The sequence below is a fragment of the Herbiconiux oxytropis genome, assembly GCF_024979315.1.
Lineage (GTDB): Bacteria > Actinomycetota > Actinomycetes > Actinomycetales > Microbacteriaceae > Herbiconiux > Herbiconiux oxytropis.
Genome location: NZ_JANLCK010000005.1, coordinates 1 through 115,343, shown reverse-complemented (window position 1 = coordinate 115,343; position 115,343 = coordinate 1). Strand labels below are relative to the sequence as shown.

Below are 115,343 nucleotides of genomic sequence, written 5' to 3'. Positions count from 1 at the left end.
GAACGACTCGGTGAAAGAGCCGCGGCCGAGGATGACCTCGGCACGCCCGTTCGAGACGGCGTCGAGGGTCGAGAACCGCTGGAACACCCGGATCGGGTCGTCGGAGGAGAGCACGGTCACGGCCGAGCCGAGACGGATCCGCGAGGTGCGTGCGGCGACGGCGGCGAGAGCGACCTCGGGAGCCGAGACGGCGAAGTCGTCGCGGTGGTGCTCGCCGAAGCCGATGAAGTCGATGCCGACCTCGTCGGCCAGCACGCCCTGGTCCACGAGGTTCCGCAGCACCTGGGCGGCGGGCAGCGGCTGTCCTGCCTCGTCGGCGGTGACGTCGCCGAAGGTGTCGAGGCCGAGTTCGAGCTGCTGGGTCATCGTGATCTCCTGGTTTTTTCCATGCGAACGTATGCACCTGTCAACGCAGCCACCGTCCCAGTATTCCGGGTGGCCGCAGGTCGATCCGTCGCGGAGTCCTCGCACCCGAGCGAACGGATGCGACAGAATCGGAGGCATCGAGCAGGGAGGCTCCCATGACCGCACCCATCGTCGTCGGCTACGACGGATCCGACTCGGCCAAGGTCGCCCTCGACTGGGCGCTGCGACGGGCCGAGCGCGTCCGGACCGACGTGGAGGTGGTCTTCGCCGCCGACGACTCGTGGGACTCGCAAGCCTACGCCGCGAGTCCCGCCATCCGCCGGCACGGGGAGGTCGTGCTCGCGGGGGCCGCCTTCCACGCCGACTCCACGTCGCCGCACGTCGCCGTGCACCCCCGGGTGGTGGCGGGGCGGCCGGTGGAGGTCCTCACCGCGGTGGCCGAGGAGGTCGGTGCCGGCCTCCTCGTCGTCGGCTCCGCAGGCAAGGACCTCTACCACCGCGTCACCGCGGGGTCGGTGAGCGTGAAGGTCGCGGCATCGGCCTCGGTACCCGTCGCGGTCATCCCGGAGCACTCCGCCACTGGCCACCGTTCCGGCGTGGTCGTGGGCGTCGACGGCTCGGAGGCCGCTGCGCCCGTACTCGCGCGCGCCGCCGCCGAGGCCGCAGCTCTCGAGACGACCCTCCGCGTGCTGAGCGCGTGGACCCTCCCGCCCCTCGCGACCCCGGAGTTCACCGACGACCCCGCCCTCTACGACGCGCTCGAGCAGAACACCCGCACCGCGGTCGACGAGGTGATCGCGGCGTGGCGATCCGCACCGGATGGCGCGCAGCACGCCGTCCCCCCGATCGAGACCAGCATCGTGCTGGACTCTCCCGCCACGGCCCTGATCGCCGCCGGTGCCGAGGCGGAGCTCCTCGTGGTGGGCAGTCACGGCCGCCGCGGCCTCAGCCGGTTCCTCCTCGGCTCGGTCAGCCACGACGTGCTCATCCACGCGCCGTGCCCGGTGCTCGTCCTGCGCGTGGCCGACGCACGCTGACAGCGTCCTCGCCGCGAGCGCCCGGTATCGTGGTGCGGGTGCCTGAAAGCCCCGCCTCGAGAACGCCCTACGAGGTCTTCGGCGTGGAGGCCACGGTCTCGCACGACGAGCTGCGCCGTGCCTACCGCCGACTCCTCCGCGAGACGCACCCCGACACGGGAGGCGACGCCGCCCGCTTCGTGGCCGTGCAGCACGCCTGGGAGCTGATCGGCACCCCCGACGACCGCGCCGCGTACGACCGCGGCAGCAGCCGAGGCGGGAGCGGCTACGGCGACGCGCACGCCGCGGGCGCCTCCGGCTCCTCCTCGACTCCCGGTGGCGGCTTCGGCCCGCCCTCCCACGCCTCGTCGGCGAGGGCCAGGGCCCGCAGCTCCGAGGTGCGCGCCCGCAGCTACGGTCACCCCGGCGGCCAGGAGCGCGAGATCTACCTGCGGCTCGTCCGCGAGTGGGCGGGCCGCGGCGTGACCGTCGACGACCCCTACGATCCCGCCCTCGTGCGGTCGGCTCCGCGCGAGATCCGGGCCTGGCTCGCCAAGGCGCTCGCCGAGGAGGCGACCGCCGGCATCGTCGGGGGCCTCGGCCTCGGCTACACGATCTGGAACAACGTGCTCACGGGCCGCACCCTCGGTGGCGTGCCCGAGACCATCGACCACGTCGTGCTCGGCCCCGCAGGCCTCTTCGCGGTGCAGTCCGAGGACCGCGGCGGGCACGTGCGCCTGCGGAAGGACGAGATCGTGGGGGAGGGCATCCACCCCGACGAGGAGCCTCTGCACGAGCTCCACCGCGGCACGAAGGCGCTCTCCCGCTCGCTGGGCGTGAAGTTCACGGCGCTCGTGATCGTGGTCCCGGATGCCGCACTGGCTGAACCGCTCGACGTGGTCGGGCGAGGCCGGCTGGCCGGGTCCGTCCTCGTCCGCCGCTCGCTCCTGCCGCAGCTGCTCCGCAACGGATCGGGTGACGGCCGCGGTGGCGGGCGCGACGCCGGGGGCCGCGAGAGCATCGACCGCGTCTTCGACCTGCGGACCAGGCTCCAGAACGGCATCCGCCTGGCCTGAGGAGGTGCCGGCGTCGCGCGGATCCGCAGGATTACCGCACGGCGCTTCGCTCTCCGTCCTGCGCTCTTGCGGTGGCGGGCGACTCGGTAGTCAAATAGCGGCACGACTATCGAAGGAGATAGCCCATGGCCCGCTCGTTCCTGTCCCGCGCCCTGCATCGAGGCGACACCGCCGAGGTCGCGGCGCTCTCCGCCACCTCCGTCGTCGCGCTCGACCCCGTCGAGATCCCTTCCCTGAGCGTCTACGACCTCCTCTTCGCCGACCTCGCCGACGCCGACCTCGACCGGGTCGCCCTCATCGACGGCGCCTCGGGCGACGAGACGAGCTATCGCCAGCTCGTGGCGCAGATCGACGCGCTGGCCGGATCCCTGGCGTCGCGCGGGCTCGCGGTGGGTGACCGGGTGGGCATCCTGTGCCCCAACATCCCGGCCTTCGCGACGGTCTTCCACGGTGTGCTCCGCGCGGGCGGGACCGCGACCACGATCAACTCGCTCTACACCCCGGGTGAGATCGCGAACCAGCTCACGAGCGCCGAGGCGGGTTGGCTCTTCACGGTCTCGCCGCTGTATCCGCAGGCGAAGGAGGCCGCCGATGCGGCGGGCATCCCGGCCGAGCGCCTCGTGGTGATCGACGGCGTCGAGGGCCACCCCTCCCTCCGCGACCTGCTGTTCGACCGGGCGATCCCGCCGACCGTGCGGTTCGACCCGGCCACGCACCTCGCCGTGCTGCCGTACTCCTCGGGCACCACCGGGCATCCGAAGGGCGTCATGCTCACCCACCGCAACCTGGTGGCCAACGTGCTGCAGTGCGAGCGCGCCATCGGGCTCGGGCGCGACGACCGGGTGCTCGCGGTGCTGCCGTTCTTCCACATCTACGGCATGTCGGTGCTGCTCGACTTCGCGCTGCTGAAGCGCGCGGCCCTCGTGACCATGCCCAGGTTCGACCTCACCGAGTTCCTCCGCACCGTGAGCGAGCACCGCTGCACGTGGGTGTTCATCGCGCCGCCGATCGCCGTGGCCCTCGCGAAGCATCCGCTCGTCGACGACTACGACCTGTCGAGCGTGAAGGTCGTGTTCTCGGGGGCGGCGCCGCTCGACCGCACGCTCGCGAGCGCCGTGGCCGAGCGCCTCGGCTGCGAGGTGTGCCAGGGCTACGGCATGACCGAGACGAGCCCGGTCACGCACGTCATCCCGGTCGGAGAGCCCGGCGTCGACCGCTCGTCGATCGGGCGTGCCGTGCCAGGCACCGAGTGTCGCCTCATCGATGTCGAGACAGGTGCGGAACTGGCGCTGCCGGGCGAGGGCACGAGCGCGCCGGGGGAGCTGCTCGTGCGAGGCCCGCAGGTGATGCCGGGCTACCTGCACGACGACGAGGCGACCAGCCGCACGCTCGACCCCGAGGGCTGGCTGCACACGGGCGACATCGCCACGGTCGACGCCGACGGGGTGTTCACGATCGTCGACCGTCTCAAGGAGCTCATCAAGTACAAGGGCTACCAGGTGGCTCCGGCCGTGCTCGAGGCCGTGCTACTCGCGCATCCGGAGATCGCCGACGCGGCGGTCGTGGGCGTCCCGGACGACGACGGGCAGGAGGTGCCCAAGGCCTACGTCGTGCGCACCGCGGACGCGGACCTCGACGAGGAGACCGTCATCGCGTGGGTGCAGGACCGGGTGGCCCCGCATGAGAAGGTGCGGCTCGTGGAGTTCATCGACGTCATCCCGAAGTCGGCCTCGGGCAAGATCCTCCGCAAGGATCTGCGGGGGAGGGTGGGCAGGCACGCGGCTGCCTGAACCCTTGGCAGGGTGATCGGCGGATGCCATAGTGGACACTGTCCACATCGGTCACGGTGCGGGTGGGTCACGCTCAGAGCAGAGGAGACATCATGGTCGAGTTCGTCCACGGCTTCAGCGGGTTCAGCGCCCGCGACATCGACGCGGCACGCGAGTTCTACGGGGGCACTCTCGGGCTGGAGACGGCCACGAACGAGATGGGCATCCTGAACCTGACGCTGCCCGGGGGTGCGCAGGTGCTGGTCTATCCGAAGGAGGACCACGAGCCCGCCGTCTACACGGTGCTCAACCTCGTGGTGACCGACATCGACGCCGCGATCGACGAGCTCACCGCCGCCGGTGTCGTCTTCGAGCGCTACGACGGCATGCCCCAGGACGACAAGGGCGTGATGCGCGGATCGGAGCATGACAGGGGGCCGGACATCGCCTGGTTCTGCGACCCGTCCGGCAACATCATCGGGCTGATGGCCGAGTGAGAGTGCTCAGCTCGCGGCGATGAGGTCGTCGAACTCGTGGTGCTTCTCCACGTACTTCGCCACGAACGGGCACTCCGGCACGACGCGGAGGCCGCCCTCGGCGCGCACCTGTTCGAGCGCTCCGGCCACGAGCACGCTGCCGTAGCCCTTGCCGCCCTGCGCGGGGTCGATCTCGGTGTGGGTGAACACCCGGGCGCCGTCGCTATCGGTGTAGGCCGCGAAGCCCACGGGCTCGCCGCCGACCGTGAGCACGTAGCGCTCCTCGGCGGGGACGTGGGTGACCGTGGTGTCGTCGTTGTCGCTCATGGCCTCAGCCTACGCCGGGGCCCACACACCCGAGGAGCCCCTTCGATGACTGTGCACGAGGTGGGTGTCGACGATGCCGACGGCCTCCATGAGCGCGAACATCGTGGTGGGCCCGACGAACCGGAAGCCCCTCGCGCGCAGCGCCTTCGCGAGGGCCACCGACTCCGGGGTCGAGGTGGGGATGTCGGCGAAGCGCTCGGGGGCGGGCGTGCTCTGCGGCCGGAACGACCAGACGAGCCCCGCGAGGCCGCCCGGCACGTCGGCGTCGTCCCGCAGCGTGAGCGTGGCGCGCGCGTTTCCGATCGTGGCCGCGATCTTGGTGCGATTCCGGATGATTCCGGGGTCACCCAGCAGTCGCTCGACGTCGGCCTCGTCGTAGGCCGCGACGGTCTCCGGATCGAAGCCGTCGAACGCCGCGCGGAACGCCGGTCGCTTACGGAGGATGGTCGCCCACGACAGGCCAGACTGGAAGCCCTCGAGGCTGATCCGCTCGAACAGTCCCCGTTCGTCGGTGACGGGCAGCCCCCACTCGGTGTCGTAGTAGTCGCGGAGCAGCGGATCGACAGACGCCCACGCGGGGCGCGCCAGGCCGTCCGCCCCGATCACCAGCCCGTCGTCCACACCCTCTAGTATTGGGGAAGCCACAGAATCGGAGGATCCCCCTTGAACGTGCTCGCCGCCATCGGAGCCATCGCCCTGTTCATGCTGGGCATGGTGCTCTTCGGCATCCACACCGAGGCCTTCGTCTTCTTCGGCGGGATCCTGTGCGTCTCGGCCTCCCTCGCGGTGGCCTTCTCGCTCCTGCCCACGCAGCGCCGCCACTAGACCAGGTCGGCGATCGCCTTCGCGATGCGCCGGTCACGGGTCTCCTGCGTCTTAGCGCCCTCGACCGAGAGCACGACGCGCCGCTTGTTGCTGTACGACAGCGCAGCGAAGGCGGATGCCGCATCCGAGTCGCCGGCGAGAGCTTCGGCCAGATCAGCCGGCACCTCCACCTCGCGCGGCTGATCGTCGACCACCACGTCGACCTCGACCTCGTCACCCGCCCCCACACCCGATCCGGCGCGGTTCTCGGCGCTGAGCGAGATCAGGAACTGCCCGCCGTAGGACACGATCGACGACCGGTAGCTGTAGTCGCCGAGCGTGACGACCACCGGGATCCGCTTGCCCGCATCGAGCGCCACGACGACGCTCTCGGGCACCGGGATGCCGGTGTTGTTCTTGCCGCTCGCGAGGATCGTCGTCGTGAACTTCATAGAGCGAAACTACGCGGCGATGCTCATAGTGTCCACGCGGCTGCGCGGCGTAGTGATCACGCGGCTTCGCCGTGCGATCACGCGGCGATGCCGCGCGCGTCGAGGGCGTCCTGCACGATCGTGAGGCCGTCGAGGCCCGGCATGCGCGCGATGTGGGCATCGATCTTCGCGGCTTCGCGACGGCCCTCGGTGCCGCCCATGAGGTGGCCCATCACGTGCTTGACCTCGGCGTCGGTCATGACGCCCGAGCCCACCGGGCCCCAGAAGTTCTTCAGCGCGAACCGGGCCAGCACCTGCGCCCGCTTCGAGCGGCCGAGGCGCTCACGGGCCTGCGTGGCGTAGAACGCCACGTGCCGGGCCTCCTGCTTGGCGATGCGGCGCAGCAGTTCGGCGAGCACGGGGTGCTGCTCGAGGTCGGCGAGCCGGTTGTAGGCGGCCACGGCCGACCACTCGTTCGCGGCGCCCCACACCATGTGCACGGCGATGAAGCCCTCGCCCACGATGTTGCCGAGCAGCGACTGCTTCACGGGGTCGAGGCGGTCCTTCCAGCCGAGCTTCAGGCGCGTGGCCTTGAGCTCGTCGAAGTCGACGATCACGTCGTGCTCCGCGAGCACCGCGGCCAGCGCCTCGCCGTGCCAGAACTCCTCGCGGTTCCACATGGTCATGAACGCCGTGACGTCCTCGTCCTTGTGCGAGGGGGTCACGAGCATGTCGCGTAGGTAGCAGACGGTGTGGTACTCGATGTCGCACATGTACCGCAGGCTCCGAAGGGTGCCTTCGGGCAGCGGATTCGTGCGGAAGTCGGAGAAATCGAGGTCCTGCCAGGCGACCTTCTCGGAGGTCTCGGTGTACTTGTCGATGTCGAATGCCATGGCAGATGTCGGTCAGCGGGAGTCGGAACTCCGCGACCGGTCTCCTTCCTCGGGTGCGGCGGGCTGCACGTCGGGCAGCAGGGACAGATTAGCGGGTGAGGGCCGACGTTCGGAGGAACGACGGGTCCAGTCCTCCACCGTCCACTTGGTTCGTTGCGCGTGCCGATACAGATCGGTGTCGGGATTGACCACCGAGGCGTTTCCCAGCAATTGCAGCCACGCCACGTCGGCGAGCGAGTCGCCGTAGCCGTACGACTGGGTGAGGTTGGCGCCGTGGGCGCTCGCGTACTCGCGGAGCCAGGCGGCCCGGGACTCGTCCACCAGCGGGGGAGTCGCGAGGTAGCCCGTGAGCACGCCCTTCGAGGAGTGCATCTCGCCGGCCACGATGTCGTCGAAGAACGGCGCGAACGGCTCGGCTGCAGATCGGGTCGCGCCCGTCACGAGCACGGTGCGGTGACCCGCCGCGCGGTGCTGCGCCACGCGGTCCAGCGCATCCGGGATCGCCCGGCTGAGCATGGCGGCCCCGTACCGGCCCTCGACGAGCTGCTGCAGCTCGTCGACGCGGATGCCCTTGTAGCGGCGCACGAGGGTGCGGATGAACTCGCCCCGGTCGCGCCGATCGACCCGGAGGAACTTCGGCACCGAGAGCATGAGCGAGGCGAACTCCTGCGGCCACTGCGCCTTCGGGATCATCGCGAGCCGCACCCAGAGGTACTGCTCCACGAGGTTCGACTCGACCACGGTGCCCTCGAAGTCGAACACGGCGAGCACGTCGCTCCGCACAGGCAACGCGCGCTTGGCGCGGGCCTTGCCGGCGGGGCGCTTCGCGAACGCCTTCGTGAGACCCGTGATGGAGGGGAAGTGGATGGTCTGGAAGTACTCGTGCCAGTCGATCTCGGCCACGTCGAAGCCGCGGTCGGCCTTCAGCTCGTCCGGGATCGACTCGTGCAGCGCGAGCGCGTTCCGGTCGTCGAAGATGAGCTCGGTCTGCACGTAGGCGCGGTAGAGCTCGGCGAAGTAGCGGAGCTGGTCGAGACCGCTCTGCCGGCGGTGCAGCGACTTCGTCCACTCCCGCGTGCGCGGGGTGCTCGGCATGCGGCCCACGCCGAGGTCGGCCGCCGCGGTGAGGCGCTCCTGCAGGCGGAGGGTGCGCTCGACCGAGCGGCCGCCGGGGAAGCGCCACGACGGGACGATGATGTCGCCGCCCTCGTCGGGCATCGGCATCGGAGTCTTCGTGAAGAACTCCTTGACGTTCTCGTACATGGTGTGGAACGGCAGCGGGTTCCGCGCTCCGGAGGTGATCTGGTAGTAGTTCGGCTCGTCGACGGTCGCCGGGGTGACCGCGGCGGCCAGGATCGCGTTCACGACGAAGTCGACCGGGATGACGTCGAGCACCGAGTCGGGCACGCCAGGGAACTCGGGCAGCTGGCCGCGGCCGTAGGCCATGATCAGCGGGTCGGCCACCTTGAAGCCGTCGAGCCAGCCTGGGAACGGGTGCCGCAGGGCGCTCTCGATGATGGAGGGGCGGACGATCGACAGGCGGTGCCCGGTGGTGCCCCAGAGCTCCTCGGCGGCGCGCTCGGCGAATGCCTTGGTGAGCGTGTAGACGTCGGTCCAGCCGAGCGACTCTGCGCGGATGCGACCGTGGTCGATGAGCCGCTTGGTGACCCACTCGATGCGGGCCGCCTCGGCATCCTGGGCCACGGCCTGCGGGCCGACCTTGCCGAGCTTCGCGCGGGAGGCGGCCAGGAGCTTGCGCAGCACCTCGGGTTGGCGGGAGGCCATCTCCACGCGGCGGCGGGCGCTCTTGGCCGCGGCGTTCTCGGCCCGCCAGTCGATCGTGTGCTCGAGCGGGGCCTCGAGCCGCACGCCCTTCCGCATGCCGCCCACGTAGGCGGTGGAGACGTGCACGACGTGCGGGTCGCTCCCGGAGGCCAGCAGGGCGCCGTAGATGCCGGTCGCGCCGTCGACGTTGGTCTGGAAGGCCTCGTCGATGGGCGGGTCGAACGAGACCGTGGAGGCGCCGTGGATGACGACGTCGAGGTCGCCGGGCAGCTCACCGGGGTTCGCCAGGTCGCCCTGCACCACGTTCAAGCGCTCGGCGATGGCCTTCGCCACGCCCTCGTCGCCCACGGACTCGCGCCAGGCGCGGAACACGGGCTTCTTGAGCAGGGTGTTCAGGCGAGACTCGCCGCTCGAGGACTTCGGCCGGATCAGCAGTGAGATGCGGGTGTCCGGATGCGTGGAGAGCAGCCGTTCGAGCACGGCCTGTCCCACGAATCCGGTGGCGCCCGTCAGCAGCACGTGCGAGGTGCCGAGCGTGAAGTCGGGGAAGGCGGGGGTGGACTGGTCGTTCGGGGCCGAGTCGGTCATCCGTTCGTACCGCCTTTCGTGGTGCTGCGGAGGGTGTGGGCGAGAGTGGCGGCCGCGGCGCCGAGCGAGCGGCCGAGGCGAGCCGCAGGGTGACCGGGGTTCTCGAGAGCAGCCCGACGGGCGTTCTGCACGAGGTGCAGCTTCTCGAGGCCGGGCAGCTCCGCCGCCTTGGCGTCGATCGACCGCGCGAGCTCGTCGTCGATGAGCTGTTCGTAGAAGAGGGCCGTATCGGTTCGGGCGAGGCTCGCGGCGCCGATCGGCCAGTCGATGCGGGGGAGGGCGCGGCGGGCGAGGGAGCGCGCCCTGGGCGACTCGGCCAGGCGGCGCTCGGCGTCGGGGTCGACGAACAGGCGGTGTCTGGCCTTGACCTCGAGCACGTGCTCGAGCAGCGGGGTGAGCACCGCATGCGGGCAGTCGGCGAGGAGCCGGGTGTAGGCCGCCTCGGTGATCCACTCGTCGACCGCCACGCTCGCCATGTGCAGACCGATCACGTCGGTGCCGATCGCGTTGGCGCGGAACGACTCCACGATGGGGGTGGCCCGCTCGGCGATCTCGAGCGCGATGGCGCGGAACCGGGAGAGCGTCTCCGCCTCGGCCGGATCGACTCCGTGGGCGCGCACGACCACTTCGAAGGAGTCGGCGATCCAGTACTTCTCGAAGGCCCAGGTGGTGAGGAACGCGGTGACCCTGGCGTCCTTGTGCGTGGGCGTGACGAGCACGTTGCGGAGGTAGGTCATGGTGGAGCGCTCGAGCTCACGAGCGTAGGCCAGCAGCTGCACGACGGTAAGGGGGAGCGGATCCTCCTCGAACACGCTCAGGTCGATGGATTCGCGGTGGCTGCCGACGGCCGTGCGGGCGAAATCGCGCACGTCGAAGCGGGCAGCGGCGACGGGCGACGCGGGTGTGGTGTCGACGGGCGACGGATGCTCTCCGGACAACGGAATCCCTCCGCGTGGGCGGCGTACAAGAGGTGCTGGTCAGGTGCGCACGGCTAACGCTACGCACTCCGTAGCGTATCCTAAGCAGCATGGCGACTGCTCTCGTGACCGGTGGCACCTCCGGCATCGGTGCGGCCTTCGCCCGTGCCCTCTCGCTCCGCGGCTACGACATCGTGCTGGTGGCGCGAGACGAGCAGAGGCTGGCCGAGATGGCCGCAGAGCTCGAGCGCGAGGGAGCCTCGCCGGTCGAGACCATCTCGGCCGATCTCGCGGTGCGGGCCGACATCGACCGGGTGGCCGAGCGGATCGAGTCGACCGAGAGACCCATCGACTTCCTCGTCAACAACGCCGGCTTCGGCATCCACGGATCCCTGCTGGAGCGCGACGTCTCCATCCACGAGCGCGCGCTCACGGTGATGTGCCTCGCCGTGCTCGTGCTCGGTGGCGCCGCGGGTCGCGCCATGACCGCCAGGCAGAAGGGCACGATCCTCAACGTCTCGAGCGTGGCCGGCACCATCGCCACGGGTGACTACTCGGCCGTGAAGGCGTGGACGACGGCCTACACGGAGTCGCTCGCGGTCGAGCTCCGCCACACGAACGTGCAGGTCTCGGCGGTGCTGCCCGGCTGGGTGCGCACCGAGTTCCACGACCGCGCCGGCATCCGCACCCGCTCCATCCCCGACGTGCTGTGGCTCGACGCCGACGCGCTCGTCGAGGAGTGCCTCCGCGACGTGGCCAGGGGAGCCGTGCTCTCGGTGCCTTCGGCTCGCTTCAAGGTCCTGCTGTTCCTCACCCGGCACCTTCCGCGCCGGGTCATCCGCTGGGTCTCCGGGCGCATCTCGTCGAGCCGTGACACGAAGGTCGAGGCACGATGAACGATCCGCACCCCTCCCTGCTGAACGGCCCCAAGGACCGCTTCACCTCGAGCACGATGGCGGGCCTGCGCTTCATCGCGCAGCGCATGCTGCTGAAGCCCGTGGTCTGGTCGATCACGCGCGTGAGCGTGCGCGGTCACGACGCCGTGAAGGGCGTGCAGGGGGCGTTCATCGCGGTGGCGAACCACTCGAGCCACCTCGACGCGCCCCTCATCATGTGCGCCCTGCCTCGCCGCATGGGCCGCTACCTCGCCGCCGGGGCCGCGGCCGACTACTTCTTCGACATCTGGTGGCGGCGCATTCTCACCGCCCTCTTCTTCAACGCCTTCCCCATCGACCGCACCGGCACCGCCCAGAAGCAGGGCGTCTCGAAGAAGCTGCTCTCGCGCGGCGTGCCGCTGCTCGTGTTCCCCGAGGGCACGCGCTCGAAGACCGGCGAGATGGCCCCGTTCAAGGCGGGCGCCGCCGCGCTGTCCATCGCGTGCGACGTGCCGTGCGTGCCCGTGGCGCTCGTGGGAGCGAGCCTCGCGATGCCGCGCGGCCGCAACTGGCCCATCCCCGGCCGCCCGCCCGTGGCCGTCATCTTCGGCGAGCCCATGCTCGGCCTTCCGGGCGAGACGCCCGACCAGTTCTCCCGTCGCATCGCGCACGAGGTCCGCCGCCTGCACTCCACGGCGGCCGAGAGCGACGCCATTCCGGCGCTGCCCGTGATCTCACCGCGTCAGCAGGGCAGAAGCACCACGAGAGGAGCCGCATGACCGACGTCAAGCACATGAAGTGGTGGGGCTGGGGCCTCGAGGGCGTGGGCTTCCATTTCGAGGACAAGCCGGCCTTCGTGCCCTTCGTGCAGAAGGCCGTGGGCCTCGACGTGCGCACGCCCCCCGTGCCGCCGCTCTCGTTCGACGAGCTCACCGTCGCTCCGCCCCGCCTGTCGCCCGCGTTCGAGGCCGAGCTCGTCTCGATCGTCGGCGAGGAGAACGCGTTCACCGACGACAAGACCCGTGTGGTGCACACCTACGGCAAGTCGATCCGCGACCTGCTGCGCATCCGCCGCAACGAGATCGCGCGCGTGCCCGACATCGTGGTCTACCCGGGCGACGAGCACGCCGTGCAGCAGATCGTCGACGCCGCGGTGGCGGCCGGCGCCGTGCTCATCCCCTTCGGCGGCGGCAGCAACATCGCCGGCAGCCTCGAGCCCCTCGCCGACGAGGAGCGCACGATCGTGTCGCTCGACCTCGGTCGGCTCGACCGCGTGCTCGACATCGACGAGGGATCGGGCCTCGCCCGCATCCAGGCCGGTGCGCAGGGCCCCTCGATCGAGGAGCAGCTGAACGCCAGGGGCTGGACGATGGGGCACTTCCCCGACAGCTTCACCCACTCCACTGTCGGTGGCTGGGTGGCCACTCGCTCCTCGGGCATGCAGAGCGACAAGTACGGCGACATCGCCGACATCGCGCGGGGCCTCCGGATGGTGCGCCCCGGCACGGTCGTCGAGCTGCGTCCGCTTCCCTCCACCTCCACCGGCCCCTCGGTGCGCGAGATGATCATCGGCTCCGAGGGTCGCCTCGGCGTGATCACCGAGGTCACCGTGCAGGTGCACCGCCAGCCCGCCGTCCGTGAGGTGCAGGCCTACTTCTTCCCGAACTGGAAGGCGGGCCTCGCGGCCATGCACGCCATTTCGGAGTCGGATGCGGCGCCCTCGATCACCCGGGTGTCGGATGCGCGTGAGAGCGGCTTCTCGCTGTCCACCCGCAAGGAGTCCAAGGGCATCTCGGGCGCGGCGCAGAACGTGCTCATGTCGGTGCTGAAGCGACGCGGCTGGGACCTCGAGCAGATGTGCCTGTCGTTCATCGGCTTCGAGGGCAGCGCCTCGCATGTGGCCTACGAGAAGAAGCTCGTGGGCGCGATCGTGAAGAAGCACGGCGGCCTCGGCGTGGGCAAGGGCCCCGGCGCCCTCTACGACCAGAAGAAGTTCGACACCCCCTACCTCCGCGACTTCCTGCTCGACCGTGGGGCGGCGGCCGACGTCTCCGAGACAGCGGCGCCGTGGTCGAAGCTGCAGGCGGTCTACGACGACACCGTCGCCGCGGCCCAGGCCGCCTACGCGGCGCTCGGCGTGCACGGGTGGATCATGTGCCACCTCTCGCACTCCTACAACTCGGGTGCCTGCCTCTACTTCACCTTCGCGTTCGTGCACGGCGACGACCCCATCGCGCAGTACGAGGTCGTGAAGTCCTCCATCCAGCAGGCGTTCATGACGCACGGCGGAACGCTCTCGCACCACCACGGTGTGGGCGTCGAGCACGCGCCGTGGATGGCGCAGGACATCTCCGAAGGCGGAGTGGCCCTCATGCAGGGCCTCTTCGACGCAGCCGACCCCACCTCCCAGTTCAACCCGGGCAAGGTCCTCGGCCCGCGCCAGCTCACCGCCTCCGACGTCGCCGCGATCGTGGCCGACGCCCCGCGCTGACAGTCCGGTGACGGCCCGCTGATCCTCGCGTGCCGGCTCGCGCTCCCACCGCTCAGTCGGGTGGGGTGAGGGCCGGCCAGAGGAGGGTGAGAAGGCGGTCGGCCCACTCCTCGTCGGGCTCGCCGCCGCGGATGACGTGGCCGACGGCGGAGCCGAGGAGCACGCTGACGACGAGCTTGACGTCGAGGCCGGCGCGCAGGTCGCCGCGCGCGACCGCCTCGTCGAGGAACGCGACGAGCTGGTGGCTGCGCATGCGGATCATGTCGCGCAGCTTGTCGGTGAAGGGCGCGTCGTCGTCGATCAGGATGGCGGCGACCGTGCCGCGGCCCACGATCTCCTGCACGCGCACGCGAGCGGCGCCGAGGAGCCAGTGCAGGGTGTCGTAGGTCGACATCCCGGTGGGCAGCGTGACCTCGGTGGTCGCCGCGTCGATCGCGGCCGCGAGCAGCGCCTCGCGGTCTTCGTAGCGGCGGTAGATGGTGGTCTTGGCCACGCCCGACGCCGCAGCGACGGCCTCGACGTTCACGCCCGCCGGCCCGCGGTCGCGGAGCAGCTGCAGGGTGGCGGCGACGATGCGCTCGTCGGCTCCCGCGTGGTGCTCGGGAAGGTCGACGGCAGGGTCGGTCATGCTCCGAGTGTAGCTTCACGGTCGGCCGCGGCTCCCGGCTTGACAGGGCCCCGCGAGGTCGCGCGAGCCGAACCGACGCGTCGAGCCGGCCCGGGTCAGAGTCCCCGGTCGACCATGTCGAGCAGCCGCTCGGTGGCGAAGTCGATCATGGGGTCGGTGAGACCCCGCAATGGTCCGTCGATCACGAGCATGCCGAGACCGTGCACGGTGGCCCAGGCCAGGAACTCCGCGTTCTCCCGCCGGGCCGGGGGCAGGGCGCCGCTGTCGACGAGCGCGTCGAGGGCGAGCGAGAGCAGCTGAAAGGGGGTGAGCCCGCTCACGCCGGCCTTGGCGGGGGAGAGGGCCTGACGGAGGTCGTCGGGCACCGAGAACGCGGTGCGGAAGAGCCCCGGCTCCTCGCGGGCGAAGGCGATGTAGCCGAGCCCGACGGTGCGCAGCTGCAGCCGGGCGTCGGCCACGGCGTCGCCGGTCGTCGGATGCGCGGCCTGCTCCTGCTCGATGCGGTCGGCGGCGAGGCCGAGGCACGTGTCGGAGACGGCTTTCAGCAGCGCGTCGCGATCGGCGAAGTGCCGGTAGGCGGCGTTCGGTGAGACCCCGGCCCGCCGGGTGGCCTCGCGGATGACGATCGCACGCGGGCCGCCTTCCCGAGCCATCTCGACGCCGGCGGCGATGAGGGCGCCGCGCAGGTCTCCGTGTCGGTACGTGGTGCGACTCTGGGATGCGCGTTCGTCGTCGCTCATGCGTGCTCTCCGGGTGGTGCTCGGGCGCCTAGGTAGTGGACAGTGTACACATCGGCGCCTGGGGAAGCGCCGCTCTCACGGTACCGCTGTTCGGCGGGGAGCCCTTTCGTGGCTCCGGTGCGGCACGTCGGCTGGGATGGTGATCTACAAGTACGCGAAAAAAGAGGACCGACCCCGTATAGGGCGTCGGTCCTCCTTTCTCGCGTACTTGCTCGGGCTACTCGCCGCCGGCGATCGCGTTGAGCACGAGCACCGCGGAGTCGTTGGCCCCGATCGCGTACTCGCTCGTCTCATCCTCGGCGCAGAGCTGCCCGGTGGCGATCTCCTCGATCTCGTCGATGAGCTCGCGTGCGGTCGTGAGCTCGGCCTGCAGCGCGGGCGAAGCGACGGCTGCGGGCGCCAGCGCGGCGGCCGAGCGGCGCTCGGCCTGCAGCGCGGTGAGCGCGTCGCTCAGGCGCTCCCGGTCCTCCAGCGCGATCGCGGAGTCGGAGAGGGCCCGGTCGCGCTCGTCGGCGAGGATGCCGATCTCGGTGCGCGCCTCGGCCAGCTCCAGCTCCAGGGTGGCGGCCCGCGCCTCGGCCGCCTCGAGCGCTCCGTCGCCCTCGGGGAAGAGCACGGTCTCGGCGGCGCCGGCTGCAGCGACGTCGCGGACATCAGCCGCTTCGGCACGGGAGGCCTCGGCGCGCGCGTCGGCCTCGTCGCGAGCGGCGGCGAGCACGTCGATCTCGGCGCGGGCATCGGCGAGCTCGGACTCGAGCTCGGCCACACGGGCCTGGGCCTCGTCGAACTCGGCGGTGTCGACGACCTCCTCGACGATCACGATCTCCTCGGCAGAGCCGGCGGATGCGTACTGGCCGGACGCGTCGGCTGCAGCAGCAGCGGCCGAAGCCGCGGCCACGGCGGCCTCGTTCTCGCGGGCGAGCGCCTCGAGCGCCTCCTCGTGCGAGCGGGCGAGCTCGGCGAGGGCCGCCTCGTGCTCCGCATCGCGGGCGGCGAGGTCGGCCGCGCTCTGCGCCGACACCTCGGCACCGTCGGCCTCGTGCGAAGCCGCGAGACCGGCGTTGTCGTCGCGCAGCGCCTCGGCCTCGGCCGCCAGTCGGGCCACCTCGGTCTCGTGCTCAGCGCGCAGCTGCGCGGTCTCGGCCTCGTGACTGCTGCGGAGCTGCTCGAGTGCCGCCTCGTGCTCGCTGGTCAGCTGCTCGAGCGCTGCGGTGTGCTCGGCCCGCACCTGCTCGTCGTGCGCCCTCAGCTGGTCGGCCTCGGTGGTGTGGCCCGTGCGCAGCTGCTCGGTCTCGGTGGCGTGCGCCGCGCGGAGCTCCTCGAGCTGGGAGGCGTGCGAGGCGGTGATCTGCTCGGTCTGGTTGGCGTGCGAGAGGGTCAGCTCCTCGAGCTGGGCCGCGTGCGCCGCGTGGAGTCCTGCGATCTGGTTCTGGTAGCCCGAGATCGTGGCCTGCAGCTCCGACTGCAGCCGGCCCGTCTCTGCGGCGAGCTGCGCCTCCAGGGCGCCGGTCTCGGCCACCCGGCGCTCCTCGTGCGCGGCGGCCTCGGCCACGAGCAGGGCCTGGAGTGCGCCCGTCTCGTAGGCCAGTCGCTCCTGGTGCGCGGTGTTCTCGGAGACGAGCTGGTTCTGCAGTGCGCTCGTCTCGGCCGCGAGCTGCGCCTGCAGCGCCCCGGTCTCGGCGAGCCGGCGCTGCTCCGCGGCGGCGGCCTCGGCGGCACGCTGCTCCTGGAGGGCGGTGGTCTCGGCGACCAGGCGCTCGTGCAGGGCCGTGAGCTCGGCCTCACGCGCGGCGAGGGAGGCCGCGGTCGAGTCGAGGCGGGCCTGGGTGTCCTCGTAGCGCGCGGTCATCTCGGCCAGTCGCGCCGAGGTCGCAGCGAGCTCGCGCTCGGCGTCGGTGCGTGCGGTGTCGCGGAGGCGCCGGTCGTCGATCACGAGACCGAGCTGCGAGCGGATGATCTCGAGCGGGTCGTTCTCGCCCTCCACCTCGACCGCGGGCACGATCTCCGGCGCCTCGTAGGCCGGCCGGGCCTTGGGGTCGACGAAGTGGTGCCGGTAGAGGTCGTCGATCACGGCCTCGTAGCGGGCGCGGAACTCCTGGGTGCCGATCGCGAGCGAGGCGCCCACGAACTTCAGCGCCGTGCGGTCGCGGCCGGTGAGGCGGTAGCCCTCCGGCTGCTCCGTGCCATCGGGCGCCGCGGACGACGACGGTGCACCCGCGCCGAAGGCCGCGCCTGCGGGGAGGGGAACGGTGGCATCCTGCTCCCGAGCCTGATCATGGTCATCGAGTCCCAGCGCCTGCAGCCCGGTCTCCTCCGGGTTCTCCGGATCGCGGGACGGGTTCGTGGCGCCGGTCGTGGTGGCGTCGGACATGATGCTCCTACTGGCCTTGTAGCGGGTGGCTGCCGCGGGTCGTCGCGGCTCGTCGTAGTCCAGGTTAGTAGTGGTCCCTGACACTCCGACAGGCGTCTTCGCAGACTCGGATGCGGTGCCGAGCCGAGCCCCGCTCAGCGCTCCTGGTCGAGGCCCCGGAGTCGCTCGATCTCGCGCCTGTCGCGCTTGGTCGGGCGCCCGGCCCCGCGGTCCCGGACAGGGACGGCCGCGACGGTCTCGCGTGGCGGCGGCGGGGGAGTGAGCTCCTCGAACAGTTCGGCCGCCACGCTCGCCGAGCCGCGCTTGACCCCGAGGGCGGCGATCTTCAGGATGCGGTCGAAGCCGCTGATCCGCGCCCGCACCTCGTCGCCCGGCCGCACACTCTGCGCCGCTTTCGCCCGTTCGCCGTTCAGCCGCACATGGCCGGCCCGGCACGCGGCGGTGGCGAGCGATCGCGTCTTGTAGACGCGCGCGGCCCAGAGCCAGCTGTCGATGCGCACGGAGTCGCCCATCCGTTCAGCCTGCCACACCGGTGCCGCGTCTGCGCCGCCTAGGCTTGGGGGATGCCGAGTTCCGACGTCGCCGCCGCCAGCCGCCCGGCGATGCCGGCCCCGTTCGATCCGGATGCCGCCTACGACGCGTTCGCCACCTGGGCCGCCGGTCGTGGCACGCCCCTCTACCCTGCACAGGACGAGTCGATCATGGCGATCGTCTCCGGCGAGAACGTCATCCTCTCGACCCCCACGGGCACCGGCAAGTCTCTCGTGGCGGTCGGCGCGCACGCGGTGGCGCTCGCGCAGGGGGTGCGCAGCTACTACACGGCTCCCATCAAGGCGCTCGTCTCCGAGAAGTTCTTCGATCTCGTGGGCATCTTCGGCGCCGAGAACGTGGGCATGGTCACGGGCGACTCCTCGGTGAACCCCGAGGCGCCTATCATCTGCGCGACGGCCGAGATCCTCGCCAACCTCGCCCTCCGCGAGGGGGCCGAGACCCCCGTGGGCCAGGTGGTCATGGACGAGTTCCACTTCTACGCCGAGCCCGACCGCGGCTGGGCCTGGCAGGTGCCGATCCTCGCCCTCCCCGCTGTGCAGTTCGTGCTCATGTCGGCGACCCTCGGCGACGTCGACTGGCTCGCCACCGACCTCTCGCGCCGCACGGGCCGCGAGACGACCGTCATCACGGGCGTCGACCGCCCGGTGCCGCTCAGCTACAGCTACGCCACCACTCCCATCCAGGAGACGGTCGAGGAGCTTCTGCAGACCCAGCGCGCCCCCGTCTACATCGTGCACTTCTCCCAGCTCGCGGCCATCGAGCGCGCTCAGGCGCTCTCGAGCATCAAGGTGGCCTCGCGCGAGGTGCGCGACGAGATCGCGGAGCTCATCGGCGGCTTCCGCTTCACGACGGCATTCGGCAAGACGCTCTCGCGCCTGATCCGCATGGGCATCGGCGTGCACCACGCGGGCATGCTGCCGAAGTACCGCCGGCTCGTGGAGCGGCTCGCCCAGCGGGGGCTCCTCAAGGTCATCTGCGGCACCGACACCCTGGGCGTGGGCATCAACGTGCCCATCCGCACGGTCCTGCTCTCGGCGCTCACGAAGTACGACGGCATCCGGATGCGCCAGCTCACCGCACGCGAGTTCCACCAGATCGCGGGTCGCGCCGGCCGGGCCGGCTACGACACGGCGGGCACCGTGGTGGTGCAGGCCCCCGAGCACGAGACCGAGAACCTCAAGGCGCTCGCGAAGATCGGCGACGACCCCAAGAAGAAGCGCAAGTTCATGCGCAAGCGCGCTCCCGAAGGGTTCGTGTCGTGGGGCGAGCCGAGCTTCGAGAAGCTCATCGCCGCCGAGCCGGAGCGGCTCACCTCGCAGCTGCGGGTCACGCACGCGATGGTGCTCAACACGATCGCGCGAGGCGGCGACGTGTTCGGCACCCTGCGTGCACTCCTCGAGGACAACCACGAGCCGCGTGCGAAGCAGCGCGAGCTCATCCGCCAGGCGCTCGCGATCTACCGCACCCTCCGCACGGCCGGGGTCGTGCGCCAGATCACCGACGACACGACCGGGGAGGTCTCGATCCGCCTGACCGTCGACCTGCAGCCGAACTTCGCCCTCAACCAGCCGCTGTCGCCGTTCGCACTCGCGGTGTACGACCTGCTCGACGAGGAGTCGCCGTCGTTCGCACTCGACGTGGTGTCGGTCACCGAAGCCATCCTCGACGACCCTCGGCCCGTGCTCTCGGCGCAGAAGTTCGTGGCGCGCGGGGAGGCCGTGCAGGCGATGAAGGCAGAGGGGATCGAGTACGAGCAGCGCATGGAACTGCTCGAGGAGGTCATGCACCCGAAGCCCCTCGAGGGGCTCCTCGGCGAGGCCTTCGACACCTACCGCGCTTCGCAGCCGTGGATCGGCGACTTCGACATCGCCCCCAAGTCGGTCGTGCGCGACATGTACGAGCGGGCGATGTCATTCGGCGAGTACATCGCGTTCTACAAGCTCGCCCGCTCAGAGGGTCTCGTGCTGCGCTACCTCTCGGACGCCTACCGCACGCTCCGATCCACCGTGCCGGACGAGCTGAAGAACGACGACCTGCTCGACCTCATCGAGTGGCTCGGCGAGCTCGTGCGGCAGACCGACTCGAGCGTGCTCGACGAGTGGGAGTCGCTCATCAACCCGGATGCCGTGCTCGAGGCCCTCGACGACGAGCAGGCCGTTGTGCCTCCAGCACCGCGCCTGCTCACCTCGAACCCGCGTGCGTTCCGCATCCTCGTGCGCAACGAGCTGTTCCGCCGGGTGTCGCTCGCGGCGCGCGACGCGTTCGACGAGCTCGGCGAGCTGGATGCCGCGGCGGGCTTCGGCGCCGATCGCTGGCAAGCGGCGATGGACGACTACTACGACGTGCACGACTCGGTCGGCATCGGGCCGCACGCCCGGAGCGCGGCGCTGCTCATCCTCGAGGAGGACGAGAAGGTGGCGGGGCCCGGGCTCTGGCGGGCGCGCCAGATCTTCGACGACCCGGCGGGTGACCACGACTGGGGCATCACCGCCGAGATCGACCTCGCGGCATCGAACGAGGCGGGCGTGGCGGTCGTGCGCGTGCTGGCGGTCGACCAGCTGTAGCCCTTCAGCGGGTGGGTGCATCCCAGCGCAGGCAGATGAGGCCGGGGCGGGTGTCCCAGGGCTCCACCACCGCGAAGCCGAGCCGCTCGTAGAGCGCGAGGGCGCTCGTGCGCCACTCCCACACCGAGAGCCGCACGGCGGTGAAGCCCCGTGCCACGGCTGAGTCGACCGCGGCACGCACGAGGGCCGTCGCAAGCCCCTGCCCGCGAGCGGAGGGCTCCACCCACAGCCGCTTCACCTCGGCGGCCCCCGAGAGCACCACGCAGCCCTCGGGGGACGCGGAGGCGCCGTCGCCCGCGAGCAGCACGACGTCGCGGGCGAAGGTGCTTGCCGGGTCGTCGATCTCCGCGCGGTAGCGGCGGGGCAGGTCGGCCGCGGTCGTGATCCCCAGCCCCTTCTCGTGCTCGGTCTGCAGGTGGTACGCCGTCAGCAGACCCGAGAAGGCGGCGGAGTCGTCACCCCACGGCGGCCCGGGCCAGGGAGCGATCAGGGTCGCACCGCTCGCGCCCGTCATGCCGACCGACCGTCGTCGTCGCGGCGCACCCAGCGGGTGAGCAGGAGGCCGCCGCTCGCGGCGATGTGCCCCAGCTCGAAGCCGAGCGGCACGCGCGCGTCACCCACCGCGCCGTCGCCACCGTCGTCTTCGACGGAGCCGTTCCGCGGCGCCGTCGCGATCCTCGGGCCGTGCCCGCCTTCCAGCACAGGGCTGATCGTGAGGCACAGTTCATCGACGAGCCCGGCCGCGATGCAGTCGCCGAAGAACGACGGGCCGCCCTCGCAGAGGATCTGCGCGAGGCCCCGCGCGTGCAGCTCCCGCAGCACGAGCGCCGGGTCGACGTGCCCGGTGCCCGCCTCGACGACGTCGGCCACCTCGGCGAGCCGGCTCCGGGCATCCGCCGGCGCCCCGCTCGTGGTGAAGACGAGGGGGCGTCGGGGTGCCTCGGCGAAGAGGGCGCTCGCGGGATCGAGGTCGAGGCGGCCGCTCACGAGCGCCATCGCCGGATCCTGGGGGAGTCCGAGCGCGCGGCGCCGTGCACGGTGCTCCGGGGTCGCCGTGAGCGCCCCGTAGCCCTCTGCACGCGCGGTGCCGGCCCCCACGAGCACGACGTCGGCGAGGGCCCGGAGGGTGTCGAACACGCGCTTGTCGGCGGGCCCGCCGAGCCCGCCCGAGAGGCCCTGCACGGTCGCCGACCCGTCGAGGCTCTGCACGAGGTTCACCCGCAGCACGGGGGAGTCACGCGGCGTCGGGGCGTAGAGCTGCCACAGCGCGTCGTCGTCGAGCTCTCCGGAGCCGGCCGTGAGCATCCGGATCACCGCGCCACCCGCACCCGGCCCTGGCACGGACTCAGACCCGGACCCGGACTCAGACATTGTGCACCGCCTCGACCGGCTCCCGGAAGCCGAGGACGGCTTCGAGCATGCGCATCGACGCCACCGCCGCGGGCACGTCGTGCATGCGCACGACCCGGGCGCCGAGCACCGCGCAGACGGTCGCGGCCACGATCGAGCCCTCCCGCCGCTCGCTCTTGGGAACGCCGAGGCTCTCGCCGATGAAGTCCTTGTTCGACACCGCCGCGAGCGTCGGGAGCCCCAGCGAGGTGATCTCGGCCATCCGTCTCGTGAGCTCGAGGCTCTGCACCGTGTTCTTGTTGAGGTCGTGGCCCGGGTCGACGAAGAGCCGCTCGAGCGGGATCCCCGCGGCCACGGCCGCGTCGACGCGCCGCTCGAGGAAGGCCCGCACTTCACCGGCCACGTCGTCGTAACGGGGCCGCGGGTGCGGCTGCCGGGGGGCGGCGAGGCTGTGGGTGATCACGAGTGAGGCCCCGGATGCCGCGACGACGCCGGCGAGGTCGGGGTCGCTCAGCCCCGTGGTGTCGTTGACGATGTGCGCTCCCGCGTCGATGCACGCGGCGGCCACCGAGGCGCGGAAGGTGTCGACGGAGATCGCGACGTCGCTCGCGGCGGCGACCCCGCGCACCACCGGGAGCACCCGCTCGAGCTCCTCGTCGGCGCTGATCTCGGGGCCGGGTGCGAACTTCGCGCCGCCGATGTCGACCCAGTCCGCTCCGTCGGCGGCGGCCGTGAGCGCGGCCTCGACGGCCCGGTCGAGGGCGAACGTGGCGCCCTGGTCGTAGAACGAGTCGGGGGTGCGGTTGACGATGGCCATGACCGCGATCCGGCGGCCGAAATCGATCTCGCGCTGCCCGAACCGGCGGACCGGATGGGTGAGCGGGGGGTGCACGATCTGCATCGTTCCATCATGCAGGCATGAGAAGCTGGAGGCATGACCGTGGTTCCGCCCCGCCTTCCGCCGCGCGACAGCGGCGACGCCTGGGTGGAGGGGCCCGACGGCCGCCGGTTCTGGGGCCGCTATGGTGCCGCCGGACTGCTCGTGCACGACCCGGAGGCCGGTATCCTGCTGCAGCACCGCGCCGAGTGGAGCCATTTCGGCGGCACCTGGGGCCTGCCGGGTGGCGCTCGGCACGAGGGCGAGTCGGCCATCGACGGCGCGCTCCGCGAGGCCGGCGAGGAGGCCGGGGTGCCGGCCGACGCGCTCGGGCTCGCCTTCACCTCGACGCTCGATCTGGGCTACTGGTCGTACGTCACGGTCGTCACCCGCGCGCTCCGCGCCTTCACCCCGCGCATCGGCGACGCCGAGAGCCTGGAGCTCCGCTGGGTGCCCGTCGACGAGGTCGAGGCGCTGCCGCTGCACCCGGGCTTCGGATCCGCGTGGCCGGTGCTGCGGGAGCGGCTCGCCGAGCGCGTGCGCATCGTGGTCGACGCCGCGAACGTCGTCGGCTCCCGGCCCGACGGCTGGTGGAAGGATCGCGTCGGCGCCGCCGAGCGTCTGCTGGCCGGCGTGACGGCGCTCGCCGCAGCGGGGGTCGAAGCTCGGGCCCTCGAGGGTTCGGCGCCGGTCGATGCTCCGTCGTCCGCCCCGGTTCCGCGGGAGGCGCCGCCCGAGGGACCGGGCACCCGGGCCTGGCCCGCCATCCGTGTGGTGCTCGAGGGGCAGGCCAAGGGCGCGCAGGCGGCATCGCCGCTCCAGCCGGGTGAATCGCTCCTGCTGCCCGCGGTAGCGGTGGAGATCTCGTCGGCCCCGAGCCAGGGCGACGACACGATCGTGGCGGAGGCGACCGCGGGCGTGGCCGAGGGCTTCCGCGTGCTCGTGGTGACGGCCGACCGCGAGCTCCGCTCGCGCGTGGAGCGCGAGGGCGCCGAGGTGCGCGGCCCGAGCTGGCTGCTGTCGCTCACCGACGCCGCCGTCGAGCTCCCCGCACAGGATGTCCGTGGCGACGACTAGTCTTCGTCGCACGATGATCCCCGCCACCCGCGCAGCGCGTCCGCGCGCCGACGCCACCGCGATGCTCGAGCGCGTGCACGAGTCACCCCGCCCGCTCGATCTCCGGGCCACGCTCCAGCCGCTCCGCCGCGGGCCGGGCGACCCCTGCCTGCGCATCGACGACTCGGGGCTCTGGCTGGCGCTCCGCCCGCCGACGGCCGACACCACGACCGCCACCCTGCACTTCTCCCGCGTGGGGCCGGGTTCCCTCGGCGCCGTGCGCGTGCGCGCCTGGGGCGACGGCGCCGAGGCCGCTCTCGACCTGGTGCCCGACCTCCTGGGAGAGCACGACGACTGGAGCGCTCTCGACACGAGTGCCTTCGGCCCGGGCGGCTACGAGCTGCTCGGCACAACCCTCCGCCGCAATCCCGGCCTCCGGCTCACCCGCACGGGGCGGGTCATCGACGCACTCATCCCCGCCGTGATCGAGCAGAAGATCACCTCCACCGAGGCCTTTCGCGCGTGGCGCATCCTCGTGACCGCGCACGGCGAGCCTGCCCCCGGCCCCGCGCCCGCCGCGCTGCGGGTGCCGCCCACTGCCGAGCGCTGGCGCCGCATCCCCTCATGGGAGTGGCACCGGGCCGGGGTCGATCCGCGACGCTCCGCCACGGCCGTGCGCGTCGCATCCGTCGCCGGTGGGCTGCAGCGCACGGCGGAGCAGGAACCGCGGCTTCCCGGCGTCGAGGTGCGGCGCCTCCTGCAGACGGTGAGCGGGGTCGGCCCGTGGACCGCGGCCGAGGCGGCCCAGCGCTCGCACGGCGATCCGGATGCGGTGAGCTTCGGCGACTACCACCTGGCGTCGGTCGTGGGCTGGGCCCTGGTGGGTGAGAAGCTCGACGACGATGCTCTTGTCGAGCTGCTCGAGCCGTGGGCCGGACACCGTCAGCGCATCGTGCGGCTCGTGCTCATCTCGGGGGTCATGCCGCCTCGGCACGGACCGCGCCTGACGATCCAGGACCACCGCCGGCACTGAGAGCCCGCACGCCCCTCCGCTGCAGACAGCCGGCTCAGTACCAGTGGGGATCTTTCGCGTTCCAGAACGCCAGGGCGCCGCACGGGGTGTCGTAACGGCCCACGATGTAGGTGAGCCCCCAGCGGATCTGGGTCATCGCGTTCGTCACGTAGTCGGCTCCCGCGGAGGCCATCTTCGACGCCGGCAGCGACTGCGGGATGCCGTAGGCGCCGCTCGAGGTGTTGTAGGCGTTGGCGCGCCAGCCGGACTCACCGATCCACAGCCGCACGAGGCAGTCGTACTGGTCTCCGCCCCAGCCGTACTCGGGCATGATGCTGAGGGCGTAGGCCTTCGCCTCGTCGGGGCTCATGATCTCGCCGCTGTCGGGAACCCAGGTGCTCCCAGGGGCGTCGTCCGCGGCGTCGGCGGCGCGGCGGCGGTCCTCCTCCTCCTTGCCCTTCTGATACTGCTGCTCGAGCTCGGCGGCGGCGGCGTCGAGGGAGGCCAGCTGAGCGGTGAGCTGGGCGGTGCGGGTCTCGGTCTCGGCGATCTGCGCGATGGCATCGGCCTGCAGCTGCTCGGCCTCGGCCTTGCGGTCGGCGGCCTCCTGCTCGAGGCGCTGACGCTCGGTCGTGGCCCTCGAGGCCTGGTCCGTGAGTGCGTCCGCGGTGTTCTGGGCGGCGACGGCGGCGTTCCGGGTGCCCGCGGTCTGCTCGGTGAGCTTCGACATGGCGCCGAGGCGGTAGAGCAGGGAGTCGGAGTCCTCCTGGTCGAGGAGGAGGTTCATGGTGTGGTCGCCACCGCTGCGGTAGAGCTGGGCGGCGAGAAGCCCCACCTGGGTGTTGGCCGTCGCGGCACGCTCGCTCGCGGAGTCGGCCTGCGCCTGCAGGGTTCCGGCGTACTCGGCGGCCACCTGGGCCGCGTAGCTGGCCTCCTGGTACTCCTGGCCGCGGTCGAAGGCGATCTTCTCGAGCTCGGCCGAGCGGGTCTGCAGATCGGCGAGCAGGCCCCGGATGTTGTCGACCTCGGCCTGCTTGGCGGCTTCGTTGTTCTTGGCCGCATTGACCTCGTCCCAGCTGGGGTAGTCGACGGCCGGGACAGTCGTGCCTCCGGCCCCGGCGGCCGAGACCGAGGGCGTGATGACGAGCGCGGCGACGAGGGCCACCACGCTCCAGCCGTACGCCGGACGCTTCCTCATGGATTCCAGCGTATGTGACGAAAGTGAAAGTTGTGAAGAGGCGGCCGCGCGCGTCCTGCTCCGGACTGGCTACCATGTGGCCATGGGTGCGCTGGAGCTCGAGGGCTGGCACGACTTCGCCGTGGCCGCCGCAGGGGCCGCAGCCGCGCTCGCCGGTCTGATCATGGTGGCCATCTCGGTCAACATCAAGGAGATCATCACGCTGCCCGGCCTCCCGGCGCGGGCCGGCGCCACGATCGCCGCGGTCGTCGTGGTGGTGGTCGCCGCGCTCGTCATCCTCATCCCGGGGCAGTCCGCCCTCGTCCTCGGCCTGCAGCTCGTGGCGTTCGCCGTGGCGGGAACGTGCTTCCAGATCCCGGCGGTGCGGGCCGTCTTCCGCGCCCAGCAGGGCGCGCCGCTGCCCGCCAAGCTCTTCAACTCGGTCCTTCTGCTCACCCAGCTCCTGTGGGTCGCGGTGGGGGGAGTGATCGTGGCCCTCGGTTCCACCGGCGGGCTGGCCTATGTCGCGGCGGGCTTCGTCGTCATCGTGATCACCTCGATGCTGAACGCCTGGGTGCTCATGGTCGAGATCCTCCGGTGACGGAATTCATCTCCGGTCCGGAATAATCGGACCGGTCGATGCATTTGTATTGACCGTGGGGCGATTCCTCGTCCTGCCCCGACACTCCTGAACGAAGAGAGACATCATGACCGACACCATCGAGATCCCCGGTTACAAGGCCGGCACCTGGACCATCGACCCCTCGCACTCCGAGGTCGGCTTCAGCGTGCGCCACATGCTCATCAGCAAGGTCAAGGGCACGTTCGAGACCTTCGACGCCACCTTCGTGACCGGTGAGAACCCCCTCGACACCAAGGTCACCGCCAAGGCCGATGTCGCCTCGGTCAACACCAACGACAAGAACCGCGACGGCCACCTCGCCACGAACGACTTCTTCAACGCCCCCGAGTTCCCCGAGATCACCTTCGTCTCCACGGGTGTCCGCAACGAGGGCGGTGACTTCAAGGTCGACGGCGACCTCACCATCAAGGGCGTCACCAAGCCGGTCACCTTCGACTTCGAGTTCGGCGGCTTCGGCACCGACGCCTACGGCAACTTCAAGGCCGGCTTCGAGGCCAAGACCGAGATCGACCGCAACGACTTCGGCGTGAACTGGAACGCCGCGCTCGAGACCGGTGGAGTGCTCGTGGGCGACAAGGTCACCATCACGCTCGACGTGCAGGCTGTCCTCCAGCCGTAGTCGACAGGGGCGCTCGCCCCTTCAGCGCGCCGTGCAGACGCCGGCCGGGTCCTCTCCCGGCCGGCGTCTTCCTGTGGCGGGTGCGGGGTTCTGCTGCGCGGGTTCGAGCCTGGCTTCTCCTCCACAGAGCGGATGCGCCGAGTGGGTCTCCACAGATCGGATCGACCGTCTCCGCCCACCTCTCCGCATTCGCGACACTGGGCGCATGACCACGATCACAGCCCCACCCCGAGTGCGCACCGTCGCGCTGCCCGCCCTCCTCCGAGACATCGAGACGGTGCTCGGCTACCGCCCGTCCGACTCGATCGCCCTCCGCGTCCGCCGACGGCGAAGGTCGTTCGCGGTCCTGCGCGTCGATCTGCCGCGGCTGCACGACTTTCCCGGGGAGGAGCTGCTCGATGCCCTCGCCGAGGCGGTGGAGGGGATGGTGGGGCGCATGGCGGCGGCCACCGGGTTCGACATCGTCGGCTACGGGGAGGGCCCTGTGGCCAGGCGGGCGGTCGAGACGGTGACCGCGCGCCTCGTGCTCGCGGGCCGGGTCGCGCACGAGGCCTGCCTTGTCACGAGCAACCACTGGGCCGCTCTGCCCGCGGTCGATTGCAACCCGGGGCGCGAACTGCGCTGGATCGCGCTGGCCTCAGCCGGGCCGGAGATGCAGCTCGCCGACCCAGACCCGCATCACGGCCGCTTCGTGCCCATACCGGCCTCGACCCCCGCCCGGCAGGCGGCGGCCCTGGCGGTGCTGGCCGAAGAGGAGCCGCACGACCCGGAGCGTGATCTGCTGAGCGACCTCGAGTCGTGGTCGGCGGCCATCGCCGACGACGCCCTGCTGGAGTCCGATCCCGCGACCATCCGCCTGGCGTGGTCGCTCCGCCACAAGCTCACCCGCGACTGCGTGCTCATGCTGGCCGCGTGGGGCCCGGATGCCGCCTACCGCATGCTGGCCGAGAGCCTCGAGTCGCCTGTTCCGCCGCGGTCCTGGTCGGTCGGCGCCGAGCCGCCGACGGTGCTGGCCACGTTCATCGGTCGCGGTTCCGAAGGGCCGGACGAGGCACGGGTGCGCCGGTCGATCGATGTGCTGCGCCGCGTGGTCGAGGCGGCTCCGGCCTCGCTCGCGCCGCCGCCGCTCGTGCTGCTCGCCTGGCTGGAGTGGAGCCGGGGCCGGGGCTCGGCGGCCGCGGGCTACCTCGACGCGTGCGCTGCGGTCGAGCCCGACTACGTGCTGGCCCGGCTGTTCCGGCGCGTGGTCGACTCGGGCCGTCTGCCCGACTGGTGCGGTGCGCGATGAGTTCCGTCGCCATCTCGCCGTGTGATGCGCCGGTCGTGCTCCGCTGCTGCTCAGTGACCGGTGAGGGGTGCGAGCAGACGTGCCGTGATCGAGCGTCGGCCGGTGACCGACTCCTCCACGTCGGCGGCGCTCGTGCCCACGAGGCCGAGGTTGGCGCCCACGAAGCGCAGTGGCTCGGGCTCCCACTTCGGCGAGAGGTGGTTCACCCACGGCAACCGGGTGAGGGCGGTGCTTCGCCCCGTGATGAGATCGGCCAGGGTGCGGCCGGCGAGGTTGGTCGTGCTGAGACCGTCGCCCACGTAGCCGCCGGCGTAGGCGACCTGCGTGCGCGGGTTGTAGCTCGCGGTCGCGTGCCAGTCGCGCGGAACGCCGAGCGGGCCGCCCCAGCGGTGACTGATGGCCGTGCCGCGTGCAGCCGGGAAGAGGTCGAACAGCGTGCGCTCGAGGTGCGTGAACACGCGCTCCTCGCGGTCGTGACCCGGCCTGATCGAGGAGCCCCAGTGGTAGCGGGCGCCGCGGCCGCCGAAGGCGATCCGGTCGTCGGCGGTGCGTTGGCCGTAGACGAGCAGGTGCCGGTAGTCGGAGAAGGTCGTGCCGTGCTCGATCCCGAGCTCGTCCCACAGCTCGGCCGGCAGCGGCTCGGTGGCGATCATGAGCGAGTAGAGCGGCATGATGCGCCGGCCGATGCCCGGCAGGCGCGCGCCGTAGCCCTCCAGTGCGAGCACGACCTGATCGCACTCGACGAGCCCTTCACCGCCGGCGCCGCTGTAGAGCACCTGATGCGGTGCCCACTCCACGGCCTCCGTCTGCTCGGCGATGACGACGCCGAGTGCCTCTACCACGCGGGCGAGCCCCCGCACGAGCTTGGCCGGGTGCAGGCGGGCGCACGAGGGATCGAAGCCCGCGGCCAGCGACGACGTGGCGGCGAGGGCCCTCGCTCGCGCGTCGTCGTGCGTCGAGGGCGTCACGAGCTCGAGCGGGTCGACGCCGAAGGCCCGCGCCGCGTCGACCTCTTCCACGGCGGCCGAGCGCTGCACCGTGTCCCGGGCGAAGGTGAGGGTGCCGCCCTTCACGAAGTCGCAGTCGATGCCCTCCTCGGCACTCACCCGCCCCACCTCGTCGACGGTGTCGGTCATCGCCGAGCGGAGGTCGCGGGCGGCGTCGTCGCCGTAGAGGCGGCGGAGCCCGGAGGTCGACTTGGGGAAGAGCGCGGAGCACCAGCCCCCGTTCCGGCCCGAGGCACCGTGCCCGGCGATGTGCTTCTCCAGCACGGTGATCGAGAGCGTCGGGTCGGCCTTCTTGAGGTAGTAAGCCGTCCACAGCCCGGTCAATCCACCGCCCACGATGCACACGCCTGTGCTCACGTCGCCCATGAGCGGCGGGCGGGGCGCCAGGTCGTCGGCGCCGGAGCGCGCCAGGGAGTCGAACCAGAAGGAGGTGTCGCGGTGCTCGCTCATGCTGTGCGGAGCCCCTAGAGCCTCGTCCAGGCCTCGGTGAGCACGCCGCGGAGGATCTGCTCGATCTCGTCGAACTCGCTCGCACCTATCGTGAGCGGAGGAGCGAGCTGGATGACGGGGTCGCCCCGGTCGTCGGCGCGGCAGTAGAGGCCGGCGTCGAACAGCGCCTTCGAGAGGAAGCCGCGGAGCAGTCGCTCGGACTCGTCGTCGTCGAAGGTCTCGCGGGTCGCCTTGTCCTTCACGAGCTCGATGCCGAAGAAGTAGCCGTCGCCGCGCACGTCGCCGACGATGGGGAGGTCGGTCAGCTTCTCGAGCGTCTGGCGGAACAGAGGGGAGTTCTCCCGCACATGCGCGTTGAGGCCCTCCTCCTCGAAGATGTCGAGGTTCTCGAGGGCCACGGCGGCCGACACCGGGTGACCGGCGAAGGTGTAGCCGTGGTAGAACGCGGTCTGGCCGTGCTTGAACGGCTCGTAGACGCGCTCGTTGACGATGGTGGCGCCGATCGGCGAATAGCCGCTCGTCATCGCCTTGGCGCACGTGATCATGTCGGGCTCGAATCCGTAGGTGTCGCAGGCGAAGTAGTTGCCGATGCGGCCGAACGCGCAGATGACCTCGTCGCTCACGAGGAGCACGTCGTACTGGTCGCAGATCTCGCGCACACGCTGGAAGTAGCCGGGAGGCGGCGGGAAGCAGCCGCCGGAGTTCTGCACGGGCTCGAGGAACACGGCGGCGACGGTCTCGGGGCCCTCGAACTGGATCATCTCCTCGATCCGGTTGGCGGCCCACAGGCCGAAGGCCTCCTCGGTGCCCTCGAAGCCCATCTCCTTCGCCCGGTAGTAGTTGGTGTTGGGCACGCGGAAGCCACCGGGGGTGACGGGCTCGAACATCTCCTTCATGGCGGGGATGCCGGTGATGGCGAGGGCGCCCTGGGGGGTGCCGTGGTAGGCGACGGCTCGGGAGATCACCTTGTGCTTGGTGGGTCGGCCCTGCAGCTTCCAGTAGTACTTCGCCAGCTTGAAGGCTGTCTCGACCGCCTCGCCGCCTCCGGTGGAGAAGAACACGCGGTTGAGGTCGCCGGGCGCGAGGTCGGCGAGCCGGTCGGCCAGCTCGATGGCGGAGGGGTGGGCGTACGACCAGATCGGGAAGAACGCGAGCTCCTCGGCCTGCTTGGCGGCTACCTCGGCGAGGCGCCGTCGGCCGTGGCCGGCGTTCACCACGAACAACCCGGAGAGGCCGTCGATGTACTTCTTGCCCGTGGAGTCCCAGATGTGGTGGCCCTCGCCCTTGGTGATGATCGGGACGCCGGCGCCGGACTCCATCACGGACTGGCGGGAGAAGTGCATCCAGAGGTGGTCCTTGGCCATCGCCTGCAGCTCGGCCTCGGTGCGGTTCGCCCGAGCCTGGGAGGAGGAGACGGGCTGTTCGGTGGTTGTCATCGTGTACCCCAGTTGTAGAGCTGCTTGTGCAGCTTCAAATAGACGAATGTTTCGGTGGCGAGCACGCCCTCGAGCTTCCGGATCTCGGAGTTGAGCAGGGCGATGAGGTCGTCGTCGTCTTCGCAGACGACTTCGGCGAGGATGTCGAAGGTGCCGGCCGTGAGCACCACGTAGTCGACCGCGGGCATCCGCGCAAGGGCGTCGGCCACGAGGCGGGTGTCGCCCGCCACCTTGAGGCCGATCATCGCCTGGCGGTAGAAGCCGAGCTGCAGCGGATCCGTCACGGCGACGATCTGCATCACCCCCGCGTCGGTGAGCTTCTGCACGCGCTGACGCACGGCGGCCTCGCTCAGCCCGACGGCCTTCCCGATCTCGGCGTACGAGCGGCGGCCGTCGTCCTGCAGCTGCTCGATGATCGCCTTGGAGGTGTCGTCGAGTCCGGGCGGGCGTGACTTGCTGCTGCTCATGGCTCCGATCCTGTCATGCGAATCGGCCTTCGGCAAGTGATTCCGTAGCAGCAGAGCCTGCCGAGTGCCGAAAACAGCACTCCGCCTCACGGGTCATCCGGTAGCGATAGCGTGTCGTCATGGGTGCACTGCGCGTCGTGGCGGGTCAGGGGGAGTGGCTCCTCCTAGCGGAGTGGCCCGCTCTCGTTCTCGTACCCGCCGCCGTTCCGGCGGATGTCGCCGCGCGCATCCGCTCTTCTCTCCACGGCGCCCCCGTGATCGAGTCGATCGTGTCTGCCGTCCCCGTGCGTGGTGCCGAGGCCGTTGCCTCCTTCGCCGTGCTGCGGTTCGAGGAGCCGGGAGACGCGCGGATCCAGCGGGTGACCGGGGTCGTCCGCGGCGCGGCCGCGGCCGACCTGCTCTCGATCGGCGGCGCCCGTCGCTTCGGATCGCGCGGGGCCGAGCCGTGGGCGCTCGCCGAGTTCACCGACGTGGTGGGAGTGACGCTCGGCGCCCTCCCCCCGGTGCCCGAGTCGTCGCCGCAGCTGCCGGACGATGCCCGCCCGCTCGAGAGCGGTGCCGTGCACGTCTCGCGCGTGGTGTGGGTCGCCGATGCCGAGCTGCTGACGCCGGCCGCTGGTGCGGGCGCCTCCGACACCGACACGGGCGACCACGACGACACCGTGGTCCGAACGCCCTCGACCTCGCCCGCACCGCCGCCCCCCGCACCGCCGCCCCCCGCAGCGGCGGCGCCCGACGCCGCACCGGCAGCCGAAGCCGCCCCCGCACCCGAAGCCGCCCCCGCACCCGAAGCCGCACCGGCACCCACCACCACCTACTCCCTCCGCATCGACGGACGAGACCCTGTCGAGCTCACCGGATCGGTCGTGATCGGCCGCCGGCCCCGCGAGCGCCGCGCACCCACGGCCCTCCCGCAGCACCTTCTCGCGGTCGAGTCGCCCACGAAGCAGGTGTCGTCCAACCACGTCGAGATAGCCCTCAGCGGCCGCGCGGTGGTGATCACCGATCTCCGCTCCACCAACGGCACCGTCGTGCGTCAGCAGGGCTCGGCGCCGGTGCGGCTGCGGCAGGGAGATTCGTTCGTGGCGAGCGGGTCGGCTATCGTCGAAATCGGCGACGGAAACGTTATCCACATCTCGTCGCGAGACCGGGGAAACACCGGGATCACCGCTTAGGATTCCCGGAAAGCTGTCAGGAGTTGGTCACGTGACCCAGATCGGTCGAACGAGCGCGCGCGTGAGCGTGACGCGCGAGGGCGCGCATCCCCGCCGCGTCACGCTGTCCTGGGCCGCGCTCAGCGACAAGGGCAACAAGCGGGCGGGCAACGAGGACAGCTCGATATCGGACGTGCCGGTCTTCGCGGTCGCCGACGGCATGGGCGGGCACTCGGCGGGTGACGTGGCGAGTGCGGCCGTGGTCGAGCGCCTCGGCGAGATCGCCGAGGCCGTCACCGACGCCGACTCCCTCGAGGATGCGCTCGCCAGAGCGCTCACCGACATCGACAAGGTGGGAGACGAGTCGGTGCTCGGCACCGGCACCACCGTCACGGGAGTGGCGCTCGCCGAGATCGACGACGACCTGGCGTGGCTGGTGTTCAACATCGGCGACTCGCGCGTCTACCTCTATCACGACGGAGAACTCCAGCAGCTCACCATCGACCACTCCGTGGTGCAGGAGCTCATCGACGCGGGGCTGCTCAGCCGCGAGCAGGCCGAGCACCACCCCGACAGCAACGTCATCACGCGTGCGGTCGGCTTCCACGAGAAGCCCATCCCCGACTACTCGACCATCCCCGTGGTCGCCGGCCAGCGCATCCTCGTCTGCTCCGACGGTCTCACCAAGGAGCTGACCGACTTCGGCATCCGGCACTACCTCTCCACCACGCCCGGGGCCGAGGCCGCCGCCAGGGAGCTCGTCACGGCAGCGCTCGCCAACGGTGGGCGCGACAACGTGACGGTCGTCGTGCTCGACGTCGAGACCGACGACGGCGCCGGCCGGAACTGAGGCCCGATGGCCAGGCGTCTCCCCTCGGCACCCCCGCCGCTCCCGGGTTTCACCCCGGTGCGGGTGCTCGGTGCGGGCGGGTTCGCCGACGTCTTCCTGTTCGAGCAGAACATGCCTCGCCGTCAGGTGGCGGTCAAGGTCATGCTGCCCGAGGTCGTCAACGACCAGGTGCGTCGCATGTTCCAGGTGGAGGCCGACCTCATGGCCACCCTCAGCGCGCATCCGTCCATCCTCACGGTCTACGAGGCCGGGGTCTCCTCCGACGGCCGGCCCTACCTCGTCATGGAGCTGTGCTCCTCCTCCCTCGGCCAGAGCTACCGGAGGCAGCCCCTCCCCGTGGCCGAGGTGCTCCGCATCGGCGTCAAGATCGGGGGAGCCCTCCACACCGCACACCAGCAGGGCATCCTGCATCGCGACGTCAAGCCCTCCAACATCCTGCTCACGGCCTACGGCGCCCCCGTGCTCTCGGACTTCGGCATCTCGTCGACGACGCGCGGATCAGCGGCCGCCGAGGCGGTGGGCCTGTCCATCCCCTGGTCGGCGCCGGAGGTGGTGGCGGAGGAGACGCAGGGCACCGTGGCCTCCGAGGTGTGGGCTCTCGCGGCCACCCTGTACTCGCTCCTCGCCGGTCGTTCGCCCTTCGAGGAGGCCGGCACGAAGTCGGCGCCCGGCGATCTGGCGCGGCGCATCGTGAAGTCCCGGCTCCCGGCGATCGGGCGCCACGATGTGCCCGCCTCGCTCGAGCGGGTGCTTGCCGGCGCCCTGTCGAAGAAGCCGGGGGAGCGGCCGGCTTCGGCGCTCGAGCTGCTGCGCGAGCTGCAGGCGGTCGAGACCGAGCTCGGTCTCGGGCAGACCTCGGCCGACATCGCGATGGCGGAGTGGGCGAGCGGCTACGTGCGCGATGACGACGAGCGCACCGTGCTGCACTCGGGCGCGACGACGTCGGCCACGGAGAAGGGGGTGGCGGCCGGAGGGCGGGCACGCCGGGCCCGCCGGCCCGCGGGCTCGAGCGCGGCGCCCGGCCCAGGATCCTCCGACGGCTCGGCTCCCGGCCACCACGGGCGTTCCACCGACTCCGCCGCCGTCTCCCGCACGGCGCTCGAATCGTCCGATCGCACACGCGTGAACGGCGCCCGGGCCGCCGCGGGCACCACGTCCCGCGGTCCGGCCGCAGCCGGGCGCCGCGGTACCGGTGGCCTCCGAGCCGGCCGTCGGCGCACCATCGTCGTCACGGCGGTCGTGGCGGGAGCCGCGCTTCTCGCCGGTATCGGCATCACTCTGTTCGCCCTCGGTCAGTCCGATCCCTCCATCCCGCGCGTCGGTGAGATCACGGCGGTCACGACAGGCGGCCGTATCCTCTTCAGCTGGGACGACCCCGGGCTCGAGCAGGGTGACGGCTACCTCGTGAGCACCGAGGGCGGAGCCGACTCGATGCAGCGAGGGCGTGAGTTCGCCGCGTTCCCCTCGGGAGACTCCTCCGTCTGCATCACGGTCGCCGTGGTGCGCTCCGGCACCACGGGCGAGGCCAGCTCGGAGAAATGCGCAGCACCCGGATGATCTCGCGCTCCGGTGCGGGAGCCTGGCTGCGCGGCCGCCGTTCCCTCGTCACCACTCTCGTCTCGAGCGCCGCGCTCGTGGCGGTCGTGGCCACCACGGCCTTCGTCTCGACCGGCTACACGGCTCAGAAGGTGGAGCTCGACGATGGCGCGGTGTGGCTCACGAGCGATCTGCACCAGGCGGCGGGCCGGGCCAATCCGCAGGTGGGGCTTCTCAATGCCGCCGTGCGGATGGAATCGGGCTCACTCGATGTGGCGCAGCGGGGCCAGACCGTCGTGGTGAGCGACCTCGGGGGTGGTGAGGCGCGGCTCGTCGACACGGCGAACGCCGAGGTGTCCGACACCTTCTCCCTTCCTATCGGCGACGCGACGGTGGAGCTCGGCGATGGTGTGGCCGTGCTCTCCTCGACCACGTCGGGAGACGTCTGGGTAGCCGATCCTGCGGCGCTCGCGGCCTTCGATCCCCAGTCGGCCCCCGATCTCACGCTCGGTGCGGGCGGGAGCGCACTGCTCGGCAGCACGGGGAGCCTGTTCGCCGTGTCGTCGGCGACCGGTTCGGTGTTCACTCGTGCGGATCCGGCATCCGGCGCCCCCACCGGCGAGACCATCGACGCGGAACCCGGGGACCGGCTCTCGCTCACCGCCGTGGGCGACAGGTGGGTGGTCTACGACCACGACGAGCGGCGTCTGTTCACCCGTGAGGGCGACTTCGACCTGTCCGGAAGCGTGGGCGCCGACGACGGCGTCTGGCTGCAGCGGCCCTCCGCCGCGGGGGGATCCGTGCTGCTCGCCACGGGCGGCGCCCTCCTCGAGGTGTCCCTCGCCGACGGCATCGCGAGCACCCGTTCCGAGGGGCACTCCGGCACGAGCGTCGGCCCTGTGCAGGTCGAGGGGTGCTGGTACGCCGCGTGGACCGACGGCCGGTCGTGGGCCAGGTGCGACGGGGTCCCGGTCGGCGACGAGAACGAGGCCGGTGCCGGGGCGGACGCCGGAGTCGAGTCCACCCGCGAGGCCTCCGCGAGCGGCGACGAGCTCGTGTTCCGCACCGACGGAGCCGGCGGCGTGCTGCTCTCCGATCGCGTGACGGGCCGCGCGTGGGACGTCACGCGGCAGAACGCCCTCATCGACGGCTGGGAGGAGCTCCTGCCCGAGCCGCCGGCCGACGAGGAGTCGGACGACGTGGTGACCGACGAGCCCGTCGAGACCGACCCCGCCCAGCGCCCGCCCGTGGCCGGCGACGACGAGCTCGGCGCCCGCCCCGGCCGCACGACGGTGCTCCCCGTGCTGCTGAACGACTACGACCCCAATGGCGACGTGGTCGTCATCGACGGCACGGTCGTCGCCCCGGATGCCGGCTGGACCGTCGACGCCATCGCCGACTCCCAGCAGCTGCAGATCACGCTGCCCCCGGAGGCCTCGGGCGAGGTCGCCTTCGCCTACACGATCTCGGACGGCAGAGGCGGCACCGACGACGCGACGGTGCGCGTGCAGGTGCGGGCCGACGCGGAGAACTCCGCTCCCGTGCAGAGCACCACACCGAGGCTCGACGTGGCGCTCGGCGGCCGGGGCGAGGTGGACATCCGCGCCGACTGGTTCGATCCCGACGGCGACGCCTTCTACCTCCTGCAGGCGAGCACGGCCTCGCCCGATGCCGTCTCGTTCACGCCGGAGGGCGTGCTCACCTTCACCGACTCCGGTCAGGGCACGGGGCAGAAGGAGGTCTCGGTCACGGTGAGCGACGGTGTCTCCTCGACCGCGGGCACCGTGGTCGTGGGGGTGCACGAGGCCGCCGACGTGCCGCTCAGGGCCGAGGGCTTCGTGGCGTTCGTGCACGTGGGGCAGGAGCTCGAGGTCGATCCGCTCGCCCACGTCACAGGCGGGGGCAGCGGCCTCCGGCTCGCCGGGGTGCCCGCCCACGAGGGCTACGGTCTCGCGCCCGACTACGCCGGCGGCACGCTGCGGATCACCGCCGACACGGTGGGGGAGGGGCTCGTCGACTACGCCGTGTCGGACGGTTCGAAGACCGCGTCCGGTGTCATCCGGGTCATCGCCGAACTGCCGCCGGATGCCAGCACGCGCCCGGTCACCGTGCCGCACGCCGCCTTCGCCCGCCAGAACTCGAGCGTCGACGTCGACGTGCTGGCGAGCGACTTCGACCCGGCCGGTGGGGTGCTCATGGTCACCGCAGCCGCCCCGGTCGCCGGAGCCGGCGCCGAAGGCCTCCGGGTGGAGGTGATCGAGCAGAGGCTCCTCCGAATCACCCTCACGCGCCCGCTCGAGACCGGCGGCCTCTCGGTGACGTACACCATCACGAACGGCCTGGCCGAGGCATCCGGCTCTGTCGGTGTCGTGGAGATCCCCGAGCCCGCCGTGCGTCAGCCGCCCGTCGCGACCGCCGACTCCGCGTCGGTTCGGGTGGGCGACGTGGTCGACATCCCCGTGCTCGCCAACGACTCGCAGCCGGACGGCGACGCCCTGAGCCTCAATGCCGACCTCGTGCGCCCGCTCGCCGCCGACGCCGGGCTGCTCTTCACCTCGGGCAGTGTGCTGCGCTACCTGGCACCGTCGACCCCGGGCGACTTCACGGCCGAGTACCGCGTCGACGCCCCGGACGGACAGTGGTCGACCGCCACAGTGACCATGAGCGTGCGTGAGGCCGATCCCACCGTGAACGCCGCTCCCGTCCCCCCTCTCGTCACCGCCAGGGTCGTCGCCGGCGAGACCGTGCGCATCCCGGTCCCGGTGGCCGGGATCGACCCCGACGGCGATTCCGTGCAGTTCGTCGGCATCGACTCGGTGCCCGAGAAGGGCGCCGTGGCCGACAGCGGCAGCGACTGGATCGACTACACGGCAGGGGACTACTCCACGGGCACCGACACCTTCGGTTACACCGTGGTCGACCGTCTCGGAGCGCGGGCCACCGGCACCGTGCGGGTGGGCGTCGGCGCACGCGCCGAGGGGGCGCGGAACCCGGTGGCAGCGCCCGACGAGGTGCTCGTGCGGCCCGGCAAGTCGGTGCTTGTGCGGGTGCTCGAGAACGACTCCGATCCCGAGGGCTCCGCCCTCACCGTGACCGCCGTCGAGCCGCTCGGCGACGGCTCGGGGCCCGCCGCCGTCGCGACGGTCGTCGAGGGCGGCATGCTCTCGGTGGAGACCCCGGCCGAACCCGGCCGCTACGGCTTCCTCTACACGGTCGCCAACGAGCGAGGCGGCACCGGTTCGAGCTTCGCCACCGTCGACGTCCGCCCCGACGCCCCGCTCGCGCGGCCGCTCGTGAGCGACACCGTGCTCACGCTGAGCGACATCCTCGACTCCGACACGGTCGACGTCGACGTGCGCGAGAACGTCTTCTTCGCGGAGGGCGGCGCCGGCGAGCTGTGGCTCTCGGTGCTCCCGGCCTACGCCCGCGTGGCCGAGGTCGTCGGCGGCGAGGTGCGGGTCTCGGTGCGGCCGGAGCGTCAGGTCATCCCCTTCACCCTCGCCCACCCCGACGATCCCGACGTGCGGTCGACCGGCTTCATCTGGGTGCCGGGTCAGGACGACGCCCTGCCCCAGCTGCGCAAGGGCGCTCCCCGACTGAGCGTCGAGTCAGGGCGCGCCCTGCGCATCCCGCTCGCCGAGCAGGTCGTGGCGATCGGCGGAGACGACGTCGTGATCGCCGACCCCAATTCGGTGCGCGCCACCCACGCCGACGGCGGGGCGCTGACCTCGGGTGCGGGCACCCTCGTCTACCGCAGTTCCGAGGGGTACTTCGGCCCGGCCTCGATCTCGTTCGAGGTCGCCGACGGCACGGGGCCCGACGCTCGCACCGCCACCCTCGTGCTGCCCATCACGGTCACCCCGCGCGAGAACCAGCCGCCGGTCTTCGCGGGTGCGGTGCTCGAGGTCGAGCCGGGGGCCCGGCGCGTGGTCGACCTCGCGAAGCTCACCACCTCGACCTCCGGTGCAGGCGACCTCGCCTTCCAGCTGCTCGAACCACGCTCGGCGGGCTTCGGCACGGTGCTGCTCGGTCAGCAGCTCACGATCACCGCTGATCCGGATGCGCGCCTGGGCACCACGGGGGCGCTCTCGATCGGCGTGTCCAGCGGCAGCACGGCCGGCAAGCCGGGGCGGATCTCGCTCACCGTGGTCGCCTCGACCCGGCCTGTCACGGTGCCCGCCGACGACACGGTCATCGCGCCGCGCGGCACCACCACGACCATCGACGTGCTCGCCAACGACGAAGCCACGAATCCGTTCCCCGAGTCGCCCCTCACGGTCACCGCGGTGCGCGGGGTCGACACCGGCTCGTTGCCGGCCGGTCTCACCGTCACCCCGAGCGCCGACCGGCGTCAGCTGCGCATCACGGCGGCGGCCGACGCCCCGCCCTCCGACGTGGCCGTGCAGTACCAGGTGCTCGACGCCACGCGCGATCCGCAGCGGGCCGCGTGGGGCACGGTCCGGATCGCGGTGCAGGACCGGCCGGGCCCCGTCGGCGGGCTGGCGGTCACGGGCTTCGGCGACCGCTCGGTCGACGTCGTGTTCTCGCCGGGCGCTTCGAACAACTCATCCATCACGGGCTTCACGGCCACGGCCCGCTCCGTCTCGGGCGGCACCGTGAGCACCGCGTGCGCGAGCACGCGCTGCGCCGTGCGCACCCCGGGGAACGGTCCGGGTGAAGCCGTCACGATCGGCGTCACGGCGACGAACAACATCGGCGTCTCCGAGCCCACGGCCTACGCCTCGCCGATCTGGTCGGATCTCCTCCCCACCGCTCCCGGCGCGCTGCAGCTCGCCCCGCGCGACGGCGCCCTCGAGGTGCGGTGGTCTCCCGCCGCCGTGGGGGCGGGCGGATCGCCGGTGCGGCAGTACGACGTGAGCGCGGGCGGCAGCCTCGTCGAGACGGTCGATGCGGCAGGCGCCGGATGCGACGGGGCCGGCTGCTCGAGCGTCGTGCGCGGTCTCACCAACGGCTCGCCGGCCACCGTCACGGTGACCGCGCGCAACGACGCCTTCCCGGCGCTCGCGGTCTGGGCGTCGTCGTCGGCCACGGCGACCCCGTTCGGCGCCCCCGCCTCGTCGACGGTCACCGCGGTCACCGGCGGCGGCCTGCCGGCCGGCACCGTCACGCTCAGCTGGGCGGAGTTCCCGGGCAACGGAGACGCCGTGGCCGGCTACTTCGTGCAGCGGCTCACACCAGGCACGACTGCGGCGCCGGGCGGTGCGCAGGCGTGCACGGTCACGACTCCGGCGCCGGGCCGAGTGGTCGCTCCCTCGACCGGCGGCGCCGTCGTGGAGCAGCTCGACCTCGGCCAGGGCGCGCGCTCCGCGGTCTTCTCCGGGCTCACCGCGGTCGACACGAGCTACCCGTTCGTGGTGTGGGGCTACAACGCCGCCGGGTGCACGCCCTCCGCCGTGGTCTCGGCCATGACGGTGCCGAGCCCGGGGGTCGTCGACACGAGCCGGATCGATTCCTCGATGGTTCAGCAGGGTGCGATCGTCGACCTGCAGCTGCGGTCGGTGCCCACCACCTCGCCCGTCACCTCGCCGCGCTACTGGGTGCAGCAGGTCGACGCGGGTGGTGCTCCCGTCGGTTCCGCTCAGTCGTTCACCCTGGGAGGGTTCCCGCGTGCGGTCACGAACGGGGCGTTCGGCGAGGCCTACCGCTACGCCGTGCGGGTCTGCGATCTCGCGAGTGGCATCGAGGTGTGCACGCCCTACTCGGCGCCCCTCACAGCGCCCGCCCCGTCGCTCACGTTCGAGTTCGGATCGGCGCCCGTCTATGACGGCACGAGCTGGAGCTGGCTCTCCGATCCGCCCAACGGCTCGCTCGTGCCCGAGTACAGCTGCGGCTCCACGGCCGCCGCCCCACCCACGCCCGAATCGGGTTCCGGCGTCGTGATCGGCACCACGTGCACCCCGCCCGCCCCCGCGCCGCAGGGCGAGGACGCGTGGCTCCAGCTGAGCCTCGGAGGCTACGAGTTTGTGTACTTTGGCTAACGGAGAGGTGCAGCGCAGATGACGATGACGACGGAGCAGGCGGCGCGGTTCGCCGACGTCTTCGACAAGCTGACCGCGAACATCGAGCAGACGCTCCACGGCAAGTCGCACGTGGTGCGGCTCGCCCTCACCGCGCTCTTCAGCGAAGGCCACCTGCTGCTGGAGGACGCGCCGGGAACGGGCAAGACCTCGCTCGCCCGGGCCATCGCGAGCAGCGTGCGCGGCACGAGCAGCCGCATCCAGTTCACCCCGGATCTCCTGCCGGGTGACATCACGGGCGTCAGCGTCTACGACCAGCCGAGCGGTGCGTTCTCGTTCCACCCGGGGCCGGTGTTCGCGAACATCGTGCTCGCCGACGAGATCAACCGGGCCAGCCCCAAGACCCAGGCCGCCCTGCTCGAGGTCATGGAGGAGGGCACCGTCACGGTCGACGGCGACTCCCACCCCGTGGGCCTGCCGTTCATGGTGATCGCCACGCAGAACCCCATCGAGCAGGCGGGCACCTACCGGCTGCCCGAGGCCCAGCTCGACCGCTTCCTGCTGAAGACCTCGATCGGGTATCCCGACCACGCCACGACGCTGCGCATCCTGGAGGGCGCCACCGAGCGCGCCCATTCCGGCTCCCGCCCGCCCATCATCACCTCCGACGGTGTGACCCTCCTCGCCGCCGAGGCGCGCACGGTGCACGTCGATGCGGCCATCAACGACTACGTCTCGAGGCTCGTGCAGGCCACGCGGGATGCGGGGGAGACGCGACTGGGGGCGAGCGTGCGCGCCGCCCTCGCCCTCATCCGCACCGCCAAGACGTTCGCAGCCTCCGACGGGCGGCACTACGTGGTGCCTGACGATGTGAAGGCGCTCGCGGGCCCCGTCCTGGCCCACCGCCTGGTGCTCGATCCTGAGGCGGAGTTCGACGGCGTGAGCGCCCTCGGCGTCATCTCGCAGATCCTGCTCGACGTCCCGCCGCCCGGGGACGTCCCGACCGCATGAGCGCCCCCCGTCCCGCCGTCGTGGTGACGGCGGGCGGCTGGGCCGTCGCCGCCCTGGCCGTGGCGGGTCTCGTCACAGGATCGCTTCTCGGCTGGCTCGAGCTCGTCACGGCGGGGGCGGTGGCATCGGGTGTGGCGGTGGCGTCGGCCCTCTTCCTCGTGGGGCGCACGGCGGGACGGGTCGAGATCGAGGTGCTCGACCGGCACGTCGTCTCCGGTGGCACGGCGAGCGTCGCCGTGCGTGCCTTCAACGACTCCGGATCCAGGCGGGGAGCGCGCACGGCCGAACTCGCGGTGAGCTCTCGCAGCGAGCCCCCTCGGCTCGAGGCGGTGTCGCTCCCCGCCGTGCCTGCCCGCTCGTCGCGCGAGGTGCGGGTGGAGGTGCCCGCCGTCCGGCGCGGCGTCATCCGTCTGGGGCCCGTGGTCGTCGTGCGGCGCGATCCGCTCGGCCTCGCGCGGCGGGAGTCGGTGCGCTCGGGAGCTGCGGAGCTCTTCGTGCACCCGGCCACGGTGCCGCTCGCCGTGCGCAGCACGGGACTGCTCCGCGACCTGGAGGGCATCCCCACGTCGGATCTGACCGACAGCGACATGTCGTTCCACGCGCTCCGGCCCTACGTGGCGGGAGACGATCGGCGGCACATCCACTGGAAGAGCACGGCCAGGGCCGGGGCGTTCCTGGTGCGCCAGTTCGAGCAGACCAGGCGAAGCCACCTCATCGTCGTGCAGTCCCAGTCGCCCGAGGACTACGCCTCCGACGAGGAGTTCGAGCTGGTGGTGAGCGTGCTGGCCTCGATCGGTGTGCGCGCCATCGCCGACGGGGCCACCGTCTCGGTCTTCTCGGGCGCCCCCGGCCGGTCGGGCGGCTCCGCCGGTGATCGGGTTGTGCGGCCGGCTCGAGCGGCGGGCGTCGCAGCTCGCCGGGTCGGGCGCCTCCGTCCGGCTGCGTCGCCCCGGCGCAGCGGCCGGCTCCGCACGAGCGCCCCGCGCGATCTCCTCGACGACCTCAGCGGTGTGGAGGAGGTGCCCGGCGCCGCACGGCTCACCGCCGTGGCGAGGGCGGTGGGAGAGTCGGCGGCCGATGCCTCGGTCGTGTTCCTCGCCTGCGGCAGCACCGTGACCGCCCGACAGCTCCGGGCGGCCGCCTCGCACTTCGCGACCGGCGTCGAGGTCGTCGCCGTGGTCGCCGAGCCCGAAGCCGAGCCGGCACTCGTGCGCATCGACGCCCTGCGCATCACCCGCATCGGCTACCTCGACGACCTCGTGCGAGCCCTCACCCGGGCGGTGGGCGTGTGAGCCGGGCTCACGACCCCGCATCGGGCGCGCAGCGGATCGGCCGCACGCTGCTCGCGGCCGCGCTCGTCGAGGTGCTCGTGCTCGTGGCTGCCGCGACCTGGTGGCCGGTCTACGAGTCCGCCGCCTTCGCCATCCTGGCGGCCGTCACGGTCACCGTCGGCACACTGATCGGCGTCGCCGGCGCGGCCCTCCGCTGGCCGGGCCCCGCGGTGCTCGGAGCCACCGTGCTCGCGTGGCTCGTGCTCGGTGTTCCCCTCGCCGTGCCGGCGAAGGCGCTCTGGGGGGTGCTCCCCACCCCCGCCGGTCTCGCCGACCTGGTCGTCACGACGGGCACGGGCTGGCGCCAGCTGCTCACGATCTCCCTGCCTGTCGGCGACTACCAGGCGCTCCTCGTGCCCGTCTTCGCGCTGCTGCTCGCCGCGTCCGTCGCCGGGGTCTCCGTCGCGCTCCGCACGCGACTGCCCGTGCTCGCACTGCTGCCGGCGTTGGCCGTGCTCGTCGCGGGCATCGCCTTCGGCGGCCAGGAGGCGCTCGCGCCGGTCGTCGTGGGCTGCCTCTTCGCCGTGCTGGCGATGCTCTGGGTCGGGTTCACCCGGGCGGTGCCGCCTGCGCCTGGCACTCCGCCCTCGCGTTCCGGCAGGCGGCGTGCTCCGCGCCTCGTCGGTGCGGTGGGCGTGGTGGCGGCCGGGCTCGCGGGCGCGCTCGTCGTCGGGGTCCTGGTACCGGGATCCGCCACGGCCTGGGCACCGGGCTCGCCCGTCGACCGTGCGACCCTGCGCGAGACCGTCGAGCAGCCTTTCGATCCGAGCGAGCAGCCGAGCCCGCTCTCGGCCTACCGCTCGTTCGTGGCGGCCCCGGCCGACTCGACGATCATGCTCACGGTCGAGGGTGCGCGTGCCGGTGAGCGGATCGTGCTCGCGCGCATGGACGACTACGACGGTGTGGTGTACGACGTGGGGCCTGCCGGTGGAGCCTCCGGTGACGCCGGTGCCCTGTTCTCCCGCGTGCCCGAGCGGTTGGTGGCCACGGGATCCGAGTCACACACCGCCGGGGAGAATGCCACGGCTGCGCGGCGCACGCTCGACGTCTCGATCGGTGCGTACTCGGGCTTCTGGGTGCCCACAGCCGGCGAACCCGAGGCCGTGCGCTTCTGGGGGGCGGACGCCGCCGCGCTGCAGGACTCGCTCTTCTACAGTCCGGACCTCAGCACCGCCGCCGACCTCGAGGGCCTCGCCGAGGGCGACGGCTACCTGCTCGAGGTGAGCGGTGCCGTGCTGCCCGCCGACCCGTCGGGAGTCACACCCGGAGCTGCCGTGCGGGTGCAGCAGGCCGGGGTTCCGGATGCCGTCGCGACCCGCTCGGCCGAGTGGGCGCCGGAGTCCCGTTCGGCGGGTGCCCGCCTCGCCGGCATCGTGGCGGGGCTCCGCTCGGGCTACCTGTCGAGCAGCCGGGAGGGCGAGGTCTTCTCGCGCTCGGGACACGGCGCCGACCGCCTGCAAGAGCTCCTCACGGCCAGTCCCATGGTGGGCGACGCGGAGCAGTACGCCGCCGCCGGCGCCCTCCTCGCCGAGGCCGCGGGCTTCCCGGCGCGCGTCGCCCTCGGCTTCGCCGTGCCCGGCAGCGAGACCGGGGCCGCAGCCTCGACCGGCGACACCGCAGCCCCGGCCGGCGACGCAGCCGCCTCGGTGGACGGCCCCGTCGCCCTCCGCGGCGGCGACGCGACCGCCTGGGTGGAGGTCTACACGGCCGAGGAGGGCTGGCTCGCCCTCGACGTCACGCCCGAACCCCGGCCTGTCCCGGCCGCCGCCACCGACGACAGCAGCACGGCCGTGCGCCCGCCCGACGTCGTTCCGCCGGCTCCCGACGGCGTCGACGACTCGATCGACCAGGCGCCGCTCGAGCAGGACGACACCGATCCGCCGCCGACCGACACCCTCGCACCGCTCCTGCTGCAGATCGCGCTGATCGCGGGCCTCTCGCTCGCGGTCCTCGCCGCGCTCCTGGCTCCCTTCCTCACCGTGCTCGCCCTCAAGCGCCGCAGGCGGAGCCGACGGCGCAGCAGCGGAGCGCCGCGAGCCCGCGCCGCCGGCAGCTGGGCCGAGCTGCTCGACGCCGCGCGCGACACCGACCTGCCGCTCCCCACCTCGGCCACCCGCCGTGAGGCCGCGGTCGCGCTGGCGCACACGGACGGCGAGCCCGGCACGACATCCGGTGACCGGCGGGCGGTGACTCCCGGCGCCGTCGCTCTCGCGCAGCGCGTCGACGAGGCCCTCTACGGCCCGGTCGAGCCCGCGGAGGCGCAACTCGCGGCGCTCTGGAGTGCCTCAGACACCGAGCGCCGACGGCTCCTCGACCGGGGCGGACGGCTCGCCCGGCTGCGGGCCCGGCTGTCGACCAGGTCGTTGCGCCCGTATCATGGCAAGCACGACGACAGGCAGGACAAGCAGTGAAGTGCAGAACGTGCGGCACGACTCTGAGCGCCGGAGCCCTGCTCTGCGGAGAGTGCGGAACCTCGGCGATCGCGCCACGGCCCACCCTCGGCGACACGGCCCGACACGACCGCAAGGCCCTCCTCGACGCGATCGTGCGCGAGCAGCGCCGCACGGCCGCGCTGCAGCAGCCCGCCCCCGCGCAGCCCACGCCCGAGCATCCGCCCCGCCACGCCGCACCGCCGCCCGCCGCCCGCCGCACCGGCTCCCTCTTCAGCCTCGTCTTCAGCACGGGTGAGAGCATCCGCGTCTCCGGCGATGGCCTCGTGGGCCGCAACCCCGCTCCGGCACCCGGGGAGCGCTTCGACTACCTCGTGCAGGTCGTCGATCCCGAACGCAGCGTCTCCAAGACCCATCTGGCGTTCGGTGTCGACGAGGGCGAGCTCTGGGTAGCCGACCGCGGCTCGTCGAACGGCACGCGGGTGGGTCTCGACCTCGTCGATCCCCGCGAGCTCGTCGCGGGCGAGCGCGTGCGTGTGCCGCGCGGCACGCGCGTGGGCATCGGCGATCAGTGGTTCGACGTGCACTGAACCCGGAACAGACGAGATCGACCGTCATCGGCGCCCGCGGGAACCGATTTCGTAAAACCTATGTTTCGATCTGATGTAGTTCGTCGTCCTCGCTGTCGGAGCCGAGAAGCCCTGTGCCACTATCGGAACACTGTTTTTCCGTGAGTGAGAGGCCCACCGTGCGCGCACCGCAAGACCCGATGATCCTCCAGGCCATCCGTCACTCCCAGGCCCTGCAGAAGGCCAGATCCGTCTCCCTCAGCCGCCGCGGCTTCCTCGGTGCAGCGGGAATGAGCGCCACCGCTCTCGCCCTCGCGGCCTGCTCCTCGGGCGGCCAGCGCGCCGACCTCACCCCCGCGAAAGACGTCTCGGCCACCGAGAAGACGCTCGCCTGGAGCAACTGGCCCGCCTACATGGATGAGGACGACGACGGCAACTACCCGACGCTCATCGGCTTCGAGGACGAGTCCGGCATCACCGTGACCTACAACGTCGACGTCGACGACAACAACAGCTACTACGCCAAGGTCAAGGACCAGCTGGCCCTCGGCCAGGACATCGGCGCCGACACCGTCTGCCTCACCGACTGGATGGTGGCCCGACTGGTGCGCCAGGGCTACGTGCAGGAGCTCGACCGCGCCAACATCCCGAACATCGCGAATCTCAGCGAGTCGTTCGCGAACCCCGACTTCGACCCGGGCCGCAAGCTCTCGCTGCCCTGGCAGGGCGGCTTCGCGGGCATCTGCTGGAACAAGGAGAAGGTGCCGGCGGGCCTGAAGAGCGTCGAAGACCTGTGGGATCCCGCACTCAAGGGCCGCGTGGGCGTGCTCTCCGAGATGCGCGACACCATCGGCCTCATCATGCTCGCCCAGGGCGCCGACATCACGGGCGAGTGGGGCGACGACGACTTCGCGAATGCCATGGACGCCTTCACCCAGCAGGTCGAGGACGGCCAGATCCGCAACATCAAGGGCAACGCCTACCTCAACGACCTCCAGTCGGAGGACACCTTCGCCGCCATCTGCTGGTCCGGCGACATCACGAGCCTCAACGCCACGGCGGGCGACAAGTGGGAGTTCGCTATCCCGGATGCCGGTGGCACGCTCTGGAACGACACCTTCGTGGTGCCCATGGGCTCGGCCCACAAGGCCAACGCCGAGGCCGTCATGAACTACTACTACGAGCCCGAGGTGGCCGCCGAGCTCGCCGCCTGGGTCAACTACGTCACCCCGGTGGTCGGCGCCAAGGAGGCGATGGACCTCATCGACCCCGAGCTCGCCTCCGACCAGCTGATCTTCCCGGACGAGGAGACGCTCAGCACCGTGCACGTCTTCCGCACCCTCACCCCGCAGGAGGAGAACGACTACCAGGCCCAGTTCCAGAAGGTGCTGCTGGGCAGCTGATGGCGACGTCATCCACGAAGTCCGGAGCATCCTTCGCCGAGAGCGGCGCCGACCTCGAGCTCACCGGCATCTCCAAGAGGTTTCCGGGCTTCACGGCCATCGATTCGCTCGACCTGCAGATCCCGGCCGGTTCGTTCTTCGCCCTGCTCGGCCCCTCCGGCTGCGGCAAGACCACCACGCTACGGCTCGTGGCGGGGCTCGAGGAGCCCACCGCGGGGCGCATCCTGATCGGCGGCAAGGACGTGACCGACACCAAGCCGTTCCAGCGGCCGGTCAACACGGTGTTCCAGTCGTACGCGCTCTTCCCGCACATGACGATCCTCGAGAACGTCGCCTTCGGCCTCCGCCGGCGCCGCATCCGCGATGCCGTCGCGAAGGCCCACGAGGCGCTCGCCCTCGTCGAGCTCGACCACGTCTCGTCCCGCCGCCCCGCCCAGCTCTCGGGCGGCCAGCAGCAGCGCGTCGCGCTCGCCCGCGCCATCGTGAACCGGCCCGCCCTGCTGCTGCTCGACGAGCCGCTCGGCGCGCTCGACCTCAAGCTCCGCCGACAGATGCAGCTCGAGCTGAAGGCCATCCAGACCGAGGTGGGCCTCACCTTCCTGCACGTCACGCACGACCAGGAGGAGGCCATGACCATGGCCGACACCGTCGCGGTCATGAACAAAGGGCGGATCGAGCAGATGGGCGCCCCCGAGGAGCTCTACGAGCTGCCCCGCACGGCGTTCGTGGCCAATTTCCTCGGCCAGTCGAACCTCTTCACGGGCGAGGTCGTGGCGGCCACGGCGGATGCCATCACCGTCGACGTCGGCGGCGTCCCGGTGGTCGTGCCCCGCGCCCGTTCTCAGCGGCACTCCGGCGAGGTCGCGATCGGCGTGCGCCCGGAGAAGGTGACGCTGCTCACCGAGGCGCCTCTCCCGCAAGCGGGCCGCAACGTCTTCGGGCCCGGGCGGGTCACGGATGTCTCGTTCTCGGGAGTCAGCACCCAGTACCTCGTGGAGGTGCCCGGCGCGGGCGAGCTCGTGGTGTTCGCGCAGAACATGGTGTTCGGGCCGGTCGTGCAGGTCGGCGCCGAGGTGTGGCTGTCCTGGAACGCCGACCACGGCTTCGGGCTCGACGACGACCCCGGCACGGTGCCGCGTTTCGTGCCCGACGCCTCGACCGAGTCGATCGCCATCCAGCGCCGGATCGCGCTGGAAGAAGAGCTGGAACAGGCCTAGCCGCCGTGGCCTTCACCGCCTTCGCCTCGCAGACGACGGTCGAGCAGGCGCCCAGGAAGCGCAGCTTCGTGGCGCTCGTGCTGCTCCTCCCGGGCATCGCCTACCTCCTGCTGTTCTTCCTCACCCCGCTCATCTCGCTCGTCATCACCTCCTTCCAGGAGCCGGATCTCTACGGCGACATCGGCGACTACGTCACGGCGTTCCGCTGGGAGAACTACGTCGACGCGGTGGGGGAGTACTGGCCGCTCATCCTGCGCGCCTTCGGCTACGCGCTCGTCGCCACCGTGCTCGCCCTCGTGATCAGCTACCCCATCGCCTACTTCATCGGGGTGAAGGCAAGGCGGTTCCCGCTGCTGCAGAGCCTCCTGCTCACGCTCGTGATCGCCCCGTTCTTCATCAGCTTCCTGCTGCGCACCCTGGCCTGGAAGCAGATCATGTCGGATGAGGGGCCGGTCGTGGTCTTCCTCAAATCGATCGCCGTCCTGCCCTCCGACGGGCACCTCACGGGCACGGCGTTCTCGGTGATCTTCGGTCTCACCTACAACTTCATCCCGTTCATGACGCTGCCGCTCTACGCCACCCTCGAGCGGCTCGATACGCGCTACCTCGAGGCGGGTGCCGACCTCTATGCGAGTCCGTTCACCGTCTTCCGCACGGTGACCGTGCCGCTGTCGATGCCCGGGATCGTCTCGGGCACCCTGCTCACCTTCATCCCGGCGGCCGGCGACTACATCAACGCCAGTCGCGACTTCCTCGGGTCGTCGTCGACGGCCATGGTGGGCAACGCGATCGAGGCGAACTTCCTCGTGCTGCAGAACTATCCGGCCGCGGCCGCCCTGTCGATCGTGCTGATGGCCGTCATCCTCGTGATCGTCGGAGTGTACGTCCGCCGCACCGGAACGGAGGATCTCGTATGAGGCGCCGCACGAAGGGCCTCGGGCTCTGGATCTACACCTTCATCGCGCTCGCGTTCCTCCTCATCCCGATCGTCTACACGTTCGTGTTCTCGTTCAACGACTCCGGCAAGCTCAACATCGCCTGGCAGGGGTTCACGCTCGAGAAGTGGGCCACGGTGTGCACCGTGCAGGGGCTCTGCGAGGCATTCGGCAACAGCATCCTGGTGGGGCTCACCTCGACGGTGCTCGCCACCGCGCTCGGCACGCTCATCGCCATCGCGCTCGTGCGCTACCGGTTCAAGGCACGCTCGGCCATCAGCCTGCTGCTGTTCCTGCCGATGGCGACCCCCGAGGTGGTGCTCGGCGCGGGGCTCGCGGCCCAGTTCCTCACGGTGGGGGTCGAGAAGGGGCTCGGCACCATCATCCTGGCCCACACGATGTTCTGCATCAGCTTCGTGGTGGTCACGGTCAAGGCGCGGGTCGCCTCGCTCGACCCGGCGCTCGAGGAGGCGGGCCGGGACCTGTACGGCTCGCCGGGACAGGTCTTCTGGCGCATCACGTTCCCGCTGCTGGTGCCCGGCATCGCGGCGGCCGCCCTGCTGTCGTTCGCCCTGAGCTTCGACGACTTCATCATCACGAACTTCAACTCGGGAGCCGTCGACACCTTCCCGAAGTTCATCTACATCGCCGCCGCCCGAGGGATCCCGGCCCAGGTGAACGTCATCGCCTCGGCGGTCTTCCTCCTGGCGATCGTGCTCGTCGTGGTGGCGCAGGTCTCCCGGGCGGCGCGGGCGAAGAGGTCGAGTGCTTCCTAGCCGCGCCGCCGCCTCTGCGGCGCGGGGGGACATGTGGCTGTGTTCTTGCCGCGCCGCCGCCTCTGCGGCGCGGGGGGCATGTGGCGCGGGCGTCGCTGCGCGGCGACCGTGCCACCTCGGGTCGGGTGGGAGCGCCCAGCGGCCTTCGGGTCGGTGCGCTTGCTGTGCCGCGTGCCGCCTCTTCCACCCCACATCCACCCGGGCGGGCGCGGGCGCTAGAGGGTGGGCGGGGCGCTAGAGGGTGGGGGAGACGCGGATGGTGCCCACGGGCGTCGCACCCCCGTGGATGGCGAGGTCGAGGTCGGGGGTGAGGTCGGCCACCTGGGCGTCGGTGACGGCGCCGTGACGCGCGAGCAGGGTGAGGGCCACGAGGGTGGCGGCGCGGAGGCTGCCGTCGAGCACCTTCACCGCGACCGAGGAGCCGTCGGGCGTCGCCATCACCATGACGCCCTCGGCGCCGAGTTTCGCGACCACACCGAGGCGGTCGATCACCACGGTGTTCGCCCGGCCGGGGCCGTCGATGGCCCAGCCGTTCGCCAGGATGCTCGAGGTGAGGTGCGCCGCCGGCCCCGACGAGGCACGCCGGATGCGACCGATGCCTCGCGCGAGCGCCTCGAGCGACATCGCATGCACGGGAGCCCCGCATCCGTCGACGCCCGAGTGCGCCACCGGTGAGCCGGTCTCCCGCTCGACGACGGCGAGGATACGCTGCTGCAGCGGGTGCGCCGGGTCGAGGTAGGTCGCCGTGTCCCAGCCGTTCCGCACGCACGCGAGCAGCATCGCGGCGTGCTTGCCCGAGCAGTTCATGGAGATGCGCTCACGGCCACCATGTGCCCGGATGACCTCGTCGCGCGCGCTCGAGGCGCCCGGCCAGTCGGGTGGGCAGCCGAGCGCCGACGCCGGCAGCCCCGCCTCGGTCAGGATGGAGGAGACGACCTCGATGTGCGCGGGCGTCGCCGCGTGGCTCGCCGTCGCGAGCACGGTCTGCACCGGATCGAGCGAGACCCCCGACTCGAGCACCGCGAGCGCCTGGAACGGCTTCATGCACGATCGCGGGTAGACCGGCAGTGCGGGGGAGCCGACGCTGATGGCCACCTGGCCCGACGCATCCAGCACCACGGCCGAGCCGATGTGCCGCGACTCGACGAAGCCGCTGCGGTCGACGACCGCGAGTTCCGCCGATTCGGAGATCGTGGCGGTGCCCGGCATGCCGGCCCCTCCCGTCATCCCGGCCCCGCCCCTCAAGCCGGCCCCGTCGCTCATGCCGAGAGCTGGGCGAGCGCCTCGTCGATCACCGAGAGCGCGTCGAGCAGCAGCTCGTCCGAGATCGCGAGCGAGGGCAGGAACCGGAGCACGTTGCCGTAGGTGCCGGCGTTCAGCGCGAGCACGCCGTTCTGGGCGCAGTGCGCCACGATGGCGTTGACGGCCTCGGCGTGCGGGGTCTTGGTGGTCGACGCCGTGCCGGGCTCCACGAGCTCGATCGCGATCATGGCGCCGCGACCACGCACGTCGCCGATCACGTCGTACTTCTCCTGCAGCGCCGTCAATCCAGCGAGGAGCGTGGCGCCGATGCGGTCGGCCTCCGCGAGGAGCGACGCCGACTCGATCTGCTCGAACACCGCGACCGCGGCGGCCGCGGCCACCGGGTTGCCGCCGAAAGTGCCGCCGAGCCCGCCGGGCTGTGCGGAGTCCATGATCTCGGCGCGGCCGGTGACGCCCGCGAGCGGGAGGCCGCCCGCGATGCCCTTGGCCGAGAGCACCATGTCGGGCACGAGCCCGAAGTGGGTCGACGCGAAGTACTCGCCCGTGCGGGCCATGCCGCTCTGGATCTCGTCGGCGATGAAGACGATGCCCTTCTCGGTGCACCAGGCCTGCAGTGCGGGCAGGTAGCCCTCGGCAGGCACGACGAAACCGCCCTCGCCCTGGATGGGCTCCACCACGAGGCACGCGAGGTCGGCCGCGCCGACGGTCTTCTCGAGGTAGTTGATGGTGCGGGCGGCGGCCTCGGCACCCGACAGTCCGTCGTGGTAGGGGTAGGAGTTCGGCGCGCGGTAGACGTCGCCCGCGAGCGGCCCGAATCCGGTGGCGTAGGGGGCGGCCTTGAAGTTCATGGCCATCGTGAGGTTGGTGCGACCGTGATAGGCGTGGTCGAGCACGGCGACACCGTTGCGGCCGGTGAACTTGCGGGCGATCTTGACGCCGTTCTCCACAGCCTCCGCACCCGAGTTCACGAGCACCGTGCGCTTGGCGAAGTCGCCGGGGGTGTGCTCGGCGAGGAGCTCTGCCACGCGCACGTACTCCTCGTAGGGGGTGACCGTGAAGAGCGTGTGGGTGAGATCCTGCAGCTGAGCCGTCGCGGCCTCGACCACGGCCGCGTTCGCGTGCCCGACGGTGGTCACGCCGATGCCGGCGCCGAGGTCGATGAACTGGTTGCCGTCGACGTCGACCAGCACGGCCCCGCTCGCCTTGGCGACGTAGACGGGCAGCGCTGCCGTGACACCGGGCGGCACGACGGCGAGGCGTCGTTCGTGCAGCTCCTTCGACCGCGGGCCGGGGATCGCCGTGACGACCTTCCGCTCCTGGGGAACCGTGTAAACCGGGGCGTCGATGGTGTCAGTCATAGTGGTTCGAGTTTAGGCCAGGCTCGGCCCGAGCCGGGTTAGCATGGCCGGGTGACTCCTGAGCATCACTACAGCGTCGATGTCGAGTGGCTTGGCAATCGGGGGACCGGCACGAGCCACTACCGCGACTACGGGCGGCAGGGGCTGCTCACCGCCGCGGGCAAGCACGACATCGAGGTCTCGGCCGACAAGACCTTCCACGGCGACCGCGACCGCTGGAACCCCGAGGAACTGCTGCTCGCCGCCCTCGCCGAGTGCCACATGCTCTCGTTCCTGCACGTGGCGGTGCTGCACGGCCTCGTCGTGACGGCGTACACGGATGCCGCGACCGGCACCCTGGTGCAGCAGGGCGACGGCGGCCGGTTCACGAGCGCCGAGCTGCACCCGGTCGTCACGCTCGCAGTGGCCGAGGGTGCGGCCTCGCCCTCCGAGGAGGAGTTCGCCGCGCTCCACCGCGAGGCCGCCGAGAAGTGTTTCATCGCCAACTCGGTGAACTTCCCGGTGGGGCATTCGCCGCGACTCGTCGTGGCCTAGACCGTGGCCATGACGCGGCAGCAGAGGCTCGTCCTCGTCGTCGCCATCCTCGCCGCCTTCGTCTCCTTCCTCGACGCCACGGTCATCAACGTGGCGCTGCCGGCCATCAGCCGCGACCTCGGCGGTGAGCTGTCGACCCAGCAGTGGGTCGTCGACGCCTACCTCATCACCCTCGGTTCCGTCATCCTCCTCGCGGGCTCGCTGAGCGACGTCTACGGGCGCAAGCGCATCCTGCTGATCGGCCTCGTCGGCTTCGGCGTGGCGTCGCTGCTCTGCGCGTTCGCACCCACCGTGGAGTTCCTCATCGTGGCCCGCGCGCTGCAGGGCGTCGCGGGCGCCCTCCTCGTGCCGTCGTCGCTCGCGATCATCATCGCGACCTTCTCCGGTCCCGCCCAGGGTCGCGCCATCGGCACCTGGACCGCGTTCACGAGCGTCGCGAACATCGCCGGCCCCATCCTCGGCGGCGTGCTCGTCGACCAGGTGTCGTGGCGGCTGATCTTCGGCATCAACGTGCTGCCGATCGTCGTGACGGTCGTGCTGCTGACGAAGCTCGATCCGGATCGGCACCACGCGCCGGGAGCGCGCATCGACTACCCGGGCGCCGTGCTCGGCATGCTCGGCCTGGGGCTGCCGGTGTTCGCGCTCATCGAGCAGGCGAACTTCGGCTGGGGCTCGCCCGTCGTGCTCGTGCCGCTCGTGGTGGGACTGCTCGCTCTCGCGGCGTTCCTCGTGCACGAGCGCCGCACCGCGCAGCCGATGCTGCCGCTCGAGCTGTTCCGGGTGCGCAACTTCTCGGTGGGCAACGTCTCGACCTTCCTCATCTACGGCGCCCTCTCGCTCGGCTTCTTCAGCGTCGCCGTCTTCCTGCAGCAGGTCGCGGGCTACAGCGCGACGCTCGCGGGCTTCGCGATGATCCCCACGAGCATCCTGCTCATCGGCCTCTCGAGCCTCTTCGGGCGGTGGAGCGGGCGGATCGGGCCGCGCCTGTTCATGACGGTGGGCCCGCTCGTGGCCGGTGCCGGATTCCTGCTCATGCTGCGCTTCGACGAGAGCGCCGACTACCTCACCCAGGTGCTCCCGGCGGTCGTCGTCTTCGGTCTCGGCATGGCCATCACGGTCGCACCGCTCACCGCAGCCATCCTCGGGGCGATCGATCCCGCGCGCTCGGGCATCGCCTCCGCCGTGAACAACGCCGTCTCCCGCGTGGCCGGTCTCATCGCGGTGGCGCTCGCGAGCCTCATCGCGGGCACGGCGGTGCTCGATCTCGTGGGGTTCCACCGGGTGGTGCTCGTGACGGCCGTGTTCTTCGTGGCGGGCGGTCTCGTGGCCTTCGCGGGCATCCGCAACCCGGCGCCCGAGAAGGCCGCCGCTAACATGGAGCCGTCACCCGAGTAGCCGGCCGGGAATCCCCGCCTTCGCCGTGGCCAGAGATGTCGAGGACCGCGTGCCGAACGCAGCCCAGCCCGCCGCCGGCTACCGCGAAGCCTTCGCGGTCCCCGGATCCGTAGCGTTCTACACCGCGGGCTGGCTCGGCCGCCTGCCGCGCTCCACCCTCAGCCTCGGCGCCGTGCTCCTCGTGGCAGGGGAGACCGGCCGCTTCTCGCTCGCCGCGATGGTCGCCGCCGTGATGGTGATCGGCTCCGCCTTCATCGGCCCGCTCTGGTCGCGCGCGATGGACCGCGTGGGCCAGCGCCGCGTCCTCGCGGCCGGGTTCGCCGCCACCCTCGTCTCCGCGCTCGCCCTCCTCGGAGCGGTCACGGCCGAGCTGCCGCTCTGGACCTGGTTCGTCACCGCCCTCCTCCTCGGTGCGAGCACCGTCGACATCGGCTCGGTCACGCGCGCCCGCTGGAGCAGTCTGCTGCCGGCGGGCCACGACCGGCACTCCGCCTTCTCGCTCGAATCGGTGGCCGACGAGTCGGTCTACGTCATCGGCCCTCCCGTCGTGACCCTGCTCGCCGCCGCCGTGAGCCCCGTGCTCGGCTTCGCGGTGGGGCTCACCGCCGGGCTCGCGGGCATGGCCGCACTCATCCTGCTGCGCTCGACAACGCCCGCCGTGCATCCGGTGGCGGCAGAGGTCCACGCGCCGTCGGCCGGCCGCTTCAGACTCCTCGCCCCGCTCCCGCCCGGCATCGCGCTCCTCGTGCCGCTCTTCCTCGGCATCGGTCTCGTCTTCGGCGCGGTCGACCTCACCGCCGTGGGCTTCGCCGACGAGGAGGGCGTCCCCGCGGCCGCCGGCCTCCTGCTCGCCTCGTTCGCGGTCGGCAGCGTCGTGGCGGCGCTCGTCTTCGGCCTGCTGCGGTTGCGCCGAGCCCTCGAGCTCCGGGTGGGCGTCGCCGCTCTCGCCTACGCGGTCGTGGTGCCGGCCGTCGCCCTGATGCCCTCGATCGGCGCCGCATCCGTGGCACTGTTCGCCGCGGGCCTCGTGACCGCGCCGCTGCTGATCTCCGGCATGGGACTGGTGGAGTCGCGGGTCGATCGCGGGCGACTGACCGAGGCGCTCGCCTGGCCCTCGACGGCCATGAGCGTGGGTGTCACGATCGGATCCGCGCTCGCGGGCGTGCTCATCGACGCCGCCGGCGGCCGTGCGGGCTTCGCCGTCGCGGTGGTGGGGGCCATCGTCGCGGGCGTCTTCGGCGTGGTCACGCTCGCAGCGCATCGTGCCCGCTCCCAGCGGGTCGCCAGGTTGACCCAAGGCGACTGAGGAAGACTGGCCGCGATCCCCATCCACGAACGAAGAGGACTCATGCGTTCAATTCCGGCCGTCGCCGCAGCAGCCATCGCCGCGACCCTCCTGCTCGCGGGCTGCACCGCGACCCCCGACGGGGGCTCGGCGACGTCGACCCCCACGGCGGGCGCCGCTCCCGTCAACGAGTGCGCCGAGCCCGGCAGCGCGTCCGACTCCGTCACGGTCACGGGCGACATCGGCGCCCTCCCCACGACGGCGTTCCAGGGCCCGCTCACGGTCGACCGCACCGAGCGCACGATCGTCTCAGAGGGCGATGGCGACGAGGTGGAATTCGGCGACATCGCCAAGATCGACTTCACGATCTACAACGCCACCTCGGGCGACCAGGTCTTCACGACCCTCGAAGAGGGCCAGACCCCTCTCGCGCTGACGGTCGACACCGCCACGTACATCGCCGGTATCGTCAACTCCGTCGCGTGCGTGAACGAGGGTTCCCGTGTCGTCTCGGTCATCCCTCCGGCCGACGGCTTCGGTGCCGCCGGTGGCAACGAGGCGCTCGGCATCTCGGCCACAGATGCGCTCGTGATGGTCGCCGACATCGAGAGCATCGTGCCCGATCGTGCTGATGGCGAGGACCAGCCCGTGCAGGACGGCTTCCCGACGGTCGCGCTCGCCGATGACGGCACCCCCACCGTGACGACGCCGGAGGGTGCCGCCCCGACCACAACGCAGATCGCCGTGCTCAAGAAGGGCGACGGAGCCGTCGTGGCCGCAGGCGACCAGGTGCTCATGCAGTATCAGGGATCGATCTGGGGATCCGGCACGATCTTCGACCAGACCTGGGGCACAGGCGGTCCGCGCACGCTCAACTCGGCCCAGCTGATCCCCGGATTCACCGCCGCGCTCGTCGGTCAGACCGTCGGCTCGCAGGTGCTCGTCGTCATCCCGCCAGACCAGGGTTACGGTGCGGGTGGGAACGACGCAGCCGGCATCCTCGGCACCGACTCCCTCGTCTTCGTGATCGACATCCTCGACACCCAGGCCGCCGGATAGTCACTCCCGTGCAGCGGAGGAGCCGGTGGGACAATGAGATGATGAACGCGTGAAGCGCGTCATCATCCTTGGTTCCACCGGCTCCATCGGCGTGCAGGCGCTCGACGTCATCCGGCAGAACCCCGACCGGTTCGACGTGGTGGGCCTCGTGGCCGGCCGCAACCGCGAGGGGCTCGACGCGCAGGCCGCCGAATTCGGTGTCGACGACACCGGGCTCGGCGAGCTCGAGGCCGAGCAGCTCGTGCGCGACGTCGAGGCCGACGTGGTGCTGAACGGCATCACCGGATCGGTCGGACTCGGTCCGACCCTCGCCGCGCTCGAGGCCGGCCGCACGCTCGCGCTGGCCAACAAGGAGAGCCTCATCGTGGGCGGCGACCTCGTGAAGCGCGCGGCCTCGCCCGGCCAGATCGTGCCCGTCGACTCGGAGCACTCGGCGATCGCGCAGGCGCTCCGCTCCGGCACGGCCGCCGAGGTCTCGCGGCTCGTGCTCACGGCGTCCGGCGGGCCGTTCCGCGGTCGCAGCCGCGCGTCCATGACCGACGTCACCCCGCGCGAGGCGCTCGCGCACCCCACCTGGGACATGGGTCTCGTCGTCACCACGAACTCCGCCACCCTCGTGAACAAGGGGCTCGAGGTCATCGAGGCCCACCTCCTCTTCGACGTGCCCTACTCCGACATCGAGGTCACGGTGCATCCGCAGTCGGTCGTGCACTCCATGGTCGAGTTCTCCGACGGCTCGACCATCGCCCAGGCGTCCCCGCCCGACATGCGGCTGCCGATCGCCCTCGGGCTCGACTGGCCGGCCCGCGTGGCCGGGGTCGGCGTGCCGATCGACTGGACGGCATCCCACACCTGGGAGTTCGCGCCCCTCGATGAGGTGGCATTCCCCGCCGTCGCGCTCGCGAAGCAGGTCGGCCGGGCCGGAGGCGGCTACCCGGCGGTCTTCAACGCGGCCAACGAGCAGGCCGTCGCGGCCTTCCACGAGGGGCGGATCGGGTTCCTCGACATCGTCGACACCGTGCAGCGCGCGGTCGACCTGTTCGAGCCGGAGTCCGCTCCCGTCACCCGGGAGACCCTCGCCGAGACCGAGCTCTGGGCCAGGGCCGCGGCCGATCGGCTGCTCGCAGCCGTCTGAGGCGTCGGGCCTGAGCCTTCGCTCACCGCATCCGGCGCTGGGCGAGCTCAGAACCCCCGCACAGCCAACCATCAGCGCCCCGGCGGCCGCGGCGGGTAATGTCACCGTGTGGAAACGGTCCTTCAGTTCGTGCTCGGCGTGCTCATCATCGCCGTCGGGGTCGCCTTCTCGATCGGCCTCCACGAGGTCGGGCACCTGCTGCCCGCCAAGCTCTTCGGCATCAAGGTCACGCAGTACATGATCGGCTTCGGGCCGACCGTGTTCTCCCGGGTGAAGGGCGAGACCGAGTACGGCCTCAAGGCGATCCCGCTCGGCGGCTACATCTCGATGATCGGCATGTTCCCGCCGCGCGGTGCGAACGAGCGCGCGGCCTCCAACAGCACGGGCTTCTTCCAGCAGATGGTCACGGATGCGCGCGCGCAGTCCCAGCTCACCATCGGCCTCGACGAGGATCGCGCCTTCTACAAGAAGCCCGTCTGGCAGCGCATGATCGTGATGCTCGGCGGACCGTTCATGAACCTCGTGCTCGCCATGGTGTTCTTCTCGATCGTGCTCGTGGGCTTCGGAACCCTGCAGCCCTCCACGACCGTCGGCAGCGTGAGCGCGTGCGTGCTGCCCGCCACGAGCGAGCGGCAGACCTGTGAGGCGGGCGACCAGGAGTCGCCGGGGGCTGCGGCCGGCCTCCTCCCGGGCGACCGCCTCGTCAGCATCGACGGCACCGCCATCACGAGCTGGGAGCAGTCGACCGAGATCATCCGCGACTCCGCGGGCGACGCCCTGCCCGTGGTGGTGGAGCGCGACGGCGAGGAGCTCGACCTCACCCTCACCCCGCTCCTCACCGAGCGCTACGTGCTCGACGACGCGGGCGAGACGGTCACGGATGCCTCGGGCTCGCCCGTCATCGAGGAGGTCGGCTTCGTGGGCATGGGCTCGGCCCAGGCGCTCACGCCGCAGCCCATCACCTCGGTGCCCGCCTTCGTGGGCGACAACATCGTGCACACGATCGGCATCGTGGTGAACCTGCCGCAGCGCCTCTACGACGTGGCCGAGGCAGCCTTCGGGCCGGGGGAGCGCGATCCCAACGGCCCCATCAGCGTGGTCGGCGTGGGCCGGGTCGCCGGTGAGATCGCGGCGCTCGATTCCATCTCGCTCGAGGCCAAGGCGGCGAGCCTGCTCGGGCTCCTCGGTTCGCTCAACGTCGCGCTGTTCGTGATCAACCTCGTGCCGCTGACGCCGCTCGATGGCGGGCACGTGGTCGCCGCCGCCTGGGAGGGCATCCGGCGCTTCTTCGCCAAGCTCTTCAAGCGCAAGGATCCGGGGCCCGTCGACGCGGCCAAGCTCATGCCGCTGACCTTCGCGGTCGTCATCCTGTTCGGCGGCATGACCGCACTGCTGGTCTACGCCGACATCGTGAAGCCGGTCGACATCTTCGGCTGACGGGAATTCACCCGGCGCTGACCGCTCGCTCAGACAGCGGTTCTAGACTGAATCCGTGCCAGCAGTCAACTTGGGGATGCCCAAGCCCCCGCCCGAGACCCTCGCTCCCCGCCGCAAGTCCCGGCAGATCAAGGTGGGCAAGGTGCTCGTGGGCGGAGACGCCCCCGTGAGCGTGCAGTCGATGACCACGACGCCCACCCCGAACATCAACGCGACCCTCCAGCAGATCGCCGAGCTCACGGCCTCCGGCTGCGACATCGTGCGCGTGGCCGTGCCTTCGCGCGACGACGCCGAGGCGCTGCCGATCATCGCCAAGAAGTCGCAGATCCCCGTGATCGCCGACATCCACTTCCAGCCCAACTACGTCTTCGCGGCCATCGACGCCGGGTGCGCGGCCGTGCGCGTGAACCCAGGCAACATCCGCAAGTTCGACGACCAGGTGGGCAAGATCGCGGCCGCGGCCGCCGCGGCCGGGGTCTCCATTCGGATCGGCGTCAACGCCGGTTCGCTCGAGCCCTCGCTCATGCAGAAGTACGGCAGGGCCACGCCCGAGGCGCTCGTCGAGAGCGCCGTGTGGGAGGCGTCGCTGTTCGAGGAGCACGGGTTCCACGACTTCAAGATCTCGGTCAAGCACAACGACCCGATCATCATGGTGAAGGCCTATCGCCTGCTCGCCGAGCGGGGCGATTGGCCGCTCCACCTCGGGGTCACCGAGGCCGGCCCGTCGTTCCAGGGCACCATCAAAAGCGCGACGGCCTTCGGCATCCTGCTCTCGGAGGGCATCGGCGACACCATCCGCGTGTCGCTGTCGGCCCCTCCCGCCGAGGAGGTCAAGGTGGGGCTGCAGATCCTGCAGTCGCTGAACCTCCGCGAGCGCAAGCTCGAGATCGTCTCCTGCCCCTCGTGCGGCCGTGCCCAGGTGGATGTGTACAAGCTCGCGAACGACGTGACCGACGGGCTCGAGGGCATGACCGTTCCGCTCCGCGTGGCCGTCATGGGCTGCGTCGTCAACGGGCCGGGCGAGGCCCGCGAGGCCGACCTCGGGGTCGCCTCGGGCAACGGCAAGGGTCAGATCTTCGTGAAGGGCGAGGTCATCAAGACCGTTCCCGAGTCGGAGATCGTGGCCACCCTCATCGAGGAGGCCAACCGGCTCGCCGCCGAGATGCCCGCAGGAGAGGTCGGTTCGCCCCAGGTCGTCACGGTCTGAGTCGACGTTAGTCTGGCATCGTGACGCACTACTTCGAGGACTTCGAACCCGGTCAGGTGTTCACGACCCCCGGCAAGACCGTCACCGAGACCGATCTCGTGATGTTCACGGCGCTCACGAACGACAACAACCAGGTGCACACCGACGCGGAGTTCGCCGCCTCCACCCGCTACGGCCAGCGCGTGGTGCCCGGCCTCTTCGGGGCGTCGCTCAGCCTGGGGCTGATCGCGCGCACCGGTGTCTTCGAAGGCAGTGCGGTGGCGCTCCTCGGCATCGACGCCTGGCGCTTCTCCGCGCCCGTCTTCATCGGCGACACGCTCACCTGTCGAGTCGAGATCCTCGGCACGCGGCTGACCTCCTCGGGCACCACGGCGGTCGTCGAGCGGCAGCTCACCCTGCAGAACCAGCGCGGCGAGACCGTCCAGTCGGGCCGCATGGACATCCTCGTCCTCACCCGGGCCGCGGCCCTCCCCACCTCCTCCGCCTGACCCCGCCGCCCCGCCCACTTGACACAAGATGTGCCAAGTCGGCGCTTGTGGGCGCACCTTCTGTCAAGTCGGCGGAGTGGGGCGGGCGGCTTCCGAGCGGGGGAGGCGGCGCGGGTTCAGGCGGCGGTGTAGCCGCCGTCGACGGGGAGGACGACTCCCGTGATGAAGGCGGCGGCGGGGGAGGCCAGGAACACGATCGCGTCGGCCACCTCCTCGGGCTGGGCGATGCGGCCGAGCGGATGCGTCGCCGCGATCCCGGCGAGCACCGCCTCCGGATCGGGCAATTCGGCGAGAGGGCGCCGGATGAACGGCGTGTCGATCGTGCCCGGCGCGATCGCGTTGGCCCGGATGCCATGGGGGGCGTACTCGATCGCGAGCGCCTTGGTGAAGTTCGCGATCGCCCCCTTCGTGGCCCCGTACGCCGTCTGGTTCGCGAGCCCCACGATGCCCGAGATCGACGTCACGTTCACCACGGCGCCCCCGCCCCGCTCGACCATCGCGGGCAGCGCCGCCCGGCTGAACAGGAACATGCTCCGCACGTTCGTGGTCATCAGCCCGTCCCACTCCTCGAGCGAGGTCTCGGCAAGCGGCTTCAGCAGGAACCGCGCGGCGTTGTTGACGAGCACATCGATCCGCCCGAATCGCGAGAGGGCGGCGGCCACGGCGGCCTCGGCCGTTCCCGGATGCGACACGTCGCCCACCACGGCCACGACCCCGTCGTCGGACTCGAGCCCTCGCACCCCCTCATCGAGGTCGACCGCCACGACACGAGCACCGCGTGAGCGGAACCGCCCCACCACAGCGGCTCCCAGGCCGCTCGCCGCCCCGGTCACGATGGCCACGACGTCGTTCAGATCAGCAGCAGGGGCAGCAGGCACGTCGACATCCTTGTCGTAGAGAAGTGATGACGCGATCGTATGACAATCTGCAGGCCATCACCAGGCCAGGGCGCCCCCCTCCCGGGTTCGCAGCACGGGGGCCGCGGCCAGAAGCGCCCGCGTGTAGGCATGCGAAGGCGCGGCGAACACCGAGGCCGCAGGTCCCTGCTCCACGATCCGCCCGTCCTTCATCACGGCGAGCTCATCGCTCATGTGCTGCACGACTCCCAGATCGTGCGAGATGAAGAGGTACGCGACCCCCCGCTCCCGTTGCAGGGCATCGAGAAGGTCGAGGATCTGCGCCTGAATCGAGACGTCGAGAGCGGAGACCGGCTCGTCGAGCACGATCACGCTCGGCTGCGGAGCGAGCGCCCGCGCGATAGACACCCGCTGCCGCTGCCCGCCCGACAGCTGCAGCGGCCGGGCCGACGCCACCCGCGCCTCGAGCCCCACCTCTTCCAGCAGCCCCTCGACCGACCCCTGGCCCCTCAGTGCATCCGAGAGGATCTGCTGCACGGTCAACCGCGGATCGAACGACGACAGTGCGTCTTGATAGACGGCCCCCAACGAAGCCCGCCGCGCCCGCCGATCGCGCTCCCGCCCAGGAACCCACGCCTCCCCGCCCAGCCGCACGCTCCCCTCATCCGGAGCAGTCAGCCCCAGCACGATCCGCGCCACGGTCGTCTTCCCCGACCCCGACTCTCCCACGAGCCCCACAGTCGTCCCAGCCCTCACCCCCAACGAGACCCCGTCGACAGCCTTGCGCCCCCCAAGCCCCCCGAACGTCTTCGACACCCCAGCAACCTCGAGCACCCACGCCTCGCCCGACCCCGGGAGCAGTGGGGTGGACATTCCCTCCGAGGCGCTGGTCACCCGCGCCTCGCCCGACCCCGGGAGCAGTGGGGTGGACATTCCCTCCGAGGCGCTGGTGGGCCTGGCAGGCGTCGGCGAAGCCGATGCGGGACGCGACTCGGAGGGAATGTCCACCCCACTGCTCCCACCCCGAGCAACAGGCGAACCACCCCGAGCAACCCGCGAACCACCCCGAGCAACCAGCGAGACCCCCCGAGCAACCCCCGCAGGCACAGCCCGAAGCAGCGCCTTCGTATACGAAGAACGAGGATCCCCGAGCACGGCCTCGACGGTCCCCGCCTCCACGACCCGCCCCCCGCGCATCACCAGCACGTCGTCGGCGATCCGCGACACCACGGCGAGATCGTGACTGATGAACAGCAGCCCGGTGCCCCGAGCCTTGATGGTCTCGAACAGCCCCAGGATCTGCGCCTGCACGGTGCTGTCGAGTGCGGTCGTGGGTTCGTCGGCGATCAGCAGGGCGGGAGAGGCGGCCAGCGCGGAGGCGATCAGTGCCCGCTGCCGCAGCCCGCCCGACAGCTCGCCCGACCGCTGTCGCATCCGCGAGCGCGGCTCCGGCATCCCGACCGACTCGAGCAGCTCCTCCACTCTGGCCCGTCTCCCGGCCTCCGACAGCGTCGTATGCAGCCGCAGCGCGTCGGCGATCTCCCGCCCGATCGGGCGGAGCGGATCCAGCGACACGAGCGCATCCTGCACCACGAGCCCGATCCGCCCGCCTCGCACGCGGCGCCAGGCGGCCGCGGAGGCGCCGAGCATCGAGATGCCGTCGACCTCGAGAGCGTCGGCGGTCACCCACGACCCCGGGCCCACGAGCCCCACGAGCGCGCGCGCCGTGACGGATTTCCCCGACCCGGACTCGCCGACGATCGCCAGCGAGCGCCCGGCCCGCACCTCGAACGACACCCCGTCGACCACGGCGGGCCCGCGCTCCGAGGCGCGGGAGCGAGCGCCGAATCCGCTCCGCCCGCCACCGAATCCGACCCGCAGGCCCTCGACCCGCACGAGCACCTCTCCGACTCCCGTGGTCTCGTCGCCCCCGCTCATTGCGGCCTCCTTCTCTGCAGTGCCCGACCGAGCACCGTGGTGGCGGCCGCGCTCAGCACGATCGCGAGCCCCGGGAAGAACGTGAGCCACCACGCCGTGGCGAGATAGTTCTTGCCGGCGAAGAGCATCGCACCCCACTCGGCGGCGGGCGGTTCGGCTCCGAGCCCCAGGTAGCTGAGCGCGGCCGCCCAGACGATGGCCTGGCCGACCCCGAGCGTCACGAGCACGAACACGGGCACGACCGCGTTCGGCAGGATGTGCCGACTCAGGATGCGGGTGCGCGAGCGGCCGAGCACGACGGCGGCCTCGACATACGGGGAGGCGGCGACGGATCGGGTCTGCGAGCGGATGATGCGCGCGTATCCCGGCGCCGTCGCGAGCCCCACGGCGATCGTCGAGGTCACGACTCCCGGACCGTAGACGGTGATCACGAGGAGCGCCAGCAGCAGCCCCGGAAAGGCGAACAGCACTTCGAGCAGCCGGCTCACCCCGAAGTCCACGATCCGCCCGCCGAGTGCCGCCGCGAGCCCGAGCACGAGCGCGAGTGCGATGCCGATGGCGGTGGCGGCCACGCCGATCACGAGCGAGGGTGCTGCACCGTGCACGACGCGCGTGTAGATGTCGCGCCCCGACTCGTCGGTGCCGAACGGATGCCCCCACTGCGGTGCGAGGAATGCCTCGCCGGGATCGATGGCGAGCGGGTCGCCGGGGGCGAGCAGCCAGGGCGCCACGGCGGCCACGAGCAGCAACCCGAGGAACGCGATCGCGACCCACTGGGCGGCCCCGAGCATCCGCCCGCCGTCGCCTCCGCGCGCCCGCACGTCCGCCTCGGCCCCGATCAGCGCGGTCACGAGACCCGCTCCTGTTCCCGCTCGCGCACGGCGAGTCGAGGATCGGCGACGCGGGAGACCGCATCCGTCAGCACCGTCATGATCACGTAGCCGAGCGCCACGACGAGCACGACCCCGATCACGAGCGGCACGTCACGGAGCTGCACCGCGTTCAGCAGTGTGCGCCCGAGCCCGGGCCTGGCGAAGATCGTCTCGACCACCACGGCGCCCGAGATGAGCCACCCGAACGCCCAGCCCGAGAGGGCGATGCCCGGGAGCGCTCCGTGCCGCAGCACGTGCCGCCACCGCACACCGCTCTCGCCTTCGCCGCGGGCGCGGGCGGAGAGCACGAACGGCGCGTCGAGCGCATCCAGCACCGACTCGCGCATGACCTGCCCGAGGAACCCGGCGAGCGGAAGTGCGAGGGTCAGCACCGGGAGCACGAGCCCCTCGGGCCCCTGCGTCGAGACGGCGGGGAGCCAGCGCAGCGTCGTGCTGAAGATCAGCACGAGCACGGTCGCGAGCCAGAAGTGCGGCACCGCGGCCGCCACGATCTCGAGCCCCGAGCCGACGACCCCGGCCACCCGCCCGCCGCGTGTCGACCACACCGCGAGCCCGAGCGCGATCGCCCAGGCCACCGCGAGCGCGAGCACGGCGAGCAGCAGCGTGCCGCCGATCTGCGCGCCGATCACCTCGGAGACCGGTGTGCGCAGCGAGTACGACGACCCCAGGTCGCCGCCGAGGAGCCGCGAGAAGTAGAGCCCGTACTGCGCCCAGATCGACTGGTCGAGCCCGTACTCGGCCCGCACCGCCGCGAGCGCCTCGGCACTCGCCTGCGATCCGGGCCCCCCGAGGATGGCCTGGGCCGGGTCGCCCGGGATGAGCCGCAGCCCGAAGAACGTCAGCGTAGCCGCGGCCCAGAGCACGAACACCCCGCCGAGCACCCGCAGCCCGATCCGTCCGGCCCGCCGCAATCCCACCCGGTCGCCCTGTTTCCTGGTCGGCCGGGTCGCAGACGACGGAGTATCGCCCTCCCGGTCGGAGACGACGGAGCCCCGGCCGGCGGAACCGGCGGAACTCCGTCGATCGTCGCCGCGAGCTCCTCGCCCGCCTACTCCTGCACCCACGCGTCGCCGAAGTACGGGATCTGCAGCGTCGGCAGCAGCGACAGCCCCTGCACGTCGGTGGAGTAGCCGATCTTCGACAGGTGGTCGTAGAGCGGCAGCACGTACGCGCCCTCGGCGAGGATCTTCTGCGCCTGCTCGTAGAGCGCGGCCCGCTCGGCCGGGTCGGACGTCTGACCGGCCTCGGTGAGCGCCGCGTCGAGCTCGGGGATGGAGACGTGCGAGTGGTTCGGGTGGTAGCCGCTCGGAGCGGGCTGGATGTTGTCGGAGTGGTAGAGGATGCGCAGCACGTCGGGGGAGTTCTTCGTGTAGATCGCGCTCGTCACCCCGAAGTCCCACTCGGCGAGGGCGCCGTACCAGCTCGACAGGTCGAGCGGGTGCAGCTGCACGTCGAACCCGACGGCCTTCGTGGTGGCCTGGATCTGCTCGAACAGCGAGACCTCGGCCGGAATGGACTGGTTCGTCGAGATCGGGAAGTCGACGGTCAGGCGCTTGCCGTCCTTCACCCGGTAGCCTTCGGCATCGCGCTCCGTCCAGCCGGCCTCGTCGAGCAGCTCGTTGGCGAGGTCGGAGTCGATCGTGTACTCGCTCTCGAACGAGGCCCCGAACGGCGTCGACGACGACAGCACCGAGTAGGAGCGGTCGACGGTGCCGAAGAAGAGGCTCTCGATGCCCGGGTTCACGTCGGCGGCGTGGATGAACGCCTTCCGCACGCGCTCGTCGTCGAACGGCGCGTAGCCCGAGTTGAGCTCGAGCCGGATGGAGGCACCGGGCAGGGCTCCCACGAGCACGTCGAAGTCACCGCCGGTCGCAGCGGCCTCCTGCACGGCCACGACGTTGTCGGGCTGCATCTCGTCGATGACGTCGACCTCGCCCGACTGCAGCGCGGCGAAGCGCGTGGCGGAGTCGGGGATGAAGCGCCAGACGATCTCGTCGAGATAGGCGGCACCCTCGTGGGCCGCTCCCTCGGGTGCGGAGTTCCAGTCCTCGTTGCGGGTGAGGGTCACGTGGTCCTGCTGCACCCACTCCGTGAACACGAACGGCCCGGTGCCGATGGGGCCCGCACAGTTCTCGTCCATGCCTCGGGCGAGGCCGGCCGGCGACTCCATCGCGAGCCAGGTCTGCGCGAGCGACTCCTGCAGCGCGCTGTCGGGCTCGGAGAGTGTGAAGCGCGCGGTGGTGGCGTCGACGGCGGTGACCTCGGCCACCTTGCCGAGCGCGAGGATGGCGGTGGAGGACGCCGTCTCCGGATCCTTCATGTGCTCGACGTTCGCCACGACCGCTGCTGCGTCGAACGGCGTGCCGTCGGTGAACGTCACGTCGTCGCGGAGGGCCACGTCGACCGTGAGCCCGTCGTCGGACACTGTCGCGCCGGTCGCGAGCCACGGCACGATCTCACCCTCCTCGTCCTGCGAGAAGAGCGACTCGAGCACGTTCGTGCCCACGAGGGCCTGCGGCATGTTGCCGCCCACGTGCGGATCGAGACAGGTGGGCTCGCCGAAACCGGTGGCATAGGTGAGCGTGCCCCCGGCCACGGGGGTCGAGGGGGTCTCGGCGGGTTCGGCGGCGGAGCAGCCGGCGAGCACGAGAGCGGAGGCGGCGGTGAGCGCGAGGAGCGCGGCGGGGCGACGATGCATGTCATTATTGTACGCGATCTATTTATTGCTTCTGCACACGCGATCGATGCCACGACGAAAGGAGGGGACGATGGCCGGACGACCCCGCGCATCCTCCCAGGGCATGCTCGAGGAGGCGGCCTCCGAGCTCTTCCTCGAGCAGGGCTACGCGAAGACCACGATCGAGCAGATCACGCAGCGCGCGGGCGTGAGCCGCAACACCTTCTTCAACTACTTCGGCCAGAAGAGCGAACTGCTCTGGGTCGAGCTCGACGCGAGCCTGAAGGCGCTCACGGATGCGCTGGGAGCGGCGAGCGACGCCACCCCGCCTCTCGAGGCGGTGGAGCAGGCCCTCCTCGCCACTGCTGCGGCCTTCCCCGCCGGCCGGGCGCCGCTCGTGCTCACCCAGCACGAGACGATGGGCATCGACGACGAACTGAGGGCCGCCGGCCTCGCGCGGGCACTGCAGCACGCCGACGCGATCGAGCTCTTCCTCAGCTGCCGGCTCACGGGCCAGGACGCCGCGCTCCGCTCCCGTGCCGTCGCGCTCGCCGTGGTGGGTGCCGCCGCCGCGGCGGTGGGTCGTTGGGCCGCAGACGGCCCCGCGCGCGAGCCGCTCGCCGACTACGTGGCCCGCGCGGCGCATCCCGTGCTGACCGGCTTCGCGATCGGCTAGAATCGAGAGCTGTATGGCGATGAACCGGCGATCACCGGGGAGCCTTCGGAGGAACGGTGAGCGGGCCCTGGCCCGGGAGCTCAGTAGAACCGAACGGGTCGGGCCCGTCACAGCCTAAGAACGAGCGGCCGGCCGTGGAGACACGGCGGGTCAGCGAGGTGGTACCGCGGTGAGGGGCAGGAGCCCGCAGCCGTCCTCGTGGAACAGGCAGCACACCGACACAGCCCGTCCAGGAGCATCATGACGTACCCCAAAGATTCCGACGAGTTCTCCTCCGTCGTCCCCTCGCCGAGCTTCCCCGAGGTGGAGAAGGGGGTGCTCGCGTTCTGGAAGGGCGACGACACCTTCCGCGCCTCGATCGCGAACCGCGAGGGCTCGGACGAGTGGGTGTTCTACGACGGCCCGCCCTTCGCCAACGGCCTGCCGCACTACGGGCACCTGCTCACCGGCTACGCCAAGGACGTCTTCCCGCGATTCCAGACCATGCGCGGCAAGAAGGTCGACCGCCGCTTCGGCTGGGACACCCACGGCCTCCCGGCCGAGCTCGAGGCGATGAAGCAGCTCGGCATCACCGAGAAGAGCCAGATCGAGGAGATGGGCATCGAGGTCTTCAACGATGCGAGCCGTCGCTCGGTGCTGCAGTACACGAAGGAGTGGCAGGAGTACGTCACCCGCCAGGCCCGTTGGGTCGACTTCGACAACGACTACAAGACGCTCGACACGACCTTCATGGAGAGCGTGCTCTGGGCCTTCAAGCAGCTGCACACGAAGGGCCTCGCCTACGAGGGCTACCGCGTGCTGCCCTACTGCTGGAAAGACGAGACGCCGCTCTCGAACCACGAGCTCCGGATGGACGACGACGTCTACAAGATGCGCCAGGACCAGACGGTCACGGTGACGTTCCCGCTCGTCGGCTCGCGCGCCGAGGCGCTCGGCCTCACCGCCGTGCGGGCCCTGGCGTGGACGACGACGCCCTGGACCCTGCCCACCAACATGGCCCTCGCGGTCGGCCCCGGCATCGAGTACGCCGTGGTGCCCGCTGGCCCGAACGGCACCGCCGACACCGAGGTGGCCCGGGAGACGTCGGAGGCGACCGGCGGGAGCCCCGGCACGGGGACCGGATCGCTCACGGTGCTCGGCGCCGAGTACCTGCTCGCCACCGACCTGGTGGGCAACTACGCGAAGGATCTCGGCTACGACTCCGCCGACGATGCGCGCGCCGCGATCACCCGCACCGTCACCGGCCGCGAGCTCGAGGGCGTGGCCTACGACCGCCTCTGGGACCACTACGCCGACACCGAGAAGTACGGCACCGAGAACGCCTGGCAGATCCTCGTGGCCGACTACGTCTCCACCACCGACGGCACCGGCATCGTGCACCAGGCCCCCGCCTACGGCGAGGAGGACCAGAAGGTCTGCGAGGCCGCGGGCATCCCGGTCATCATCTCGGTCGACGACGGCGGCCGCTTCCTCTCGGTCGTCAAGGAGGTCGAGGGCCTGCAGGTCTTCGACGCCAACAAGCCGCTCACGCAGCTGCTGAAGTCCCAGGGGCGGCTCCTCCGCCAGGCCAGCTACGAGCACAGCTACCCGCACTGCTGGCGCTGCCGCAACCCGCTCATCTACAAGGCGGTCTCGAGCTGGTTCGTGCGCGTCACGACCATCCGCGACCGCATGGAGGAGCTCAACCAGCAGATCGAGTGGGTGCCCGAGAACGTCAAGGACGGGCAGTTCGGCAAGTGGGTCTCCGGCGCCCGCGACTGGTCGATCTCGCGCAACCGCTACTGGGGCTCGCCCATCCCGATCTGGAAGAGCGACGACCCGGAGTACCCGCGGGTCGACGTCTACGGCTCGCTCGCCGAGCTCGAGGCCGACTTCGGCCGCCTGCCGTTGAACCGTGACGGCGAGCCGGACCTGCACCGCCCCTTCATCGACGAGCTCACCCGGCCGAACCCCGACGACCCCACCGGGCGCTCCACCATGCGCCGCATCGAGGACGTCTTCGACGTGTGGTTCGACTCCGGATCCATGCCGTTCGCGCAGGTGCACTACCCGTTCGAGAACGAGGACTGGTTCCGCACCCACAGCCCCGCCGACTTCATCGTGGAGTACATCGGGCAGACCCGCGGCTGGTTCTACGTCATGCACGTGCTCTCGACCGCGCTGTTCGACCGCCCGGCGTTCTCCAACGTCGTGAGCCACGGCATCGTGCTCGGCTCCGACGGCCAGAAGATGTCGAAGTCGCTCCGCAACTATCCCGACGTCTCCGAGGTCTTCGACCGCGACGGATCGGATGCGATGCGCTGGTTCCTCATGTCGTCCTCCGTGCTCCGAGGCGGCAACCTCGTCGTCACCGAGGAGGGCATCCGCCAGGGTGTCCGCGAGGTGCTCCTCCCTCTCTGGAGCACGTACTACTTCTTCACCCTGTATGCGAATAGTGCGAGTGTTTCTGCCGCCGAACATCAGCCCCGGGATGGCGCCGCCGACGGCGAAGCCGCCGACGACGCCGGCCATGCACGCGTCGGCGGCGGGGACGCCGACGCCAGCAAGCACAGCTATGACGCCCAGTGGCGGACGGACTCCACCGACGTGCTCGACCGGTACCTGCTCGCGAAGACGCGGGAGCTCGTGCAGTCGGTGACCGCCGATCTCGAGGCTCTGGATGCGACGCTCGCCGCCGCGAAGCTCCGCGACTTCGCCGACGTGCTCACCAACTGGTACGTGCGCCGCTCCCGCGACCGCTTCTGGTCGGGGGAGGACACGCAGGCCTTCGACACCCTCTACACGGTGCTCGAGACCTTCACCCGCGTGGCCGCGCCGCTCCTCCCGCTCGTCTCCGACGCCGTCTGGAAGGGCCTCACCGGCGGTCGCAGCGTGCACCTCACCGACTGGCCAGACGAGAACGACTACCCGGCCGACGCCGGGCTCGTGCACACCATGGACCAGGTGCGTTCGATCTCGTCGACCGTGCTCTCGCTGCGCAAGCTCAACGGCCTCCGCGTGCGCCTGCCGCTCGCGAAGCTCACGGTCGTCACCGACGGCGCCGAGTCGCTCGCGCAGTTCGAGGGCATCCTCCGCGACGAGCTCAACGTGAAGCACGTCGAGACCGTCGCCCTCGCCGAGAGCTCGGCGGCCGACTACGGCCTCTCCTCCCGGCTCAGCGTGAACGCCAGGGTCGCCGGCCCCCGCCTCGGCAAGAACGTGCAGAAGGCCATCCAGGCGGCGCGCTCGAACGGCTGGTCGGTCGAGCACGGAGTCGTCACCGCGGGCGGCATCGAGCTGCTCGAGGGCGAGTACGAACTCACCCTCGAGGCCTCGGGAGACGCGGCCGAGACCGGCGCAGTGGGCGTGGCCCTGCTGCCGCGCGGCGGCTTCGTGCTGCTCGACACCCGGATCACGCCCGAGCTCGCCGCGGAGGGCTTCGCGCGCGACGCCATCCGTGCCGTGCAGGATGCCCGCAAGTCGGCAGGCTTCGACGTGAGCGACCGGATCGTGCTCGACCTCGTGCTCTTCTCCGACGCTGACGCGGAGGCGCTCGAGAGCGCATCCGGTGCGGTCGACATCGCGGGGGAGACCCTCGCCACGACCTTCACCGTGCACGCTCCGGCCTCCGCGCCCTCGATCCCCGCGAACCGCGAGGCGCTCCCGTCGGAGTGGCTCGGCGGCATCACCGCGGCGGCCCCCGAGCACTTCGTCCGCATCCCCGCGGGCAAGTACGCCAACCAGGACGATCTGCTGATCGCCGTGAGCCGGAAGACGGTGACCCAGGATGTCTGACAGCTTCTTCGGCGGAGACTTCGGCCCGCCCGCTGACGACCCGGACGACACCGACGGCCGGAACGGCGCAGGCGGCGAGGCCGGCGACGGGGGCGACCAGCCCGACGAGTTCGGCCGTGTCGGCCTCGACGCCCCCGACGAGTTCCTCGAGCAGGGCGATGCCGTCTACGCGGCGCTCCTCGCCCGCCTCGGCGAGGCCTCGCCGGAGCCGCGGCTCTCGGCCACGCGCCGCGTCGTGGAGCTCCTCGGTGACCCGCAGCGCTCCTACCCGGTCATCCACATCACCGGCACGAACGGCAAGACCTCCACGAGCCGCATCGTCGAGAGCATCCTGCGCGCCCACGGCCTGCGCACCGGCCTCTTCACCAGCCCGCACCTCGAGCGCCTGAACGAGCGCATGATGATCGACGGCGTACCGATCTCCAACGAGGCCCTCGCCGCCAACTGGAGCGACATCGAGCCCTTCCTCGAGCTCGTCGACGCCGAGCTCGAGGCCGCCGGCGAGGCGCGGCTGACCTTCTTCGAGGCCCTCTCGGTGCTCGCCTTCGCCTCGTTCGCCGACGCCCCCGTCGACGTCGCCGTGATCGAGGTCGGCATGGGCGGCGAGTGGGACTCCACGAACGTCGCCGACGGCCAAGTGGCGGTCATCACCCCCATCTCGCTCGATCACACGGCACGGCTCGGCAACACCGTCGCCGAGATCGCCCGCACGAAGTCCGGCATCGTGAAGCCCGCCTCCCAGGTGGTCACGGCCCAGCAGCCGGCCGAGGCGCTCACCGAGCTCGCGCGCGCCGCCGAGCTCACCGAGTCGACCTTCGCGGTCGAGGGGGAGGCCTTCCGCCTGCTCGAGTCGAAGGTCGCCGTGGGCGGCCAACTCGTCTCCGTGCAGGGCCTCGCCGGCACCTACCGCGACATCTTCCTGCCGCTCTACGGCGCGCACCAGGGACACAACGCCGCCGTCGCGGTGGCCGCGGTGGAGTCGTTCCTCGGCGGAGGCACCCAGGCCATCGCCGACGACGTCATCACGGAGGGCTTCGCCACCGCCACCTCGCCCGGCCGGCTGCAGCTGGTCGGCATCGAGCCCACCGTGCTCGTCGATGCGGCGCACAACCCGGGCGGCGCCTCGGCCCTCGCCGCGGCGGTGGGGGAGTACTTCACCTTCGACAGGGTCGTGGCGGTCATCGCCGTGCTCGAGGACAAGGACGTGGCGGGCATCGTGCGCGCCCTCGATCCGGTCGTCACCGAGTTCGTGATCACGAGCTCCTCGAGCGACCGGGCGATCGACCCCGACGAGCTCGCCTCCATCGTCGTCGGCATCGCGGGGGCGGATCGCGTGCTCGTGGAGCCGCGGCTCGAGGATGCTCTGGACGCCGCCCGCGAGTCTGCCTCCGGCTCGGAGAAGGGCGCCGTGCTCGTGACGGGGTCGATCACCCTCGTGGGCGAGGTCATCACGCGCGCCGCGGCCGAGGGCTGGAAGGGCGAGGAGAAGTGAGAGGCGGCTCCGTCCGGCAGAGCCTCGCCTCGATCATCCTCACCTTCGAGGCGGTCGTGATGTTCTTCGCGGCGCTCGTGATCTTCGGGCTCAAGGCGCTGCCGGCCCCGCTCGCCCTCGGCGGCGGCGCGGCCGTGTGCGTGCTGCTGCTGCTGAACGTCGTGCTGCTGAGGTTCCGTTGGGGCTACGCCCTCGGCTGGGGGCTGCAGGGCGTGATCGTGGCGGCCTGCTTCCTCGTGCCCACCCTCGCCATCATCGCCGTGATCTTCATCGGCCTCTGGATCTACTCCATGATCAAGGGCGCCCAGATCGACCGTGAGAAAGCCGCCTGGGCGGCCGCGCAGGCCGAAGCGGAGTAGGGCGCCCGCCGAATCGGAGTACTCGTCCTCGCCCGCTAGGGTGAATGCCGTCAGTCAACCTGGAAGGACCACCGTGACCACGTACGTCGAAGAAACCCTCGTCCTCGTGAAGCCGGACGGCGTCGCCCGCAACCTCACCGGCGAGATCCTCCGCCGCATCGAGGCCAAGGGCTACCAGCTCGTCGACCTCAAGATGATCGAGCCCGACCGCGAGCTGCTCGCGGCGCACTACGAGGAGCACCTCGGCAAGCCCTTCTACGAGCCGCTCGTCGAGTTCATGGAGTCCGGCCCCATCGTCGCCATCCGCATCGCCGGCAACCGCGTGATCGAGGGCTTCCGCTCGCTCGCCGGCACGACCGACCCCACCACCGCGGCCCCCGGCACCATCCGCGGCGACCTCGGCCGCGACTGGGGCCTCGCCGTGCAGCAGAACCTCGTGCACGGCAGCGACTCTCCCGAGTCGGCCGCGCGCGAGCTCGCGCTCTGGTTCTAGAGCGTCGAGAAGATCGAGGTGATGGCGTCCAGCCTCAGCTGCGCCATCACCACGATCACGAGGTAGCTCAGCAGCACGAGCACCCACACCCACGGATAGAGAAGTGCTGCGATCTCGCGGCTGCCCCGGCCGTTACCGAAGTGCCCCTCCTTGAGGTTGAACGCCGTGACGTACCAGAACATCGGGATCACGACCGCCCACACCACCATGCAGTAGGGGCAGAGCGTGCCGAGAACGAAGATGCTCTGCGTCATCAGCCACACGACGAACACGATCCCGGCCGCGAAGCCGAGGTTGAAGAGCACCCAGAACCACTTCGCGAAGCGCGCCCCGGCGAGGATCGCAACCCCCACCACGACCGGCGCCACGAAGGCCGCCACCCCGATCACGGGGTTGGGGAAGCCGAAGATCGAGCCCTGCCAGCTGGCCATGTTGGGCCCGCAGGTCACGAGCGGCGAGATGTTGCAGGTGGGCACGTAGTCCGGGTTGATGAGCGTCTGGATCTTCTCCAGCGTCAGGTCGAACGCCGCGTACCAGCCGGCGATCCCGGCCACGATGAGCAGCAGGGCGAGACCGATCGGACGGCGTTCAACGGATGGCACGTTCGGATTATTGCACGGGCCCTAAGCGAGCAATCTGGGAATGCGTGCGATAATCGGTGGAAGGTTTCCACGATCGACGTGGGGGCCGCCTAGATGACTTCCCGAATACGGGTAGAGCGCGAACCGCGCTCGCGAATCGAGAACCAGCGAGGCGCTCCGCAGCAGCGGGGCCCCGCTCGCGAGAGTACCTGCCGGAAGGCGAGAGCCACCGGCTGGCAAGGAGTGCACCAGAGATGGTGGAGAGAATTTCAGACAATGACAATGGTGGCAACAACGGAGAGGGCGGAGCACGGCGCAAGCGGCTGTTCGGCGGTCGCCGGAGCGTGAAGAAGAGCGAGCCGCAGCAGTCGGTGCCCGTCGAGACCGTGCCCCCGTCGTCCTTCGAGAGCCCCGCCGCCCAGACCCCGGGCGAGCCCGAGTCGGCTCGCGAGGCTGAGGGCGTCGCCGAGACGCCGGATGCGGTGCTCACGGCAGACGGGCACGACGACGAGCCCGGCCTCGCGCCGTTCACCCCCGCGTTCCAGGCGCCCCCCGCCGAGGCGGTCGCCGACGAGAAGCCGGCCGCGCGTGCCCTCAGCACCACGTCGCTGTTCTTCCAGGCGCCCGACCTCCCCGACCTGCCGCCGCTGCCTCCGCGTGATGAGCGGCCGAGCCGTGACCGCGGCAGCCGTGGTCCGCGCGACGACGACGGCCGTGACGACCAGCAGGGCCCCGAGTCGACCGTGCGTCGCCGCTCGCGCCGTCGGTCGGGCGAGGAGGGACGCGGGGGAGACAACGACCCTGCCAACACCGTCGTCAAGGTGCGCACCCCGCGCGAGCCCGAGCTCATCACCGAGCCGCAGCGCATCAAGGGCTCCACCCGTCTCGAGGCCAAGAAGCAGCGCCGCCGCGACGGTCGCGACGCCGGCCGCCGCCGCCCCGTCGTCACGGAGGCCGAGTTCCTCGCCCGCCGCGAGGCCGTCGACCGCGTCATGGTCGTGCGCGCCAAGAACGACAAGATCCAGATCGGCGTGCTCGAAGACGGCGTTCTGGTCGAGCACTACGTGGCCAAGGCACAGGATGCCTCGCTCATCGGCAACGTCTACCTCGGCCGCGTGCAGAACGTGCTGCCGAGCATGGAGGCCGCCTTCGTCGACATCGGGCGCGGCCGCAACGCCGTGCTCTACTCCGGCGAGGTCGACTGGGAGGCCGCGGCCGCCGGCAACACCGACGGGAAGGGCGGCTCGCAGCCGCGCCGCATCGAGCTCGCGCTGAAGTCGGGCGACACCGTGCTCGTGCAGGTCACGAAGGATCCGGTGGGTCACAAGGGCGCCCGGCTCACGAGCCAGGTGAGCCTGCCCGGCCGCTACCTCGTCTACGTGCCCAACGGCTCGATGAACGGCATCTCCCGCAAGCTCCCGGACACCGAGCGGGCGCGTCTCAAGCGCATCCTCAAGGAGGTCCTCCCCGAGAACGTGGGCGTCATCGTCCGCACCGCCTCGGAGGGCGCCACCGAGGAGCAGCTGACCCTCGACGTCAACCGCCTCACCTCGCAGTGGGCGCACATCTCCGAGCAGGTCAAGAAGCAGCAGGGCCCGCACCTGCTGCACTCGGAGCCCGACCTCCTGATCAAGATCGTCCGCGACGTCTTCAACGAGGACTTCCACCGCCTCGTCATCTCCGGTGACGACGCGCAGGCGACGATCGAGAACTACCTCGCCGCCGTGGCGCCCGACCTCCTCGACCGCGTCGAGAAGTACGAGGGCGAGCGCGACGCGTTCGACGAGTACCGCATCTCGGAGCAGATCGAGAAGGCCCTCGACCGCAAGGTCTGGCTGCCCTCGGGTGGCTCGCTCGTGATCGACCGCACCGAGGCCATGACCGTGGTCGACGTCAACACGGGCAAGTTCGTGGGCTCGGGTGGCAACCTCGAAGAGACCGTCACCATGAACAACCTGGAGGCGGCCGAGGAGATCGTCCGTCAGCTGCGCCTCCGCGACATCGGCGGCATCATCGTCGTCGACTTCATCGACATGGTGCTCGAGACCAACCGCGACCTCGTGCTGCGGCGCCTGGTCGAGTGCCTGAGCCGCGACCGCACGAAGCACCAGGTGGCCGAGGTCACCTCGCTCGGCCTCGTGCAGATGACCCGCAAGAAGCTCGGCCTCGGCCTCCTCGAATCGTTCAGCGAGCCGTGCGAGACCTGTGCCGGTCGCGGGATCATCGTGCACCACGATCCGGTCGTGAAGCACCGTTCGTCGAACGGACCGTCGTCGGGCGGCGGCTCCAACGGCGGCAACGGCCAGGGCGCGAGCGGCGGTGGCCGTCGTGGCCGCAGCGGTTCGGGCAGCGGCGGCAGCGGCAGCGGCGGGTCGTCCAACGGCACCTCGCACGCAGCCGTCGCCCCGCACGCCATCACCGACGACGCGAAGAACGCGCTCGCGCAGATCGCCGCGTCGACCATCGCGGCAGCTTCCGGGGCTGCGGGAGACGCACAGGTCCCTGCCGCCCACCGCGCGGTCGAGGGCGTCACCGAGCCGAGCGTCGGAGCGTCCGCCCCGGCCGAGCCCGCTGCCCCATCAGAGGCCGCCGCATCCGATTCAGCCGCATCAGAGTCCGCCGGGTCCGAGACCGCGTCCGACGGGGCGGCTCCGGATGCTGGGAAGGCCTCGTCGGCCTCTTCCCGCCGGCGCAAGTCGCGCCACTCGAAGAGCGACGAGGGCGAGCAGGCAGCCGCCCCCACGACGGCGATCCTCGACATCCCCGTGGCCAAGACGGCTCGAGCGCCCCGCGTGACCCCGCCCGAGGCGAGCCAGCTGCTCGACTCGGTGCTCGACGCCCTGCCCGAGCCCAAGCAGCCCGGCCAGGGCCGCACCCGCAGCCGCCGCGTGAGCACGGCGGCGGTCTCGGCTCCGGCCTCGGCCCCTGCCGACTCCTCGCACGGCGCCTGAGCGCCCTTCAGCCCTTGCCGGGGCGGTCCTTCGCACGCACGCGGAGGCCGCTCCGGCGAAGGCGCACCACGAGATCCCGGTAACTCACCGGCAGGGCGCCCGCGGCGACGAGCTCGTCGTAGCGCTCCACCGGCACGTCGTAGTGGTCGAGGTCGAAGCTCCGCGGCGGCAGCCCCGCGCGCTCGGCGAAGGCGTGCAGCTCGGCCAGCGAGTCGTCGCTCACGAGGTGGCCCCAGGTGGTACCGTGGGCTGGCCACATCGGCACGTCGATCAACACGGTCACGGAGCGAGTATGGCACCGGGTCGGGCCGCCGAAGTCGGTTTGACCGGGATCCCCGCGTCGAGTAAGCTTGGTCGCTGGCGTGCGTAGAGTTCCTCTCTCGCGATTGCCAAGACTTCCAAGCGTTGCAGATTGCGCTTTTGAGGGCCCCTAAAAGAGTTAGGTACGTAAATTGGTTTACGCAGTTGTGCGCGCCGGCGGTCGGCAGGAAAAGGTTGAGGTCGGCACCATCGTCACCCTCGACCGGATCAAGGCCGACAAGAACGGCAACATCGAGCTGGCGGCAGTGCTGCTCGTCGATGGTGAGAAGATCACCTCCGACGCCCCGTCGCTGGCCAAGATCACGGTGACGGCAGAGGTCCTCGAAGACCTCCGCGGCCCGAAGATCGTCATCCAGAAGTTCAAGAACAAGACCGGGTACAAGAAGCGTCAGGGCCACCGCCAGGAGCTCACCCGTGTCAAGGTCACCGGAATCAAGTAAGGATCAGGGCTAATGGCACACAAAAAGGGTGCGAGTTCCACTCGCAACGGTCGTGACTCCAACGCACAGCGCCTCGGCGTGAAGCGCTTCGGTGGCCAGGTCGTCGGCGCGGGCGAGATCATCGTCCGTCAGCGCGGCACCCACTTCCACCCCGGCGTGAACGTCGGCCGTGGCGGCGACGACACCCTGTTCGCTCTCGCAGCGGGCTCGGTCGAGTTCGGCGCCAAGGGCGGCCGCAAGGTCGTCAACATCGTCGCGGCGGCTGCCGAGTAATCTCGCGCACCACCGCACAGGAGCAGGGGCCGGCGTTCTTCGCCCGCCCCTGCTTCGTCTTTTCCCCGTAGCACCGCTTCTCTCCGAAGCAGCGCCGCTCGACCGGCGTCGAAACAGATCGTGAGGCAACCGCAATGGTGACTTTCGTCGACCACGTGACCCTCCATCTGCGTGCAGGGAACGGCGGCAACGGCTGCGTGTCGGTGCGCCGGGAGAAGTTCAAGCCCCTCGCCGGCCCTGACGGCGGCAACGGCGGGCACGGTGGCGACATCGTGCTCGTGAGCGATGCCGGCACCACCACGCTCCTCGGCTTCCACCGTCACCCGCACCAGTCGTCGCAGAACGGCGGGCCCGGCATGGGCGACCACCGCGCCGGCGCCAACGGCGAGGAGCTCGTGCTGAACGTGCCGGTGGGCACCGTCATCAAAGACACCGAGGGCAACGAGCTCATCGACATGGTGGAGCCCGGCATGCGCTTCGTCGTGGCCGAGGGCGGCCAGGGCGGTCTCGGCAACGCCGCCCTCTCGACCACCAAGCGCAAGGCCCCCGGCTTCGCTCTGCTGGGCACCGAGGGCTGGACCGGCGACGTGCTGCTGGAGCTCAAGACGGTGGCGGATGTCGCTCTCGTGGGCTACCCGTCGGCCGGCAAGTCGAGCCTCGTGGCGGCGATGTCAGCGGCGAAGCCGAAGATCGCCGACTACCCCTTCACGACCCTGCACCCGAACCTCGGCGTTGTCGAGATCGGCAGCACCCGTTACACGATCGCCGACGTTCCCGGCCTCATCGAGGGCGCGAGCGAGGGCAAGGGCCTCGGTCTCGAGTTCCTGCGCCATGTGGAACGCTGCAGCGCCCTGCTGCACGTGCTCGACTGCGCCACCCTCGAGCCCGGCCGCGACCCGATCAGCGACCTCGACGTCATCCTGGGCGAACTCGGCGCCTACCCGGTGCCCGAGGGCCAGACGCCGCTGCTCGACCGGCCGCAGCTCATCGCGCTCAACAAGATCGACGTGCCGGAGGCGCGCGAGCTCGCCGACTTCGTCAAGCCCGAGCTCGAGGCCCGTGGCTACCGCGTGTTCGAGATCTCGACCGCGAGCCACGAGGGTCTGCGCCAGCTCTCCTTCGCGCTCGCCCAGCTGGTCGAGGATGCCCGGAAGGTCGCCGCCGAGGCGCCCGCTCCCGCGCGCATCGTGATCCGCCCCCGCGCGGTCGACGAGGCAGGCTTCGTCGTCAGGGTCGAGGGCGGCACGCACGGCAACCTCTACCGCATCATCGGGCAGAAGCCCGAGCGCTGGGTGCAGCAGACCGACTTCACCAACGACGAGGCCGTCGGCTTCCTCGCCGACCGGCTCGCGAAGCTCGGCGTCGAGGAGAAGCTCTTCAAGGCGGGTGCCGTCTCCGGATCAGCCGTGGTCATCGGCGCCGGCAACGGCATCGTGTTCGACTGGGAGCCCACCCTCACCTCCACCGCCGAGCTGATCACGGCGCCGCGCGGCACCGACGCCCGTCTCGACGGTCCGCGCCGGCGCACGAGCAACCAGCGCCGTGAGGAGTACTACGAGCTCATGGACGCGAAGTCGGAGGCCCGCGCCGAGCTGGTCCGCGAGAAGGAAGCGGGGCTCTGGCACGCCGAGGACGAGTCGTGACCCGCACGGCCGTGCTCGTGCGCGAGGGCATCCCCCGCGCGCGGCGCGTGGTCGTGAAAGTCGGCTCCTCGTCGATCAGTGGAGACAACGCCCACCAGATCGCACCCCTCGTCGACGCGCTCGCGACCGCTCATGCGGCGGGCACCGAGATCATCCTCGTCTCCTCCGGCGCCATCGCCACGGGCATCCCGTTCCTGCAGCTCGAGGCGCGCCCGCACGACCTCGCCACCCAGCAGGCCGCGGCCGCCGTGGGCCAGAACGTGCTGATCTTCCGCTACCAGAACAGTCTCGACCGGTATGGGATCGTGGCCGGCCAGGTGCTGCTCACGGCAGGCGACCTCGAGAACCCCACACACCGCTCCAACGCCCAGCGTGCGATGGACCGCCTGCTGGGTCTTCGCATCCTTCCGATCGTCAACGAGAACGACACCGTCGCCACGCACGAGATCCGGTTCGGCGACAACGACCGGCTCGCGGCCCTCGTCTCGCAGCTCGTGGGCGCCGACGCGCTCGTGCTGCTGTCGGACGTCGATGCGCTCTACACGCGTCCGCCGCAGGAGCCCGGCGCCGTGAAGATCACGGATGTGCCGCTCGGCGACGACCTCGCGGGGGTCACCTTCGGCTCCGCCGGCGCGGCCGGGGTGGGCACCGGGGGAGCGGCCACGAAGGTCTCGGCCGCCCGCCTGGCGGCCGCGTCCGGAACGGCGGTGCTCGTCACCTCCACGTCGCTCGTGGCCGAGGCCCTCGCAGGAGCCGCCGTCGGCACCTTCTTCGAGCCCTCGCCCGTCCCCACCGAGCGCCTCCCCACGGGCGCCATCGCGGTCCCCACCGCCGACTGACCCCCCACTTGACACTTCCTGCGCCTAAGAGCGCCGACTTGACACAAGATGTGTCAAGTCGGCGGCTTTAGGCGCTCCTTCTGTCAAGTCGCGGAGGGGGTGGCCAACCCCGGCCGGCCGGGCCCGGACTGACGGGCCGCCGCGGGCCGCGAGTAGACTTCTCGCATGCTTGAGACCGCCGTGGCGCCCCTGTCGTTCGACGAGAAGCTGGAGGGCGCCCGCGAGTCTGCGATCGTGCTCGCGACCGTCACCACCGACCTGAAGAACCGCGCGCTCGAGGCCATCGCCGCCGCGATCGAGACAAGTGCAGGCGAAGTCGTCCCCGCGAACGACCTCGATCTCGCCAACGGCCGGGAGAACGGGCTCTCCGAAGCGCTCCAGGACAGGCTCCGCCTCGACTCGGCCAGGCTCGCCTCGCTGGCCGCGGCCGTGCGCGAGATCATCGCGCTCACGGATCCGGTGGGCGAGGCCGTGCAGGGCCGCAACCTCCCGAACGGCGTGCGCATCGACCAGGTGCGGGTGCCCTTCGGCGTCGTGGGCGCCATCTACGAGGCCCGGCCCAACGTGACCGTCGACATCGCGGCGCTCGCGCTCAAGAGCGGCAACGCGGTCGTGCTCCGCGGCGGATCGGCCGCCGAGAACACCAACCGCGTGCTCGTGGCGCTCATCCAGGAGGCCCTGGCGAGCGTCGGACTGCCGGCCGCCTCCGTGCAGACCATCGACGAGTTCGGGCGCGACGGCGCCAAGCGGCTCATGCAGGCCAGGGGAGCGGTCGACGTGCTCATCCCCCGCGGCAGCGCTCAGCTGATCGAGACGGTCGTGACCGAGTCGAAGGTGCCCGTGATCGAGACGGGTGCCGGTGTCGTGCACGTCTTCCTCGACGAGTCGGCGCGCCTCGACTGGGCCGTCGACATCGTGCACAACGCCAAGGTGCAGCGGCCGAGCGTGTGCAACGCCCTCGAGACCCTGCTCGTGCACGAGGCCGCGGCGCCCCGCGTGCTGCCCGCGGTGCTCGAGCGCCTCCGCGAGGCCGGAGTCGTGCTGCACGCCGACGAGGCCACCCGCGGCCTGTTCCCGGATGCCGTGCCCGCCTCCGAGGAGGACTGGGCGACCGAGTACATGAGCCTCGACCTGGCCGTGCGGGTCGTGCGCGACCTCGACGAGGCGATGGAGCACATCCGCCGCTACTCGACGCACCACACCGAGTCGATCATCACGAACGACCTCGGCAACGCCGAGCGCTTCCTCAACGAGGTCGACTCGGCTGTGGTGATGGTCAATGCGTCGACGCGATTCACCGACGGTGGAGAGTTCGGCTTCGGTGCCGAGGTGGGCATCTCCACCCAGAAGCTGCACGCCAGGGGGCCGATGGGGCTGCCCGAACTCACGAGCACGAAGTGGCTCGTGCGCGGCTCGGGGCAGCACCGGGCGTAGCCGGGCCCCGGTTAGCGGTATCGTAGGAGAGTTCGTTCCGACCGACGTCATCCTGGGAGAAGCAATGTCAGTTCTGGTGAGTGTCCTCGCGGCCGTCGACGAGCCGGCGAGCCTCCCGTTCGACCCCATCGTGTTCGGACTCATCGCAGCCGTCATCTTCGCTGCCCTCGGCTTCGTGACCTGGAGCTACCGCGACGTCGCGAACCGGCACCCGCAGAAGTCGGCCAAGTACGCCGCCACGCACGACGTGCACGGCCACGCCGACCGCACCGGCGCGGATCACTAGTCCGACCGGATGAGCATCGATCCGCCCGCGACGGGCACGCCTGACCAGGCGCGGACCCGGCGGCGAATCGGCGTGATGGGCGGAACCTTCGACCCCATCCACCACGGCCACCTCGTGGCCGCCAGCGAGGTTGCGACCTCGTTCGACCTCGACGAGGTCGTCTTCGTGCCCACCGGGCGGCCATGGCACAAGCAGCCGGTCACCCCGGCCGAGCACCGCTATCTGATGACCGTCATCGCCACCGCGTCGAACCCACGCTTCACCGTGAGCCGGGTCGACATCGACCGCGGCGGTGTGACCTACACGATCGACACCCTGCGCGACATCGCCGCCGCGCATCCGGATGCCGACCTCTTCTTCATCTCGGGAGCCGACGCGATCGCGCAGATCCTGAACTGGAAGGACGTCGACGAGCTGTGGGATCTCGCCCATTTCGTGGCGGTCTCACGGCCGGGTCACACCTTCGCCATTTCGTCTTTGCCGCGCCAGGACGTAAGCTATTTGGAAGTTCCTGCGCTAGCGATATCGTCCACTGACTGTCGCGGCCGGGTCGGCCGGGGTTTTCCGGTGTGGTACTTGGTACCCGACGGTGTCGTTCAGTACATCACCAAGCACCATCTATATCGGAGTGTTGAATGAGTTCGTCCCAGGGAGAGCAGCCGCTGACGCGTCGTCAGCTGCGCGAGATGGAGCGTCAGAAGCCGCGCAAGGAGCGCGACGCCGACGCCAAGGCCGCCGACGAGGCGGAGGCGGCCCGCAAGGCCGAGGCCACCGGGCCGGCAGCAGCCGCGCCCGTCATCGCCGAGCCCGTCGCCGCTGAGCCTGTCGCCGCCGGGCCCTTCGTCGCCGAGCCCGCCACCGAGTCCGTGGTCGACGACTCCGACGACGTGGCCGAAGACACCATCGTGCCCGAGGTCGTCTCCGACGACGAGACCGACTCCGTCGACGACGCCACCCGCGTGCAGCCCGTCATCGAGATCGTGCCCCTCACCGAGGAGCGCGAGACCGTCGTCGAGGAGATGGTGATCGACGTTCCGATCGCCGCCACCGTCGACCCCACGTCCGAGGCTGCGGCCCACGTCGAGGCCGAGGAGCGGGAAGCCAACGCGCCGAAGCTCGCCCCGCTGTTCCAGAGCCCCGCCGAGCGCGCCAAGGCCTCGAGCGATCAGCTGCCGTCGTCGTTCGACGACCTCATCTCGCTCCGCAACAATGCGGCCACGAACTCGATCTCCACCACGAGCGCCCTCGTGCTGCCCACCGTTCCCGGCTCGAACGACGTCGGAACGGCGCTCGACGAGACGGGCGAGGTCATCATCACCGGATCGATCGACCTGCCCGCGAGCTTCGGCACCCTCGGCGCCCCCGCCTCGGGCCTCGAGGCCACCGACCTCGACGCGCTGCTCGAGCGCTCCGAGACCGAGACCCAGGGCTCCGACGTGGCCCCCGTGGCCGCGAGCCGCGCCATCAGCACGAACACGTCCTCGACCTCGCTGATCGCCCCGCCCAAGCGCGCGCGGGCGAACGCCCCGGTCGTGCTCGCCGTCACCGCGGGCGTGCTCGCGGTGGGCGTCGTCAGCCTCCTCCTGGCCGTCTTCGTCTTCCGGGTCTTCTGATTCCCGTCGACGGTCTCCTTCCCCTGTCAAGAAAGCCTTCGTGAGCGCCACACCCCATTCGATCGAGATCGCACAGCTGGCCGCCGTCGCGGCCGACTCCAAGCAGGCCGAGAACCTCGTGGCACTCGACGTGTCGGGCCCCCTGCCCCTCACCGATGTGTTCCTGCTGGCCTCGGGTCGCAACGAGCGCAACGTCACGGCCATCGCCGAGGAGATCCTCGACCGTCTGGCCGAGTCCGGCACGAAGGTCATCCGTCGTGAGGGCCTCGCCGAGGGCCGCTGGGTGCTGCTCGACTTCGGCGACCTCGTCGTGCACGTCTTCCACGAGGAGGACCGCACCTACTACTCGCTCGAGCGACTGTGGAAGGACTGCCCCGTGGTTCCTCTCACGGGTGTTCAGAACCACTCCGAAGATGTAGTAACCTAGACAAGTTGTTTCCGCGAGAGCGGAAAGAACGCCCAGGCTGAGACACTCAGCATCCGGGCCCGTGGCGCAGCTGGTAGCGCACCTGCATGGCATGCAGGGGGTCAGGGGTTCGAATCCCCTCGGGTCCACCACACAGAAGGCCGCCTCCGGGCGGCCTTCGTCGTTTCCGGGTTCGTACTCGTCCGGGATCCATGCTCGCCGCGGCATGCTGGTAGCGTCACAGCGTGAACCGCTCCAGGCCGACCACCCTCGAAGACGTCGCGCGGGCGGCCGGCGTCTCGCGGGCCACGGTCTCGTTCGCGCTCACGGGCACGGGCCGGCTGTCGGACGAGACGCGCGAGCGCGTGCGCCGGATCGCGGCCGAGCTCGACTACGCGGTCAACATCGGGGCCCGCAACCTCCGCCGGGCCAAGGCCGGCGCCATCGGCATCTACCTGCCCGAGAGCACCAACGGGCTGGCCTACTACATGAACTTCCTCTTCGGTGTGGTCGAGGTGGCGGCCGCGAGCTCGCTCTCGGTCACGATCGTGCCGGGCGGCCGCGCGCGCGACGCCGGCCGGGCCCACGTCGACGGCTTCATCCTCATCGATCCGCCGGACGACGACGACTCCGTCCGCAGCATCCTGGCCAGCCGGATGCCCGTGGTGAGCGGTGAGATCGCTCCCGCCGGAGCGGACCGGCCCTGGGGCACGGTGTACTCCGACCACGCATCCGGCATGCGCGCCATCCTCGACCACCTGCTCGAGCGGGGAGCGCGGCGTCCGGCCCTCCTGGCCCCGCCCACCACCACGGCGTGGGCCCGCGAGGTGCGGGCCTCCTACCTCGACTGGTGCGCGGAGCAGGCGATCCAGCCGCTGCTGGAGGACTCCACCCGCCGCGCGACCCCCGACGACGTGCGGCGCACCACGACCGGGCTCCTCACCGCGAGCGCCACTCCGGATGCCATCATCTCGGCTCCCGACGGATCGGCTGTCGGTGCGGTGTCGGCGGCCAGGGCCCTGGGGCTCTCGGTGGGCGACGACGTGCTCGTCACGGCCTATGCCGACAGCCTCGCCATGGAGATGTGCGACCCTCCGGTGACCGCGATCGACCTGCACGCCCGCGATTTCGGCGTGCGCTGCGCCGCCCTGCTGCTGCAGGCCCTCGGTGACCCCGGTCCGGCCGCCGAGGAGGTGCAGGAGGCGTTCACGATCGACCTGCGGGCGCGCGCCTCGACCCTCGGCCGAGGCGCCGCTCCCGCGGCAGTCTGACCCGCGGCCGTCTGACTCGCGGCCGTCTGACCCGTGACCGTCTGGTCCGCGGTGCGCTGACGTCGCTCAGAACTCGCGCAGGTTCTCCCGCAGGGTCGGCTTCGTGTAGCGCGGCCGGGTGAGTCCGAGCCGCTTCAGCTCGGGCACGAGGCCGTCGGTGATCTCGGCGATGTTCTTGCGGTTGAGCGGGCCCGAGAGCAGGAACCCGTCTCCGCCCACCTCCTCCATGACCTCGCCCATCTTCGCGGCCACCGTGGCGGGGCTGCCGACGAGGTCGATCGTGGCCACCATGTTGTGCTCGATCACGAGCTCGCGCAGGGTCTTGCCCGCGGCATCCTTCTGGTACCGCGCCATCGTGCTCTGCTGGGCGTTGACCTTGCCATCGAGATCGGGCATCGGCTGATCGAGGTCGAAGGCGGCGAAGTCGATGCCGCTGAAGTACGACATCACCGACAGGTGCTCTTCGACGTAGGCGTCGCTCCGCTTGGCCTCGGCGCGGGCGGAGGCGATGTCGCGGGCCACCTGATCGGTCTCGCCGATGACGGGATCGACCATGAAGAGGATCTTGCACTCGCCCGGCTCCCGGCCGTACTTCTCCATCCTGCGGTGGATGTCCTCGCGGTAGGCCCTCATGGAGTCGAGGCCGTTGGGCACGCAGAAGATCACGTCGGCGAACCTGGCGCCGAATTCGCGGCCGGCGGGGGAGCCGCCCGCCTGCGAGATGACGGGACGGCCCTGGGGCCCGGGCGGTGTGTTGAGAGGACCGCGGGAGGAGTAGAAGCGGCCCTCGAATTCGATCGGGTGCACTTTCGTGTAGTCGGCGAAGACGTGCTTCTCGGTGTCCATGATCACGGATCCGGGCTCCCACGAGTCCCAGAGCTGCGTCACGAGATCGGCCCACTCCTCGGCCATCTCGTAGCGCAGGTCGTGGGCGTGGTGATTGTCGAACCCGAAGTTCTGGGCGGCTCTGTCGCTCGCCGAGGTCACCAGGTTGCCGCCAGCGTGACCGCTCGAGAGCTGATCGAGGGTCGTGAGCATCCGGGCCGCCATGAAGGGCGGGTAGAACGAGGTCGAGATGGTGGGGATGTAGCCGAGGTTCTTCGTGACCTGGGAGAGGATCGCCACCATGGCGGTCGGGTCCGAGCGTGGGATCTCCTGGGCGAACTTCAGATCGGCCTCCATGCTGCCGCCGAAGATGTCGGGCACCATGAGGCCGTCCTGGAACACCATGAAGTCGAAGGCGGCTCGCTCGAGGGCCCTGGCGGCGTCGGAGTAGAGCGCCGGCGAGTACCAGTCCTCGTTGTCGGTGCCGGCCCAGTCGCGGTTCCACGACTGCACGCTGTACCCGTTGCCGACGAACCAGCCGAGATGAAACATGGGTGTCTCCGTATCGCGTTGAGGGGGGATGCCCTCTGATGATGGGAAGCGCCGAGAAGCCCTGTCAAACCGATCGGATGCCATCCGGGATCTTTTTACACAGCGGCCACACCCCCGAAACACCGGGCAGCCCGACTTGGCACCCCCACGGAGGTCGATCCGGCCCGGAATCCTGCGGGAAACAGCACCTCGACCGTGCTGCGGCAACCGATTCCGCACGTTACATCATGTTTCCACCACGTAAATCCTCTGCCCTTCGGTTGCTTCACCCAGCGCCTGCTGTCACGATTTAGCAACCACCACCCGCACCACACCCGAGGAGCACCCGTGTCGTTCGAATCCCGCGCCGCCGACCTCGGCCTCGCTGTTCCGGACTACTCGGCCGTGCCGTATCACGGCCTCTCGTACGGCTCGATGAAGGCCTTCCACAAGACCGGGAACCTGCTGTTCCTCTCCGGTCACGTCGAAGACGCCCCCGGCCACGAAGGCGCCGCGCTCCACGCGGGCCGCCTCGGTGCCGAGGTCACGGTCGACGAGGGCTATGAGGCCGCTCGCCTCACCGCCCTCAACTGCCTCGCCACCATCCGGCTGGCCCTGGGGAGCCTCGATCGGGTGAAGAGCCTCGTCGGTTCGCTGAACTACGTCGCCGTCGCTCCCGGGTTCACCGATGTCCACCTCATCTCCAGCGGTGCCACAGACCTCTTCCTCGAGCTCTTCGGGAAGGAGGCCGGCCTCGGCGGGCGCGCCACCATCGGCGTCGCGGCCCTCGCCGGCAACCACTGCTTCGAGAACGTCCTCACTATAGAAACGGTTGATTGACATGATCCGACGCACCACCACGGCGGCCTCCCTCGCCGCCGTCGCCGCGCTCTCGCTCACGCTCGCGGCCTGCTCGAGCAGCGCGAGCTCCGACTCCGGATCCGGAGACGCCGAGGGCGAGATCGCCCTCGGTTACACGGCCACGCTCACCGGCGACTTCGCCAGCTACGGCCTCGAGATGCGGGAAGGCGTCGACCTCGCCGTGGAGGAGCTCAACGACGGCGGCGGCATCGACGGCCGCCAGGTGAAGATCGTCTCGGCCGACGACGAGGGATCGCCCGCCAACGGCCCCGTGGTCGCGCAGCAGTTCTGCGACGACACCGCCATCGCCGCGGTGCTCGGCTACAGCTTCTCGAGCGTGGCCCTCTCGGCGCTGCCCGTCTACGACAGCTGCGGCCTGCCGATCGTGGCCTCCGCCGTCACCTCACCCGAGCTCACGGGTGCGAGCGACGTCTTCTTCCGCGACGTCTTCACCGACGCCTACCAGGGCGCCGAGATGGGCACGCACGTCGCCGACGGCGGAGTGGAGAAGGTCGCCGTGCTCTACCAGCAGGACGACTACGGCCAGGGCGTGGCCGAGGCCTTCAGCACCGCCTTCGAGGAGGCGGGCGGCGAGGTCACGAGCTCGCAGGCCTACCAGCTCGGCGCCGTGGACTTCGGCACGATCGTGAACACCGCACTGGCCGACGATCCGGAGGCGATCTTCATCGGTGGCTTCTACACCGAGGCCGCCAAGATCGCGACGCAGCTGCGCTCGAGCGGCTCCGAGCTGCCGATCTACGGCACCGACGGCGCCGTGAGCCCCGACCTCGTCTCGCTCGGCGGCGACGCCGTCGAGGGGATGACCGTCTACTCGGCCTTCTCCGCGGCAGCGGGCACCGACGCGTCCTCCGCCTTCATCGACGCCTTCACGGCGAAGTTCGACAAGGAGCCGAGTTCGTGGGCGGCCCTCGCCTACGACGCCACCATGGTGGTCGCCGAGGCCATCACCGAGGCCGGATCCACCGATCGTGCCGCCGTGGCCGAGGCCCTGGCCTCCATCGACGGCTTCGGCGGGGTCACGGGCGACATCACCTTCGACGACGGCGGCGACCGGCTCGGCGAGCTGATCTTCCTCCAGGTCGACGGCGGCGAGTTCGTGGCGGCGGCCGAGTAGCGGCTCCCGGACGGCCGCTCCCGGACAGCGGCCGGGTGCCCCCACTCACCCGGCCGCTCCCGTTCATCTCCACCCCGAGGAAAGCCTCCCCATGACCCAGGTACTCATCAACGGCCTCGCCGTCGGAGGGATCTACGGCCTGCTGGCCGTCTCCTTCAGCGTCGTCTACGGCGTGCTCGGCATGGTCAACTTCGCCTTCGGCGAGGTCTTCATGTTCGGCGCGTTCGGTGCGCTCGTGGCTGCGGCCGCGAACACCCAGATCGCGGGCGCCGACTTCGCCGGCCCCGCACTGCCGCAGTGGGCGGCCATCGGCATCGGCCTCGTCGTGGGCGCGATCGTGGGCCTCCTGGTGGAGCGGATCGCGTACAAGCCGCTCCGGAACGCCCCCATCCTCTCGATGCTCATCACGGCCATCGCGGTGTCGATGCTGCTGCGGGCGGTCGGGACGTTCCTGTTCGGCGCGTCCCAGTCTCCCGTGCCCGCTCCCGACCTGGGCGAGGCATTCGAGGTTCTCGGTGCCCGCATCCAGCCCATCGACATCGTGATCTTCTCGGTGGCGATCGTGGCGACGGGAGCCTTCTGGGCCCTCGTGAAGTTCACCCCGATCGGCCGCGCCATCCGCGCCACCGCACAGGATCGCGATGCGGCCAGGCTGATGGGCATCGGCGTCGACAAGGTCATCTCCACCACCTTCGTGCTCGGCTCGGTGATGGCGGCCCTCGCCGGCATCCTCTACTCCCAGAAATACGGCTTCGCCGCCGCGGGGATGGGCTTCATCCCCGGGCTCAAGGCCCTCGTGGCGGCCGTGCTCGGCGGCATCGGCAGCATCCCTGGCGCGTTCGTGGGAGGCCTCGTGATCGGTCTCACCGAGGAGCTCGCCGCCGCCTACGTGCCCGAGGGCGCCGCCTACCGCGACGTGATCGCCTTCGGCGTGCTCGTGCTCATCCTGTGGCTCCGGCCGCAGGGCATCCTCGGCCGCCGCGAAGTGCAGAAGGTGTGACCATGATCGTGAAATCCTCCTGGGCGCTGCCCCGCCTGACCCGCCTCGCGATCCCCGCCGTGCTCGCCCTCGTGGCGGTGCTGCTGCCCTTCATCCTGCCGGGCGACCGCTGGGTGCGGGTCGCCGCCCTCGCGCTGATCTACATCGCTCTCGCGAGCGGGCTCAACATCCTCGTGGGACTCACGGGCCTGCTCGATCTCGGCTTCATCGCCTTCTTCATCGTGGGGGCGTACACGACCGCCATCCTCACGGTGCAGCTCTTCGTGAACCAGCTCGGGTTCGACCCCGACACCCTGTGGTGGCTGTTCCCGGTCAGCCTCGTCGGGGCCCTCGTGCTCGCCGGCATCGCCGGCTGCATCCTCGGCTACCCCACGCTCCGGGCCCGCGGGGACTACCTCGCCATCATGACGCTCGCCTTCGGGGAGATCGTGCGGCTGGTCTCCATCAACTGGATCGGCCTGACCGGCGGTTCCGTGGGCATCCGCGGCATCCCTCCGTTCGCGATCGGCGACCTCGAGCTCACCTCGCCATCGGCCAACTACTACGTGGTGCTCGCCATGGTCGTCGTCATCCTCGTGGCGCTCGCCGGCGTCGTCGCCTCACCGGTCGGACGCGCCTGGGTGGCGATCAGGGAGGACGAGCTCGTCGCCTCCTCGATGGGCATCCGCACCCGCCGCTACAAGCTGCTCGCCTACGTCTGCGGCGCCTCGATCGCCGGTGTGACGGGTGTGTTCTTCGCGCACATGCAGCAGTTCATCAATCCCGACAGCTTCACGCTCGAAGACAACTTCATCGTGCTGAGTCTCGTGATCCTCGGCGGTGCCGGCACCTTCTGGGGGCCGGTCGTGGGGGCGACGCTGTGGATCTTCTTCCAGGCGATCGCGCGCGACTGGACGATCGTGCAGGAGCATCCGGAGTTCCGCACCGGGTTCCTCGCGCTGATCGTCGTGGTGCTCATGATCGTGCGGCCGGGGGGGATCGTCTCCCGGAAGCTCAAGCTCACCCGCTCAGGGGGCGACGTGGAGCGGCCGGAGCCTCGGACCGCGCCCGCCGGCCTGGAGCCCGACCCGATCGAGGCGGGCGCCCCCGTGCTCGTGGTCGACACGGTCGGCCGCACCTTCGGCGGTCTCACCGCGCTCGGTTCGGTGAGCTTCGAGGTGCGGCGCGGCGAGATCCTCGGGCTGATGGGCCCGAACGGCGCGGGCAAGTCGACGCTCCTGAACGTGCTCTCGGGGGTCACGAAGCCCTCCCGTGGCAGCATCACCTTCCGCGGAGACCGGATCGACGGTCTCGACTCGGATCGGGTCAGCGTGAAGGGCGTGGCCCGCACCTTCCAGACCGTGCGGCTGTTCTGGCAGATGACGGTGCTCGAGAACCTGCTGGTGGGTGCTCACGAACGGCTCCGCGGGTGGGTGCCCGCCTTCGCCCTGCGGCTGCCGAGGCACCGGCACGACGAGGCACGGGCGCTCACCGAGGCGGGATCCGTGCTCGAGTTCGCCGGGGTCTGGGACGAGCGGACCAGGCGCGCCTCCGCCCTCAGCTACGACTCCCAGCGGCGCGTCGAGATCGCCCGCGCGCTCATGACGAGGCCGAAGCTCCTGCTGCTCGACGAGCCCGCCGCCGGCATGAACGAGTCGGAGACGAAGGCACTGGCCTCGCTGATCACCGCGATCAGGGACTCCGGCACCGACGTGGTGCTGATCGAGCACGACATGGACCTGCTGATGAGCGTGTCGGACCGCATCGTGGTGCTCGACCACGGCGAGGTCATCGCCACCGGCACCCCCGACGAGGTGCGGCGGAACCCCGCCGTGCTCGAGGCCTACCTGGGGAGCGACGCATGAGCCTCTTGACCGTGGACGGGCTCGGCGTGCGCTACGGCGCCGTGCGCGCCGTGACCGGGGCATCGCTCCACGTCGACGAGTCCGAGCTCGTCGTGATCGTGGGTGCCAACGGCGCCGGCAAGTCGAGCCTCCTGCGCGCCGTCGCCGGGCTCGCGAAGTCGGAGGGCACGGTGGCGTTCGCCGGCCGCACGATCTCGGGATCGAGCACCGAGTCGCGCGTGCGCTCGGGGCTCTGCCTCGTGCCGGAGGGCCGTCACCTCTTCGGCCGGATGAGCGTGCTCGAGAACCTGCAGATCGCCACCTGGGGGAGCGGGCACCACCTGAAGAACGAGCTCGACCGCATCTACGCGCTCTTCCCCGTGCTCGAGGAGCGCGCGCACCAGGTGGCGGCCACGCTGTCCGGTGGCGAGCAGCAGATGCTCGCCATCTCCCGAGCCCTCGTGCGGCACCCGAAGCTGCTCATGCTCGACGAGCCCTCCATGGGGCTCGCGCCGCTCGTGGTCAAGCAGATGTTCGAGCTCATCGCCGACGTCAACGCGCAGGGCACGAGCGTGCTGCTCGTGGAGCAGAACGCCCGCATGGCGCTCTCGATCGCGCATCGCGGCTACCTCATGGAGACGGGGACGCTCTCAGGCGGGGGGAGCGCCGCCGCGATGGCCGACGACGAGAGCCTGCACGCCGCGTACTTCGGGCGCTCCTCGCCCTGACGAGTCCGCGGCCCGACCTGATCCATCTCCCTTCGATCCACGGAAGACCACCATGAACCCCTCCTCCCACGCGCCTTCGGCGACCCCCGGCGTGGCCCTCGCGGCCCCGCACCTCGACGCCGTCGACGCCGCGCGGCGCATCGCGGCCGAGGGCGGAACCGCGATCGACGCGGCCGTCGCCGCAGCCGCTGTGCTCACCGTCGTCTACCCGCACATGTGCAGCGCCGGGGGAGACCTCATCGCCCTCGTGCGCACACCCGACGGAGTCGAGACGTGCGTGAACTCCTCCGGCGCCTACGGCTCCGCGCAGCCGGTGGAGGAGCTCTTCGAGGCGATCGCGACGATGCCCGTCTCCGGGCCCCTCACCGTCTCGGTGCCGGGAGTCGTGGCGGGGTGGGCCGAGCTCCTCGAGCGCTGGGGAGCCCTGTCGGCCGCGCAGGTGCTCGCCCCGGCGATCGCGCTGGCCCGCGACGGCATGGTGGTCAGCCCCGGGCTCGCGAAGGCACTCCAGGTCGACCGGGAGGGCCTCGCGGCCGACCCCGGCATGCGCGCGATGTTCTTCGAGGGTGATCGCCCCGTGGCCGCCGGTGCCCTCGTGCGTCAGCCCGCGCTCGCCGCGACCCTCGAAGCCCTCGCCCGCGACGGGCTCCGCTCCTACTACACCGGTGAGGTCGCGCAGACCCTCGCGAGAGGTTTCGCGGAGCTCGGGGTGCCCGTGACGGAGGCCGACCTGGCGGCGCACACCGTGCAGCTGGAGGAGCCGATCGGGCTCTCGGTCGACGGACTCCACGTGTCGACCGCGGGCCCGAACTCGCAGGGCTACACCATGCTCCGCACTCTCGGTGCGGCCTCGGTGCTCTCGCCCGAGGGCATCACCCGGCTCGACGCCGCGGTGCTGGCCGAGCTCTTCCACAGCGGTGACGTGCTCCGCGACGCCGAGCTCGCCGATCCGCTCGTGGTCGACGTCGACGTCGAGGGGGCGCTTTCTCCCGAGGGTCTGGCAATGGCCGCCGAGCGGGCCGTCACCAGTGCCCGCACGGGGGAGCGCGCCGTCTCGCCGGTGACCCCGCGGCCCGGTGGCGACACGGTGGCCGTGACCGCGATCGCCGACGACGGCACCGCGATCTCGCTCATCCAGTCGGTCTTCCACTCGTTCGGCTCGCTGCTGCTCGAACCCGCGACGGGCCTCGTGCTGCACAACCGCGCGGCCTTCTTCACGCTGCAGGAGGGCGCTCCGAACCGGGTGGCCGCCGGCAAGCGCCCGGCGCACACACTCCTGCCGGTGATCGTGCGGGATGCCGAGGGCACGGTGGCCGCGCACGGCACCATGGGCGGCAAGGCGCAGTCCCAGATCCACACCCAGCTCGTGCTGCGGGTGCTCGAGGGTGCCGATCCGGCCACCGCCGTCAGTGCGCCGCGCTTCATCGTGGGAGGCCTCGACAAGGGAACGACCAATGACTACGTGATGGTCGAGGCCGATCTCGACGAGGAGACCCGGAGCGAGCTCGAGCGGGGTCGGCTGCGGATCGTCGCGGGCTCGATGCACGACTCCGACGCCGGACACTCGATGATCGCCAGGCGGGCGGCTGACGGAACACTCTCCGCGGGAGCAGATCCGCGGAGCGACGGCGGGGTGCTGCTGCCGTGAGCGCTCCTCGACGCACGGCCGAAACACCCCCGAAAACTGGGTGTGGGATAACTGCAGCATGGCGGCACTGAGCTTCGGCATCTTCCAGTACATCGGCCCGAACGGCACCGTGGGGTCGGCGTGGCAGCACCCTGAAGACACCTCGGCGGAGTTCACCACGCTCTCGCACTGGACGGCCCTCGCCGAGAAGTTCGACGCCGCCGGGCTCGACTTCCTCTTCCTCGCCGACAGCTACGGCTTCCCCGCCCTCGACGGGGAGCTGCTCGGGGCCGCGGTGCGCGAGGGGCGCGGCGTGCCGCAGGGCGACCCGATGCCTCTCGTGTCGGCCCTCGCGGCGGTCACCCGGCGGCTCGGCTTCATCGTGACGACCTCCACCACGGTCGAGGCGCCGGCCGCCAACGCCCGCCGCTTCGCGACCCTCGACCACTTCACCGACGGGCGCGTGGGCTGGAACATCGTCACCGGTTCCTCCGGTGCCACCGCGGCGGCGCTCATGGGCAAGGAGCTCATCTCGCACGACCTCCGCTATGACATGGCCGACGACTACGTCGACGTGAACCTCACGCTGTGGGAGGGATCCTGGGAGGACGACGCGCTCGTGCGCGACAAGGAGGCCGGCGTCTACGCCGACCCGGAGAAGGTGCATCTCGTGCACCATGACGGGCCGTATTTCCGCACCGACGGCATCCTGAACCTGCCGCCGTCGCCGCAGCGCACGCCGCTGCTCGTGCAGGCCGGCGCATCCGGCCGCGGCCGACAGTTCGCGGGGCGCAACGCCGAGGCCGTCTTCGTGGGTGGGGGAGAACCCGCGACGGTCGCTCGGAACGTGGCCGGCATCCGCGAGAGCGCCGTGGCCGAGGGGCGGCCGGCCGATTCGATCAGAATCCTCGTGGGCGCACTGTTCATCACGGCGCCGACGAGCGAGGAGGCCTGGGCGAAGCACGCGCAGATGCTCGAGCTCTCGACCCCCGAGGGCGCCGCCGCGATCTACGCGGGCAACACCGGGGTCGACCTCCTGGCGCTCGACCCCGACCGGCCGATCGCGCAGACGAGCACCGAGATGGGTCAGTCGAACCTCGAGCGCTACCTCGGCAAAGACGGGAAGCCCGCGCCGCTCGTGCGCGACATCCTCGAGAACTTCCGGCGCACGGGCATCAACGGCAGCGTCTTCGTGGGATCGCCCGAGGAGGTCGCCGACCAGATCGAGGCGTTCGCGGCCGAGACCGGGGTCGACGGCTACCTCGTGCAGCCGCACCTGACCCCCGGCACCTACGACGACCTGATCGAGCTGCTGCTGCCGGTGCTGCGGGAACGCGGGCTCGCGGCACCGCTCGCCGCCCCGGATGCTCCGCCGACGACGCTCAGGGAGCGGCTGTTCCCGGAGGGCGGGCCGCACCTGCCCGCCACGCACCGCGGCCACGGGTTCCGTGCGGGGCGCTGAGCATCCGACGCCGGACCCGGGCGGCGCCGGTCAGTCGTCGAGCGCCTCGAGCACGTCGTTCGAGGGCACGAAGAACGTGGAGCCGGTGACCGCGGTCGAGAAGTCGAGGATGCGGTCGTAGGAGCCGATCGGATCGCCCACGAACATGTGGCGGAGCATCTGCTCGATCACCCAGAGCTCCCGGGCGTAGCCGATGAAGTAGGTTCCGAACTCGCCCGCGCCCGGCCGGCCGAAGGGCATGTTGTCGCGCAGGATGTCGTGCTCCACGCCGTTGGCGTCGGTGATGGTGTTGAGCGCCTTGTGCGACTTGCGCTCACCCGGCACGTCGTCGAGCTCGACGTTGTCGGCCTTCGTGCGGCCGATGATCCGCTCCTGCTGCTCGGTGCTGAGCGCGGACCACGCCGTGAGGTCGTGCAGGTACTTCTGCACCACCACGTAGCTGCCGCCCGCGAAGGCCGGATCCTCCTCACCCACGAGCGACGAGCGCGCCATGGCGGCGCCGGTGGGGTTCTCGGTGCCGTCGACGAAGCCGAGGAGGTCGCGGGCGTCGAAGTAGCGGAACCCCTGCACCTCGTCGACCACTGTGACCGCGTCGCCGAGCTTGTCGAGCAGCAGGCGCTCGAGCTCGAACGTGAGGTCGCCGCGTTCGCTCCGGATGTGGAACAGGAGGTCACCGGGGGTCGAGGGCGCCGTGTGCACGGGGCCGCGCACCTCGAAGAACTCGCGCAGCTGCGCCGGGCGCTCCTGCTGCCCGAAGCGCTCCCAGGCGCGGGCGCCGATGCCCACGTTGCACGAGAGGTGGGCATCGAGGTCGCGGAAGCCCACCGCGCGCACGAGTCCGCCGATGTCGGCGATCACCGAGCGCGCACGGGCGGCGGCCTCGGGGGAGTCGCCGATCGTCACCACCAGGAACACCGCGGCGCGGGACAGCGGTGCGTTGACGCTCTGCGGCTCGATGGGCGTGCGGTCCCAGGATTCTTCGTGCATGGGGTGAGTTTAAAGTGCAATCGCCCGATCTCGAACGATATATCGCCGATGTATTGACAGAATGGTCAGAGCGATATATCGTTGGCTTATCGTTCAGACAGAAAGGCGGATGCGACATGAAACGCCATCCAGAGATGCACAACCAGCACGATCAGCACTTCCCCGCGGGCTTCGGCCGGGGATTCCCCACGGGCCGCGGGCCGCGTGATCACGGCCACGGCCGATCCGGCGGCCCCGGATTCGGCGGGTTCGGTCCCGGCTTCGGCCAGGGCTTCGGTCCCGGCTTCGGTCCGGGCGGCCCCGGAGGAAGGGGCAGGGCGAACCGCGGCGACGTGCGTTCGGCCATCCTCTCCCTGCTCGCCGATGCGCCCTCCAACGGCTACGGCCTGATCAAGGCCATCGCCGAGAAGACCGCCGGGGTCTGGCGCCCGAGCCCGGGCTCCATCTACCCCACGCTGCAGCAGCTCGTCGACGAGGAGCTCATCGCCTCCACAGGAGACGGCAAGCGCACCGAGTTCGAGCTCACCGAGGCGGGCAGGGCCTACGTGGCCGAGCACGCCGAAGAGCTCGCGAAGGCCTGGGAGGCCACGGCCGGCCAGTCGGCCGCCGACAGCGAGTTCCACGCGAGCGTGGCGAAGCTCATGGGGGTCGTGCAGCAGTTCCGCTTCGCGGCCACCGACGAGCAGCGCGTGAAGGCGACCGAGAAGATCGACGAGGCCCGCAAGGCCCTCTACCTCCTGCTCGCCGACTGATCCCGGCCGAGTGCCCGGTGACCTGAGATAGGGAACCCTCCCGATGACCCGAGACCTCCTTAGAGAGGAGTCTCGGGTCATCGACGTTCCAGGAGGACACCATGATGATCAGCGAATTCTCGTTCGGGTGGCTGCACGAGGCCGAGGAGGAGCGGTTCGCTCGCGAGCTCGAGCAACGCCGGATGATCGCGGAGCGCGCGGCGGAGGACGATGCGGGGCAGGCGTCGCCACCCGGGAGTCGGGCACACGGCGCCGGGCATCCGCTCCGCCGGGCGCTTCAGCGGCTGTCGGCCGCTGATGGCACGATGTAGGGATGCAGGCCACGAGCCCTTCGCTCATCGGGCGCGAGAACGATCTCGAGGCCCTCGTCGACGCTCTGCGCGAGGCGGAGGGCGGGGCGACCCGCGCCGTCGTGGTGAGCGGTGAGGCAGGGATAGGCAAGACCCGGCTGGTGGCGGAGTTCCTGCGGGTCGCCGGATCGGCCCCGCTCGTGCTCCGCGGACAGTGCGTCGACCTCGATCGCGATGCTCCGCCCTACGCTCCCATCGTCACGGCCGTGCGCGGGCTCGTCGCCGAGATCGGCGGCAGCGCTCTGCTCGATGCCGCGGGCCCGGTGCGCGACGCGCTCGCCGTGCTCGTGCCGGAGCTCGCAGACCTCCCAGGGCCCTCCGGGGCGGCCGAGGCTCCGCGGGCCGGTTCGGGTCAGAGTGCCGAGCGGGTGTTCGACGCCGTCGCGACCGCCCTCGAGACCGTCGCGGGGGCACGGCCGCTCATCGTGGTGATCGAAGACCTGCACTGGGCCGACCAGGCCACCCTCGGCCTGCTCAAGTTCCTGCTGCGGGTGCTCGAGCGGGCGCGCATCCTCTTCGTGGTCACCTACCGGAGCGACGAGCTGCGCCGCGGTCACGGGCTGCGCGGCTGGATCCCGGAGCTCGACCGCAACCGCCGGGTGAGCCGGCGCGAGCTGCCTCGACTCACCCGCCGCCAGGTGCGGCAGCTCACCACGACGCTCCTCGGCCGAGCGCTCGACGCACCGAGGCTCGACGCCATCTGCACACGGACCGACGGCGTGCCGTTCTTCATCGAGGAGATCGTGGGGTGCGATGTCGAGTCGCTCGACTCGCTTCCCGACAACCTCCGCGACCTGCTGCTCGCGCGCTACGAGACCCTCGGCGAATCGGCGCAGCGCCTCGTGCGGCTGCTCGCCGCGGGCGGGGTGCGCGTGGAGCACGAGCTGCTCGCCTCGGTGCTGGCTTCGGTGGCCGCACTCGCTCCCGCCTCCGGAATCGATGCCGAGGTGCTCGATGACGCCGCGCGCGAGGCCGTGGCGGCCAGGGTGCTCGTGGTCGACGACACGTCGTACTGCTTCCGGCACGCGCTCGTGCGTGAGGCCGTGCACGACGAACTGCTGCCGGGGGAGCGGATGCGCTTCCACACCGCCTACGCCGAGGCGCTCGAACAGCGGCAGAACGCCTCGAGCTTCGACGCCTCAGCCGTCTCGTACCACTGGATGGCGGCGCACAACCTGCGGGCGGCCTTCACCTCGTCGATCTCGGCCATGCGCGTCGCCCGCTCCTCATTCGCCAACATCACGGCGGCGCAGCTCGGCGAACGGGCGCTCGAGCTCTGGGATCAGGTCGCCGACGCGGCGGAGCTGGCGGGGCAGACCAGGGTCGAGCTCCTCGCCGAGACGGCGTACGCGCTGCGTGACGCGGGGGAGAGCGGCCGCGCGGTGGCGCTCATCGACGAGGCGCTCGCCCTCGAGACCGCGCCCGGGGCCCGAGCGCGCCTCCTGCGGGGCCGCGCCTCCTTTCTCGCCAACCTCGGCCAGACGGGTTCGATCGAGCTCCTGCGTGAGGCGCTCGGTCTGCTCGAACCCGCCGCAGGGGAGGGCCCGACGGCGAGCGTGCTGCGGGCGAACGTGCTCGGCGAGCTCGCTGCGAGGCTCATGCTCGAGGCCTGCTTCGACCAGGCGATCGCCACCGCCGATGCGGCCTTCACCGAGGCGGAGGCCGTGGGCTCCCGCGCGCGCATGTCGGTGGCCGCCAACATCCGCGGAATCTCGCGTGTGCTCTCGAGTTCGATCGACGAGGGTCTCGCCGACCTCGCACTCGCCGGGCGCCTGGCCGAGGGCAACGACTCGGCCGTGCTCCGCCACCTCGTCAACGAGTCGGATGCCTTCAACCAGCTCGGCGCGTTCGCCGACGCCGTGCGCGTCGCCGAGTCGGGCGTCGAGCACGCGCGTCGCCGCGGCGTCGAGCGCACCTCGGGGGCGGCCCTCGCCTCCAACGTCGTGGCGCCCCTGTTCAGTCTGGGCGAGACCGCTCGGGCCACCGACCTGCTCGACCGCGCGCTCGACCTCGACCCGCCCATCGGCTACAGCGCCCACCTCCGCCGGCTGAAGCTGCAGGCCACGCTCTGGTCGGGCGATGCTCCCCGAGCGGCGCAGCTCCTGCGCGGCTGGCGCGCCGAGCTCGGTCGCCAGCTGCGCATCGACACCCAGTCGCGCCTGGGTCTGGCCGCCGTGGCCGCCGAGATCGCCCTCGCCACGGGCGACACCCCCAGCGCCTGGCTCGAGTCGCGGGTGCTCCTCGAACCCGATCACCGCCCCTTCCCCGCCTACGACCTCCCGCTGGCGGCCACGGTGGCCCGCGTGCTGGCCACGGCCCGTGCCGCGGGCATCGCCGTCGCGCTCGACGACCCCGCCCCGCTTGCCGACGGCACCGGCACGGGCTCCGGCTCCGGCTCCGGCACGAGCATCGCGGAGGATCCCCCCGAGCGCCTCCTGCGGTCGCGGCTCGAAGCCTGCTCCGACTGGCCCACGGCTGCCACCTACCGGGCGCTCGTGGAGGCCGAGCTCGGCGGGCCCGCCGGAACGGGCGACGACCCCGCGCTGTGGGAGGCCGCCGTCCGGGCGGCCGAGGTGCCGACCGCCCCCGTGCAGCTCGTGCCCTACGCGCAGTTGCGGCACGCCGAGGCACTCGCGGGCACCGGCGACCGCGACGGTGCGCGCCTCGCCGCGGCCGGAGCCCGTGCGGCCGCTGAGCGCATCCGCCTCGACCAGGTAGTGGCAGCCGTCGACGATCTCGAGCGCCGCCTCGGCATCGTGCGACTCTCCGGCGGCCGCGAGGTCTCCACGCCCGGCGAGCTCACCGACCGCGAGCGCCAGGTGCTCGACCTCATCGCCCAGGGCCTCAGCAACCGCCAGGTCGCCGAGCGCCTCTTCATCAGCGCCAAGACCGTGAGCGTGCACGTGTCGAACGTGCTCCGCAAGACCGGCACGACCTCCCGCACCGAGGCGGCCTTCCTCTCCCGCACCCTCCCGCCCGTGGCCGCCTCCTCCCGCTTTTGACCCTCGCCGCCTCCGCGGCCGAGTTCACACGTCATTCACCCGTGCGGCTCGCGCCGGTTCTCCCACGTGGCCCATAATCCAGCCATGGCCGAATCCCGCATCCAGCACCTGCTCGACGGCCTGCGCTTCGGCGCGGGGCATCGCCGGGTGTGGCTGCTGTCGTGCCTCGGCATCATGCTCGACGGCTTCGACTTCTTCGTCATGGGCGTCGCCATCCCGCTCATCGTCGCGGAGTGGTCGACCAGCCCCCTCGAAACCGGCCTCATCAGCTCGGCGGCCATCCTGGGCGCCATCCTCGGTGCCGCCGTCATGGGCCCGCTCTCGGACCGCATCGGCCGTCGTCTCGCCTTCCGCATCGACCTCGCTCTCTTCGTGGTCTTCGCCCTCGCCTCCGCCCTCGCCCCCGGCGTCTGGTGGCTCATCGCCTTCCGCTTCCTGCTGGGGGTCGGGATCGGCGCCGACTACCCGATCAGCGCGAGCTACGTCTCGGAGATCGCTCCGCGCCGTCTCCGCGAGCGCCTGCTCATCGGCGCCTTCAGCTTCCAGGCGGTCGGCCAGCTGCTCGGCGCCCTCGTGGGGCTGCTCGTGCTCACGCTCGATCCCTCGCCCGACGCCTGGCGCTGGATGCTCGCGGCCGGCGTCGTGCCCGCCGTCGTCATCGTCATCCTCCGCCGCGGCGTCCCGGAGAGTCCGCTCTGGCTCGCCTCGACCGCCCGCTACGAGGAGGCGGCCCGAGCGCTCCAGGTGTTCGCCGGCCGCCGGGTCGAGATCGAGGAGGTCCTGCTCGAGGACACCCCATTCGTGGGCACCCCCGCCGAGGGCACCCGGCGTGCGGACACCCCCGCCGGCATCGCCTCGGCTGCCCTCGCCCGCGGCGAGGCCACCGCGCTCCCGATGCCCGCTCCCGTCATCTCGGGCGTGCTGCGCCCTGCGGATGCCCCGCGCGACATCCCGAAGCGGTCGCTGCTCTCGAAGCCGCTCCGCCGCGCGACCGTGCTCACGAGCGTGCCCTGGTTCTTCATGGACATCGCCACCTACGGCGTCGGCGTCTTCACCCCCACGATCATCGCGTCGATCGCGATCTCCTCCGCGAACAGCGACAAGGTGGTGGGCGCCGACATCGTCTCGACCGAAGGTGCGGCCTTCCTCGACGTCTTCCTCGTGATCGGCTTCGTCACGGCCATCCTCCTCGTGCGGCGGCTCGGCCTCCTCACGATGCAGGTCGGCGGCTTCGTGGTGATGGCGGCGGGGCTCGTGGTGCTCGCCTTCAGCCTCCTGCTGCCGCAGGACTCGGCGCTCCAGCTGGGCATCGTGTTCCTCGGCTTCGCCGCCTTCAACCTGTTCATGAACGCGGGCCCGAACTCCACCACCTTCGCCCTGCCCACCGTGGCCTTCGACACGATCTCCCGGGGCGCGGGTGCCGGGTTCGCGGCGGCGGCAGGCAAGGCGGGGGCCGCGATCGGCGTGTTCGCGTTCCCGCTCCTGCAGGCTGCCGTGGGGCTGTTCACGACCCTGCTCCTCATCGCCTCGGGCTGCATCGTCGCGGCGGTCGTGACCTTCGCGCTGGGTCGCCGGATCCTCAGGAAGCACTCCTCGTAGGCTCTCCCGTGAGCACGTGCGCCCCGAGCGCCGCGAGCACGTCTCCCGGAGCCTCGATGTGGCCGAAGTGCCCGGCCCGGCCGAGCACCCGCGTGACCGCTCCCGGCACGGTCCGCTCGAGCATCCGGTCGTCATGCACGGTCACGAACACGTCGCGTGCACCTCGCACCGAGACCACCCGGCAGCGGATGCCCGCCCACACCTCACCCGGCCGGTAGGCGGCCGCGGCACGCGCGGCCGCGGCGAACGCAACGGGTCGCACCTCGGCGGCGAGAGTCACGAGCACGGCGGCGGAGACCCGGGACGGCTCCGCGAACAGCGGCGCGAAGACCACGCGCAGCAGGTGCAGCCGGCGGAGCCCGGCGAGCAGGGCCGCGGTGGCACGGCCGGAGGGCGACAGTCGGGCCATCGCCGACATCACGGCCCGGAGCGCCACGTAGGGCGCCACGAGGCGGAGCCCCCAGAGCGGATGCCTCGACGCCTCGGCCACGCCGAAGGTGGTGGGGGAGACCAGCCCCACCGCGCGCGTCGCGGCCGGCTCGATGGCCGCGAGGTGGAGTGCGATGACGCCTCCCAGCGAGTGCCCCACCGCACGCCAGCGCTCGTAGCCGAGGGAGCGCAGCACCTCCGCGACGGCGCGCCCGTAGCCGTCGACCGAGCGGTCGTGCCCCGGCAGCGGGCTCTCGCCCCAGCCCGGCAGATCGAGCAGCACGACGTCGCCGGGAAGGGTGTGGCGTCGCTCCGCCTCCTCGAGCAGGGGGAGCCACGTCGTCCACGACCCCGCGGCCCCGTGCAGGAGCACGAGGGCCTCGGCGTCCTCCCGAGGGCGCTGCTCGGCGACGAGGAGCCGCACCGCCACGGGCCCGAGCGACGTCGGCACGCGCAGCTGCTCGAGGGCGTCCGGATCCATACCGGTGGTTCGGAGCGGCGGGTCGGTCCGGATGGAACCGACTACCCTCGAAAGGAACGAAAAGATCGGAGCCGGGTTGCGACGTGCTGTGGGCATCGCCCGACTCGCGATCGCCGCGATCGGTGCCGTGGCCCTGGTGTTCGACTTCGACTACGTGCTCGGGTTCAGCACGTTCTCCACCGTCAACTACTTCAGCTACTTCACGTTCCAGAGCAACCTGCTGAACGTCGTGGTGCTCGCGGCCTCCGGTGTGCTGCTCCTGCGGCACCATGTCGTCGGCCGGTTCCTCGTGAGCGTGCGCGCGATGACGATCTGCTACGTCGTCGTCTCCGGCATCGTGTTCGGCCTCATCGTGTCGCAGGCCGGCAGCCACAACTACCGCATCGACGTGCCCTGGCCGAGCCAGGTGCTGCACTTCTACCTGCCGCCGCTCGTGGTGGCCGACTGGCTGATCGGCGTGGGCCGGGTGCGGCTGCGCTGGCGCACGGTCGCCTTCGTGCTGGCCTTCCCCGTGGTCTGGGGAGTCTTCACCCTCATCCGCGGTGCCGAGGTCGGGTGGTACCCCTACTTCTTCCTCGATCCCGCCCAGGTCAGCGGCCCGCTCGAGTTCGCGCTCTACTCGGGCATCGCGCTCGGCCTGTTCTCCGGGCTGATGGCACTGCTCGTGCTGGTCAGCCGTCGCCGCCCGTGGGCGTCGTCGTGGGGGAGGGTGTCGAGACCAGAGCGGGATCCAGGTACGGCTCGAGGGTCTGCAGAGCCGCCTGCAGGAACTCCTGATCGTTCTGCTTCAGCACCACGGGAACGTCGTCCGCAGCCGTCAGACCGATCAGGATCGGCTGTCCGGTAGCCGGCAGCAGGTTGATCCACTCCGCGATCTCGGAGGTCTCGTCGAAGACCGACAGCACGGTGGCCTCCGTCGACCAGAACGGCTCGTCGAACCGCAGCCAGAGCTGCTCGAGCGAGCCCATGCCGAGCTCCTCGATGGCGGCCGCGGTGGGCCCGGGCAGTTCGGGAGAGAACTCGATCGTGCCTGCCTTCAGCACCCCTATCGGCACCGTCACCACCACGCGGTCCATCGAGAGCGACTCGCCCGTGCCCAGGCGCACGCTTGCGCCCGCGTCGTTGTAGGAGATCCGGATGACGGTGCTCGAGAGCAGCACGTCGACGTCGTCGAGCGAGGCGGTCACCACGGTGTCGAGGCCTCCCACCACGAGGGCGGTGCCGTCGACGAGGCCCGTGCGGTCGAGCCCGTAGCTCGCCGAGAGCTCGAACGGGCTCGAGCCGTAGCGGCTCGCCACCGTGGTCTCGAGATAGTGCACGAGCTCGTCGGCGGGCGACACGCCCTGGGCGCCCGGCTCGGGGGGCAGCATCTCGGCGCCCGACGCCGAGAGGGCCGAGGCGAGCGAGGTGTCGGTCGGCTGCGCCTTGGCCCAGGCCACCGCCCGCGCCACCGCATCCGGACCCACCGCGCTCGGCGGCACGACGAGTCCAGAGGCGGTGCGCGCCTCGAGGGTGGCATCGAGCGTGATCGTGCCCACGTCGTTGATGCGCAGCAGCTCCTCGAGCCCGTCGGCAGAGACGGATGCCGAGCCCAGCTCCACCGGGAACGGCCAGCCGTCGTCGTCTCGCGTGTCGATGCGCCCACCTACGCGGTCCCGCGCCTCGATCACGACCACCTCGAAGCCCTGCTCGGCCAGGATCCGTGCCGCCGTCGCCCCGGCGAGGCCGGCTCCGACGATGCCGATGCGCTCCTCGGGCTCGGCCACCGCCGCCACCCGGGCGGCGACTGACTCACCGGAGGCGGCTGCGCCCACGACCGTGCCCGGGAACTCGGTCGAGGTCGCCTCGCCGGCGAAGAACAGGCGGTCGCCCACGGTGTCCCGGAGCGTCGTGCGCGACGCCGGGGTGGCTCCCACGGGAGTGGTGCTGAAGGAGCCGAGCGAGAACGGGTCGTCGGCCCAGGCGCTCCGCGCGAAGGCGGCGGGGTTCGGCACGGGGCCAGTCGGCAGCTCGGTCGGGGTGATCGAGGGGGAGGGCACCGGGCGCGGGGCATCGGGGGTGCAGGCCGCGAGCGCCGAGAGCGAGAGGGCCGAGACGGCCCCCGCCAGGAAGGTGCGTCGCGCGATTGCCACTGTCTGCGGTGCCGTCTCTCGATCGGGGACGATCGGGGAGGCCGATCACCTCCACGTTAGCGGGCGATCCCGGATTCCGCGTCGGCGCGTCCGCCGATCGCTGGGATGATGGGCAGATGATCGCCGTCGAACTCGCCAGGGCACTCCGCACAGCGGGCCTGCGCTGGCATCCGCGCTCGGGTGACGCCTTCGTGATCGAGACCGTCGAGCGTGCGAGCGAGTCGGGCGCCGCGGGCGAGGTGTTCACCGTGAGCGAGATGACGGCCGAGGTGCACGAGTTCCCCTCCGGCACGCTGATCGGCTTCAACGGCACCACGGAGTGGGCGCTCGACTCGGTCGACCTCACCGACACGCTGTGGCTCCCGCGTGAAGATCAGCTGCGCGAGATCCTGCGCGAAGGCTTCCGTTCGCTGACCGCGGAACAGCTCCCGGGGGAGCCGGGCGAGGATCACGTCACGCTCTATGTCGTGACCGCTCTGATCCGCGGCCGGCCGCGCCGGTTCGAGGCCGAGAGCGCCGTCGACGCCTACGCGGAGGCCGTGCTCGATCTCATCGTGCAGAGCCTCGTGGCCGACGAGGACGACTGATCCCCCGCCCTCCCGGAGGCGCGTCGGAATAGGCTGGAGGGCATGACGGAAAACGCAGTCCCCACGGTCGGCCTCAACAACGGCACCCAGATCCCCCAGCTCGGCTTCGGCGTGTTCAAGGTCGATCCCGACAAGACCAATCGCATCGTGCGCGACGCCCTCGAGGTCGGCTACCGCCACCTCGACACCGCGAAGATCTACCACAACGAGGAGGGCGTGGGACACGCCGTCAAGGAGTCCGGCATCGACCGCGGCGACCTCTTCATCACCACCAAGCTCTGGAACGACGACCAGACCGACGCGCTCACCGCCTTCGACAAGAGCCTCGCGCGACTCGGCACCGACTACGTCGACCTCTACCTCATCCACTGGCCCACCCCCGAGAAGGACACCTATATCGATGCCTGGCGCTCGCTCGAGAAGATCCTCGAGTCGGGCCGCGCCAAGGCCATCGGGGTCTCGAACTTCAACATCGACCATCTCGAGCGACTGATCGCCGAGACCGAGATCGTGCCCGCCGTCAACCAGGTCGAGCTGCACGTCGACTTCCAGCAGGCCGAACTCCGCTCCTTCGCCGCCGAGAAGGGCATCGCCATCGAGGCGTGGGGCCCGCTCGGTCAGGGCAGGATCAACGACTCGCTCGAGCTCGCCGCCATCGCGGAGGCCCACGGCAAGTCGGTTCCGCAGACGATCATCCGCTGGCACCTCGACGTCGGCAACATCGTCATCCCGAAGAGCAACAACAAGGAGCGCATGGCCGAGAACTTCGACGTGCTCGACTTCTCGCTCTCGGCCGCCGAGATCGCCAGCATCGCGTCGCTCGACCGCGGGGCCGAGGGCCGCAACGGCAGCGACCCGCTCGAGGTCAACTAGCCGCTCGGGTCACCCGGCCTCTGAGCTCAGCCGGCGGGGACGTCGGCGCTCGCCTTTCCGGGAAACCAGGGGATGAGCGCCGACGTCCTCTTCTTGTATGCGGCGTATTCCGGATACTTCGACGAGGTGATGCTCTCGGTGAAGATCGTCGAGCCGATGAACAGCAGGGTGAGCAGCACCGCGCCTGCGACGGTCCACTGCAGCACCGACCCCGCCGCGCTCGCGCCCAGGAAGAAGACCACCCACCACTGCGCCTGCTCGAAGAAGAAATTCGGATGCCGGGAGAACCGGAAGAGGCCGGTCTGCAGGAAGCGGGGTCGCGGCTCCCGCCCCGCGGCCACCTCCCGCCGCTTCCACTCGTGGAACCGCCACTGCTGCTCGTCGGCGATCGTCTCGCCCGCGAGGAACAGCAGGAACAGGGCGATCAGCACGAGGTCGAGCACGCTGAACGGCGTGGCTCGGTTCTCGAACATCGTGTACGCGGGCATCGTGATCAGGAACAGGATCACGCTCTGGTAGATCGTGATGAAGAGCAGGTTGAACACCTGGAACTGCGCCGTCGACATCCGGCCCCGGAGCACCGCCCAGCGGTAGTCCTCCCCACCGGGTGCGTAGCCGCCCTTGCGGGAGAAGTTGAAGGTGAGCCGGGCGCCCCAGAGGGTCACGACCGCCGCCAGCAGATCGAGCCTGAGGTCGGTGAAGCCGGCCGCCCCGGCGAAGATCCAGACGTACACGATGGGGATGACCGACCAGATGCGGTCGACCCAGGAGTACTCGTGTGTGACGAGCGAGAGCACCCAGACGACGACGCAGCTCGCCGCCAGGACCCAGAGCGACGCGATCAACGGAAGCATGGGGGAAGTGTAGGGCACGCCCACGGCCGGGACAGGGAAATCACGGCTCGGAGCGGCGGCCTGATCGGCTACGCTGGAGGGAGCAAGGAGGGCAGCCGGACGATGAACGAGAACGACGATCACACCACGAGCATCCCCGTCACCCCCTCCGGGGCTGACACCACGATGTCGCTCACGGGCGAGTTCGCGGCCCAGCTGGCCGCTCTCGAAGGCGGTGTCACCGCCGAGGAGCTCGAGTCGATCGCGGCCCTTCCGTCGGGCTCGGCCCTGCTGATCGTGCGTCGCGGCCCCAACTCCGGCGCCCGGTTCCTGCTCGACACCACCGTCACCACGGTGGGCCGGCACCCCAACGCCGACATCTTCCTCGACGACGTCACGGTCTCCCGCCGGCACGCCGAGTTCACCCGGCACGGCCACACCTTCTCGGTGCGCGACCGCGGCTCGCTCAACGGCACCTACGTGGCCGGCGTGCGCGTCGACGAGGCGCTGCTGGAAGACGGTGCCGAGGTGCAGATCGGCAAGTTCCGCCTCACGTTCTACCCATCGCGCATCGACGTGGTGACCGCAGCGGGAGAGTAGTGGCAGCCGCTTCCCCGGCGCCCGGAGCTTCTCCGGCGCCGCTGCTCGGCATCGGCCAGGTGCTCTCCAAACTCACCGCCGACTTCCCCGATCTCACGCCCTCGAAACTGCGCTTCCTCGAGGAGCGCGGGCTCGTGCACCCGGCCCGCACCCCCTCGGGCTACCGCAAGTTCTCGCAGAACGACCTCAGCCGCCTCCGCCTCATCCTCACCCTGCAGCGCGACTGCTACCTGCCGCTCGCGGTCATCAAGGAGTATCTCGCCGACGTCGACGCGGGGCTGAACCCGCCCATGCCCGGCACGGGAGTCGCCAACGGCGCGTCGATCCTGCAGACCGGCCGCCGCCTCAGCCGCGACGACCTCACCCGGGAAGCCGGGGCCACCCCCATGCTCGTGCAGGACGCCTTCTCGGCCGCCGTTCTCTCGCCGGCCGACAGCTACGGCGAGGATTCGCTCGTGGTGCTGAAGGCTCTCGTCGAACTGCAGCGCTCCGGCATCGAACCGCGGCACCTGCGCGGGTTCCGGCAGGCCGCCGAGCGCGAGCTCGGGCTGATCGAGAGTGCGCTCATGCCTGTGGCGAGGCGGCGCGACCCCTCGAGCCGCGCCAAAGTGGCCGAGATGGCGATGGAGATCGCGGGTCAGCTCGAGATCGTGCGCTCCAGTCTCATCCGCTCCGCCCTCGGCAAGATCGCGCCGTGAGGTAACGATCCGCCCCTGATCGCGACACGCCGGGCACCGAAACGGTGATGTCGTTGCCCCGGACTGTCGTGGTCGATAGCGTGGGGACAGCACTGCGGGAACGGACATCCGTCTCCCGTGCCACCACGATGGAAGGCCCCGATGAACGAGACAGGTCATGACAACCTGGGCCGGGACGACGACTCCCGGTACGACCTCGGTCTCCTGTTCACCGATGGCATGCCCGATCTCGACGGGGCGAACGGCTATCGCGGTGCCGTAGCGGCCCGTGCCGCCGGCATCACCTACCGCCAGCTCGACTACTGGGCGCGTACCGCGCTCGTCGAGCCCACCGTGCGCGGCGCCGCCGGCTCCGGAACGCAGCGGCTCTACGGCTTCCGGGACATCCTCGTGCTCAAGCTCGTCAAGCGACTGCTCGACACCGGCATCTCACTGCAGCAGATCCGTACCGCGATCAACCAGCTCCGCGAATCCGGAATCAACGACCTCGCCCAGACCACGCTGATGTCCGACGGCGCGAGCGTCTACCTCTGCACCTCCAACGACGAGGTCATCGACCTCGTCAGCCGCGGCCAGGGTGTCTTCGGCATCGCCGTCGGCAAGGTCCTCCGCGAGGTCGAGAACTCCCTCGTCGACCTCGACAGCGTGGTCACCGACCCGGCCGACGAGCTCGCGGCGCGGCGGGCATCGCGCAAGGCTGTCTGAGCTAGCTGCTTCGCAGCCGTGCTGGCGCGCGGCTGCTCAGGCGTCGCCGGTCCCTGCCCGGCGCCGCGCGACATGTTCCGGTGAGGTCGCTTCGCGGCCTCGCCGTCACTCTGGGTCATCGAGTACGGCCCGTCGCGTGGTGACCTCGTCGGAGGTCGCTCAGATGCAGGTGGCGCTCATTCGCCCGTTCTGAAAGTGTTTGGGCCTTTTCGACGACCCGAGGTGAGGCCTCGGCCGCGCTAGCGACCGAAGCCGAACAAGCTCCCCGACGCCGGGCGGGGACCGGCGTCGGCGGTGAAAGCCGCGCGCAGCACGGCTTTCACCGGACCAGAACAGTCCTCAGGCCTTGAGTTCCGCGTATTCGCCGACTCGCCCCGTGCGCATGACGCGCTCCAGCAGCAGGTCGAAGTTGCGGGCCATCTCCTGGGCGCCCTCACCGGGCCAGACGTGCAGGGGCTTGGCGGCGCCCTGGGCCTGCTGCAGGGAGGTGCGCTCGGGGAGCTGGGGGCTCAGCACGAGCGGGCCGAACATGTCGCGCAGCTCCTTGATGCGGAACTGGTGCTCGAGCGACTGGGAGCGCACGCGGTTCACGATGATGCCGAGCGGCTGAAGACGGGGGGAGAGTCCACGACGGATCTCCTCGATGGCCCGGAGCGCGCGATCGGCGGCGGCCACAGAGAAGAGCCCGGGTTCGGTGACCACGGAGACGCGGTCGGAGGCCGCCCAGGCGGTGCGGGTGAGCGCATTGAGCGAGGGCGCGCAGTCGATCAGCACGAGGTCGTACTCGTTCTCGACGGTGGCGAGGGCCTCCTCGAGCTTCCAGATGTCGCGGATCGAGGGGTGCGGCCCGTCGAAGTTGAGCGCGGAGGGCGAGCCGATGAGCACGTCGATCTTGCCGCCGCGGTCCTTCGTCCAGCCCGACGGGGCGATCGCGGCGCGCACCACCTTCTCCTTGGGGGAGGCCAGCACGTCGGCCACGTTGAGGTGGCCCGCGACGCGGATGTCCATGCCGGTGGAGACATCGGATTGGGGGTCGAGGTCGACGACGAGAGTGCGCAAGCCCTTGGCGAACGCTGCGGACGCGAGCCCGAGCGTCACAGTGGTCTTGCCCACGCCTCCCTTGAGGGATGAGACGCTGAGTACATGCACAGTCGACAACGTTACCTTCACTAGGCTTGGAGAACCTAACTGTTCGCTGTACGCGTGTGCACCCGAAAGGTCTTCATGTTCACAAAGATTCTGGTGGCGAACCGTGGGGAGATCGCGATTCGCGCGTTCCGGGCGGCGTACGAGCTGGGGGCGAAGACGGTTGCCGTCTTCCCCTACGAGGATCGCAATTCGATGCATCGGCTGAAGGCTGATGAGGCGTATCAGATCGGTGAGGTCGGGCATCCGGTGCGGGCCTACCTGGATGTGTCGGAGATCATCCGGGTCGCGCTCGAGGCGGGGGCGGATGCGATCTACCCGGGTTACGGGTTCTTGTCGGAGAACCCGGAGCTGGCGAAGGCGGCGGCGGAGAACGGGATCACGTTCATCGGTCCTGGCGAGCATGTGCTCGAGATGGCGGGCAACAAGGTCACGGCGAAGGAGCATGCGATCGCGGCGGGGGTGCCGGTGCTGGCGTCGTCGCCGGCGACGACCGATCTCGAGGTGCTGATCGCCGCGGCGGATGAGATCGGGTTCCCGGTGTTCGCGAAGGCCGTCGCAGGCGGGGGCGGGCGGGGGATGCGCCGGGTCGAGACCCGGGAGGAGTTGCGGGGTGCGCTCGAGGCGGCGATGCGGGAGGCTGACAGCGCGTTCGGTGACGCGACGATGTTCCTGGAGCAGGCGGTGCTCCGGCCCCGTCACATCGAGGTGCAGATCCTGGCCGATGGTGCGGGTGAGACGTTCCATCTGTATGAGCGGGATTGCTCGGTGCAGCGTCGCAATCAGAAGGTCGTCGAGATCGCGCCGGCACCGAATATCAGCGATGAGCTGCGTGAGGCGCTGCATGCGGATGCGATCAAGTTCGCGAAGTCGATCGGGTATGTGAACGCCGGCACGGTGGAGTTCCTGGTCGACACGGTGGGGGAGCGTGCGGGGAAGCATGTGTTCATCGAGATGAACCCGCGCATCCAGGTCGAGCACACGGTCACCGAGGAGGTCACCGATGTCGATCTGGTGCAGTCGCAGATGCTCATCGCGAGTGGCAGCACGTTCGCTGATCTGGGGCTGACGCAGGACGGGATCGTGCTGCACGGTGCGGCGTTGCAGTGCCGGATCACGACGGAGGATCCGACGGCGGGGTTCCGGCCGGATACGGGCAAGATCGCGGCGTACCGGTCGCCGGGCGGTGCGGGGGTGCGGTTGGATGGCGGGACGGTTGACGTGGGGGCGCAGATCTCGCCGCACTTCGATTCGATGCTCGCGAAGATGACCTGCCGGGGTCGTGACTTCCCGGCGGCGGTGCGTCGTGCGCGGCGTGCTCTGGCGGAGTTCCGCATTCGGGGTGTGTCGACGAACATCCCGTTCCTGCAGGGGGTTCTCGATGACCCGGACTTCATGGCGGGCGACCTGTCGACGTCGTTCATCGAGGAGCGGCCGCAGTTGCTCGGCGGGCACCAGTCCAAGGATCGCGGGACGAAGATCCTGAACTGGCTCGCCGACGTCACCGTGAACCAGCCGCACGGCGCCCGGGTGGGCTCGGTGGAGCCTGCCGACAAGCTGCCGGCGATCGACCTGCAGGCGACTGCGCCGGCCGGCTCGCGGCAGCGGCTGCTCGAGCTCGGCCCCGCCGGTTTCGCCGCCGCGCTCCGCGCCCAGACGCCGCTGGCCGTCACCGAGACCACGATGCGGGATGCACATCAGTCGCTGCTGGCCACCCGCGTGCGCACCCGCGATCTCGTGGCCGTCGCCCCGTATGTGGCGCGGATGACGCCGGAGCTGCTGAGCGTGGAGGCGTGGGGCGGTGCCACCTATGACGTCGCGCTCCGGTTCCTCGGAGAAGACCCGTGGGAGCGCCTCGCGACCCTGCGGGGGGCTTTGCCGAACGTCGCGATCCAGATGCTGCTGCGTGGCCGCAACACGGTCGGCTACACCCCGTATCCCACGGAGGTCACCGAGGCGTTCGTGCAGGAGGCTGCGGCGACCGGGGTCGACATCTTCCGCATCTTCGACGCCCTCAACGACGTGTCCCAGATGCGGCCCGCGATCGACGCCGTGCTCGCCACCGGCACCACGCTCGCCGAGGTCGCGGTCTGCTACACCGGCGACCTCCTCGACCCCGCCGAGGATCTCTACACCCTCGACTACTACCTGGAGCTGGCGTCGCAGATCGTCGACGCGGGCGCCCACGTGCTCGCGATCAAGGACATGGCGGGGCTCCTGCGCCCGGCCGCGGCGGCGCGACTGGTGACGGCGTTCCGGGAGGAGTTCGACCTGCCCGTGCACGTCCACACGCACGACACCGCCGGCGGCCAGCTCGCCACCCTCCTCGCCGCGAGCGCGGCCGGGGCGGATGCCGTGGACGTGGCGAGTGCGCCGATGGCCGGCACCACGTCGCAGCCCAGCGCATCCGCTCTGGTGGCCGCCCTGGCTCACACGGAGCGCGACACGGGGCTGTCGCTCGCCGCGGTCTCGGACCTCGAGCCGTACTGGGAGGCGGTGCGGCAGGTGTACCGGCCGTTCGAGTCGGGGCTCCCGGGCCCCACCGGCCGCGTCTACACGCACGAGATCCCGGGCGGGCAGCTCTCGAACCTCCGCCAG

At 71.0% G+C, this 115,343-nt stretch carries 100 protein-coding genes, 1 tRNA gene and 1 pseudogene (1 of these 102 running past the window's edge); 69 read left to right on the top strand and 33 right to left on the bottom strand.

Annotated features, from left to right (window positions below; translation table 11 throughout):
• Positions 1–366 carry the 5' portion of an LLM class flavin-dependent oxidoreductase gene (locus N1028_RS11070; protein ID WP_259528635.1) on the bottom strand. It extends 666 nt beyond the left edge of the window, so 366 of the gene's 1,032 nt are visible here — the first part of the coding sequence; its start codon is at positions 364–366; its stop codon lies beyond the left edge, outside the window.
• Between the two features lie 155 nt (positions 367–521).
• On the opposite strand from N1028_RS11070, the gene N1028_RS11065 reads away from it, so the two are divergent.
• From N1028_RS11065 to N1028_RS11050, 4 genes are all read left to right on the top strand, one after another.
• Positions 522–1,403, top strand: coding sequence for a universal stress protein (locus N1028_RS11065; RefSeq protein WP_259528632.1), 882 nt, complete (start codon positions 522–524; stop codon positions 1,401–1,403).
• A 38-nt stretch (positions 1,404–1,441) separates the two neighbouring features.
• Positions 1,442–2,458 carry a DnaJ domain-containing protein gene (locus N1028_RS11060; protein ID WP_259528622.1) on the top strand — a complete coding sequence of 339 codons (1,017 nt, stop codon included), beginning with the start codon at positions 1,442–1,444 and terminating at the stop codon, positions 2,456–2,458.
• Between the two features lie 125 nt (positions 2,459–2,583).
• On the top strand, positions 2,584–4,248 hold the full coding sequence (locus tag N1028_RS11055) for an AMP-binding protein (RefSeq protein ID WP_259528614.1): 1,665 nt from the start codon (positions 2,584–2,586) through the stop codon (positions 4,246–4,248).
• 92 nt (positions 4,249–4,340) lie between these two features.
• Positions 4,341–4,724 (top strand): VOC family protein, encoded by a 384-nt coding sequence (locus tag N1028_RS11050; protein WP_259528606.1) that lies wholly within the window; start codon positions 4,341–4,343, stop codon positions 4,722–4,724.
• A 6-nt stretch (positions 4,725–4,730) separates the two neighbouring features.
• Here N1028_RS11050 and N1028_RS11045 read toward each other — a convergent pair whose 3' ends face one another.
• A complete protein-coding gene (locus N1028_RS11045) occupies positions 4,731–5,030 on the bottom strand; it encodes a GNAT family N-acetyltransferase (protein ID WP_259528604.1) in 300 nt (99 codons plus the stop codon).
• Positions 5,031–5,039: 9 nt separating this feature from the next.
• The gene (locus N1028_RS11040) at positions 5,040–5,651 is read right to left on the bottom strand and encodes a DNA-3-methyladenine glycosylase I (protein WP_310795588.1); all 612 of its coding nucleotides are present in this window, start codon (positions 5,649–5,651) and stop codon (positions 5,040–5,042) included.
• Between the two features lie 42 nt (positions 5,652–5,693).
• On the opposite strand from N1028_RS11040, the gene N1028_RS11035 reads away from it, so the two are divergent.
• A complete protein-coding gene (locus N1028_RS11035; RefSeq protein WP_259528602.1) occupies positions 5,694–5,855 on the top strand; it encodes a hypothetical protein in 162 nt (53 codons plus the stop codon).
• Here N1028_RS11035 and N1028_RS11030 read toward each other — a convergent pair.
• From N1028_RS11030 to N1028_RS11015, 4 genes are all read right to left on the bottom strand, one after another.
• Complete coding sequence (locus tag N1028_RS11030) at positions 5,852–6,286, bottom strand: YdeI/OmpD-associated family protein (RefSeq protein WP_259528595.1); 435 nt, start codon at positions 6,284–6,286, stop codon at positions 5,852–5,854. The genes N1028_RS11035 and N1028_RS11030 overlap by 4 nt on opposite strands.
• A gap of 77 nt (positions 6,287–6,363) precedes the next feature.
• The gene (locus N1028_RS11025; RefSeq protein ID WP_259528594.1) at positions 6,364–7,158 is read right to left on the bottom strand and encodes a ferritin-like domain-containing protein; all 795 of its coding nucleotides are present in this window, start codon (positions 7,156–7,158) and stop codon (positions 6,364–6,366) included.
• Between the two features lie 12 nt (positions 7,159–7,170).
• On the bottom strand, positions 7,171–9,531 hold the full coding sequence (locus tag N1028_RS11020) for an SDR family oxidoreductase (protein WP_259528593.1): 2,361 nt from the start codon (positions 9,529–9,531) through the stop codon (positions 7,171–7,173).
• Entirely contained in the window at positions 9,528–10,469 is a 942-nt protein-coding gene (locus N1028_RS11015) for a hypothetical protein (protein ID WP_259528585.1), read from the bottom strand. The genes N1028_RS11020 and N1028_RS11015 overlap by 4 nt, the downstream gene beginning before the upstream one ends.
• An 89-nt stretch (positions 10,470–10,558) precedes the next feature.
• Between N1028_RS11015 and N1028_RS11010 the strand changes: the two genes are divergently transcribed.
• The 3 genes from N1028_RS11010 to N1028_RS11000 are packed head-to-tail and all read left to right on the top strand — an operon-like array spanning position 10,559 to position 13,814.
• A complete protein-coding gene (locus N1028_RS11010) occupies positions 10,559–11,344 on the top strand; it encodes an SDR family NAD(P)-dependent oxidoreductase (protein ID WP_259528582.1) in 786 nt (261 codons plus the stop codon).
• Complete coding sequence (locus tag N1028_RS11005) at positions 11,341–12,102, top strand: lysophospholipid acyltransferase family protein (RefSeq protein WP_259528572.1); 762 nt, start codon at positions 11,341–11,343, stop codon at positions 12,100–12,102. Before N1028_RS11010 ends, N1028_RS11005 begins: the two co-directional genes overlap by 4 nt.
• Positions 12,099–13,814, top strand: coding sequence for an FAD-binding oxidoreductase (locus N1028_RS11000; RefSeq protein WP_259528570.1), 1,716 nt, complete (start codon positions 12,099–12,101; stop codon positions 13,812–13,814). Before N1028_RS11005 ends, N1028_RS11000 begins: the two co-directional genes overlap by 4 nt.
• Before the next feature lie 52 nt (positions 13,815–13,866).
• On the opposite strand, the gene N1028_RS10995 is transcribed toward N1028_RS11000, so the two are convergent.
• The 4 genes from N1028_RS10995 to N1028_RS10980 all read right to left on the bottom strand — a co-directional run bounded on the left by N1028_RS10995 (position 13,867) and on the right by N1028_RS10980 (position 18,065).
• Positions 13,867–14,442, bottom strand: a complete 576-nt coding sequence (locus tag N1028_RS10995; protein WP_259528567.1) for a TetR/AcrR family transcriptional regulator — start codon at positions 14,440–14,442, stop codon at positions 13,867–13,869.
• A 95-nt stretch (positions 14,443–14,537) separates the two neighbouring features.
• A complete protein-coding gene (locus tag N1028_RS10990; protein WP_259528563.1) occupies positions 14,538–15,182 on the bottom strand; it encodes a TetR/AcrR family transcriptional regulator in 645 nt (214 codons plus the stop codon).
• 217 nt (positions 15,183–15,399) lie between these two features.
• Positions 15,400–17,553, bottom strand: a complete 2,154-nt coding sequence (locus tag N1028_RS10985) for a coiled-coil domain-containing protein (protein ID WP_259528561.1) — start codon at positions 17,551–17,553, stop codon at positions 15,400–15,402.
• A 134-nt stretch (positions 17,554–17,687) separates the two neighbouring features.
• On the bottom strand, positions 17,688–18,065 hold the full coding sequence (locus N1028_RS10980; protein WP_259528559.1) for an Hsp15 family ribosome-associated heat shock protein: 378 nt from the start codon (positions 18,063–18,065) through the stop codon (positions 17,688–17,690).
• Between the two features lie 51 nt (positions 18,066–18,116).
• Between N1028_RS10980 and N1028_RS10975 the strand changes: the two genes are divergently transcribed.
• Positions 18,117–20,669 (top strand): DEAD/DEAH box helicase, encoded by a 2,553-nt coding sequence (locus N1028_RS10975; protein WP_375163457.1) that lies wholly within the window; start codon positions 18,117–18,119, stop codon positions 20,667–20,669.
• A 4-nt stretch (positions 20,670–20,673) separates the two neighbouring features.
• On the opposite strand, the gene N1028_RS10970 is transcribed toward N1028_RS10975, so the two are convergent.
• From N1028_RS10970 to folP, 3 genes are read right to left on the bottom strand one after another with little or no spacing between them, the layout of a single operon-like run.
• Positions 20,674–21,183 carry a GNAT family N-acetyltransferase gene (locus N1028_RS10970; RefSeq protein WP_259528557.1) on the bottom strand — a complete coding sequence of 170 codons (510 nt, stop codon included), beginning with the start codon at positions 21,181–21,183 and terminating at the stop codon, positions 20,674–20,676.
• Positions 21,180–22,040 carry a pyrimidine reductase family protein gene (locus tag N1028_RS10965; RefSeq protein WP_259528555.1) on the bottom strand — a complete coding sequence of 287 codons (861 nt, stop codon included), beginning with the start codon at positions 22,038–22,040 and terminating at the stop codon, positions 21,180–21,182. The genes N1028_RS10970 and N1028_RS10965 overlap by 4 nt, the downstream gene beginning before the upstream one ends.
• A complete protein-coding gene (gene folP, locus N1028_RS10960; RefSeq protein ID WP_259528544.1) occupies positions 22,033–22,920 on the bottom strand; it encodes a dihydropteroate synthase in 888 nt (295 codons plus the stop codon). The genes N1028_RS10965 and folP overlap by 8 nt, the downstream gene beginning before the upstream one ends.
• Positions 22,921–22,953: 33 nt before the next feature.
• Here folP and N1028_RS10955 point away from each other — a divergent pair, with 33 nt between their 5' ends.
• Entirely contained in the window at positions 22,954–23,973 is a 1,020-nt protein-coding gene (locus N1028_RS10955) for an NUDIX domain-containing protein (protein WP_259528542.1), read from the top strand.
• A gap of 13 nt (positions 23,974–23,986) precedes the next feature.
• A complete protein-coding gene (locus N1028_RS10950; RefSeq protein WP_259528540.1) occupies positions 23,987–24,985 on the top strand; it encodes a DNA-3-methyladenine glycosylase family protein in 999 nt (332 codons plus the stop codon).
• A 34-nt stretch (positions 24,986–25,019) separates the two neighbouring features.
• Here the strand turns inward: N1028_RS10950 and N1028_RS10945 are convergent, their stop codons facing one another.
• Complete coding sequence (locus N1028_RS10945; protein ID WP_259528538.1) at positions 25,020–26,162, bottom strand: aggregation-promoting factor C-terminal-like domain-containing protein; 1,143 nt, start codon at positions 26,160–26,162, stop codon at positions 25,020–25,022.
• Positions 26,163–26,244: 82 nt separating this feature from the next.
• Between N1028_RS10945 and N1028_RS10940 the strand changes: the two genes are divergently transcribed.
• From N1028_RS10940 to N1028_RS10930, 3 genes are all read left to right on the top strand, one after another.
• Positions 26,245–26,742 (top strand): hypothetical protein, encoded by a 498-nt coding sequence (locus N1028_RS10940; protein WP_259528535.1) that lies wholly within the window; start codon positions 26,245–26,247, stop codon positions 26,740–26,742.
• Between the two features lie 106 nt (positions 26,743–26,848).
• Positions 26,849–27,403, top strand: a complete 555-nt coding sequence (locus N1028_RS10935) for a YceI family protein (protein ID WP_259528533.1) — start codon at positions 26,849–26,851, stop codon at positions 27,401–27,403.
• A gap of 205 nt (positions 27,404–27,608) precedes the next feature.
• On the top strand, positions 27,609–28,691 hold the full coding sequence (locus N1028_RS10930) for a DUF4192 family protein (protein WP_259528520.1): 1,083 nt from the start codon (positions 27,609–27,611) through the stop codon (positions 28,689–28,691).
• 50 nt (positions 28,692–28,741) lie between these two features.
• Here the strand turns inward: N1028_RS10930 and N1028_RS10925 are convergent, their stop codons facing one another.
• From N1028_RS10925 to N1028_RS10915, 3 genes are read right to left on the bottom strand one after another with little or no spacing between them, the layout of a single operon-like run.
• A complete protein-coding gene (locus N1028_RS10925; RefSeq protein ID WP_259528518.1) occupies positions 28,742–30,148 on the bottom strand; it encodes an NAD(P)/FAD-dependent oxidoreductase in 1,407 nt (468 codons plus the stop codon).
• Between the two features lie 14 nt (positions 30,149–30,162).
• On the bottom strand, positions 30,163–31,584 hold the full coding sequence (locus N1028_RS10920) for an aspartate aminotransferase family protein (protein ID WP_259528515.1): 1,422 nt from the start codon (positions 31,582–31,584) through the stop codon (positions 30,163–30,165).
• Positions 31,581–32,051 carry an Lrp/AsnC family transcriptional regulator gene (locus N1028_RS10915; protein WP_259528512.1) on the bottom strand — a complete coding sequence of 157 codons (471 nt, stop codon included), beginning with the start codon at positions 32,049–32,051 and terminating at the stop codon, positions 31,581–31,583. Before N1028_RS10915 ends, N1028_RS10920 begins: the two co-directional genes overlap by 4 nt.
• Positions 32,052–32,170: 119 nt before the next feature.
• On the opposite strand from N1028_RS10915, the gene N1028_RS10910 reads away from it, so the two are divergent.
• From N1028_RS10910 to N1028_RS10855, 12 genes are all read left to right on the top strand, one after another.
• Entirely contained in the window at positions 32,171–33,226 is a 1,056-nt protein-coding gene (locus tag N1028_RS10910; protein WP_259528507.1) for an FHA domain-containing protein, read from the top strand.
• Positions 33,227–33,257: 31 nt separating this feature from the next.
• Complete coding sequence (locus N1028_RS10905) at positions 33,258–34,055, top strand: PP2C family protein-serine/threonine phosphatase (protein WP_259528506.1); 798 nt, start codon at positions 33,258–33,260, stop codon at positions 34,053–34,055.
• 6 nt (positions 34,056–34,061) lie between these two features.
• A complete protein-coding gene (locus N1028_RS10900) occupies positions 34,062–35,612 on the top strand; it encodes a serine/threonine-protein kinase (protein WP_259528505.1) in 1,551 nt (516 codons plus the stop codon).
• The gene (locus tag N1028_RS10895) at positions 35,594–41,590 is read left to right on the top strand and encodes an Ig-like domain-containing protein (protein WP_259528504.1); all 5,997 of its coding nucleotides are present in this window, start codon (positions 35,594–35,596) and stop codon (positions 41,588–41,590) included. The genes N1028_RS10900 and N1028_RS10895 overlap by 19 nt, the downstream gene beginning before the upstream one ends.
• Before the next feature lie 18 nt (positions 41,591–41,608).
• Positions 41,609–42,580, top strand: a complete 972-nt coding sequence (locus N1028_RS10890) for an AAA family ATPase (protein ID WP_259528503.1) — start codon at positions 41,609–41,611, stop codon at positions 42,578–42,580.
• Positions 42,577–43,872, top strand: coding sequence for a DUF58 domain-containing protein (locus tag N1028_RS10885; RefSeq protein WP_259528502.1), 1,296 nt, complete (start codon positions 42,577–42,579; stop codon positions 43,870–43,872). The genes N1028_RS10890 and N1028_RS10885 overlap by 4 nt, the downstream gene beginning before the upstream one ends.
• Complete coding sequence (locus tag N1028_RS10880) at positions 43,869–46,322, top strand: transglutaminaseTgpA domain-containing protein (protein WP_259528495.1); 2,454 nt, start codon at positions 43,869–43,871, stop codon at positions 46,320–46,322. The genes N1028_RS10885 and N1028_RS10880 overlap by 4 nt, the downstream gene beginning before the upstream one ends.
• Positions 46,319–46,891 (top strand): FHA domain-containing protein, encoded by a 573-nt coding sequence (locus tag N1028_RS10875; protein WP_259528484.1) that lies wholly within the window; start codon positions 46,319–46,321, stop codon positions 46,889–46,891. The genes N1028_RS10880 and N1028_RS10875 overlap by 4 nt, the downstream gene beginning before the upstream one ends.
• Before the next feature lie 140 nt (positions 46,892–47,031).
• Positions 47,032–48,273, top strand: a complete 1,242-nt coding sequence (locus N1028_RS10870) for an ABC transporter substrate-binding protein (protein WP_259528474.1) — start codon at positions 47,032–47,034, stop codon at positions 48,271–48,273.
• On the top strand, positions 48,273–49,490 hold the full coding sequence (locus tag N1028_RS10865; protein ID WP_259528472.1) for an ABC transporter ATP-binding protein: 1,218 nt from the start codon (positions 48,273–48,275) through the stop codon (positions 49,488–49,490). The genes N1028_RS10870 and N1028_RS10865 overlap by 1 nt, the downstream gene beginning before the upstream one ends.
• Positions 49,491–49,495: 5 nt before the next feature.
• A complete protein-coding gene (locus tag N1028_RS10860) occupies positions 49,496–50,407 on the top strand; it encodes an ABC transporter permease (RefSeq protein WP_259528461.1) in 912 nt (303 codons plus the stop codon).
• A complete protein-coding gene (locus N1028_RS10855; RefSeq protein WP_259528459.1) occupies positions 50,404–51,201 on the top strand; it encodes an ABC transporter permease in 798 nt (265 codons plus the stop codon). Before N1028_RS10860 ends, N1028_RS10855 begins: the two co-directional genes overlap by 4 nt.
• Positions 51,202–51,435: 234 nt before the next feature.
• Here the strand turns inward: N1028_RS10855 and N1028_RS10850 are convergent, their stop codons facing one another.
• Positions 51,436–52,410, bottom strand: coding sequence for an asparaginase (locus N1028_RS10850; RefSeq protein WP_259529101.1), 975 nt, complete (start codon positions 52,408–52,410; stop codon positions 51,436–51,438).
• Between the two features lie 50 nt (positions 52,411–52,460).
• A complete protein-coding gene (gene gabT / locus N1028_RS10845) occupies positions 52,461–53,822 on the bottom strand; it encodes a 4-aminobutyrate--2-oxoglutarate transaminase (RefSeq protein WP_259528456.1) in 1,362 nt (453 codons plus the stop codon).
• Between the two features lie 51 nt (positions 53,823–53,873).
• Between gabT and N1028_RS10840 the strand changes: the two genes are divergently transcribed.
• The 8 genes from N1028_RS10840 to N1028_RS10805 all read left to right on the top strand — a co-directional run bounded on the left by N1028_RS10840 (position 53,874) and on the right by N1028_RS10805 (position 62,362).
• Positions 53,874–54,356, top strand: coding sequence for an OsmC family protein (locus N1028_RS10840; RefSeq protein WP_259528448.1), 483 nt, complete (start codon positions 53,874–53,876; stop codon positions 54,354–54,356).
• A gap of 9 nt (positions 54,357–54,365) precedes the next feature.
• Positions 54,366–55,751, top strand: a complete 1,386-nt coding sequence (locus N1028_RS10835) for an MFS transporter (protein WP_259528445.1) — start codon at positions 54,366–54,368, stop codon at positions 55,749–55,751.
• A gap of 49 nt (positions 55,752–55,800) precedes the next feature.
• Positions 55,801–57,057 carry an MFS transporter gene (locus tag N1028_RS10830; protein WP_259528443.1) on the top strand — a complete coding sequence of 419 codons (1,257 nt, stop codon included), beginning with the start codon at positions 55,801–55,803 and terminating at the stop codon, positions 57,055–57,057.
• A gap of 42 nt (positions 57,058–57,099) precedes the next feature.
• Positions 57,100–58,095, top strand: a complete 996-nt coding sequence (locus N1028_RS10825) for an FKBP-type peptidyl-prolyl cis-trans isomerase (protein WP_259528441.1) — start codon at positions 57,100–57,102, stop codon at positions 58,093–58,095.
• 49 nt (positions 58,096–58,144) lie between these two features.
• Positions 58,145–59,230 carry a 1-deoxy-D-xylulose-5-phosphate reductoisomerase gene (locus tag N1028_RS10820; RefSeq protein ID WP_259528439.1) on the top strand — a complete coding sequence of 362 codons (1,086 nt, stop codon included), beginning with the start codon at positions 58,145–58,147 and terminating at the stop codon, positions 59,228–59,230.
• Positions 59,231–59,338: 108 nt separating this feature from the next.
• Positions 59,339–60,667, top strand: coding sequence for a M50 family metallopeptidase (locus N1028_RS10815; RefSeq protein ID WP_259528436.1), 1,329 nt, complete (start codon positions 59,339–59,341; stop codon positions 60,665–60,667).
• Positions 60,668–60,722: 55 nt separating this feature from the next.
• A complete protein-coding gene (gene ispG, locus N1028_RS10810; RefSeq protein WP_259528434.1) occupies positions 60,723–61,874 on the top strand; it encodes a flavodoxin-dependent (E)-4-hydroxy-3-methylbut-2-enyl-diphosphate synthase in 1,152 nt (383 codons plus the stop codon).
• A 20-nt stretch (positions 61,875–61,894) separates the two neighbouring features.
• Positions 61,895–62,362 (top strand): MaoC/PaaZ C-terminal domain-containing protein, encoded by a 468-nt coding sequence (locus N1028_RS10805; RefSeq protein ID WP_259528424.1) that lies wholly within the window; start codon positions 61,895–61,897, stop codon positions 62,360–62,362.
• 116 nt (positions 62,363–62,478) lie between these two features.
• On the opposite strand, the gene N1028_RS10800 is transcribed toward N1028_RS10805, so the two are convergent.
• The 5 genes from N1028_RS10800 to N1028_RS10780 form a co-directional block, all read right to left on the bottom strand.
• Complete coding sequence (locus N1028_RS10800; protein ID WP_259528408.1) at positions 62,479–63,240, bottom strand: SDR family NAD(P)-dependent oxidoreductase; 762 nt, start codon at positions 63,238–63,240, stop codon at positions 62,479–62,481.
• 57 nt (positions 63,241–63,297) lie between these two features.
• Positions 63,298–65,157: a dipeptide ABC transporter ATP-binding protein gene (locus N1028_RS10795; protein WP_259528404.1), complete on the bottom strand. Its 1,860-nt coding sequence runs from the start codon at positions 65,155–65,157 to the stop codon at positions 63,298–63,300.
• Entirely contained in the window at positions 65,154–65,948 is a 795-nt protein-coding gene (locus N1028_RS10790) for an ABC transporter permease (protein WP_259529100.1), read from the bottom strand. The genes N1028_RS10795 and N1028_RS10790 overlap by 4 nt, the downstream gene beginning before the upstream one ends.
• Before the next feature lie 56 nt (positions 65,949–66,004).
• On the bottom strand, positions 66,005–66,967 hold the full coding sequence (locus N1028_RS10785; RefSeq protein ID WP_259528402.1) for an ABC transporter permease: 963 nt from the start codon (positions 66,965–66,967) through the stop codon (positions 66,005–66,007).
• Positions 66,968–67,098: 131 nt separating this feature from the next.
• On the bottom strand, positions 67,099–68,748 hold the full coding sequence (locus tag N1028_RS10780) for an ABC transporter substrate-binding protein (protein ID WP_259528400.1): 1,650 nt from the start codon (positions 68,746–68,748) through the stop codon (positions 67,099–67,101).
• Positions 68,749–68,818: 70 nt separating this feature from the next.
• On the opposite strand from N1028_RS10780, the gene N1028_RS10775 reads away from it, so the two are divergent.
• The 5 genes from N1028_RS10775 (at position 68,819) to ndk (ending at position 75,521) form a co-directional block, all read left to right on the top strand.
• Positions 68,819–69,403, top strand: coding sequence for a TetR/AcrR family transcriptional regulator (locus tag N1028_RS10775; protein ID WP_259528397.1), 585 nt, complete (start codon positions 68,819–68,821; stop codon positions 69,401–69,403).
• A 240-nt stretch (positions 69,404–69,643) separates the two neighbouring features.
• Positions 69,644–73,177, top strand: coding sequence for an isoleucine--tRNA ligase (locus N1028_RS10770; protein ID WP_259528382.1), 3,534 nt, complete (start codon positions 69,644–69,646; stop codon positions 73,175–73,177).
• Complete coding sequence (locus N1028_RS10765) at positions 73,170–74,669, top strand: bifunctional folylpolyglutamate synthase/dihydrofolate synthase (protein WP_259528373.1); 1,500 nt, start codon at positions 73,170–73,172, stop codon at positions 74,667–74,669. Before N1028_RS10770 ends, N1028_RS10765 begins: the two co-directional genes overlap by 8 nt.
• Positions 74,666–75,028, top strand: a complete 363-nt coding sequence (locus N1028_RS10760) for a DUF4233 domain-containing protein (protein WP_259528371.1) — start codon at positions 74,666–74,668, stop codon at positions 75,026–75,028. The genes N1028_RS10765 and N1028_RS10760 overlap by 4 nt, the downstream gene beginning before the upstream one ends.
• A gap of 73 nt (positions 75,029–75,101) precedes the next feature.
• On the top strand, positions 75,102–75,521 hold the full coding sequence (gene ndk, locus N1028_RS10755; RefSeq protein WP_259528368.1) for a nucleoside-diphosphate kinase: 420 nt from the start codon (positions 75,102–75,104) through the stop codon (positions 75,519–75,521).
• Here the strand turns inward: ndk and N1028_RS10750 are convergent.
• Positions 75,518–76,123, bottom strand: a complete 606-nt coding sequence (locus N1028_RS10750; protein WP_259528360.1) for a vitamin K epoxide reductase family protein — start codon at positions 76,121–76,123, stop codon at positions 75,518–75,520. The genes ndk and N1028_RS10750 overlap by 4 nt on opposite strands.
• A 233-nt stretch (positions 76,124–76,356) precedes the next feature.
• Between N1028_RS10750 and N1028_RS10745 the strand changes: the two genes are divergently transcribed.
• Positions 76,357–79,053, top strand: coding sequence for an Rne/Rng family ribonuclease (locus N1028_RS10745; RefSeq protein ID WP_259528358.1), 2,697 nt, complete (start codon positions 76,357–76,359; stop codon positions 79,051–79,053).
• Between the two features lie 7 nt (positions 79,054–79,060).
• Here N1028_RS10745 and N1028_RS10740 read toward each other — a convergent pair whose 3' ends face one another.
• On the bottom strand, positions 79,061–79,336 hold the full coding sequence (locus N1028_RS10740; protein WP_259528350.1) for a DUF4031 domain-containing protein: 276 nt from the start codon (positions 79,334–79,336) through the stop codon (positions 79,061–79,063).
• Positions 79,337–79,505: 169 nt separating this feature from the next.
• Between N1028_RS10740 and rplU the strand changes: the two genes are divergently transcribed.
• The 11 genes from rplU to N1028_RS10685 all read left to right on the top strand — a co-directional run bounded on the left by rplU (position 79,506) and on the right by N1028_RS10685 (position 87,579).
• Positions 79,506–79,814, top strand: a complete 309-nt coding sequence (gene rplU, locus N1028_RS10735) for a 50S ribosomal protein L21 (protein ID WP_259528348.1) — start codon at positions 79,506–79,508, stop codon at positions 79,812–79,814.
• 12 nt (positions 79,815–79,826) lie between these two features.
• Entirely contained in the window at positions 79,827–80,087 is a 261-nt protein-coding gene (rpmA, locus tag N1028_RS10730; RefSeq protein WP_259528345.1) for a 50S ribosomal protein L27, read from the top strand.
• 134 nt (positions 80,088–80,221) lie between these two features.
• A complete protein-coding gene (gene obgE / locus N1028_RS10725) occupies positions 80,222–81,730 on the top strand; it encodes a GTPase ObgE (RefSeq protein WP_259528337.1) in 1,509 nt (502 codons plus the stop codon).
• Positions 81,727–82,569 carry a glutamate 5-kinase gene (gene proB, locus N1028_RS10720; RefSeq protein WP_375163432.1) on the top strand — a complete coding sequence of 281 codons (843 nt, stop codon included), beginning with the start codon at positions 81,727–81,729 and terminating at the stop codon, positions 82,567–82,569. The genes obgE and proB overlap by 4 nt, the downstream gene beginning before the upstream one ends.
• Positions 82,570–82,734: 165 nt before the next feature.
• A complete protein-coding gene (locus tag N1028_RS10715; RefSeq protein WP_259528335.1) occupies positions 82,735–84,003 on the top strand; it encodes a glutamate-5-semialdehyde dehydrogenase in 1,269 nt (422 codons plus the stop codon).
• A gap of 64 nt (positions 84,004–84,067) precedes the next feature.
• Positions 84,068–84,289, top strand: a complete 222-nt coding sequence (locus N1028_RS10710) for a hypothetical protein (RefSeq protein ID WP_259528332.1) — start codon at positions 84,068–84,070, stop codon at positions 84,287–84,289.
• A gap of 9 nt (positions 84,290–84,298) precedes the next feature.
• Positions 84,299–84,928, top strand: a complete 630-nt coding sequence (gene nadD / locus N1028_RS10705; RefSeq protein WP_259528328.1) for a nicotinate-nucleotide adenylyltransferase — start codon at positions 84,299–84,301, stop codon at positions 84,926–84,928.
• On the top strand, positions 84,925–85,902 hold the full coding sequence (locus N1028_RS10700) for a hypothetical protein (RefSeq protein ID WP_259528321.1): 978 nt from the start codon (positions 84,925–84,927) through the stop codon (positions 85,900–85,902). The genes nadD and N1028_RS10700 overlap by 4 nt, the downstream gene beginning before the upstream one ends.
• A gap of 40 nt (positions 85,903–85,942) precedes the next feature.
• Positions 85,943–86,329 carry a ribosome silencing factor gene (gene rsfS / locus N1028_RS10695; protein WP_259528319.1) on the top strand — a complete coding sequence of 129 codons (387 nt, stop codon included), beginning with the start codon at positions 85,943–85,945 and terminating at the stop codon, positions 86,327–86,329.
• A 55-nt stretch (positions 86,330–86,384) separates the two neighbouring features.
• Positions 86,385–86,460: transfer RNA gene (locus N1028_RS10690), tRNA-Ala, on the top strand.
• A gap of 93 nt (positions 86,461–86,553) precedes the next feature.
• On the top strand, positions 86,554–87,579 hold the full coding sequence (locus N1028_RS10685) for a LacI family DNA-binding transcriptional regulator (RefSeq protein WP_259528302.1): 1,026 nt from the start codon (positions 86,554–86,556) through the stop codon (positions 87,577–87,579).
• A gap of 66 nt (positions 87,580–87,645) precedes the next feature.
• Here N1028_RS10685 and N1028_RS10680 read toward each other — a convergent pair whose 3' ends face one another.
• Positions 87,646–88,956 carry an NtaA/DmoA family FMN-dependent monooxygenase gene (locus N1028_RS10680; RefSeq protein ID WP_259528300.1) on the bottom strand — a complete coding sequence of 437 codons (1,311 nt, stop codon included), beginning with the start codon at positions 88,954–88,956 and terminating at the stop codon, positions 87,646–87,648.
• Positions 88,957–89,283: 327 nt separating this feature from the next.
• On the opposite strand from N1028_RS10680, the gene N1028_RS10675 reads away from it, so the two are divergent.
• From N1028_RS10675 to N1028_RS10645, 7 genes are all read left to right on the top strand, one after another.
• On the top strand, positions 89,284–89,775 hold the full coding sequence (locus tag N1028_RS10675) for a RidA family protein (protein ID WP_259528290.1): 492 nt from the start codon (positions 89,284–89,286) through the stop codon (positions 89,773–89,775).
• 1 nt (position 89,776) lies between these two features.
• Positions 89,777–90,931 (top strand): ABC transporter substrate-binding protein, encoded by a 1,155-nt coding sequence (locus tag N1028_RS10670; RefSeq protein ID WP_259528288.1) that lies wholly within the window; start codon positions 89,777–89,779, stop codon positions 90,929–90,931.
• 91 nt (positions 90,932–91,022) lie between these two features.
• Positions 91,023–91,931 (top strand): branched-chain amino acid ABC transporter permease, encoded by a 909-nt coding sequence (locus tag N1028_RS10665; RefSeq protein ID WP_259528285.1) that lies wholly within the window; start codon positions 91,023–91,025, stop codon positions 91,929–91,931.
• 2 nt (positions 91,932–91,933) lie between these two features.
• On the top strand, positions 91,934–93,775 hold the full coding sequence (locus tag N1028_RS10660) for a branched-chain amino acid ABC transporter ATP-binding protein/permease (RefSeq protein ID WP_259528283.1): 1,842 nt from the start codon (positions 91,934–91,936) through the stop codon (positions 93,773–93,775).
• Positions 93,772–94,482 (top strand): ABC transporter ATP-binding protein, encoded by a 711-nt coding sequence (locus tag N1028_RS10655; protein ID WP_259528282.1) that lies wholly within the window; start codon positions 93,772–93,774, stop codon positions 94,480–94,482. The genes N1028_RS10660 and N1028_RS10655 overlap by 4 nt, the downstream gene beginning before the upstream one ends.
• Before the next feature lie 52 nt (positions 94,483–94,534).
• A complete protein-coding gene (locus tag N1028_RS10650; RefSeq protein WP_259528279.1) occupies positions 94,535–96,130 on the top strand; it encodes a gamma-glutamyltransferase family protein in 1,596 nt (531 codons plus the stop codon).
• 58 nt (positions 96,131–96,188) lie between these two features.
• Positions 96,189–97,571, top strand: coding sequence for an NtaA/DmoA family FMN-dependent monooxygenase (locus N1028_RS10645; protein ID WP_259528265.1), 1,383 nt, complete (start codon positions 96,189–96,191; stop codon positions 97,569–97,571).
• 30 nt (positions 97,572–97,601) lie between these two features.
• Here the strand turns inward: N1028_RS10645 and N1028_RS10640 are convergent, their stop codons facing one another.
• Positions 97,602–98,558 carry a Dyp-type peroxidase gene (locus N1028_RS10640; RefSeq protein WP_259528255.1) on the bottom strand — a complete coding sequence of 319 codons (957 nt, stop codon included), beginning with the start codon at positions 98,556–98,558 and terminating at the stop codon, positions 97,602–97,604.
• Positions 98,559–98,674: 116 nt separating this feature from the next.
• Here N1028_RS10640 and N1028_RS10635 point away from each other — a divergent pair, with 116 nt between their 5' ends.
• The 4 genes from N1028_RS10635 (at position 98,675) to N1028_RS10620 (ending at position 104,261) form a co-directional block, all read left to right on the top strand.
• Positions 98,675–99,310, top strand: coding sequence for a PadR family transcriptional regulator (locus N1028_RS10635; RefSeq protein ID WP_375163433.1), 636 nt, complete (start codon positions 98,675–98,677; stop codon positions 99,308–99,310).
• 101 nt (positions 99,311–99,411) lie between these two features.
• Positions 99,412–99,621: a hypothetical protein gene (locus N1028_RS10630; protein WP_259528253.1), complete on the top strand. Its 210-nt coding sequence runs from the start codon at positions 99,412–99,414 to the stop codon at positions 99,619–99,621.
• Between the two features lie 2 nt (positions 99,622–99,623).
• Positions 99,624–102,662 carry a helix-turn-helix transcriptional regulator gene (locus N1028_RS10625; RefSeq protein WP_259528244.1) on the top strand — a complete coding sequence of 1,013 codons (3,039 nt, stop codon included), beginning with the start codon at positions 99,624–99,626 and terminating at the stop codon, positions 102,660–102,662.
• Positions 102,663–102,746: 84 nt separating this feature from the next.
• Complete coding sequence (locus N1028_RS10620; protein WP_259528236.1) at positions 102,747–104,261, top strand: MFS transporter; 1,515 nt, start codon at positions 102,747–102,749, stop codon at positions 104,259–104,261.
• Here N1028_RS10620 and N1028_RS10615 read toward each other — a convergent pair.
• Positions 104,242–105,171, bottom strand: coding sequence for an alpha/beta fold hydrolase (locus tag N1028_RS10615; protein ID WP_259528223.1), 930 nt, complete (start codon positions 105,169–105,171; stop codon positions 104,242–104,244). The genes N1028_RS10620 and N1028_RS10615 overlap by 20 nt on opposite strands.
• A 31-nt stretch (positions 105,172–105,202) precedes the next feature.
• Between N1028_RS10615 and N1028_RS10610 the strand changes: the two are divergent.
• Positions 105,203–105,790, top strand: a pseudogene (locus N1028_RS10610) (Pr6Pr family membrane protein); the annotation flags it as partial.
• 52 nt (positions 105,791–105,842) lie between these two features.
• On the opposite strand, the gene N1028_RS10605 reads toward N1028_RS10610, so the two are convergent.
• A complete protein-coding gene (locus N1028_RS10605; RefSeq protein ID WP_259528220.1) occupies positions 105,843–107,303 on the bottom strand; it encodes a flavin monoamine oxidase family protein in 1,461 nt (486 codons plus the stop codon).
• Between the two features lie 116 nt (positions 107,304–107,419).
• On the opposite strand from N1028_RS10605, the gene N1028_RS10600 reads away from it, so the two are divergent.
• A complete protein-coding gene (locus N1028_RS10600) occupies positions 107,420–107,890 on the top strand; it encodes a pilus assembly protein CpaE (RefSeq protein WP_259528197.1) in 471 nt (156 codons plus the stop codon).
• 42 nt (positions 107,891–107,932) lie between these two features.
• Positions 107,933–108,763, top strand: a complete 831-nt coding sequence (locus N1028_RS10595; protein WP_259528193.1) for an aldo/keto reductase — start codon at positions 107,933–107,935, stop codon at positions 108,761–108,763.
• A 26-nt stretch (positions 108,764–108,789) separates the two neighbouring features.
• On the opposite strand, the gene N1028_RS10590 is transcribed toward N1028_RS10595, so the two are convergent.
• Entirely contained in the window at positions 108,790–109,617 is an 828-nt protein-coding gene (locus N1028_RS10590; RefSeq protein ID WP_259528182.1) for a DUF1295 domain-containing protein, read from the bottom strand.
• 102 nt (positions 109,618–109,719) lie between these two features.
• Here N1028_RS10590 and N1028_RS10585 point away from each other — a divergent pair, with 102 nt between their 5' ends.
• The 3 genes from N1028_RS10585 to N1028_RS10575 all read left to right on the top strand — a co-directional run bounded on the left by N1028_RS10585 (position 109,720) and on the right by N1028_RS10575 (position 111,599).
• A complete protein-coding gene (locus tag N1028_RS10585) occupies positions 109,720–110,196 on the top strand; it encodes an FHA domain-containing protein (protein WP_375163434.1) in 477 nt (158 codons plus the stop codon).
• Positions 110,196–110,894, top strand: coding sequence for a transcriptional regulator FtsR (gene ftsR, locus N1028_RS10580; protein ID WP_259528179.1), 699 nt, complete (start codon positions 110,196–110,198; stop codon positions 110,892–110,894). The genes N1028_RS10585 and ftsR overlap by 1 nt, the downstream gene beginning before the upstream one ends.
• A 141-nt stretch (positions 110,895–111,035) precedes the next feature.
• Positions 111,036–111,599 carry a MerR family transcriptional regulator gene (locus tag N1028_RS10575; protein ID WP_310795586.1) on the top strand — a complete coding sequence of 188 codons (564 nt, stop codon included), beginning with the start codon at positions 111,036–111,038 and terminating at the stop codon, positions 111,597–111,599.
• Positions 111,600–111,938: 339 nt separating this feature from the next.
• On the opposite strand, the gene N1028_RS10570 is transcribed toward N1028_RS10575, so the two are convergent.
• Positions 111,939–112,748, bottom strand: coding sequence for a ParA family protein (locus tag N1028_RS10570; protein WP_259528174.1), 810 nt, complete (start codon positions 112,746–112,748; stop codon positions 111,939–111,941).
• A 75-nt stretch (positions 112,749–112,823) separates the two neighbouring features.
• On the opposite strand from N1028_RS10570, the gene N1028_RS10565 reads away from it, so the two are divergent.
• A partial coding sequence (locus N1028_RS10565; protein ID WP_259528152.1) for a pyruvate carboxylase occupies positions 112,824–115,343 on the top strand: 2,520 nt, incomplete at its 3' end.

Excerpts from the sequence above, each read along its gene's own strand:
- N1028_RS10615 (WP_259528223.1), bottom strand. The coding sequence starts at position 105,171 with ATGGATCCGGACGCCCTCGAGCAGCTGCGCGTGCCGACGTCGCTCGGG.
- N1028_RS10715 (WP_259528335.1), top strand. The coding sequence starts at position 82,735 with ATGCTTGAGACCGCCGTGGCGCCCCTGTCGTTCGACGAGAAGCTGGAG.
- N1028_RS10630 (WP_259528253.1), top strand. The coding sequence starts at position 99,412 with ATGATGATCAGCGAATTCTCGTTCGGGTGGCTGCACGAGGCCGAGGAG.
- N1028_RS11025 (WP_259528594.1), bottom strand. The coding sequence starts at position 7,158 with ATGGCATTCGACATCGACAAGTACACCGAGACCTCCGAGAAGGTCGCC.
- N1028_RS11000 (WP_259528570.1), top strand. The coding sequence starts at position 12,099 with ATGACCGACGTCAAGCACATGAAGTGGTGGGGCTGGGGCCTCGAGGGC.
- N1028_RS10885 (WP_259528502.1), top strand. The coding sequence starts at position 42,577 with ATGAGCGCCCCCCGTCCCGCCGTCGTGGTGACGGCGGGCGGCTGGGCC.
- N1028_RS10665 (WP_259528285.1), top strand. The coding sequence starts at position 91,023 with ATGACCCAGGTACTCATCAACGGCCTCGCCGTCGGAGGGATCTACGGC.
- N1028_RS10775 (WP_259528397.1), top strand. The coding sequence starts at position 68,819 with ATGGCCGGACGACCCCGCGCATCCTCCCAGGGCATGCTCGAGGAGGCG.
- N1028_RS10935 (WP_259528533.1), top strand. The coding sequence starts at position 26,849 with ATGACCGACACCATCGAGATCCCCGGTTACAAGGCCGGCACCTGGACC.
- N1028_RS11020 (WP_259528593.1), bottom strand. The coding sequence starts at position 9,531 with ATGACCGACTCGGCCCCGAACGACCAGTCCACCCCCGCCTTCCCCGAC.
- N1028_RS10850 (WP_259529101.1), bottom strand. The coding sequence starts at position 52,410 with ATGCCGGGCACCGCCACGATCTCCGAATCGGCGGAACTCGCGGTCGTC.
- N1028_RS10795 (WP_259528404.1), bottom strand. The coding sequence starts at position 65,157 with ATGAGCGGGGGCGACGAGACCACGGGAGTCGGAGAGGTGCTCGTGCGG.
- N1028_RS10975 (WP_375163457.1), top strand. The coding sequence starts at position 18,117 with ATGCCGAGTTCCGACGTCGCCGCCGCCAGCCGCCCGGCGATGCCGGCC.
- N1028_RS10985 (WP_259528561.1), bottom strand. The coding sequence starts at position 17,553 with ATGTCCGACGCCACCACGACCGGCGCCACGAACCCGTCCCGCGATCCG.
- N1028_RS10890 (WP_259528503.1), top strand. The coding sequence starts at position 41,609 with ATGACGATGACGACGGAGCAGGCGGCGCGGTTCGCCGACGTCTTCGAC.
- N1028_RS10930 (WP_259528520.1), top strand. The coding sequence starts at position 27,609 with ATGACCACGATCACAGCCCCACCCCGAGTGCGCACCGTCGCGCTGCCC.
- N1028_RS10940 (WP_259528535.1), top strand. The coding sequence starts at position 26,245 with ATGGGTGCGCTGGAGCTCGAGGGCTGGCACGACTTCGCCGTGGCCGCC.
- N1028_RS10680 (WP_259528300.1), bottom strand. The coding sequence starts at position 88,956 with ATGTTTCATCTCGGCTGGTTCGTCGGCAACGGGTACAGCGTGCAGTCG.
- N1028_RS10915 (WP_259528512.1), bottom strand. The coding sequence starts at position 32,051 with ATGAGCAGCAGCAAGTCACGCCCGCCCGGACTCGACGACACCTCCAAG.
- N1028_RS10745 (WP_259528358.1), top strand. The coding sequence starts at position 76,357 with ATGGTGGAGAGAATTTCAGACAATGACAATGGTGGCAACAACGGAGAG.
- N1028_RS11045 (WP_259528604.1), bottom strand. The coding sequence starts at position 5,030 with ATGAGCGACAACGACGACACCACGGTCACCCACGTCCCCGCCGAGGAG.
- N1028_RS10945 (WP_259528538.1), bottom strand. The coding sequence starts at position 26,162 with ATGAGGAAGCGTCCGGCGTACGGCTGGAGCGTGGTGGCCCTCGTCGCC.
- N1028_RS10600 (WP_259528197.1), top strand. The coding sequence starts at position 107,420 with ATGATCGCCGTCGAACTCGCCAGGGCACTCCGCACAGCGGGCCTGCGC.
- N1028_RS10925 (WP_259528518.1), bottom strand. The coding sequence starts at position 30,148 with ATGAGCGAGCACCGCGACACCTCCTTCTGGTTCGACTCCCTGGCGCGC.
- N1028_RS10625 (WP_259528244.1), top strand. The coding sequence starts at position 99,624 with ATGCAGGCCACGAGCCCTTCGCTCATCGGGCGCGAGAACGATCTCGAG.
- N1028_RS10855 (WP_259528459.1), top strand. The coding sequence starts at position 50,404 with ATGAGGCGCCGCACGAAGGGCCTCGGGCTCTGGATCTACACCTTCATC.
- N1028_RS10990 (WP_259528563.1), bottom strand. The coding sequence starts at position 15,182 with ATGAGCGACGACGAACGCGCATCCCAGAGTCGCACCACGTACCGACAC.
- N1028_RS10650 (WP_259528279.1), top strand. The coding sequence starts at position 94,535 with ATGAACCCCTCCTCCCACGCGCCTTCGGCGACCCCCGGCGTGGCCCTC.
- N1028_RS10970 (WP_259528557.1), bottom strand. The coding sequence starts at position 21,183 with ATGACGGGCGCGAGCGGTGCGACCCTGATCGCTCCCTGGCCCGGGCCG.
- N1028_RS10585 (WP_375163434.1), top strand. The coding sequence starts at position 109,720 with ATGAACGAGAACGACGATCACACCACGAGCATCCCCGTCACCCCCTCC.
- N1028_RS10575 (WP_310795586.1), top strand. The coding sequence starts at position 111,036 with ATGAACGAGACAGGTCATGACAACCTGGGCCGGGACGACGACTCCCGG.
- N1028_RS10640 (WP_259528255.1), bottom strand. The coding sequence starts at position 98,558 with ATGCACGAAGAATCCTGGGACCGCACGCCCATCGAGCCGCAGAGCGTC.
- rpmA (WP_259528345.1), top strand. The coding sequence starts at position 79,827 with ATGGCACACAAAAAGGGTGCGAGTTCCACTCGCAACGGTCGTGACTCC.
- N1028_RS10635 (WP_375163433.1), top strand. The coding sequence starts at position 98,675 with ATGAAACGCCATCCAGAGATGCACAACCAGCACGATCAGCACTTCCCC.
- N1028_RS11055 (WP_259528614.1), top strand. The coding sequence starts at position 2,584 with ATGGCCCGCTCGTTCCTGTCCCGCGCCCTGCATCGAGGCGACACCGCC.
- N1028_RS10895 (WP_259528504.1), top strand. The coding sequence starts at position 35,594 with ATGCGCAGCACCCGGATGATCTCGCGCTCCGGTGCGGGAGCCTGGCTG.
- N1028_RS11065 (WP_259528632.1), top strand. The coding sequence starts at position 522 with ATGACCGCACCCATCGTCGTCGGCTACGACGGATCCGACTCGGCCAAG.
- N1028_RS10825 (WP_259528441.1), top strand. The coding sequence starts at position 57,100 with ATGCGTTCAATTCCGGCCGTCGCCGCAGCAGCCATCGCCGCGACCCTC.
- N1028_RS10670 (WP_259528288.1), top strand. The coding sequence starts at position 89,777 with ATGATCCGACGCACCACCACGGCGGCCTCCCTCGCCGCCGTCGCCGCG.
- N1028_RS10700 (WP_259528321.1), top strand. The coding sequence starts at position 84,925 with ATGAGTTCGTCCCAGGGAGAGCAGCCGCTGACGCGTCGTCAGCTGCGC.
- N1028_RS10595 (WP_259528193.1), top strand. The coding sequence starts at position 107,933 with ATGACGGAAAACGCAGTCCCCACGGTCGGCCTCAACAACGGCACCCAG.
- gabT (WP_259528456.1), bottom strand. The coding sequence starts at position 53,822 with ATGACTGACACCATCGACGCCCCGGTTTACACGGTTCCCCAGGAGCGG.
- N1028_RS10590 (WP_259528182.1), bottom strand. The coding sequence starts at position 109,617 with ATGCTTCCGTTGATCGCGTCGCTCTGGGTCCTGGCGGCGAGCTGCGTC.
- N1028_RS10955 (WP_259528542.1), top strand. The coding sequence starts at position 22,954 with ATGACCGTGGTTCCGCCCCGCCTTCCGCCGCGCGACAGCGGCGACGCC.
- N1028_RS10835 (WP_259528445.1), top strand. The coding sequence starts at position 54,366 with ATGACGCGGCAGCAGAGGCTCGTCCTCGTCGTCGCCATCCTCGCCGCC.
- N1028_RS10765 (WP_259528373.1), top strand. The coding sequence starts at position 73,170 with ATGTCTGACAGCTTCTTCGGCGGAGACTTCGGCCCGCCCGCTGACGAC.
- N1028_RS11010 (WP_259528582.1), top strand. The coding sequence starts at position 10,559 with ATGGCGACTGCTCTCGTGACCGGTGGCACCTCCGGCATCGGTGCGGCC.
- N1028_RS10655 (WP_259528282.1), top strand. The coding sequence starts at position 93,772 with ATGAGCCTCTTGACCGTGGACGGGCTCGGCGTGCGCTACGGCGCCGTG.
- N1028_RS10865 (WP_259528472.1), top strand. The coding sequence starts at position 48,273 with ATGGCGACGTCATCCACGAAGTCCGGAGCATCCTTCGCCGAGAGCGGC.
- N1028_RS10900 (WP_259528505.1), top strand. The coding sequence starts at position 34,062 with ATGGCCAGGCGTCTCCCCTCGGCACCCCCGCCGCTCCCGGGTTTCACC.
- nadD (WP_259528328.1), top strand. The coding sequence starts at position 84,299 with ATGAGCATCGATCCGCCCGCGACGGGCACGCCTGACCAGGCGCGGACC.
- N1028_RS10660 (WP_259528283.1), top strand. The coding sequence starts at position 91,934 with ATGATCGTGAAATCCTCCTGGGCGCTGCCCCGCCTGACCCGCCTCGCG.
- N1028_RS10910 (WP_259528507.1), top strand. The coding sequence starts at position 32,171 with ATGGGTGCACTGCGCGTCGTGGCGGGTCAGGGGGAGTGGCTCCTCCTA.
- N1028_RS11050 (WP_259528606.1), top strand. The coding sequence starts at position 4,341 with ATGGTCGAGTTCGTCCACGGCTTCAGCGGGTTCAGCGCCCGCGACATC.
- N1028_RS11005 (WP_259528572.1), top strand. The coding sequence starts at position 11,341 with ATGAACGATCCGCACCCCTCCCTGCTGAACGGCCCCAAGGACCGCTTC.
- obgE (WP_259528337.1), top strand. The coding sequence starts at position 80,222 with ATGGTGACTTTCGTCGACCACGTGACCCTCCATCTGCGTGCAGGGAAC.
- N1028_RS10790 (WP_259529100.1), bottom strand. The coding sequence starts at position 65,948 with ATGCTCGGGGCCGCCCAGTGGGTCGCGATCGCGTTCCTCGGGTTGCTG.
- folP (WP_259528544.1), bottom strand. The coding sequence starts at position 22,920 with ATGCAGATCGTGCACCCCCCGCTCACCCATCCGGTCCGCCGGTTCGGG.
- N1028_RS10645 (WP_259528265.1), top strand. The coding sequence starts at position 96,189 with ATGGCGGCACTGAGCTTCGGCATCTTCCAGTACATCGGCCCGAACGGC.
- N1028_RS11030 (WP_259528595.1), bottom strand. The coding sequence starts at position 6,286 with ATGAAGTTCACGACGACGATCCTCGCGAGCGGCAAGAACAACACCGGC.
- N1028_RS10980 (WP_259528559.1), bottom strand. The coding sequence starts at position 18,065 with ATGGGCGACTCCGTGCGCATCGACAGCTGGCTCTGGGCCGCGCGCGTC.
- N1028_RS10780 (WP_259528400.1), bottom strand. The coding sequence starts at position 68,748 with ATGCATCGTCGCCCCGCCGCGCTCCTCGCGCTCACCGCCGCCTCCGCT.
- N1028_RS10620 (WP_259528236.1), top strand. The coding sequence starts at position 102,747 with ATGGCCGAATCCCGCATCCAGCACCTGCTCGACGGCCTGCGCTTCGGC.
- N1028_RS10995 (WP_259528567.1), bottom strand. The coding sequence starts at position 14,442 with ATGACCGACCCTGCCGTCGACCTTCCCGAGCACCACGCGGGAGCCGAC.
- N1028_RS10920 (WP_259528515.1), bottom strand. The coding sequence starts at position 31,584 with ATGACAACCACCGAACAGCCCGTCTCCTCCTCCCAGGCTCGGGCGAAC.
- N1028_RS10710 (WP_259528332.1), top strand. The coding sequence starts at position 84,068 with ATGTCAGTTCTGGTGAGTGTCCTCGCGGCCGTCGACGAGCCGGCGAGC.
- N1028_RS10965 (WP_259528555.1), bottom strand. The coding sequence starts at position 22,040 with ATGTCTGAGTCCGGGTCCGGGTCTGAGTCCGTGCCAGGGCCGGGTGCG.
- N1028_RS10770 (WP_259528382.1), top strand. The coding sequence starts at position 69,644 with ATGACGTACCCCAAAGATTCCGACGAGTTCTCCTCCGTCGTCCCCTCG.
- N1028_RS10950 (WP_259528540.1), top strand. The coding sequence starts at position 23,987 with ATGATCCCCGCCACCCGCGCAGCGCGTCCGCGCGCCGACGCCACCGCG.